This is a genomic window from Paenarthrobacter sp. PH39-S1, from assembly GCF_030063245.1.
Classification (GTDB): domain Bacteria; phylum Actinomycetota; class Actinomycetes; order Actinomycetales; family Micrococcaceae; genus Arthrobacter_M.
Map to the genome: position 1 here is coordinate 1 of NZ_JASISR010000007.1, position 114,615 is coordinate 114,615.

Below are 114,615 nucleotides of genomic sequence, written 5' to 3' on the forward strand. Positions count from 1 at the left end.
CGTTCGCCACTAATCCCCCCAGCAAGCTGGAGATCATCGTTCGACTTGCATGTGTTAAGCACGCCGCCAGCGTTCATCCTGAGCCAGGATCAAACTCTCCGTTGATGTAAAAACAGACACCACCACACCACCCGGAAAAAGGATGACATGACAGCACTAAATTCGAAACCAGCCAAAAAAGCCACCCACCACCACAAACACGGCAGCAGGCAACAGTCTCAACCAATAAATAAATACCGGTATCAACAAAACTTGGCACACTATTGAGTTCTCAAACAACAGACGCACCCGGACCCGCCAGCCAACTCACATCAACCGCGCCGCACCGGAGCAACTTTTCAAACTTACCCGATCCGGACCATCCAGGCAAATCAGCGAACCGACCCGCCCGGCTCAACCGGACCACCCCACACCCCCGCACAACAAACACCAGGCGACACAAAATCACCGGATATTTGATCCGCAGTAAAAGGAAGGGAGTTTGTTCCACCTCGTCGGTGGCAACTAGAGAAACACTACCCGCCTTCCCGCCAAAACACCAATCCGCAGTCGCAGCCATGGCAGGCACGACGGCGCCGCGCTTTTCATTACGCCCCTAGCCTCCACCGAGTGCGGCCGCAAGGATCCACGCCAGGGTTCAGGCACAGGGATTCCGGCGCAGGGGTGTCAGCGTCCGGCAAACGGGTGCCAGGTAGGCTTCCCTTCCGAACCCGCGCCCGCGCCCGCGCTGAAGGGACAGGGTCACCAGGCGACTCAGCCGCCCCCGTTACCCCGAACGTGCCCGGTGCTGCGTCCTCTTCTCGTCCACCAGCCGGCTTCCCCCAATCCCTAACCGCCAGGGTGCAACCCTCGAAGGCGAATCCCCCTTGTCCGGCTGTCCCTTCACTGACCCTGCGCTCACCGCATCTCAGCTATGTCTTGACCTCGCGGTCCGGCCGCCCCGCGGATCTGACCACTCGGCTTCAAAGAATTGTTGACCCTTCGACTCTTCCTCCACAGCCCTATATCCTGTTGCTCAATCACCGCGCATATTTATGGGGCATAAATGAATAAGAATCAACTGCCGTCCGGCCAAAACCCCCGACTCGTTCGGAAAACCGGTCACTTGGCCATGTTCGGCGCCGGGACCTTGGCGCTGCTGCTTTCCGGCTGCGGCGGCTCCACCAGCGCCGCCGAGCCCGCTGCCCTTCTGACACCGGCGGCAAGTGCCAGCCCAACGCCGTCGGCCATTGCGTCCGCGCCGTCGCCCACAACGTCCGCGGCGGCAACGGACATGGATCCCCTCGATCCGGACACCGTCCCGGTTGTCACCCTCAGCGGCGTTGCTTCCCCGAAGGCACAACCCGCCTATGGCACCAAGGCATTGGATCTGTTGGCTGCGCTGCCGGTCAAGGGTCGTGCGCCCAAGACCGGGTATGGCCGCACCGAATTTGGGCAGGCGTGGGCCGACGTGGACCGCAACGGCTGCGACACCCGTAACGACATTCTGAAGCGGGATCTGACGGCCATCGCTTTCAAAGCCGGCACCGGCGATTGTTTGGTCCTGACCGGTAGCCTGCACGATCCGTACACAGCCACCGCGATTGCGTTCACCCGCGGCACGTCCACCAGCAGCGCGGTGCAGATCGACCATGTCGTGGCGCTCAGCGATGCCTGGCAGAAGGGTGCTCAGCAACTTACGCTGGCCCAGCGCACGGCGTTAGCCAACGATCCCTTGAACCTTCTGGCCGTGGACGGGCCCACCAATCAGAAGAAGAGCGACGGCGACGCTGCCACCTGGCTGCCGCCGGTCAAGGCCTACCGCTGCGACTACGTCGCCCGGCAGATTTCAGTGAAAGCCACCTACGGCCTATGGGTCACACAGGCCGAGCACGACGCAATGTCTACGATTCTGGGCGACTGTGCCGGCGCGCTGGCGCCGACGGACCAGCCCGACCCGGTCCAGCCCGCGCCGGTGCAGCCGCCGGCCCCGGTGATCGCTCAGGCCCCGGTGCAGGAAGCGGCGCCAGTCCAGCCCGCCGTTCCTGCTCCCGGCGTCCAGCCCGCTCCGGGCCCCGCCTACTATGCGAACTGCACGGCCGTACGGGCAGCCGGCGCGGCGCCGATACGGGCCGGCCAGCCCGGGTATCGGGACGGTCTGGACCGGGACGGCGACGGTATCGGCTGCGAATAATCCGCAGCTAATCATCGCGGTGAGCATCCCCGCCAGACCGTCCAGCACGGATTACCCCGGCACCGCGGAAACCGTCCCGCCCGGAACGATCCGAGCTGCACGGACCAGCGCTGCGATATTCTCGCCGAGCTGCACGGTTATACGTCCCATGCCGGGGCCGGAGAGTGCAGACTGCTGGGCCAGGGACGTTCACCGTGGCGGCCTCGATCGCGATGGCTGCGTAGCCGGGCCCACACTGAATGACGGCGCCCAGGTCGGCGATCGCCCAGGTCGCCGATCGCCCAGGTCGGCGATGATGTCGCCCGAACAAATTGTCCGTGACCACCCCGTCGAAGTGTTCCGGAGCGACGGGCAGGTGGAAAAACATCGCGTCGACGTGCACATTCGGCACCCCGGGCGACCATTGACTGGTGTGATGTGCGGAACCGACCCCCGTTACCAACCTCGGCTGCCGCGTGGGGTTTGTTTCGGGGGAACTGGCCGCAACGCGGGCATCGAAGATTCTTAGGGGAGGGCCGACCAGTCGGGTATTGCGGACTCCGGACGGATGGATTCATACCAGGCCGCGGCGCGCAGAATGTCGGCGTCGGCGCCTACCCGTCCTGCCATTTGTACACCGATGGGACGCCCGTCCTGGGTGAACCCGCAGTTCACGGTCGCGGCCGGCTGCCCGGACATGTTGTACGGGACCGTAAAGGCAATGTGCGCCATGGTGCTGTCCGGATCATCGACCGGCATCGGCTGTTCTGCGGGGAAGGCCGCCATCGGCGCGACGGGTGAGAGCACGACGTCGAACGCGGCGGTGGCCGCCAGCGTCGCCTTCTGCATTTCACCTATCCGGTTGAAGTTCCGGATAGTTTCCGCCCCGTCGAACCGGGCACCGCGTGAGCACCAGCGTGCAATGTAGGGCAGCACCAGCCCCTGCTGCTCCGGCGGCAGGACGCTGTAGTCTGCCCACGAGCGGGTTCGCCAAAAGTTGTCCAACCCGTCCATCATCCCCTGATGGATGAACGCCCCGAGAAGGGTGACCTCCGCCCCTGCCGCCGCAAACTCCTCCGCCACGGCCCGGACTGCGGCCAGGACTTCCCGGTCCACCTCGGCTCCGGCACCGGCCTCCGTCTGCAGCGCCACCTTCAGTCCGCCGACGTTTAGCCCGGCAATATTGAATCCCGCAGCACTGAATCCCGCAGCATTTAGCCCGGCCCGATCGGAGTGTCCGTCCACCCAATTCATCGGCGGATAGGGACGAGCGGTGTAGTCCCGGATATCGGGCCGGGCCAGCAGCGTCATGAACAGCGCCGCATCGGCCACCGTCCGCGTGAGGGGGCCTGCCACCCTGCCAAGATACGGCGCGTCGAGGGGAATCAGCCCCGCGCTGGGTTTGAGCGTGACCAGTCCCTGCCAGGTGCCTGGCAGTCGGATGGAGCCGCCGATATCGGTGCCGACATGCAACGGCCCATACCCGGCGGCGGCTGCTGCTCCGGCGCCGGCGCTTGAACCGCCCGTGGTCCAGGCGGGGTTCCAGGCGCTGCGCGTGATGCCATGCAGGCTGGAGACTCCGGATGACAGCATGCCCCAGTCCGGCATGGTGGTGGAGCCCATGATGACGGCACCGCCTTCCAGGATGCGGTCAGTGACAGGCGCGTTGGCAGCCGCCACCTTCGGGTTCGGCAGCGCCGTTCCGCCGGGCATCGGCACACCAATCCTGGCGATGTTTTCCTTGACCGTGACGGGGACGCCGTCCATGGCGCTGCGCTGTGTTCCTTCTTTCCAACGTCTCTCGCTGGCCCGGGCAGCCCTAAGTGCGGCATCCGGATCAAACACGTAGAGGGCATTGAGTACGGGCTCGCGCACCTCGATGCGCTCAATTACGGCGGCACACACTTCCACCGGGAAAAGCTCTCCCGCGGCGTAGCCGGCGCTCAGCTCGCATGCGCTGAGCTGGTGGAGTCCGGTGGAGCTGATGGCTGGCATATGGTCTTCCTTCCCGCCGTGCAGTGCTCCCGTTGCCGGTGCTGCCAAATTGTTGTGCTGCCGAATTGTTGGTGCTTGTTAGTGCTGCCAGGTTGTTAGTGCTGCAGTGCCGCTTCCCGGGCGACGGTTTCCGCCCGCAGGGACTTGGAGGCGCCCACCAAAGTACGGCTGTATTCATGATGTGGATGCTCATAGACCTGCTCCGTACCGCCGCTTTCCACGATATCCCCCTGGTTCATCACGACCGCGTTGCCATGCCGGCGATGTTGGGCAGCACGTGTACCGGCACCGAAGACGGCCCCGAACATAACGGCGACCAACAGCGCCGGGAAGGCCAGCAGAATGTCCGCTCCGCGGCGGCCCGTCCGCGTCAAATCCGGCGCTCATGTACAACCCGGTAGCTGCTGTGGGCCATCCCCCGAACCGGAGGTTGACGTGCCCAGATGGATCAGCTCGATGTCGCGGAGCAGGGGGCCGAAGAGGCTAATGCCCTCTCCCAAGAGCACCAGGACACGGGTAACCGTCAGTCATGGTCACATCCCTTTGTCTCAGGCGGCAAAACCGTCGGCGATGTCCAGCACACCGTCCACTATGGCGAGGCCCAGCCGTGCGTCGTGGGCGCTGATATTGCACGGCGGCACCACGTGGATCCGGTTGAAATTGGCAAAGACCAGCAGCCCGCGGGACTTTGCCTCAGCTACCAGCTGATTCATCTCCGGGCTCGAGCCACCGTAGGCGGCCAGCGGTTCCCGCGTTTCCTTGTCCTTGACCAGCTCAATCGCCCAGAACACGCCGGTGCCGCGAACTTCGCCCACCGAGCGGTGCCGCGCGGCGAAGTCGCGCAGTGCCGGTCCGATGATGGTTTCCCCGGTGCTGGCCGCGCTTTCCACCATGCGCTCATCCGTCATCGCGCCGATGGTGGCGACGGCGGCCGCGCAGGCCAGCGGGTGGCCCGAGTAGGTCAGCCCGCCGGGGTAAACGCGCTTGCCGAACGTCGCAGCTATCTCCGGGCTGATGGCGACGCCCCCCAATGGAACGTAGCCCGAGGTCACGCCCTTGGCGAAGGTGAGCAGGTCCGGCACCACATCGAAATGCTCGACGGCGAACCACTTGCCGCTGCGTCCGAACCCCGCCATCACCTCGTCCACGATGAAAACAATGCCGAACCTCGTGGCCAGGTCCCGGACACCCGCCAGATAGCCCGGCGGGGGAAGGTAGATTCCCGCGGTGCCCGGGATGGACTCCACCATGATGGCCGCGATGGTGTCCGGGCCCTCATAGCGGATCACCTGCTCCAGGTGTTCCAGCGCCCGCTCGCTCCCCTCCTCTTCCGTGCTCGAGTGGAATGCCGACCGGTACAGGTACGGCGGGAAGAAGTGGATGGTTCCGGAAGTACCGGTGTCGCTGGGCCAGCGGCGCGGATCCCCGGTGATGTTGACCGCGAGTTCGGTGCCGCCATGATAGGACCGGTAGGCGGACAGCACCTTGTGCCGCCCGGTGTGCAGCCTCGCCATCCGCACGGCGTGTTCATTGGCATCCGCGCCGCCATTGGTGAAGAACATTTTGTCCAGCTCCCCGGGTGTGCGCTCGGCAATGAGTCTGGCCGCCTCGGAGCGGGCGTCGTTGACGTAGCTGGGGGCTATGGTGCATAGGTTCGCGGCCTGCGCGGCGATCGCCGCCGTCACCCGCGGGTGTTGATGCCCGATGTTGGTGTTGACCAACTGGGAGGAGAAATCCAGTAATTTATTGCCCTCACCGTCCCAGACATAGGACCCTTGCGCGGCGCTGATGACCATCGGGGTGATCAGATCCTGCGCGGACCAGGAGTGGAAGACGTGTTTGCGGTCCAGCTCGTAGGCGCGCTGCGCGCCGGCTGTATCTACAGGCGTAACGGCATCTACAGGCGTAACGGCATCTATAGGCGTAACGGCATCTACAGGCGTAACGGCAGTGTCCGATGCAAGAGTGAAAGTCATGATCTGTTCCTTTCTTCGGCGCTCGGACATCGGACTAATCGCTCTGCGGAAAGCCGAGATTGATCCCGCCGTGGCTCGGATCGAGCCAGCGCGAGGTGACCACCTTGCCGCGGGTGAAGAAGTTCACGCCCTCGGCACCGTGCGCGTGCGTGTCGCCGAAGAGCGAGTTCTTCCAGCCGCCAAAGGAGTAATAAGCCATCGGCACAGGCACCGGAACATTGATGCCCACCATGCCCACCTGGACCTCGTTCTCGAAACGGCGGGCCGCGCCGCCGTCGTTGGTGAAAATCGCTGTGCCGTTGCCGTACGGGTTGGCGTTGATCAGTTCCAGCGCCTCGTCGTAGCTCTCCACCCGGAGCACGGACAGCACCGGGCCGAAGATCTCGTCCGTGTAGAGGGACATGTCCGTGCTGACATTGTCGAACAGTGTGGGACCGACAAAGAAACCGTCGCCCTCCGCGTCGGGGGAGATCGTGCGTCCGTCCACCACCAAGGTGGCGCCTTCCGCCTGGCCTGCATCCACGTATCCCGTCACCCTGTCCCGTGCCGCAGCGGTGATAAGAGGCCCCATGTCGCAGCCGCGCAGTCCGTCGCCGGTGCGCAACGCCGTCGCCCGGGCGGAGATCTTCGCCACCAGTTCGTCGGCAATGCCGCCGACGGCGATCAGGGCCGAGATGGCCATGCAGCGTTCCCCTGCGGAGCCGAAACCGGCGTTGATGGCGGCGTCCGCCGCCAGGTCCAGATCCGCGTCCGGCAGCACAATCATGTGGTTCTTGGCGCCGCCCAGCGCCTGCACCCGCTTGCCCTGCGCCGTCGCCGTCTCGTACACGTACTTGGCAATCGGCGTTGAGCCCACGAAGGACACCGCTTTGATGTCCGGGTGAGTCAGGAGAACATCCACGGCCACCTTGTCCCCGTGCAGAACATTGAAGACCCCGTCCGGCAGGCCCGCTTCCTTCCACAGTTCGGCCATCCAGTTCAGGGCTGTCGGGTCCTTCTCGCTCGGCTTGACCACCACGGTGTTCCCGGCGGCGATCGCGACGGGGAAGAACCACATCGGGACCATGGCCGGAAAATTGAAGGGGCTGATCACGGCCACCGGTCCGACCGGCTGGCGGATGGAATGGACATCAACCTTGGTGGAGGCATTTTCCGTGTACCCGCCCTTGAGCAGGTGCGGGATACCGCAGGCGAACTCCACAACCTCCTGGCCGCGCGACACCTCACCCAAGGCGTCGTCGAGGACCTTGCCGTGTTCGGACGTAATGATGGCCGCCAATTCACCCTTGCGGGCATTGAGCAGCTCGCGGAATGCAAACAGCACCTGGGTCCGCTTGGCGATGGACGTGTCCCGCCATGCCGGGAACGCCTCGGCCGCGGCGGCCACGGCGGCGTTGCTCTCCTCGACGCTGGCCAACGCAACCTGTCCCGTCTCTTTGCCGGTTGCCGGGTTGGTCACCGGGGCGGTGCGTCCTTGCGCCCCAACGTAGCTGCCGTTGATCCAGTGCTCAATCGCGTTCAAAGTTTGTCCTTGGGGTAGATGTGAAGCAAGTCGAGACCGGCTCCGGGCGTGATCAGGTGCTGCTGTCCAGTCTGATCCGGTCACGGGCAGGCCGGAATAGGCACTGTGTAACGAATCGCGCCTCATCGCTTACACTGTGTAAATGCTCCCGACCGTTCGTCAGGTTTTGGACCTACCCGTCCTCCGCAGAGCCGTCCCCGAAGTGCTGGGCGGAGCCGCCGGGCTGGACCGGCCCGTCCGCTGGGTGCATGTCAGTGAGGTCAGGGACCTTTCCGGGCTGCTCACCGGCGGCGAGCTGCTGCTCACCACGGGGCTGGAACTCGGACCTTCGGCCGCGCAGACGCTGACGTATCTGAAGGCGCTGGAATCAACCGGTGCGTCAGGTCTTATTGTGGAGCTGACCGGCCCGCGCGCCGGCACAGAAGCCGCCCTGCGCGCGGCGGCCGCCGGCGTTTCAATGCCGGTAATCACCGTGGCCGCGGCGCGTTTTGTTGAAATCACCGAGATTGTGCACCGGCTCATCGTGGCGGAACAGCTGGAACTGGTGGAGCTTTCCCGGAGCGTCCATGAAGCCTTTACGCTGCTGAGCCTGGAGAGTGCGGGTACGGAGGAAATCGTCTCCCGTGCGGCCCGCTTCGTGCAGGCACCGGTGATTCTTGAAGACCTTTCCCACCTGGTGCTCGCTCATGCCGCCGCCGGGCATTCCACGACCGAACTGCTGGCGGATTGGGAGCGGCGCTCCCGGGTCACGCAGGCGGGGCAGCTAACCGTGCGCACGGGTCCGGAGGGCTGGCTGCAGACCCCGGTGGGACTTCGCCGGCAGGTGTGGGGGCGGCTCATCATCCCGGTTCCGCTGGAAAGCGATGCCGTCGCGGCCATGGTGCTGGAGCGCGCCGGGCAGGCCCTGTCCATCAATCGGCTGGCGGAGCGGGACCAGCGCCAATTGAGCCAGCAGGCGCAGGCTGGCCTGCTCAATGAGCTGCGCCAACCGCGCACCCTGACCGAAACGGAGGCCGTCACCAGGGCGGCGGCGCTGGGCCTGCACCCTTCACCCCTCTACCTGCCGGTGGTGGTACGGGTGGGCGGTGCCGGGGGTGCCGGAAGCAGTCCGGACCCGCTGGCTGGCCAGCGTCATGAGCGCCTGCTGCTGGACCGGCTGGCCCGCGTCCTTAAATCCGCGGGCAGCAGCGCCCTCACCGCCAGCCTGCAGGCCGGCTACCTAGGCATGATTTTGGCGCTGCCGGCAAAGCAGCTGGAGCAACAGCTGCTGGAGCGGATCTGCAACGGGCTCGCGGACCGCAACGGAAGGAACGGTCCGGAAACCGACCCGGACGCGGGCGCGGACGGCTGGACCATGGGGGTGAGCCACGCCCGCGCCGGTCTGCTCGAAGCAGCGGCCGGCCTTGATGATGCCAGCCATGTGGCCCGGACGGCCAGCACCCTAAAGGAGCGCAGCCGGCCGTTCTTCCGCTCCGCCGATGTCCGCCTGCGCGGACTGCTGGCGCTGCTGCGCAATGACTTCCGGGTCCAGGCCTTTGCCGAATCGGAGCTGGCCGGCGTACTACGCCATGACGCGCACGACGACGACGATTACCTTACGCTCCTGCAGTCCTATCTGGAGCACGGCGGCAATAAAGCCGCCATGGCGCGCGACGGCTTTCTCAGCCGGCCGACCCTCTACGCGCGGCTCGCCAGGCTCGAGGAGATCCTGGGCCTCAACCTGGACAATCCGGAATCCCGGACCTCGCTGCACGTAGCCCTGCTGCTGCACCAGCTTCGCGGTCTCTGACCTCCCGACCGGCCGGGGCGCCGTTGCAGCGGCAGCGGCTGACAATATTGTTGCTGGCACTATGGGAGGCCGGCTGCTGGTAACGCAGTCCACGCTGTCCACGGCGATCGCGCAGCTCGAGGCAAGCCTGGGTACGCAGCTGTTTGTGCGCCAGCGCGGCCCCAGGCTCACCGCCGGCGGTCGACGGCTTGCCAAAGACCTCAATGGCTTCTTGGAGCATGCGGACAAGGGAGACATTCCCGCCCTGCTGGGGAATTCCCGTGGCGGCGAAGGAAAAGCACGGCATCCGTGGCCGCACACTCTCACAAGGGCTAACGGCGCACAAAGACAATGTCGCCTCCGGCAGGCCGGAGCAGTGGTCGAGGAGACTGAACCACGCACCGCCATTTGGACGGAATCCGGGCGGAATCGCGCATCCAGGCGGAGCTGGCCGCTGCGATGAAGGGCTTCGACGCCCTGCTGTGCCCGGCGTCAGCCATTCCAGCGCTCGAGGCGGATGCCAGCCACCTGACGGCATTGAGCTGGATGGCGCACCGCTGGAGCACTACTGGCAGGCGGGCGGCACCCGGAGCCGGGTGCCTAAGCCGCGGGGCAGGCCTCTGGCTGGCATCGGACCGGAGCTCAGAAGGGGAGGCTTTGCCCGGAAATGACGAGCACTGCCGAGGTGATGCCGGGAAGGATTCCGCAGGTCAGAATCTCATGGTCACGCACCGTCCTGTCGGGCTTGGGGGCCCGCTCGCCGGGTTCTACGACGGCGATGACGTGGCAGCCGCGGTCCTGGCCTGCAGCTCGTGTACAACGTAGGGACTGTGGACGAGGAAGCCGTTCGGGTCTTCGTTGGCCTCCCGCAGGACGGAGGTCATCGCCTCCCGTACCTGTGCTTCGGCATCGGACCGTGCAGGATCTCGCGGACCGCAAGCGCCATCGGATGTTCGCTCTGCGCTGCGACGTAGGCCGCGGGTGAGGTGGCACGGATCGGCAATTCGGCCCTGGTCGTACGCATGAGCATGAGACCTGCACCGGCCGCCAGCGGAGCCAGGGCGGCGGGGTCGGACCACGCAAAGCGCTGCGGCGGCGGGGCGCCGGTGACGCGGCCGATAATGCGGCCCATTGCGGCCAGCATGTCGTCAATGGGGCCCGCTGGAACCCAGGCGCTGAGCAGCACCCGCCCGCTGGTTCGCAGGACGCGGGCGATCTCCCGCAGCGCCCGCCCCGGATCCGGCGCGAAGATGACAGCGAAGACAGACAGGACAATGTCGAAGGCCGCGTTGTCCACAGGCAGGGCGAGCAGATCGCCCTGCCGAACTTCAAGCATGACCCCCTGCGCCCGCGCGCGCTGGCCTGCGACCTCCAGCAGCCGCGGCGCGCCGTCCACGCCGATCACCCGCGCGCCGCCCGCAGCCGCTAGCAGCGCTGCATTGCCCGTCCCGCAGCCGACGTCGAGAACGTCATCGCCGGCCGACGGCGCGGCCTGCTCAACGACCGCTCGGGCGACAGGCTCAAGTTCGGCCGCCGTCGTCTCGTATCTTCCTGCTCCCCAGTCGACTATGGCCCGGATCCTGACTCTTCAAAGCAACCAAGCGAGACAGCACGCGCTGTTCCGACGGCCTGGAGCCCGACCTGCAGACCAAGACGCCGGTGCTGATCACCGCGCCGTCACTGCGTCCCGCACCGCGCGCAGCTGCCATACCGTCATGGCCCGATCCTACGCGGGTCCGGGCGTAGCCGATACCCAGGCGTTGACAAGTAAAGACCTCTGCGCAGGAGGCTTTGGCGCTGAGGGAGCGGCCCATCTCAGGCCGGGAAGGCTTTGCCCGGATTCAGCAGTCCCTGTGGATCCAGCGCATTCTTGACGCTACGGTGCATGTCGATGACCCGCGGCGCGAATTCCGCCAGCATTCCGGGAAGCTTCAGGAGTCCAACGCCGTGTTCGCCCGTCGTCGTTCCGCCCAGTTCCAGTGCGTCCGCCACAATCTGGTCGAACGCGTCCTTCGCGCGCGACTTGGCGTCGTCGTCGTCCACGGGCGCAATGATCAGCGGATGCAGATTGCCGTCACCCGCGTGGGCGATGTTCGCGATCACCGTATTGAATCGTCGCGCGGTGCTCTCGATCCGCTGAAGCATTTCCGGCACCGCAGTGCGCGGCACGCAGACGTCCTCGGTGAGGACCGGGCCCAGTCGCTCCAGTGCCGGGTAGGCCAGTCTGCGGGCCAGGAACAGTTCCTCGGCATGCGCAGCGCTCAGAGAACGTTCCGCCTTGGTGGCTCCGGCTGCGGTAAATATCCCGTGCAGCTCCCTGGACAATTCCTCGCCGCGGGCCCCAGGCTCGTCCACCGAGGCCAGCAGCAGCACGCCGCCCTCCTGGGACAGCCCCAGTTGCTGCCAATCGTCCACGGCCTGCAGACATGTCCGGTCCACCAGTTCCAGGGCGGCGGGAATGATCCCTGCCCTGCTGACCGCTGCGACGGCATTTCCGGCGTCCACCAGATCGTTGAAGTACCCCGTGACAGCGCGGTTTTCCCTCCCGTGCAGCGGCAACAACTTCAAAGTTGCCTCGGTGACGATGCCCAGCGTCCCCTCCGAGCCGACCATGAGGGCCGTCAGGTCGTATCCGGCGACACCCTTGGCTGTTCGCCGGCCGAGGTCCACCACGGAACCGTCCGCTAGCACCACTTTCAGCCCCAGTACGTAATCCCGGGTCACGCCGTACTTAACGCAGCACAAACCGCCCGCATTGGTGGCGATGTTGCCACCGATGGTGGATATCTTGTAACTGGCGGGATCGGGCGGGTACCAGAGGCCCTGCGCCGCGACGGCCTCGCGGAGCGAATCGTTGAGTACGCCCGCCTGGGTTCGGACGAACCGCTCATCGGGGTTGATCTCCAAGATCCCGGTCATCAGTTCCAGTGTGAGCACCAACGAGTTCGCTACGGCATTGGCGCCGCCGGAAAGCCCGGTTCCGGCTCCCCGGGGCACAATCCGCACGCCGGTGGACGCAGCGATTCGGACCACCGCGGAGACTTCCTCAGTGGTCTTGGCGCGTACCACAGCCAGCGGCGGGACAAAATCAGCCCATTCGGCGTCGTCGTGGCTGTAGGCAGCCAGCGGTTGTGGATCGGTCAGAATGCGATCTGCCGGGACCACTTTGCGCAGGCGCGCCAGGAGTTCAGTGCTCATTCTCCGCACGCTACCATGCAACTCCCACCCGGCATCCGCTGTCCGAGGGCGGGGTTAGACTCGGCTGACCAACATCGGACAACGCGAGGAGACCGTCGTGGCACCATCGGTAAAGGCATTGTTTGATCTGACCGGACGCAAGGCCGTGGTGGTCGGTGCGGGCAGCGGTCTCGGGCAGGCCGGGGCGCTGGCGCTGGCCGAATTCGGCGCTGAGGTGGTGGTGGCGGACCTGAATACAGCCGGGGCGGAGGAGACGGTCCGGCAGATTACTGCGGCCGGCGGAACGGGCCGGACTCTGGCCTTGGACGTCACGAGCACCGACGCCGTCAATGCCGCCGCTGCGGAACACGCCGACGCAGAGGTCCTGGTCATCACGCCTGGCTACAACGCCCGCAAGCGGCTGGTGAACACGACCGACGATGACTTCGACAAGGTAATCGACATTAATCTCAAGGGCACCTACCGGCTGATGCGGGCCTTCGGTGACTCCATGGCCGAGCGGGGCGGCGGTTCCATCATCACCTTCGCCAGTTTCCGCGCTCTCGTGGTGGAACCGGGGCAGGGCCTTTACGCGGCCGCGAAGGCCGGCGTCGTCCAGCTCACCAAGACCATGGCCACCGAGCTGGGCACCCGCGGCGTGCGGGTGAACGCGCTGCTGCCCGGCGCCTTTGAAACCCCGCTGACGCAGCAGATCAAGGCCGATCCCGATTGGTGGAGTGCCTACGAGCAAAAGAGCCCGCTTAGGCGCTGGGGTCAGCCGCACGAGATCGGTGGTGCCATCGTCTTCCTTGCCTCCGACGCGAGCTCCTTCGTCACCGGTTCCGCCATGCTGGTCGACGGCGGCTGGATGGCCAATGACGGGCGCTTCGAACCGAAGGTCTAGCCTTGACAGCGCCGAAGCTGGACGCAGCCCGCGCCTCCAGAGTAGACAAGAGGCAACACGAAACCGCAGAACGCCGCCAGTGCACCGGCCGCCAGTGCACCGGCTCAATGAGGAGCCCTTCATGACGATCAGTTCTCATCCGGTGCCGGCCGCCGACGTGGCCATGCGGAAGCGCGTCATGCACAAGGTCGCCTGGCGGCTTTCGCCGTTCCTCGGCTTGCTCTACTTCATCAATTATCTGGATCGGACCAACATCGCGTTTGCCGCCCCGCACGGCATGAACGCCGCGCTCGGCTTCACCGCCAGCACCTTCGGGCTCGCATCCGGGCTGTTCTTCGTCGGCTACCTGCTGCTGGAAGTGCCCAGCAACCTGGCCCTGCACAAATTTGGCGCCCGACGGTGGATCGCAAGGATCATGGTCAGTTGGGGCATCATCGCCACCATCATGACCTGGGTGCCCAACGCGGGCACCATGTACGTGCTGCGCTTCCTGCTCGGCGTGGCGGAGGCCGGCTTCTTCCCCGGCATCATTTTGTACCTGACATTCTGGTTTCCCAAACGCGAGCGCGCCCGCGCCGTCGCACTGTTCATGCTGGCCGTGCCGCTCTCCTCCGCGATCGGATCCCCGTTGTCCGCCTGGCTGATCACCACCGGACATCAGGTGCTCGGCGGCCTGGACGGCTGGCGGTTCATGTTCCTGGTCGAAGGCCTGCCGGCCATCATCGTGGGCGTGATCTGTTGGTTCTACCTGACAGACCGTCCGGCGGACGCTAAGTGGCTCGACGGCGACGAGCGGGCCTGGTTGAGCCGCGAGATGGACGCCGAAGACGCGCAGACCGCCAAGCGCTACCACGTGACACTCAAGCAGGCCCTGACGCAGGGGCGGATCTGGGCGCTGGCATTCGTCTACTTCGGCATTGTCTACGGCCTCTACGCGATCGGATTTTTCCTGCCCACCATCATCGCCGGGTTCAAAAAGGAATTCCACACCGATTTCTCCGTGCTGCAGCAGGGCTTTATCGTGGCGATTCCCTACGTTTTCGGCTGTTTCTCCATGTACTTCTGGGCCAGACACGGCGACAAGACCGGCGAGCGCGTCTGGCACGTGGCCCTTCCCACGATTGTTGGCGGGATCGCGATCCCGATCGCGCTCTACCTGAGCTCCCCCGTCGCGGCGATGATCGCCATCACCGTCTGCACCATGGGCATCTGCGCCGCGCTTCCCACGTTCTGGCCGTTGCCCACGATGTTCCTTTCCGGAGCCGCGGCCGCAGCCGGCGTGGCGCTGATCAACTCGATCGGCAATACGGCCGGTTTCATCGGCCCGTACGTCACCGGGTGGCTGGCTGATATCACCGGCACGCAGCAGGCGGGCATGTGGGCCGTGGGGCTGGCGATGGTGGCCGCCGGCGTGGTGGTGCTGATTCTCAAGGCCGCGCCGAAGGCCGACGACGGCGAAACGGTTAAGGCGGACCGGCTCGGCTAGCGCTTCCCGCCCTTACCGCTAAATTGTCCAATTTAGCGGTAAGCAAGACGACGGCGACGGCAGCCCGGCAGAGTTGGGGTCATAATCAGAAAACGGAAAAAATCGTAGGCTAAGGGCGTGCTAAATTGAGTCAATCGTGATCCATCGGCAAGAGGTGATACCCATGAACGCAGTATCCGCAGTGGGTGCTCCTCTGAATTCCACGATCGCGCGACCGACGTAGTCGCCACCGGGAGCGCCCTACAGGCAATTCGCGAAAGGCGACTCCCATGAACACAACACCTTCTTCAACTCTGCACCTCACCTCGACGAGGACCTCCGACGGCATCACCGAGCACGAGGCGCCAGGACATGGCGACCGGTCGAGGCCCGACCAGCAGGTCGACGCCGCAAGGCGAGTGCCCGCCGCGGGTGAGCGAGCGTTGGTCCTCGCCGGTGCCGGATCGGCAGGCAACGCTTGGGAGATCGGCGTCATCGCCGGCCTCTTCGAAGCCGGGTTGGATGTGACCCAGCCCGACCTGACCATCGGGACGTCAGCCGGATCTACCGCCGCGGCCCAGATAACCAGCGCGACCCAACCCGCCGAACTTCTTGCCGCCATCCTTGCCGCTGAGACCCCACCGCGGACCGCCCCGGCAGGATCCGACGGTGGACGAGCGCGAATTATGGAGGCGGCGAACATGATGGAGAAGACGAGCGCCATCATCGCGGCCGCTGAGAATCCGGCCGACATGCGCCGCCGAATGGGCGCGGCGGCGCTCGAGACGGACCCGGCGGCGCACAGTTCTGCGCAAAAGAAGTGGCGCGCTACCGTTGCCGCTCGGCTGCCCAGTCAGCATTGGCCACAACGGCCGATGCTCATCGTGGCGGTCGACGCCGATACCGGCGAGCCGGTCGTGTTTGACCGCCACAGCGGAGTCGATTTGGTGGACGCCGTGGCCGCCAGTACTTCCAACGGCTCTCCCTACAGCATCGGCGACAGGCGGTACATCAACGGCGGCTACCGAAGAAACGAGAATGCCGATCTGGCAGCCGGATACGCACGGGTGCTGGTGCTCTCACCATTCGGCGGTAGAACACGGCATCCGCTGGACTGGGGCATGCAGCTCGCAACACAGATCGACGAACTACGCGCACGCGGCAGCAGAGTCGAAACAATCTTCCCGGACAGCAACTCCGAGAACATGTTCGGCGCCAATGCGATGGATCTGTCGTTGCGTCCGCACGCTGCTCGAGCCGGTTACAACCAAGGCAGAGCCCTCGCCGAGCAGCTCACCGAATTCTGGTGCTGACGCCTACGAACCCAGTCGACTCGGTAGGCGTGAGGACACCTGCTCGTGCCTCGGAGGGCCGATGGGCGCGACGTGCCTGACGCTACCTTCGCCTGCCTGACCTGACCACATTCACGCGCCTGGACGAGCTCGTACTTGAAGTCATCGTGCAACGACTCGAGCCAGATTGCGCTGTCCTCGCCCGCCGAGTCGTCGATCCCGACGACTCGGCGGGCTAATTTCGTCGGTGCGGACGCGAAGGGGCACCGCACGACAGCGTGACGTTCCAAGCAGGCGTTCAAGCAGTGGCTCGCGGCCGCCCCGAACCCTGGCACCGCGATCTGGCGGTCGTCGCGATGGACGCCCTCGTCGGGTTCAAGACCGCCACCAGCGTAGAGCTGCCCGACGCCGTCGCGGCGATGGGCCCTTCCACGGCGTGTGCCTGGCCGCTGCCGCCCTGAATGAGTGCCGTCGCCATGGGGTGGCTGCGTGGGATCCAACGCGAGGGAGGCATTCCCCCAGGCTGTAGAGATCAACCACATTCAGCGTCCAGGGTCAGAGCGCGATCGCTTTCGGATCTCGGCAAGAACTTCATCGAGGACGTAGCCAGGATGCACTTCGATGAGCTGGCAGCCGTTGGCTTGACACAAGCCACCGCCCGATCGCGGGAGGTGCGTCACGTGAGGTAGTTGCCCAGAGCCTCGAGCAGGCCCCGGCTGCCTTCCTCGCGGTTCGGCCCGTCGGCCCAGAACTGGTCGAAGAAGACGCCGTGCTCGACGTGCGTGAACCGGGTGCCCTCGTCGATCGGCTCGAACTCGAACGACGCCACCGACGTCGACATGTGGACCCCGTCGAGCCACATGTCATAGGTCGTGACGATGCGGACGTGCGCGACGATGTCGGTGTACGTGGCCTCGTACCGCGTGACCGGACCGCCGTGAAACGTCCCCTCGTCGACGTCGCGTCCGCCGACGCGGAAGTCGAACGCCCACTCGCCGGGCTCAATGGTGTCGCCGGCGCCGTACCAGCGCAGCTTCTGGTCCTCTTCGGCGAATGCGGCCCAGACGCGCTCGAGGGGAACGGGGTAATCGCGGGTCAGGGTGAACCCGGCGCGGGCGAGTCGGCGTTCGATCGTCATGTGTTGGTCCTATCGGGTAAAGGTGACGTGGATCGTGCCGCTCTCGGCCACTTCCGTCGTCACCTGGTGGGTGAGTTCGAGGCCGGGCAGGTCGTCCCACAGTCGATTGCCCCGGCCGAGGAGGATCGGGGCGACCATGAGGTGCAACTCGTCGACCAGGCCGGCGCGCAGGAAGTCGCGCGCGGTGCTGGTCCCACCGCCGACCCGCACGTCCAGGCCACCCGCGGCCTGGGTCGCCTCGGCGAGCACGTCCTCGATTGCGGCGCTGCGGAAGTGGAACGTCGTTCCGCCCTGCATCGGGATCGACGGACGCGGTGCGGTGTGGGTGAGGACGTAGACCGGGGTGCCGAACGGCGGCTGGTCACCCCACCAGCCCTTCCAGTCCGGATCGTCGGGAAATGAGTGCAGGCCGAACATTGTCGCGCCCATGATCTCGGCGCCGACGCCTTCGAAGCTCGCTGCTGCGTAGGAGTCGTCGATGCCGGTCGTGCCGGTGCCGCTGGTGTCGCCGAAGACGCGCTCGTGGAACGTGCGGGTCGCGAGATGGGCCGCCGTGAGGCGTCCCCAGTCCTCACCCATCGGATTTTCGGGGGAGTGGTCGGTCGTTGAGGTGTAGCCGTCCAGCGAGGTGAACAGGTCGATGCGCACGCGGGTCATGTCAGATTTCCTTTGGTGTGGTGCGGGTCAGGTGGATGCCGAGCCGGTCGGCTTGGCGTTCTGCGGGGGTTCTTTGCTCGCCGAGCCACAGGTGCAGGACGTCGAGGGCGCCCGGTCGCAGGCTCACGGTGCGGACGCGTCCGTGCTTCTGCGACGTGACCAGTCCCGCGTTCTCGAGGACGGACAGGTGCTGCATGAGCGACGGCAACGCCATCGAGAACGGTGCCGCGAGTTCGGACACGACGGCTGGGGACTTCGCCAACCGTTCCACGACGGCCCGGCGCGTCGGATCCGCGAGAGCGCGGAGCACGGCGTCGAGCTCGTCGTAATACTTAGGCACATCCCTAAGTATTATTGAAGGGCAGGGATTCGTCAACCGGCTCGGGGTGGCTTGTTCACGCTAAGGGGTCGGCGGCCTGCGAACAGGGTGCCGTTGGTGATTTGCCTGTCATCATTTTCAGAAGGTGACTGCACCGTGATTCCCTGTCCGTAAGGGGAACGCTAACCGAAGCACCTCCTCGCCCTGAGAGTCCTAGCTCTTCGGAACGATGTGAGCTATGTGCCAGCGCCATCGCTTTACCTATCATGTTGAGGAAGTAGACGAGCGAGATAGTACCCGGGAGCAGCATGACTCCATTTTTCGGGTCTACTTCGCCAAGGGAATTGACCGCGCAATCACTACAGTTGACGTTTCCGATGCCACTTTCAGCGAAGTTCACAATGGGCAAAGGAAAAAGCTGCCGATGACACACTTATCGCGATCGCACTTGTCGGTCGCGACGCCCGGGGGCTAAAGGAAGCTCCTCTATCGGACTTTTATAGCCTGGGCGGGTTTTGTTCTCGATCTTTCGTGGGCTGACAGGTGACCCGATGTAGAGCGTGCCACAGTCCCGTAAGCCGGTCGGCGGACGGAACCGCTGAACCCAAAATGGTGGTTTTGAGACTTGGCATGGGTAGCGTTCCGCAGCGGAACGCGCTGTGGGACTGGTTGAGCCCGCGGTGAGCTGGCTCGCGGTCCGCTGTGGAACTCTTTGGCGTTTCGGCGCCATCTCCGGAGCGGATGTCACACGCGAGCGTTGGTCGGTGTCTTCATGTTGAAAGACCCGATCCATCGACGACATTGGAGCAAGAGCAGATATGACCAACGAGACACGCATCCCCGCGACTAAGATCACCGGCGTGTACGGAGCGATCGTGAAGTTCGCAGCCCGCAAGATGATGGGCCACGTACCAGATTCGGTGGGCGTGTTGTGGCACAACCAGGCCGTAATGAAGGACGCCATGGGAATTGGACGCAAGGTCGAGGGCTGGCGCGAGCTCAAACCGGACCTCGCATCGTACGCGGCTATGGCATCGGCTGCCACGATCGGCTGCAGCTTCTGCCTGGACTTCAATTACTTCATGGCGCACAATCACGGACTTGACGAGACAAAGGTCCGCGAGGTGCCCCGCTGGCGGGAGCCAACCGTTTTCACGACGCTCGAGCGCCAGGTCATGGAGTACGCGGAGGCGGCGAGCCAAACGCCGCCGGCAGTTACTGACGAGCTGTCGGCGGTGCTCCTCGGTGAACTCGGGCCCGCGGCGCTTGTCGAGCTCGCGGCGCGCGTGTCCTTCATGAACATGACGGCGCGTATGAACGTCGCGCTCGGCATTCACTCCGAGGAGTTCGCCGCGGCGTGTGGCCTGCCTCCGTTGACCGTGCCGTCGGCCGACTCGGCCGCCGCGTAGGCTATGGGCATGAGCCGCGCCGGGCACGCCGATGACGATCAGTTCGTCGTCCACCGGAGCCTCCTGTTCACCGTTGCATACGAACTCCTCGGCTCGGCCGCTGACGCCGAGGATGTGCTGCAAGAGTCCTGGCTCCGGTGGGCGTCGGTCGACCCGGTCTGGATCCGTGAGCCGCGGGCTTACCTCGTGCGCATCGTGACACGCCAGGCACTCAACCACCTCCGCACCGTGTCGCGGCGTCGCGAGGAGTGGCTCCCCGAACCGCTCTTGACCAGTCCTGACGTCGCGGAGGACGTCGAGCTCGCGGAGAGCGTCTCAATCGCGATGCTTACCGTGCTTGAGACGCTCGCGCCGACCGAGCGCGCCGTCTTCGTACTGCGCGAGGTGTTCGACGTGCCCTACGAAGAAATCGCGGATGCCGTCGGGAAGACCCCGGCGGCCGTGCGGCAGATCGAGCACCGCGCGAAGGACCACGTCTCGGCGCGACGCCCAAGAATACGTGTCGTCGACTCCGAACACAAGGACGTCGTCGACCGGTTCGTGGTCGCGCTTAACACGGGCAATCTTCAGGGCCTCATGGACGTGCTCGCGCCCGACGTCGTGTCGGTCGCCGACGGCGGTGGCAAGGTACGGGGGGCCGCTCGTCGCCCAGTCATCGGTGCTGATCGGCTCGCGCGCTACCTCGTCGGTAGCATCTCGAAGGTGGAGGGCGAACCCGTGGCTTCCGCAGTATGGGTAAACGGTCGGCCCGGCATCCGAGTCGAGTTGAACGGGCAGCTTGTGGCCATTACGAGCCTCACCGTCGAGAACGGGCAGATTACACGGGTCTACTCGATCGCCAACCCCGACAAGCTCAGCCGAGTCAACGAAGAGACGGCCCTCAGCCGATGACGGCGTTGCAGACTGGTGTGGCCGAGGAAATTACCCCGTCCCAGCACAACCTGACGAGTCACCCAGCGGCGTTTGAGAAAACGGAACTTGAACTACGCTAAGCCGATATTTGCGGTCCGGTTAGCGTGGTCGGAGCTCCATTTTCCGCTCAGCGGTCGGCGGCGAGGATCCACCCGTAGAGCGTCGGGATGGAGACCCCGACGTTGTGGGCGACGTCGGCGGCAGAGGTGCCCTGGCGAGGAGCTGTTTCGCCGCGGTGATCTTTCCGTCAATCATGAGGCGTTTTGCGGCCGGGAGGGCGCCCGTTCTTACGGGAGGACTAGACTCCAGCGCGGGTGCGTTCAACGGTGAGCTCCCGTTCCATCTGAGGGAGGGAGGCCATGACGTGGAAGAAAAACCGGCCGGCCAGGGTCATGGTGTCAATCTGGTCGGTAAGGGAACGGAACCCGATCCCGGTGGCCTGGAGCTGGTCGGTGAACGCGCTCAGGTTCTTGACGTGATCAGCAACTAGAGCGTGCCTCCTAGATCGCATAGCTGGGTGAGGATGGCGCTGATCGTGATCTTCGGTGAGTCACCCCATCGCTACTTGCAGCGGCGCCGTGTCGAGCGGTCGATGTTTCTGCTGCGCGAGAGTGAGCGCACCGTGACCGACATCTGCTGTGACGTGGGTTTCAGCAGCCTCGGGACATTTAGCCGAACCTTCCGGGAGATCGTCGGGCAGACGCCGAGCGCGTATCGGGAAGGGCACGGCCCGATCGTGGCGCCCCATTGTGTCCAGCTTGCTGCCATGCGACCTCGGAGTAGCGCTGGCCGCCCAGCACAGGGGAGCACGTTTGGATAAGCCACCCCAAGTGACGGCGATATAAGATCGGGGCATATCACCAGAACGGAGCCTGAGAACACGATGATAACCGCACTGAACGTCGCTTCCATCTACGTACTGGACAAGGATGAGGCACTGGACTTCTACGTCAACAAGCTGGGTCTTGAGAAGGGCAATGACGTGCAGCAGGGCGATTATCGCTGGCTAACCGTTCGCGTACCTGGCGGTGGTGCCACCGAAATCTCACTTGAGCAGCCCGGTCCGCCGCTACACGACGAAGAGACGGCAGACCGAATCCGCGAGTTGATCACCAAGGGTGCTCTGGGCGGCGGACTCGTCTCATCACTGACAACGCGCGCGCGATGTACGACACGCTCCGTGAGCGGGGTGTCACCGATTTCACCCAGGAGCCCACCGAGCACTTTTACGGTACTGACATGGGCGTTCGAGACCCCTTCGGCAACGCCATCCGGATTCTGCAGCAAGGAAAGGTCTGAACGCAGGGCGCCAACCAAAAAGTCCGGCCCGGAATCCACGGCCGAAGAGCGCGCGGCCGCCCGCCAGGGGGCCAAGGAGCTCAACGCGCACGAGGCTGCTGCAGAGGCACTGAAGTCGGTGCTCGACAAGATCCGCCGTGCTCGCCTCTGCGGTAACGCTGGTCGGACACCGGCGTCCAGTGCAACAGCCGCCTTAGGTTCGGGGCAGAGGTCCGGCTACAGGTCGAGGACCAGTGCGAGGGCCTCGTCGACCCGCTGCATCTCCTCAAGGGTCAGGAAACCGGCCCTCTCACGGAGGCGGTTGAGGTCTACCGCGGCAAGCTGGTCGCACATGACCAGCGTCTGCCGTCCGGCGATAGACACCAGCGGCCGAAAGCTGGTCGCCCTTGCGCTGGTGCTGGTGAAGGCGACGATCCAGGTGCTGAGCGTGAGCCAGTCCGGCTGCAGCACGACGACGTGGCGCCGGCCCTTCTGTTCGTGGCCCTTGCCGCGCGCCGGCAGACGGTAGACCTCACCCCTCATGCAACGCGGCCATATCCTGCTGGATCGCCCGAATTTCGGCAAGGTCCGCCGCGTCGTCCTTGATGGCACGGGCTTCGGCGGCCGCGACGTGGCGGCGTTCGTCACGCCGCATCGCTGTCAGAGCGGCCAGAATCACTTGGTCGGCGCTCTGGCGTCGGGAAGCTCCGATCTCCAGGAGCAGATCGCGGGTGCTGGTCTGGACCTTGACCGTGGTGGTGTCTCCCATGCTGAAAGTATACTGCTGGTAGACCATTAGGGAACCGTAGAACACCGACGATGCCGCACCCGTTGTAGACGGAAGAAATTGGTCAGTGAGGATTTCTGGCGGTACCGCGTCGGCGACTACCGGATCCTTGCCACCATCGATGACCAACAGATCCTCGTCCTCGTTGTGGACGTAGCCCAACGAAGAGAGGCCTACAGGAGTCTCTGAACGTCCCCAACCTGCCGCGAACTTTCCGGCAGGCGCCAGCGCTACTTCCGTACCAGGGTCACCCAGGTAAATCCGCCGGGGACCACCGCGACCCGTCCGGAGTGATCGCTCCCGTTGCCATTCGGCCCGGCTGGGACAGGGCGGCCGGAGGAGTCAAACGCTTGCTGCTGCAGCTTGAACCCCTTCGGCAGGTCAACGCGCTGGACGACTGTCCGCGCCGTTGCACTGACATACAGGCTCGAGTCCCCACCGGGCCCGCTCACGGAAACAGTGGAGATTTCGGGCTGGAGGAGCAGCGCATCGATGGCTGCGGTCCCGCTGGAATGCCCGACGACGGCGGCCGTGTTTCCGGCCGGCAGCGCGGAACCCAGCGCGAACGGGTAGAGGATCCCCGGCGCCCCGGTCACTCCCTGCGCTCCCGCGCCGCCGTTGGGGGTTGTGCCCAGCACGGTCCGCCCGGACGTCCACGAGGTATCTCCGGCCGGGGCGATGCTGCGGTTGACGATCGGGTAGACGTTGCGGGCCTGGTTGTCGGCGGGAACCGGGATGGTCACGGACCCCCCGGCGGTCAGGGAAACATATGCTCCACCGGATATATTTGCTTCCCCGGTCCAGGTGGAGGCCGGTTTCACCACGGTTCCCCCGGTAATGCTGCCGGATTCGGCCTCCACGACGCTGAGGCCATGGGTGCCGACCGTCTTGTTGATGGCGAGGGCCTTGGCCTTGAGCGACGGGTTCGCGTCAAGGGTGAGCATGCTCAGCAGCGTATGGATGGTGGATTCGGCGCCGGAGTTGGGGTTGATCCGGCCGTCGGTTTCGATCCCGTCGATGGCGGTGCCGGTGGCCCGGTTGTAGGCGGGGGCACCATTGGGGTTGGCCCCGAAGAACCAGGCCGCGGCAACCGCCGCCACGTCCAGCAGCCCGGGCGCATTGGCCGCCTTCGCCGTCGCCACCAGGGACTCAACGCGCGAATCCACGCCGTAGGCAATCTGCGCCTCGCCCGGCGTCGGGCTCCAGGCGTTGTCCGGGCCGCCCGCGGCGAGCAGCTGCGGGGTGAACCCAGCGGAGTCCTTGATCGCGGCGGCCAGCAGGTCCGGCCGGTGGAGGACGGAAGAGGCCGTCGCGACGGCGGCCGGGGCCATGCCGCCCCATGCATGCCAGAGGGACTGGGAGGTGATGGAGGGCAGGATGGCGCCGAACGGCCACTGCCGAAGGGAGCCGGAGGACATCCCCGCGATGCCTTCGGTCAGCTCGCGCAACGCGATGGTGGCGCCATCGTCGCCGGGAGCGGCCGTGACGTACGCGGCGAGACCGAGCACCGCTTCCGCGGAAGCATCCGCGCCCCCGGTGATCAGCCACGCGGGGACCTGCACGCCGTCGGCCACGTCGAAGTGCCCGTACTTGGCCAGCGACTGGCGGTTGAGGGAAGCCAGAGCCAGATGCAGCCGGTCGGCCAGAAAGGCAGCGAACTGCGGGTCCGCGGATTTGAACGCCGCGTATCCCTCACCGAGGGCCCATACCGTCCGGGCCAGCCAGTATGACTCGGCCGAATCCGATGGATCGGGTAGTTCCACCGGCCTGGCGCTCGGGTTCAGCGTGCCGTCGGCCTGCTGCCAGAGCACCACATTGCCGGCGTTGGGGCCGGCTGTGGTCTGCAGGTACGTCAGCGAGCGCAGCGTCTGGAAAGCGTGCTCCCGGCTGGCGGCGTCCCCGGTCTGCTGCCAGTGCCGCAGGTACACGACGGCCGTTCGGGCAATATCGTCGGCATTGAAGGCCCCCTGGCTCCAGTACCCGGTGGCACTGTCAAGGGTGCCGCCTCCCAGCCGCGTGTAGCTGCCGTCTGCGTTCTTGTTGGCATATGTCCACGGCGCCTGCGCGGATGGCTGCTGTTCCAGTTGGTACGTGGTGTGCCCGCTCACGGGTTTCAGCGCGACGGCGTCCAGCAGAAAGTTCAGATGGGCCAGGTTGGTCAACGGGACGGACGACGGCGGCGCAGGTGCCGGAGGCGCGGCCGTCACCTGAGGTGCCGGGGGCGCCGCGGCGGCCGTTTCCGCTCCGAGCAGCAGCATAGACAAAGCGGCGACGATGGCCACTGGTTTGGTGATTATTCGTGGGATAGTGGCGATGCGGACCATGTCTGGCTCCTGAGAAGGTGCGGGTGGTGGGTCTCCATGCGGCCCCGGCCAGCCGTGGCCGTTCGCGGGGCGTGGGTCAGATGCGGTCGAGCCTGGCGACTCCGATCTTGGAGTCCGCCATGCCGTAGAAGACGAAGAGCTGGCCGGCGACTTCTTCGATGGCTGTCGGAAAGACCACATTTGGCACGATCCCCGCCTTTTCATCCGCCGTTTCCGGCGCCAGCAGCGGCGCAGCACTGCGGGCAACCACCTTGGAGGGGTCATTGGCGTCCAGGATCATGGCCGCGGCGGCGTAGTTGACCTTCTGCTGGAGGGCGAAGTCTGACTTTTCCATTTCGCCGGAAACGCCGTGGTGGATCAGCAGCCAGCCCTCGTCAATCCTGATGGGCGCCGGCCCGGCGCCGATCTTCAGTTCCTCGAACGGGAATTCGCTCAACGCCACCAGCCGGTGCTTAGACATGTGCACCAGGTTGCGGAAATCCCGCTCCACCTCGGCCACCGGGACATAGGAGATCCAAATGCCCGGCCGGTTATCGGTCAGACCGGCGGGCAGGTGTTCCCCCTCGCCGTCGCGGACCCAGCCCAGGTCCCACATCGGCCGGTGCAGCATCGCGTAGGAGGGGACGCCGTCGGGGTCGTTCACCGGCTCCGGAAAAAAGACGGCATCCTTGTTCGGAAACAGATTCAGATCCATGGACAGATCCGCCTGGTACTCAAAAAAGCATGGACCCAGCCGGTGCCAGGAGCGCAGGTCCTCGGACCAGGCAAAAGCCAGCCGCGGACCCAGCGGCCCGTACGCCACGTAGGTCATCAGATGCCTGTCCAGTGCGGGGACCCAGGTGGTGCGCGGGTCCTCGGTGCCGGCGTTCTGCAGCCCACGTTCCCAGCCCTCATCCGGTGCCAGCACAATACCCTCGCGCTCCACCGACGCGGGGACGCCGTCGTCGTTCATGACCACTTTGGCCAGCCCGACGCGGGACACGTTGCCGGCGGCCACCAAACGGGGCAGCAAATACAGCTCGCCCTCACGGGTCCGTCCGCTGGCAGGGTTGAGCACGCCCGCTGCCTCGAAGTCGTTGCCCTCCTGCGGCACCATAATGACGCCGGCGCGGGTCAGTGTGAAGGGGACGGCCGGAAACGCCGGTGGTGAAGAACTCATGCTCATTAGCCCTTCACGCTGGATCCGAGATTGGTCGAAATGAATTGACGCTGGAAGAAAATGAAGAGCACGACGGCGGGCGCCGCGAGAACGCAGGCGCCGGCCAAGATGGCGCCAAACGGGTTGGACGCGGTGGCGGCAATGTTGGAAATGTAGTTGGCAAGCGACACCGCCAACGGCTGCAGCGACTGGTCCTTGGTGACCAGGAACGGCCAGAGGAACTCGTTCCAGGGGCCGATGAAGGTCAGCAGGATCGCGGTGACAATGGCCGGGCGGACCAGCGGGATGGCAACCTGCCACAGGATCCGCAGTTCGCTGGCGCCGTCGATCCGTGCCGCCTCGAACAGCGTGGACGGCAGCTGCATGAAATACTGCCGGAACACGAACACCGCGGTGGAATTGATCGCGAACGGCAGGATCATGCCCAGGTAGTTATCGCCCAGGCCGTAGTCGCGGACGATCATCACGTACAGCGGAATGAGCAGCAGCTGGAACGGGATCATCTGCACCAGCAGCATCATGGCGAACACCACCCCGCGGCCGCGGAACTGCATCTGCGCCAGCGCGTAACCCACCAGCAGGCCGAAAACCAAGGTGGCCAGGATGACCCCGCCGGTGAAGATGCCGGAATTCAGCAGCCCCTTGAACAGATTGATGGAGCCGTTGATGTTGACGTAGTTCTCCCCCGTCAGGTTGCCCGGCTCCGGGAACGCTCCTCCCACGGAGGTGTCCGGGGAGGTCTGCAGCGAGCCGATCAGCATGTAATAGAAAGGGAAGAGGAACACGAAGGCGCCGAGGGCCAGCAGGATGAAACTGCCCACGCTCAGATTCCGCCGTTTCTCCACCGACGCCTTTTTCGACGTGACCGACATGTTATTCCTCCCCGCTTTTGCCGCCGACGAGCCGGTTCTGGATCAGCGCAATCAGCAAAACGCCGATGACGAGCACCACGCCCAGCGCCGCCGCCACGTCCGGATTTCCCTGCAGAATGCCCTTCTGGTACATCAGGAACACCGGAGAACTTGAGGCACCATCGGGCCCTCCGCCGCCGGTGAGCAGATATGGCTCGGTAAAGAGATTGGCGCCGGTAATGGTTGCCAGCAGGGTCACCAGGACGCTGGCGGAGCGGACCCCGGGCACCGTGATGTTCCAGAACTGCACCCATTTGTTGCCGCCGTCCACGGACGCCGATTCGTACAGCTCGTCCGGAATGTTCTGCAGTGCGGCCAGGTACAGCAGAATGAAAAACCCCAGCTGCTTCCACGTCACGTACAACGCCACCGTCGGCATCGCCAGCCAGGAATTCACCAGCCAGGACGGGTTCGGCGCCAGCGGGCCCAGGAGCGAGTTGATCAGCCCGTTTTGCTGGAACAGGAAAAGCCAGACGCCGATCACGGCGACGCTGGCCGTGACATAGGGAACGTAGTAGCTGACCCGGAAGAATGTCTTGAGCCGGGTAATGCGGTTCAGCGCATTTGCCAGGATCAGGGACAGGCCCACGGTCAGTGGGACGTTGATCACCATGAACACCAGGATGTTCACAAAGGACCGCTGCACCGCGGGGTCCGAAAGCACCGTGATGTAGTTGCCGATGCCCACGAACGGCCGGGCCACCTGTACGCCGGGGGCGGTGAAATAGAACTGATGGAAAGAGATCCAGACGGCATAACCCAGCGGATACGCCAGCACGCCCAGAATGAAGATCACATACGGTGCGCTGAACAGCAGGCCCAGCGGCTGCTTACCCAGTGGCCGGAACTTCTGTTTGATCTCCGGGTGGCCGGATTTGCGCCGCAATAGCTTCCTGCCTGCCGGCTGCTGACCGGCTGACGGCGGCGCACCCGCCTCCGGGCCGGTTGCCGGCGCGCCGTCCCAGCGGGATGCGCCGCCGGCGGAACGAAGTGACATGGCCGATCACCCGTTACTTCTGCGCCGCAAGTTGGTTGATCTTGTCCGCCGCGCCCTTGAACGCGTCGTCAATGCTTTGGTTGGCGAAAATTACCGACTTGTTCCAGGCATCGCGGAACGCCTGCCAGATCTGCACCGAGTTCGTCACATTGGGAACTTCCACGGTCCGGCTGGCCTGGTCCGCGAAGTCCTTGTACAGGGGGTTCGCGGTGAAATAGTCCGCGTAGGCGGCGGGCAGGTCCTTGCGCATCGGCATCTGGCCGGTCTCGGAGAGCAGCTTGCCGTCCTCGTCCTTGCTGGTGGCGAATTTCAGCACCTCCCAGGCCGTGCCCTGGTTCTTGCAGGCGGAGTACAACCCGATGTTCTTCGCGTCGGAGAAGGTGTAGGACTTGTCCTGCTTTTCGGTCGCCGGAATCGGCACGGACCCCCAGTTCACCTTGTCCTTGTAGGACGCGATGGCCCACGGGCCGGCGAGCGCCATGGCGGCTTTGCCCTCCGCGAAGGAATCGCCCTGGTAGACCTCCTTGGAGGCCAGGTTCTCCTTGTACAGCGTCGCGAACATGGACGCGACCTGCTTGCCCTGGTCGTCGTCGAAGGTGGCCTTGCCGTCCTTGATCAGCTGCGTTCCCTTGCTGTTGGCGGCGTAAAACGGGTAGAAATCGAACCAGGACTGGAAATAATCCCCCGCCGGCGAGGGCCAGATGGCCTTTTGCGCGGCCCCGGACTTCACCAGCGTGCGTGCCGTGTCCAGCAGCTCGGACTCCGTGCCCAGCTTGGGGTTCGCCGGGTCCAGACCGGCCTTGGCGAACAGGTCCTTGTTGTAGAACAGCACCACCGGGTTGGACTTCCACGGCAGCTGGTAGAGCTTCCCGTCCGTCGATTTGTATTGGTCGGCCAGATCCCCGGTGCGGTCCTTGATGTACTGAGCGCCGTCCGGGAAGGAGTCCAGAGCGACAAGCCCGCCCTGCTTCTGGAACTGCGGCACGGCCACCGGTGCGGTATTAAAGACCAGGCACGGCGCGTTGCCCGCTGTGATGGCGGCGCCGATGGTTTCTTCGGAGCTCTTTCCGGCCGGGATCTCCTGCGCATCGACCAACTGATCCGGATGGGCCTGGTTCCAGGCGGCCACCATTTCCTTGCCCCATTTGACCTCAAACTCGTTGTTGGAGTACCAGATCTTGATCGGGCCCTTGGCCGTGATGGCCGAGGAGGCCGAACTGCTGCCTCCTCCCCCGCCGCCGCAGGCTGCCAACCCTGCGCCCAGGACGGCGATCGCCGCCATGGACAGGATCCGGACACTGCTTGTGGTGCGTTTCATTGCGTCTCCTGACGATGGATTGATTCGTGTCTAAGTCGATTCCTGGCTAAGTCCCTGCTGTCGAAATGTGCTGGTAGCGGCCGCCGGCGACGGCAGGTACCGCGTGCGGCGGCACCGCTCCGGTGGAGCCCCGCAACACAAGGCGCGGCGGGCCGAGAACCAGGTCGCCGCCGTCGTGCGTTCCATCCAACTGGGCCAGCAGCATGGCCGCGGCCTGCCGTCCCCAAGCCAGCGGATCTGCAGCAATGGTGGTCAGCGGCGGATTCAAATACCGCGCGAACTGCGCATTGTCATATCCGGTGATGGACAGGTCAGCCGGCACATTCAACCCGTGTGTCTGCGCGTAGGACTGCCCCGCCGTGGCCATCAGATCGTTGGCGTAGACAATCGCCGTGGGCCTGTCCTTGCGCGCCAGCAGCCTTGCCGTCGCCGCAACGCCGCCGGGTGCCGTGAAGTCCGCCTCCGCGAACAGGTCCGTCGCCAGCCCTGCTGCGCTCAGCGCGCTTTCCCAAGCCCGGCGCCGGCTGCGGCCGTGGATGTAAACCTGTGCCCCGCCAACGTGCGCGATGCGCGTGTGGCCGAGCGAAATGAGGTGCTCGACGGCGGCCGTAATGCCGGCGGCGTCGTCCATGCAGACTGCGGGAAACGGCGACGGCACAGCAGGCCGGCTCAGCGTCACCGCCGGCAGCCCGAGCCTGCGGAGCAAGGCAATGCGCGAATCGTCGTGGCGCACGTCGGTGAGGATCACCCCGTCCACCCGGCCGCCGTCGGCAAGCTTGCGGTAACAGCGCTCCTCGGCGCCCGGCTCGGTGGCGACCGTCAGCACCAACGTGTACTCATGCTTTTCCAGCGTCGTCTCAACCCCGGCGATGAACGCCGGGAAGAACGGATCCGAGCCCAACAGCTTGGCCTCACGGGCAATCACCAGACCCAGGGCGTACGCCTTTGCGGACCTCAGGCTCTTCGCGCGCAGGCTCGGCGTCCAGCCCAGCGTCTTCGCGGTGTCGAGAATCCGCTGCCGGGTCTGGTCCCCCACGCCTGCATGGCCGTTGAGCGCGAGGGAAACCGCACCCTTGCTCACCCCCGCCGCACTTGCGACGTCGCTGATCGTGACTGCCACTGGTTTCTCACCTGCCCCGCGTGCCGCCGCCGTGACGTGGTTCACTAAATCGATTTAGTAACAGACAGTCAACCTGCTTCGTTGCGGGTTGTCAAGGGTTGCGGCTGATCCTGAGCAGGGTGAAGAAATGGGGGATGTAGAGACCATAGGATGAGGCCAAAGGCACTCCGAGCACAGGACGCACGAAGACGTTTTATACAACCGAGGCACTAACGCAGTATTTGGATGAGTACGAGGACTACTTTCCCGCCAAGGATGCGTTGGAAGAATTCATCCACTCCAATGACGAAGCGGTGGAGCTAACCGCCATCGACTGGCCTTAATGAGCTACGCCATCCGTTTTACGCCCAAGGCTGCAAAACAGGTCAAGACACTCAATCCCGTCGCGGCCCGACGGATCCGGCTCTTCATGGAAGAAAAGCTCCAGCCGCTGGAGAATCCCCGCCTCCTCGGCAAGAAATTGATCAATGAGGATTTCTGGCGGTACCGCGTCGGCGGCTACCGGATCCTCACAACCATCGATAACAAGCAGATCGCGCCCCCATTGCTCGCCCGCCCGGCGCTTCGCCCGATGCTCCGCAGCGAGGAGTACGAGATGCCGGGCATCTCGGTGGAAGTTGCCGACACCATCAGTGAGCTCGCTACCAAGACCGGAATCTCCCCTGAACAGACACCACGGGTTCATGAACCGTAACTAAGTGCGGCGGCAGCGGTCTCGCTGCCGCCGTCGTCATGAGCCAGACGAATTTGCGCAATCAGATAACGAAGCCGAGGGCCTCTCCGAGCAGCGACGTGCCAACTCGTCAATCGGATCTTCCCTGCTGACACTACGGACGGTAGGCTAAAGTGTAGGTACCGTAAGAGGAGGTGCAACATGTCCCGTCAGAATCCGGACGCACAGGTGGCAAAGAAGCCGCCTGCCGTCAAAAGCAAGGAGTCGGACGCAGATAACCTGCAGCTCGACGAGGGCAATGCGCAGCGAAGCTCAAGGGTGGTTGCAGCGGCGGTCCGGATGGAGTTGAGCATCCAAGCCTTGGGGCCGGCCCTGGCCGCGATCGAAACTCCCGTTTCTCCGCAACTGGCCAGAAGCCTGCAGGCCACCGAAAACGCCTGGCGTGAAATCAGGGAAGAATTCGGCCTTCTCTCCAGCACAGAACTGTCCCGGGCCGTCGGCTCCAGCTCCCCCAACCGCAGCTACGCCTCGGATCAGCGCACAGCCGGTAACCTGCTGGCAGTCAAGCGCCCAGGAGGAATGAAGTATCCGGGTTTCCAGATTGATCCGCACGAACACACCATTCGTCCGGTGATGCGGCCGCTCCTTGCCGCCGCCGCCCAAGCAGGCCGGAGTGAGGGCGGGCTGGCCATGTGGATGGTTTCGCCCAACGGATACCTCGACGGCGATCGGCCGGTGGACCGGCTGGACAGCGATCCCGAGTCCGCGGTTGAGGCCGCCAAAGACTCTTTCGGCGTCAGATGGTGAGACTCCTCCCCCCGCAGCCCTTTGCCGCGCAGGAGTTCCTTGTGCCTGCGGGAAGCGAGCTCTACCGCGTTTTCGACTCCGGCCTGTCCCCCGTCCCGACCGTCACCAACTTCAATCGGGGATGGGGAGGACCAACCCGGTTTGCTTTCTTTGGTCGCCCAAAAGTCCCTGTCCTTTACGCAGCGCAAAGCGAAGAGGCAGCAATCTGCGAAACCATCCTTCACAACGTGCCGCCCGGACCGGGACGGATCACCTTCGACGACGTCAGCAGCCGCGTCTGTGCTGCTTTGGCACCAACCCGGGACCTGAAACTCGCTGCCCTAATGGGGGACGGGCTCAGGGTGCTGGGCACTGAAGCCAGGTACGTCACCGCCACCCAAGCGAGCCAGTACCCCCGGACCGTGCGCTGGGCCGAGGCAGCCCACGACGCCGGCTTCGAAGGCATGGTGTGGATGAGCAACCGGCGCAACACGGAAAGAGCTTATATCCTCTTTAGAGACCGCGTGCTGACGTCCGATCTGGTTGCGTCTACTAGCCACGCCCGGATCTACGGCGAACCGCAGGGCTTCAGCTGGCTCGTTGACTACTGCGCCAGTCTGAACGTGGACATCTTGGTCCCCTGACCTGGTCGGTCAATTCACCCTTGCCCATTACGGGTTCCGTCACTCCCAAAGCTACAGCTGCAAGTGCAGGCGAAGCGCCTCGTCAACATCACGCATGGTCGCCGCTGAGAGTTGGCAGAGGACCGGTCCCAGCCGCTCTACTGCCACCGACCGGACCTGCTCCGCCTGCGCCTTGGAATCGACCCGCAACCCGGTCACTTCAACTGGAAGCAACACCTGGAAGGGAAATACCCTGCTGACGTTGCTGGTCATGGGGACAACCGTCACCACCCCGCGACCCAGCCGCTCCGCCGTCGAATTGGCGCGATCATTGCTGACGATGACCGCCGGACGCCGCTTGTCCGCTTCGCTACCCCGGACAGGGTTGAGGTCGACCAGCCGGACCTCACCTCGCCGCATCCGTCAGCCCGTCTCCTGTGGCTTCGTCCCAGACAGCCTGCTCGCCAGCTGTCTCCCATTCCGCCCAGGCTGCGGCGTACGCAGCATCCAACCCGACGTGCCGCAGGAGACGGACGGCCTGTTGCACTGCCGCAGAGCGGGACGGCAATCCCTGTGCCCGGGCGTATTCGTCAAGTAACGAAACGTCGTCATCCGGCAGGCTGATACTGAGCTTCATCCCCTAATGCTACTTGAGTGGGAAATATTTTGCTACCGCTCGTCGAGACGCTAAGGACTGCCACAGTCGCCTCCGTTTCACGCTGTCTGTGGAGTTCAGGGCTTCGTGGCGGAGTTCTATGATGGCTCGGCGTCGCCCAACAGGGCTTTGAGTTGTCTTGCATGGCATGCGATTCGAGACACAAATGCTTCGAGACACCAACTCGGACTAGGAGATGGAGTCGACTGGAGGCGACCGGTAGGCTTGGCTGTTAATGTGCGCCCCGGACCTCGCGGAACCGCGGGCCATCGAATTGGAGTCCAAGCATGGTCCATATAGAGGAATCCACTGTTCTGAATCTGCCCGTCGGTGACGTGTTCGCGTTTGTAGCAGACCAGAACAACGCCCCTGCATGGCAGAAAGGTCTGCTGAGGGTACAGAAAACGACGGAGGGTCCCATCGGCGTGGGAACAACGCACGTTTTCGAGCGCAAGCTCATGGGGCGCAAGACGACAGCGACCAACGTCTATACGCAGTACAGTCCTGATGACATAGTCGCCTTCAAAAGCACTTCCGGTCCGGTGCAGTTCCACGCTTCCTACACAACCACGGCTGGAGGATCCGGTACGAAGCTCACCTGCCGGATGGAGATTGAGAGTGGTCGCGGCCTTTCCGGGCTCATGCTGCCACTCATTGCCATGAGCATCAACAAGGAGATGAAGGCAAACCTCCTCACTCTGAAGGCACTGCTCGAAGACACGAACCGTCAGCGCTAAGACCGCCGTCCTCAAACGCCCGGCCGGCGGTCTCCAACACGCAGTGGATCTGGTGTCCTGGGTCCAAAAAGTTCCTGCCGGTCCACCGCCCGCACCCCGGCCTCGGCCGCCCGCTCCGCCGTCATATGCGGACTCCAGGCCAGCACGTCCATCCCGAAGGCGTGCGCGTAGCCGGCAATTGCCCGGCCAATCCGGCCCAGCCGTAGAATGCCGAGCGTGCGCCCGTGCAGTTCGATGCCCGGCGCCAGCTGCCAGCCGCCGGCACGGAGCGACGCGTCCTGTGCCGGGATGCCGCGGACCGTGGCCATCAGCACCGCCCTGCTCAGTTCGGCCGCGGCGCCGGCAGAACCGGCGGTCCAGGTGACGGCGATGCCCAGTTTGTGCGCCGCGTCCAGGTCAATGGCGGCATTCCGCATCCCCGTGGTGACCCGCAACTGCAGGCCGGGCAGGCGCTCCAGCACGGTCCGCGGAAAAGGCGTGTGTTCGCGCATCGCGACGACAATCTCGAAACCGCGGAGGCGTTCGACGACGGCATCCTCGCCGCCGAGGTGCTCGGTAAAGAAGGTGGTCTCTATGCCGAGGTCCTCGAGCTCCGGCCAGCGTGCGAACCGGGCGGCAACGGACTGGTAATCGTCCAAAATGACCAACTGGCGAGCCATGAACGGTCCCTTCCTACGTTGGGTTCCGTTACCACCACAGAAGACGGCACTCCGGGTTCTGGCACTCCCACTTGGCTATCCCCATCTCAGGCTCCCCGGTAACCGCATTGGTCCGCGTCACCATATCCAGGCAGCAGCCGGCAAAGACGGTGTTGGGCGGCATTAGCGCCTGCTCGTTCGGCATGATTTCACCGTACGCCAGACGCCAGCTTTCATGGCCGCACACAGGACACTTCCGGGTCGGCGCCGCCCGGACCGTCGGCCGCGCCTGCGGTTGGTTCTCCATGGGGACAACGTACCGCGCGGCGCAGACAATTGCGGATTTACAAAAATTCTCCATGGAGACGGCGTCCGAAGGAGACCATCATGTCCCAGTCATTTGCACCCACCGCCCCGCCGGGCTACAACGCTCCGACGCCGATCGACGACCCTGCTACTGCGTCCGCTGAAACAACGCGTGCAGGGTCCGGTGCCGGCTGGAGCGCACGTGCTGCTCGGCCACCTTGGCGGCCAATTCCGCGTCCCCGGAGGCGATGGCGTCCAGCAACTGCTCGTGCTCGCTGCAGAGCAGTTCCAGATCGTCCGTCTGGCGGAAGAGCCATTGCAGGCGACCGTGGAGCGGTTCCAGGATGTTGCGGAGCAGTTCGTTGTGTGCCAGCCGCGGAATCTCGTCGTGGAATTTGCCGTTGGCTTCGCGGGCGGCGCCGATGTCCTTGCGCGCGGTGGCGTCCTTCGCTTGGTCCAGGATCTGCTTCAGGGCCGACAGGTCCGCGTCCGTGGCCCGTTGGGCTGCAAGGCGGCAGCTCATCCCTTCCAGAGCCTCACGGACGTCAAAAAGCTCCTCCACGTCGGCGCGCGTCAGTTCCCGCACGACAAGCCCGCGGGTGGGCCGTTCGGTTACCAGGCCTTCCTCACGGAGCATGCGCAGTGCTTCCCGGATGGGCAGCCGGGAGACATCGAACTCCGCGGCCAGATCGCGTTCGATCAGCCGGATGCCGGGTGCGTACCGGCCGTTGTAGATCCGCTGCCGGATCTGGTCCCGGACCGTTTCGCGTAGCGGCTGTTCGCGGAGGGTGCCTTCGCTTAGAGATGGCAAAACTGTCCTGTCCTGGCGTACCGATGTAGTGAGGTGTCCTTTGCTCTTTATGTTAGCCATGTCGAGTGCTGCCGCGTGCGGATGCGTGCGCCGGGAGGGTGTGATCACGACAGCAGGCGCCCCCACTGCGGATCCAGGCCGGCTGCCCCGGCCATGGACAGGCACTTCCACAGGGTCACGGCAACGGAATCCAGGACCGGAACACCGTGGTCGCGTTCCATCTGGGCCACAATGGGTGCGCCGTAAAGATTCGTGCACAGGTAGATCAGTGCCTGGGGCTGGGCGCCGGCGTCGCTGAGGAGTTCCTTCGACGGTGCGAGCAGCTCGGCCGGATCAACCCGGGCGAAGGATTCGTTGACGCTCAGGCCCAGGTGCCTCTCGCCGACGATCGAAATGCCTTCCGTCCGGTAACTGGTGATGACGGCATCGTTGACGTCCTGGGTGTAGGGGGTGACCAGCCCTATCCGGGAGATCCCGAAAGCCTGGAAGGCATCAAGGTAGGCCAGCGTGGAGGTCGTCGCCGGTATGCCAGTGGCCGCAGTGATCTGCCGGACCATTTCCCGGTCATGATCCGCTCCCAGCCAGGAACCGGCGGTGCCGTTCCAGGCCAGCACGTCAACCTCGGCGGTTTTGAGCAGCTCGGCCGCGTCCAGCATGGTCCGCAAGTCGAACTGCTGGTCGGAGCCGGAATCCAGGGCGATGCGGGTGACACCGATCCGGGTGGAATGGACGGTTACGTCAGTCCGGTCGCCCAGGATCCGGTAGGTCTGCGGTTCCAGACAGGTATTGGAGGACGGTACGATCATGCCGATCCGTACGGGGCGTGTGGACATTAGAGACCCTTTCCGGCCAAAGCGGCCATTTTGCTTGTCTCGTAGCGATTCAGGAAGCGCCCGGTGGGTCCTGGATCGGTGAATTCTCCGGCGTGCAGCACCACCCGCCCGCCCATCACCACGGTGGCGGGCCAGCCAGCCAGTTCCATGCCGTCAAAGGGGGAAAAATCGGTCCCCATGTGCAGCGCCTTACCGTCCACCGTTCGCACCTCGTCCGGATCGAAGATGACCAGGTCCGCGTCGTAGCCGGGCGCGATGATGCCCTTGCCGGCCAGCTTGTTGATCCGCGCCGGCCCGGCGGCGAAAAGCTCTACGAACTGCTGGACGGCCATGCCCTGCTCCATGACCAGGGTGGTGAAGGCCACCGGCATCCGGGTCTCGATGCCCGGCAGCCCATGCGGCATGAACCGCACGTCCTCGCTCCGGGACTGCTTCTGCGCCAGGTCATAGCAGGAGTGGTCCGAGGAAATGGTGTGCACTTCCCCGGCTTTGACCCGCTCCAGCAGGGCCGCCACCGTTTCGCGGCTGCGGATAGGCGGGCAGCAGGCAAACTTTTCCGGGAATTCGGACGCGTAGACCTCTTCATCCAAGGTGAGGTAGTGCGGGCACGTCTCGGAGTAGGCCTCCAGCCCGCGGGACCGGGCGTCCTGGACCAGAGCAACGGCCTCCGGAATGGTCTGGTGGACAAAGTAGACGGGCGCCCCGGTGTATTCGGCCATCGAGAGGACTTCCGCTACGGAGGCCGCTTCCGCCAGTTCCGGCCGGGTCTGGTGCAGGCGTCCGGCGGGAACAGGCACCGAGGCGCCGTGTTCATCAATGCTGTGCTGGGCCAGGCAGTCGACGATGATCGGATCGTGCTCGGCGTGGATGTAGGTGAGACCGTCCAGCCGCACCATTTCGCGCATCACCTTCACAATGGTGTCGCCGTTGGCCATGGTGGAGCCCCGGTTGGTGGTGTACATCTTGACGGAGCGGATGCCGAGTTCCGCCAGCCGGTCCAGCTGCGCGGGGACGGTCTCGTCCCAGTCGATCACTGCTCCGTGCAGGGCCACGTCGCAGCGGGAAACTTCGGCCAGCCGTATCTTGTTTTCCGCGGCCGCAAGCGGAGTTTCGCTCAAGTCCGCCGGAATACCGAAGTCCATGATCGTCGTCGTGCCTCCCCAGAGCGCGGCGATGCTGGCGGTTTCATAGGTGTCCAGGGATTTATAGGCACCTGTCACCTGTTCCACGTGGGCGTGGGAATCCACTCCGCCGGGGATGACGGTACGGCCGGCGGCGTCCAGTGTCCGGATGGCCGCCGGCAGGAGCTCCGGGGACGTTGCGGAGTCGTACAGGGCAACAATCCGGCCACCGCTGACGGCAATATGGCCCGCTATGGTGCTGTCCGCATTGACGATGGTGGCATTGGTAATGAGGAGATCCACGGTCATGGTGCTACCGAACTTTCTGGCTGGTCTTGGAGCCCCGGTCAAGGGTGCGGGTGATGTCCGCAGAGAGGCCTGCGTTGGTTTTTAGCGGCGGCCGGGCAAAGCTGCCCTTCCGGTGGGTGCCGCCGTTGAGGCTGATGAGCAGCTCGCACTGTTTCACTCCGGCGGAGATGCCGTCCACCACGGGGACAGGGATTTGGCCGCCGATGTCGCGCGCCAGGCCGGCGAGCGGTGCACCGGCCAGTATGACGACGTCGGCCCCGTCCTGTTCGACGACGTCGTGGGCCAGCTGCAGCAGCTTGTCCTTGAAATCCTCCTGGACTGAGCCGATGCTGCCCAGCGAATCCTGCAGCGAACGGATCGAGGCGAGGCTGCTGCCCATCCCGTTGCGCTCCACGCATTCCCGGTACCAGGCCTGGATCCGCTGGGAAATGGCAACGATGGAGAACCGGCTTCCCTGCAGGGCCGCCGTGTGGATGGCCGCCTCCGTGATGCCGACGACGGGACCATCGACGAGTTCCTTCAGTGCGGGCATTCCCGGGTCCCCGAAGGCCGCCACGACCACGCCGTCCACGTTGCCCTCCTCCTCGGCGATGATCTGGGCCACGGCGGTGCCGGCCAGCAGCGCCTCAACCCGCGTTTCGATGTATTCGACGCCGAACGCAGCGGTACGGACGATGATCTCGGTACCCGGGGACGCAGCACGCTCCGCCTCGGCACGGATCAGCGCGGACACGCTCTCGCTGATATTGGGGTTGATGACCAGAATCTTCATGGCACGTACCTGTCTGCACTAGGGAGGGATGATGGGGGCGGTGCCGCTTCAGTGGGCTCAGACCGGGAGGCGGCGGCTGTAGTCCATGGTCAGGACGGAGACGGCCATGATGACGGCGGAACCGACAAAGTAGAGCAACGCCCAGGTGTAGCCGCCGGTGGCTCCGACGATCAGTCCCACCGCGATGGGTGTGATGAATCCGTTGATGTTTCCGCTCAGGTTCATCGCTCCGCCCAGAATGCCGGCGTTGGTCCGGCCGCCCAGGAGTGCGGGGATGCTCCAGAACAGGCCCACCCAGCGCAGGAAGAACAGGACAGCGGAGAGGAGCAGGACGGCGGTCAGGGGGTCGGATACGACGGTCACGCCCACCAGGCCGAGGACGACGATCAGGCTGGAGATGCCCAGCAGTGTCCGCATGACTAGGTTGGCGGAGGCACCCTTGGTCTGCCACCAGTCGGCGATGAAACCGCCCAGAAGTTCCCCGACGAAGCCGGCGCCGAAGATCGCGAAGGTTCCCCAGCCGACCGCCGCGAGGTTGAAGTGCTTTGCCTGGGAGAGGTACAGCGGGCCCCAGGTCAGCAGGCCGTAAAAGACGCCGTTGAAGCCGAACCAGCCAAAGCACATGGACCAGAAAGACCGGTATTTCAGGTACGGCAGCAGTCCGCGCCTGCCGGCGCCCTTGGACGCTTCAGCCTTGGCGTCCTCTTCGGCGTGGCTGGCTTCGATGTAGGCGAGTTCGCCCTCGTTGACGTTCTTGTGCAGCCGGGGATTGTCGCGGATGTACCACCAGGCCAGGAAGCCGAAGGCGGCGGTGGCGATGCCGACGGCGATGAACGCTCCCCGCCAGCCTCCGGTCAGCGCGATGAGACTGGCAATGATCAGGCCGCCGAGACCTGCACCCAGAGGTGCTCCGGCGTCCAGAATGGTTGCGCCGCGGCCGCGTTCCTTCTGCGGCATCCAGGTTGCATTCAGCTTGCCGCCCGAGGGCATGATCCCGGCCTCGGTGATACCGATGGCGGCGCGGGCGGTGAAGAGACTGGCAAAGTTCCAGGCCAGGCCGCAGGCGGCGGTGGCCAGGCCCCAGCCAACACACGAGGCCGTGACCATCTTGCGGGCGCCAAAGCGGTCGATCAGCCAGCCGGCCGGCACCTGCATGAGCGCATAGGCGAAGAAGAAGGCCGAGAGCAGCAGGCCGATCACTTCAGGGGAAAGGTTGAATTCCTTTTGAATCAGCGGCATGGCCACGGAAATGGAGCCGCGGTCCACATAGTTCAGCGTGACCAGAACAAGGAGCAGGACGAAGAGCTTCCAGCGCACCTTCGTGGGCCGGCGTGTAATCACTGGTTCGGTGGTTGGTGGCCTTTCGGCCGCAACCTCAACGGTGGGTTCATTGATAGTCATTGGAGAAATCCTTTGGATGGACTGACAGCTCGGGGTGCGGGCGCCGTCGCCTCGACGGTGAGGGAGATTTGGGATCCCAAAAATGAGAGTACGGCGTGGTGTAGCTCACTGTCAACCAAAAATTGAGAAAAGATTTCTGCATCGCGGACTACTTCCTTCATCCATCCAAGGCCGACCCACGGATTTAGGCCGCGGCGCGACACAATCGTCACAGGGCTTGCAGCACGCCCACCCCGGCGGCATACACTTTGGTATCCCATAAGGCGCGCGGGCGGGATAGCCAAGCCGCTCCAGCCGTTGACCATCTACTGCCGGACAGCAACCAAAGGAAGCCAGATGAAATTCGCCCGAATCGGACCCCGCGGCGCAGAGATCCCCGTACTGGTCCATGAGCAGCGGCTGTTTTCGCTCCAATCCCTAACCGCGGACATCGGCCGTGCGGCTCCAGCCGCCGGTTCATGCCCCATCGTTCCGCCACCGGTGCGAAGCTTTGCCGGAGTTCGTCACCGGCGGGCGCGACGCCCGTCGACACGAAGTGCACCCGCATGAAGAATTGCCTTCGCACCGTTTAAGGCGGGGATGGCCGACGGCGCCAAGCCGGCTTCCGCCGTCACCTTCCGGCTCCCGTGCCATTGTCCAGCAATTCCCGGGCGACGACGCGTTCCGACTTGAGGTCTTTCTGGAACTTGGCGTAGCGGGACAAGTGGCTTGGGCGTCGGCGCAGGAAGAACCACACCACGCCGAGGATGATGAACCAGACCGGCGTGACGAGCAGTGCCTGCAAGGTGTCGGTTTGGGTGGTCAGCGCCCAGATGACAAAGGCGAAGAACGCAAGGACGACGATCACCATGGGGATGCCGCCGGGCATCTTGAACTTGGACGAGTCGTGCAATTCAGGCCGGCGCCGCCGGAAGGCGATGTAGCTGACAAGAATCATCGACCAGACGAACACGAAGCAGACCGCGGACACGGTGGTCACCATTTCAAAGGCCTTGCCGATGTCTTGTCCCGCGTACATGAGCACTACGCCGGAGAGGAGCAGGATGCAGGAGAGGAACAGGGCATTGCTGGGCACCTTGCGGCGGGAAAGCTTGCCGAAGGGACGGGGGGCGTCGCCTTCCTGGGCCAGGCCATAAACCATGCGGGAGGTGGAGTAGATGCCTGAGTTGGCCGAGGACATCGCCGACGTCAGCACCACGAGGTTGACCACTGTGGCGGCGGCCCCCAATCCAGCGAGCGAGAACATGGCGATAAAGGGGCTGTGTCCGGCGGCGAACTGGGTCCACGGGATGACGGACATCAGGATGATCAGGGCGCCGACGTAGAAGAGCAGCACGCGCACGGGGATGGAGTTGATGGCCTTGGGCAGGTTCTTCTCCGGGTTCTTGGCCTCGGCTGCAGTGGTTCCAACCAGCTCAATGCCCACAAAGGCAAACACGGCAATCTGGAAGCCGGCGACGAAGCCCATGAACTCGTGCGGGAAGAACCCGCCATGGCTCCACAAATTGGTAAAGCTTGCTGCTCCGGCCTCCGAGTGCAACCCGCTGAAGATCATGAAAAGGCCCACCACGATCAAGGCGCCAATGGCAATAATCTTGATGAGTGCAAACCAAAATTCGGTTTCACCAAACGCCCGGACGGTGGTCAGGTTCAGCACCAGAAGTATGCCGATCGTGACCAGCCCGGGAATCCACAGCGGAAGTCCCGGCCAGAGTTCCTGCGAGTACCCGGCGATGGCAATGACGTCGGCGATTCCGGTAATCACCCAGCAGAACCAGTACGTCCAACCTGTGAAGAAACCGGCCCAGGGCCCCAACAGGTCAGCCGCGAAATCGCTGAATGACTTGTAGTGGAGGTTGCTCAGCAGGAGTTCGCCCATGGCCCGCATGACGAAAAAAAGCATGAAACCGATGATCATGTAAACAAAGATCACGGAGGGCCCGGCGGCGGAGATCGTCTTGCCGGAGCCCATGAACAGGCCCGTTCCAATGGCCCCCCCGATGGCGATCAGCTGGATGTGCCGGTTGCTCAGTTGCCGCTCAAGCTGGGGCGGCTCGTCCTTAACGGACGTGGGGTGGTAAATCGTCACAAGGAACTCCATCGTTTAGGCGGCAGGGGGCCACGAATATTTGGGTTCCTCCCCACTCTGTCTTGGACCTGAGAGTTTCCGCACCGCCTTGTGTCCAAGGCCGCGCTTGCACCGTCGGTGAGCCCGTTTTGCCGGACTGCTTTCCAGAGTTGCCTTGCCACGGCGGTACATGGGCCTGAGAGATTCCCGGGGAGGGTTTGCTCCTACGGCGCCTGCTGACTGTACCGGCAGGACTCTCCCGCCGCGGATCATGGGCACTTCACTTTTTGGGTGACGCGAGTCACACGCTAGCGTAAGGACTGGCTTCACGCAAACGGGCGACCGGCCGTTCGAAGTCACGGGCCGGGGCATGTCAGAGGGGTGTGGCCATTCATTCCGCCAGTGATGCGGTTTTTGCCTCGCCTGGAATCATCGTGTAGTGTGTGGTGCGAATCACCCACAGTTTTATGTGCCTTTCGAATCGTGGCGGGAGAGTCCTCCCAGCTTTTTTGGCGGCGCCGTAGGAGCAAATCCTCCCCAGGAATCTCTCAGGCCCATGTACCGCCACGGCGAGGCAACTCTGGAAAGCAGTTTGGCGAAAGCCATACTCACCGACGGTGCAAGCGGACGGAAGTCCTGCGGAATCTCTCAGGTCCAAGACAGAGCGGGGAGGAACCCAAACCCATGCCGTGCCCCCGGGCCGGCCGTACCTTGGAGTTCCTCATGACGATTCAATCCAATCCGACCGTGTTCGCCGACCGGCACATTGGCGCCCGCCGCCAGGCCGACATCGACAGCATGCTCAAGGCCATCGGCTACGACAGCGTCGACTCGCTGGTGGACACCGCCGTCCCGGATTCCATCCGTCAGGAGACACCGCTGGCACTCCGGCCGGCCCTCAGCGAGGTTGAGGTGTTGGCCGAACTCCGCGCCCTGGCCGCGAAGAACAAGACGGCCATCCAGATGATCGGCCAAGGCTATTACGACACCGTGACGCCTGCGGTGATCCGCCGCAACGTCCTCGAAGCCCCGGCCTGGTACACCGCCTACACCCCATACCAGCCCGAGATCTCGCAGGGCCGCCTTGAGGCACTGCTGAACTTCCAAACCATGGTCAGCGACCTGACCGGCCTGCCGGTCGCCAACGCCTCCCTGCTCGATGAATCCACCGCCGTGGCCGAGGCCGTGCTGCTCATGCGCCGGGCCAACAAGACCAAGGCCGCGGCCGACGGCAAGACCGTCCTTGATGCGGACCTCCTGCCGCAAACCATCGCCATTGTTCAGGGCCGGGCCGAAGCACTGGGCTTTGAGGTGGAGGTTGCGGACCTGTCCCTCGGCCTGCCGGAGGGAGACATCAACGGCATCGTCCTGCAGCAGCCGGGCGTTTCGGGCCGCGTCTTCAACCACGCCCCGGTCATTGCCGAGGCGAAGGAACGCGGCGCGCTCGTCACGGTGGCCGCGGACCTGCTGGCCCTGACGTTGATCACGCCTCCCGGGGAACAGGGCGCGGACATTGCGGTGGGAACTGCTCAGCGTTTCGGTGTGCCGCTGTTCTTCGGCGGCCCGCACGCTGCCTACATGGCCGTCCGCAACGGCATGGAACGCTCACTGCCCGGGCGCATCGTCGGAGTCTCCGCCGACAACACCGGCCTTCCGGCCTACCGCCTTGCCCTGCAGACCCGCGAGCAGCATATCCGCCGCGAGAAGGCCACCTCCAACATCTGCACGGCCCAGGCGCTGCTGGCCATTGTCTCCTCGATGTACGCGGTCTACCACGGGCCCGAGGGCCTGAAGGCGATTGCCGAGACCGCCCACGGCCACGCCCGCACCCTGGCAGCGGCCCTGCAGGGTTCGGGTATCCAGGTCCTGCACACCTCCTTCTTCGACACGCTCACGGTGCACGTCCCGGGACGGGCCGGCGCCATCCTGGACCTGGCTGAGCGGGACGGCATCAACCTGCGCGCCATCGACGCCGACAACGTGGGCATCTCCGTTGATGAGACGACGACGGCGGACATCGTCGCCCGCGTTGCCGCTGTGTTTGGTGCCGCACCCGCCGGGGACGGCACGGACCACGGAAAGGGTGCGGAAAGAGCAGGCTTCGCCCTCGCGGCTGACACCGGGCGCACCTCGGACTTCCTGACGCACCCCGTGTTCAACACCCACCGGTCCGAAACGCAGATCCTGCGCTACATCCGCCGGCTCAGCGACCGGGACCTGGCCCTTGACCGCACCATGATCCCGCTGGGATCGTGCACCATGAAGCTCAACGCCACGGCCGAGATGGAAGCCATCTCCTGGCCCGCGTTCGCCTCCATCCACCCGTTTGCCCCGGATTCCCAGACAGAGGGCTGGCGCGAACTGATCGCGGGCCTGGAAGCGGACCTCTGTGAGGTCACCGGTTACGACCAGGTGTCCCTCCAGCCCAACGCCGGTTCCCAGGGCGAGCTCGCTGGCCTGCTGGCCATCCGCGGCTACCACATCTCCCGCGGCGACGACCGGCGCACCGTGTGCCTGATACCGCAATCGGCACACGGCACGAATGCCGCCTCCGCCGTGCTGGCCGGCATGAAGGTCGCCGTCGTGGCCACCGCCTCCGACGGCGCCATTGACCATGCGGACCTGCAGGCCAAGATCGAGAGCCACAAGGACCAGCTCTCGGCGATCATGATCACCTACCCGTCCACGCACGGCGTCTACGATGCGGATGTTCGCGAGGTCTGCGACGCCGTCCATGCCGCCGGGGGACAGGTTTACGTTGACGGCGCCAACCTCAACGCCCTCGTGGGACTCGCCCAGCCCGGCAAATTCGGCGGCGACGTCAGCCACCTGAACCTGCACAAGACCTTCTGCATCCCGCACGGTGGCGGCGGCCCCGGCGTCGGCCCGGTTGCCGCCAAGGCGCACCTGGCACCCTTCATGCCCGGAGATGCCAACGCGGCCGGGGCCCCAGGCTCGACCACCGGGGTTCCGATCTCCGCTTCGCGGTTCGGGTCCGCGGGCGTTCTGCCCATCTCCTGGGCCTACGTCAAGCTGATGGGCGGGCAGGGACTCACCGAGGCCACCAAGTCCGCGCTCCTTGCAGCGAACTATATTGCCTCCCAGCTCAACGAGCACTTCCCCGTCCTATACACGGGAGCGGGCGACCTCGTCGCCCACGAGTGCATCCTTGACCTGCGCGAGCTGACCGCCAAGACGGGGGTTACCGCCGAGGACGTGGCCAAGCGCCTGATCGACTACGGCTTCCATGCCCCCACCCTGTCGTTCCCCGTGGCCGGCACCCTCATGGTGGAGCCGACCGAATCGGAGGACCTGACCGAAATCAACCGGTTCATCACCGCCATGGTCGGCATCCGGCAGGAGATCGACCAGGTGGCCGAGGGCGTCTTCACCCTGGCGGACAGCCCGCTGCGCAACGCCCCCCACACGGCTGCCGCCGTCGTCGATTCCAGCTGGGACCGCGGATACTCGCGCGAACAGGCCGTCTTCCCGGTAAACAGCCTGCGGCAGGACAAGTACTTCCCGCCCGTGGGCCGCGTCGACGGGGCAGCGGGGGACCGAAACCTGGTGTGCTCCTGCCCTCCCCTCGAATCCTTCGAGGACAACACAGGATCCTTCGAGGACACCACAGCAGACTCTGAAAACTAAGGATTTTCCCATGACTGAGAACCACACTGCCCTTTACGGCGAACACCAGAAGGCGGGCGCCTCGTTCACGGACTTCGGCGGCTGGCAGATGCCGCTGAAGTACTCCTCGGAGCTGGCCGAGCACCACGCCGTCCGCAACGCCGCTGGGCTGTTCGACCTTTCCCACATGGGCGAGGTCTGGGTGACCGGCCCCGACGCCGGCGCCTTCCTGGACTACGCCCTGGCCGGCAAGCTGTCCGCGGTGGCCGTGGGCAAGGCCAAGTACTCGCTGATCTGCAACGCCGATGGCGGCATCATTGACGACCTGATCTCCTACCGCCGCGGCGACGAGAAGTACCTGGTGGTCCCCAACGCCGGCAACGCCGCCACGGTTGCGGCGCTCCTGGCCGAGCGGGCCGCCGGGTTCGACGCCGTCGTCGAGGACGCCTCCAGCGAGACCTCGCTGATCGCCGTGCAGGGCCCCAACGCAGAGGCGATCCTTTTGACACTCGTGCCACAGGCGCAGCATTCCCTGGTGACCGAGCTGAAGTACTACGCCGCCGTCGAGGTTGGTTTCACCGTCAACGGTACTGTCCAGGACCTGCTGCTGGCGCGCACCGGCTACACCGGCGAGGACGGCTTTGAGATCTACCTGCCCAACGGCGGCGCGGCAGCACTGTGGGAAACTCTGTTGGAAAACGGCCAGGGGCAGGGACTCATCCCGGCCGGGCTTGCCGCCCGCGACTCGCTGCGCCTGGAGGCCGGCATGCCGTTGTACGGCAACGAGCTCTCGACGTCCGGCCACGCCTACGCCGCCGGCCTGGGGCCCGTGGTGTCACTGGCCAAGGAAAGCGACTTCATCGGCAAGGCTGCGCTGGCCGCCATCAAGGCAGCCGGCGACGGCATCGCGTCCGGCCGCAAGCTCGTCGGGCTCAAGGGCGTGGGCCGCCGGGCCGCACGCGGACACTACCCGGTCCTCAAGGACGGCGCCGTCATCGGTGAAGTCACCTCCGGCCAGCCGAGCCCCACCCTGGGATACCCGGTCGCCATGGCCTATGTCGACGTCGCGCATGCCGAGCCGGGCACAATGTTGGACGTCGACCTCCGCGGCAAGGCCGAACCCTTTGAGGTCGTCGCACTGCCCTTCTACAAGCGCCAGAAATAACCCCCCCCCCCCTTTCGAGAAATTCCCTAGGACAAGGATCATCATGAGCAAAGTCGCTTCTGAACTGAAGTATTCCGCCGAGCACGAGTGGATCGCCGCCGACGGCGCCGGCCCGTCCACCATCGGCGTCTCCGCCGTGGCCGCCGACGCACTCGGCGACATCGTATACGTGGACCTGCCCGAAGCCGGTTCCACCGTCACGGCCGGCGAGAGCTGCGGAGAAATTGAGTCAACGAAGTCCGTCTCCGACCTGTACTCCCCGGTCACCGGCGAGGTCACCGAAGTGAACGCCGCCGTCGTCGATGACCCGGCACTCGTCAATTCCGATCCCTACGGAGCCGGATGGCTGTTCAAGGTGGCCGTGGATTCCGAAGGCCCCCTGTTGACCGCGCCAGAGTACGCAGCTGCCAACGGAGGCGAGCTGTGAGCCGCGCCGGCGCCACCGTGGACTACGTCCAGGTGACCTCACCGAGCCTGGATGCCCCACTGGCAACCCTGGACCCGGAAATCGCCGTCCAGATCGACGCCGAGCTGGCCCGCCAGCGCACCGGCCTGGAAATGATCGCCTCGGAAAACCACACCGCGGCGGCCGTCATGGCAGCCCAAGGCTCGGTGCTGACGAACAAGTACGCCGAAGGGTACCCGGGACGGCGCTACTACGGCGGCTGCGAGCACGTCGACGTCGTCGAACAGCTGGCGATCGACCGGGTCAAGGCCCTGTTTGGCGCCGCGTACGCGAACGTCCAGCCGCACTCCGGCGCCCAGGCCAACGCATCCGTGATGCACGCGCTGATCAGGCCCGGCGACACCATCATGGGCCTGAACCTGGCCCACGGCGGCCACCTGACGCACGGCATGAAGATCAACTTCTCCGGCCGGTTGTACAATGTGGTCCCATACCAGGTCCGCGAGGATACGCACCGGGTGGACATGGCCGAGGTGGAGCGGCTGGCGCTCGAGCACAAGCCTGCCCTCATTGTTGCCGGCTGGTCGGCCTATGCCCGGCAGCTGGATTTTGCGCACTTCCGCCGCATCGCGGACCTGGTCGGCGCGTACCTCATGGTGGACATGGCGCACTTCGCCGGCCTGGTGGCCGCGGGCCTGCACCCGTCCCCGGTGCCGCACGCCCACGTCACCACCTCCACCACGCACAAGACCCTGGCCGGTCCGCGTGGCGGGATCATCCTGAGCAACGACGCCGACATTGCCAAGAAGATCAACTCGGCCGTGTTCCCCGGGCAGCAGGGCGGGCCGCTGGAGCATGTCATTGCCGGCAAGGCCGTGGCGTTCAAGATCGCAGCTTCCGAGGAATTCAAGGAACGCCAGGAAAGGGTGCTGGCCGGTGCCCGGATCCTGGCCGATCGCCTCATCCAGCCGGACGTCGCGGTCAAGGGGATCTGCGTGGTTTCCGGTGGCACCGACGTCCACCTGGTCCTGGTCGACCTGCGCAATTGCGAGCTCGACGGACAGCAGGCAGAGGACCGGCTGGCCGCCATCGACATTACGGTCAACCGCAATGCCGTGCCGTTCGACCCCCGCCCTCCCATGGTCACCTCAGGCCTGCGCATCGGCACCCCGGCACTGGCAACCCGCGGATTTGGTGAAGCGGCCTTCGCCGAGGTTGCCGACATCATTGCCGAGGCGTTGATTGCCGACGCCGGCACCGACCTTTCCGGGCTGCGGTCACGGGTCGCCGCGCTGGCGGCAGCGCATCCCCTGTACCCCGGGGTCGCGGCGCTGTCCTGACCGGGAGTCCTCCCGGCCCTTCGGGCCTGCGGGGCCCGGGAGTTTCCACCCCCATTGGGGGTGCCGGAACTCCCGGGTTGGCACCCGAGCCCCGTTATTCCCTGTTTCCCCCGGCTGCCGCATCACTGGCGACCCTTGAAAGGTGTTATTTCCATGTCCGTTGGCGTTTTTGATTTGTTTTCCGTCGGGATTGGCCCGTCGAGTTCGCACACCGTGGGACCCATGCGCGCCGCGGCGACGTTTGCGCGGGAACTGGCCGGCGGCGGGCTGCTGGGACAGGTGGCGTCCGTGCGGGTGGACCTGTACGGGTCCCTGGCGGCGACGGGGCGCGGGCACGGCACCATGACGGCCGTGCTGCTGGGGCTGGAGGGCCGGGAACCGGAACTGGTCCTGCCCGAGGAGGTGGAGTCCCGGCTGGCCGCGTTTGCCGCCGGCGCGCCGCTGCTTTTGGCCGGCCGGATCGAGCTGGCCTACGGTGCCGAGGACATCGTCCTGCACCCGCTGACCATCCTGGCCCGGCACACCAACGGGGTGAAATTTGCCGTCAGCGACGCGGACGGCGCCGTGCTGGCCGAGGCCACGTTCTTTTCCGTGGGCGGGGGCTTCATCATCCGCGACGGCGAGGCCGAGGCGGCGGAGACCGAGCTGGAGACCTCCAAAGCACAGCTGCCCTACCCGTTCCGCACGGCCGCGGAACTGCTCAGGCACTGCGCCGCGGCGGGCGGGAACTTCAGCGACGTCATGCTCGCCAACGAACTCGTCGAACGGACGGAGGAGGAGGTCCGGGGCGGGCTGTTGCACATCCGCGACGTCATGGAGGACTGCAAGAACTCCTCCCTGGCCCGGGAGGGGTTGCTCCCAGGCGGGCTGAAGGTCCGGCGCCGGGCCCCCGCCTGGCATGAACGCCTGCTGGCGGAGGACCCGGACCGGGACCCGAAGTTCTGGCAGGAATGGGTGAACCTGGTGGCTTTGGCCGTGAACGAGGAAAACGCCTCGGGCGGGCGCGTGGTCACCGCCCCCACCAACGGCGCGGCCGGCATCATCCCGGCGGTCATGTTCTACGCCACCCACTACCTCGAGGGCATGCGCGACGCCTCCGCCGAAAAAGTGGACGCCGTCGTGGTGAAGTTCCTGCTCGCCGCCGGCGCCGTGGGCGTGCTGTACAAGGAACAGGCCTCCATCTCCGGCGCGGAGGTCGGCTGCCAGGGCGAGGTCGGCTCGGCGTCGTCCATGGCGGCCGCGGGCCTGGCCGAGGCCATGGGCGGCACCCCGGAACAGGTTGAAAACGCGGCGGAAATCGCCATGGAACACAACCTGGGCCTGACCTGCGACCCCATCGGCGGGCTCGTGCAGGTCCCGTGCATCGAACGCAACGCCATCGCCGCCGCCAAGGCCATCAACGCCGCCAAAATGGCGCTCTGGGGCGACGGCCAGCACCGGGTCTCCCTTGACGAAGTCATCATCACCATGCGCGAAACCGGCAAGGACATGTCCTCCAAATACAAGGAAACCGCCATGGGCGGACTCGCCGTCAACGTCGTCGAATGCTGATGCACCCTGCGGACACATCGCTTGAAAGTAGCAGCAACCGGCAGGACCACCCTGCCGGCACCGCAAAGAGGAGCATTGAAATGACGTTGGCACCCGAGGGACGCAAGATGCTGCGGATCGAACAGCGCAACGCCGCGGTACCCGTGGAGCGCAAGCCCGACTGGATGAAAGCCAAGGTCCAGATGGGCACCGAGTACATCGCGATGAAGAACCTGGTCAAGGGCCAGGGCCTGCACACGGTGTGCGAGGAGGCCGGCTGCCCCAACATCTTCGAATGCTGGGAGGACCGGGAGGCGACGTTCCTCATTGGCGGCTCCGAGTGCACCCGGCGCTGCGACTTCTGCCAGATCGACACCGGCAAGCCCTCGCCGATCGACTTGTTTGAGCCGACGAAGGTCGCCGAGTCGGTGGTGCAGATGAACCTGCGCTACGCCACGGTCACCGGGGTGGCCCGCGACGACCTGGCCGATGAGGGCGTCTGGCTGTACGCCGAGACGGTGCGCAAGATCCACAAGCTGAACCCGAACACCGGCGTCGAGCTGCTCATCCCTGACTTCTCCGGCAAGCCCGAGCACATCGCCGCGATCTGCGACTCCGCCCCGGAAGTGTTCGCCCACAATGTGGAGACGGTGCCGCGGATCTTCAAGCGCATCCGCCCGGCCTTCCGCTATGAGCGGTCCCTGGACGTCATCACCCAGGGCAGGGACCTGGGCATGGTCACCAAGTCCAACCTGATCCTGGGCATGGGCGAAACCCGGGCGGAAATCTCCCAGGCCCTGGCGGACCTGTACGGCGCCGGGACGGACCTGATCACGATCACCCAGTACCTGCGCCCCTCCGAACGGCACCTGCCGGTGGACCGCTGGGTCAAGCCGCAGGAATTCCTGGAACTGTCCCAGGAGGCGGAGGAGATCGGCTTCCTGGGCGTCATGTCCGGGCCGCTGGTGCGGTCCTCCTACCGGGCCGGACGCCTCTGGGCCACCGCCATGCGCAAAAAAGGCCGCGACATCCCCGAACACCTGGCCCACATCGCCGAAGGCATCGAGGACTCCGGGCACACCCGCCAGGAAGCCGCCTCCCTGCTCACAGCCCATGCGACGGCCTGATGCGCATGGACCCCGCGACGCTCCCCACCCGACCGGAAGTCACGCCACCGACGGCATCGCCGCGACACTGGTGGAGAATACGTTCATGACTGATGACGTTCCCCGCCCGGTGTACTTCCTCTCGGACAGTACAGGCATCACCGCAGAAACTCTCGGCAACACCTTGCTGACGCAGTTCCCCGTCAACAATTTTGACCGCACGACGCTCCCCTTCATCATGACCGTCGAACAGGCGCAGGCGGTCGTGGACACCATCGATGAACTCGCCGCCCGCGGCCCGGCACCGATCGTCTTTTCCACCGTCGTCGGCAGCGACATCCGCCGGACCCTGGCCCGATGCAAGGGAACGATGGTGGACCTTATCGGGACGAACGTCGGCCAACTGGAACGGGCCCTTGGCACCCTGGCCAGCGGCGAACCGGGCCGTGCGCATGGTCTGGGAAACGCCGCCCGCTATCAATCCCGGATGACAGCCGTCGAATACGCCATGGAACATGATGACGGTCAGAGCCTGCGGGCGTTGGAAAAAGCCCAGATCATTCTGGTGGCCCCTTCCCGCTGCGGCAAGACACCCACCACCATGTATCTGGCGCTGCAGCACGGCATCTTCGCCGCGAACTTCCCGCTCGTGGACGAGGATTTCGAACGGGAGGGGCTCCCCAAGCCATTGCGGCCGTTCGTTGGGAAGTGCTTCGGCCTTACCTCCAATCCCCTCCGCCTGAGCCAGGTCCGCACCGAACGCCGTCGCGGCTCTCCGTACGCCTCGCTGCGCCAGTGCGGCTTTGAGCTGCGCAGCGCCGAACTTTTGTATGTCTCGCATGGGATTCCATACCTGAATTCGGCCAGCGTGTCTGTGGAGGAAATGGCTGCCACCATCCTGCAGCGGATGCAGCTCAAGCATTAGAGATAAGTTTCACAAACAACGCGTGGCACATGTCACGTGGAAAATTTGGCGAAGACCTGCCACGGTGGACGGGGACGCCTTCAACCTGTGTTCGCCGAACACCGAGGCAGCGCCGCACGTGCCGCCATTTGCAAAGGAGCAACGACCATGACGACAGACATCCTGTGGTTCTCAGAACTCGGACTCAAGGACTTGGATCGGGTGGGCGGCAAGAATGCCTCTCTCGGTGAGATGGTGGCGAACCTGACCTCGGCCGGCGTCCAGGTGCCGGACGGGTTCGCCACCACGGCGGACGCCTATCGCAGCTTCCTGGCCGACTCGGGCCTGGACCGGAAGATTGCCGACAGGCTGGTCGGCCTGGACACCGATGACGTGACCGCCTTGGCCGAGGCGGGCCAGGAAATCCGGAGCCTGATGCGACAGACGCCCTTCCGGCCGGAGTTTGAAGCTCAGATCCGTACCTCCTACCAGAAGTTGGTGGACAAGCACGGGGGCTCAACGGACCTTTCCTGGGCTGTCCGTTCCAGCGCGACGGCGGAAGATCTTCCAGATGCCTCTTTCGCCGGGCAGCAGGAAACCTTCCTGAACGTCCGCGGCATCGACAACATCCTGCTGGCCATCAAGGATGTGTTCGCGTCCCTCTACAACGACCGTGCCATCGCCTACCGGGTGCACCACAAGTTCGAGCACGCAGACGTGGCGCTTTCGGCCGGGGTCCAGCGCATGGTGCGTTCCGACGTCGGGGCATCCGGCGTCATGTTCACCATGGACACCGAATCCGGGTTCCAGGACGCCGTCTTCGTCACCTCCTCCTACGGCCTCGGCGAAGCCGTAGTCCAGGGCGCCGTCAACCCGGACGAGTTCTACGTGTACAAACCCGCCCTCCAGGCCGGCCGCCCCGCCATCCTCAAGCGCGGACTCGGCGAGAAGGCACTCCAGATGACATACACGGCCAACCGTGACATCGGCCGCACCATTGATTTTGTGCCGGTCGAGGCTGCACTGCGGAACCGCTTCAGCATCACGGACCACGACGTCGAACAGCTCGCGCGCCATGCCCTCGCCATCGAACACCATTACGGGCGCCCCATGGACATCGAATGGGGCAAAGACGGGATCGACGGTGGCCTCTACATTCTGCAGGCCCGCCCGGAGACCGTGCAGTCCCGCCGGCCCGCCGGCCGGCTCAGCCGCTTCCGCATGAACGAGACCGGCCAGGTGCTGTCCGAAGGCCGTGCCATCGGCCAGCGCATCGGCGCCGGCCGCGTCCGCATCCTCACCGCCATCGACCAGATGGCCGGCTTCGAAACCGGTGACGTCCTCGTCGCCGACATGACCGACCCGGACTGGGAACCGATCATGAAGCGCGCGTCCGCCATCGTCACCAACCGGGGCGGACGCACCTGCCACGCGGCGATCATCGCCCGTGAACTGGGGATTCCCGCCGTCGTCGGCACCGGAGACGTCACGGACATCCTCGCCGACGGCACCGAGGTGACCGTCTCCTGCGCCGAAGGCGAGACCGGGCTGATCTACCAAGGACTCCTGGACTTCAGCGTCCAGGAAACCGAGATCACCCAGCTGCCCGAGGCCCCGGTCAAGGTCATGATGAATGTCGGCACACCGGAGCAGGCGTTCGCTTTCGCGCAGTTGCCCAACCACGGCGTCGGCCTTGCCCGGCTGGAGTTCATCATCAACCGCCAGATCGGCATCCACCCCAAGGCACTCCTCAACGTGGACGAACAACCGGCGGACGTGGCAGTGCAAATCCGGGAGCGGATTGCCGCTTACGACAGTCCACGCGACTACTACATCAAGCGCCTGGCCGAAGGGGTGGCAACCATCGCCGCCGCGTTCGCGCCGCAACCGGTGATTGTGCGCATGTCCGACTTCAAGTCCAACGAGTACGCCAACCTGCTTGGCGGACCCGCCTACGAGCCGCATGAAGAAAACCCGATGCTCGGCTTCCGCGGCGCTTCCCGCTACCTGGAGCCGTCCTTCCGGGACTGCTTCGACCTGGAGTGCGAGGCCCTGTCCTTTGTGCGCAATGAGATGGGTCTGACCAACGTCAAGCTGATGATCCCCTTTGTGCGCACCCTGGACGAGGGCCGCGGCGTGATCGACCTGCTCGCGGAGAACGGACTGCGCCGCGGCGAAAACGGGCTGGAGGTCATCATGATGTGCGAGCTGCCAGCCAACGCACTGCTGGCCGATGAATTCCTGGACCACTTCGACGGGTTCTCCATCGGTTCCAACGATATGACCCAGCTGACCCTGGGTCTGGACCGGGATTCGGCCATCGTCGCCGGAAGCTTTGATGAACGCAATCCCGCCGTCAAGAAGCTGCTGAGCATGGCCATCACGGCCTGTAAGGCCCGGGGGAAATACGTGGGGATCTGCGGCCAGGGGCCCAGCGACCATGCGGACTTTGCCGAGTGGCTGGTTGGCGAAGGCATCGATTCCGTGTCACTGAACCCGGACACCGTGGTGGACACTTGGCTGCGCCTCGCCAGTGCAGCCGCCGGCCCCCAAGAATCGGGCAGCATGATGTCTCAATGACGTCGTCAAGGTCCTGCAGGTCGCGGAGGTGAGGACGATTTTAGAGTGGCGTGCAGTGGCCGGATGGTCGCCGGCAACGTTTTTCGAGAACCTGTCCAGCCTGTCAGGGCTGAATTCGTTCAGCGCTGACTTCCGCACGAGCAGGTGCGATAACGCGAGTGTAGGTCTCTTCATAGCCGTCGGTGGTACGCCGCCAGGACCTCGGGTGAGGTGTCGTCGTCGACCTTTTCGAATGTGGAGGTAAGATCCGGTTGAGCGGCCAACCGAGCAGCCAGACCGTCGGTGTGAAGCGACTCGCAGAGGCCCTGCGCAAGCGAACGAGCGATTCGGTCCTCATTTGTTCCCCCAGCGAGATTGTTCACTTGGCCGGGCTAATGGAGAGCGACGACGTGGAAGCGTGACGACGCGGAGGCAAGAGCAGTATGCGACTTGTTTCCTTTAGACTCGCCAGATGCCAGTTTCCGTTGATGAAGTATGCGATGCCTGTCTTAGGCCCGCCGGATGTGTCTGTCCGCTGCGGTGAGCGCGTGCCCGAAGATCGCCCGTTTGAAGCGCGTCTTCAACAATTTTGGCTGGCCGACGAGCCAGTTCTGTACATTGGGCTCGCGGGAACGTCTCTGTCAAAGCGCATCCAGCAGTACTACTCGACACCCATCGGCGCGAGGTCGCCGCACAGTGGCGGGTGGTGGCTCAAGGCGCTTCAGGCCCTGCCGTCCCTATTCGTCCACTACGCTCCGGCCGATGGCGATGTCCAGGCCATTGAGACTAAGACGATCAACGCTTTTGCTCGTCGCCTTCCTGGCGAGCTAATCACCGGACTTTATGATTCCGACCGTGTGGCTCCATTCGCAAACGTAAATGTGCCAGGAGTTGGGGACAAGCACCACGGTTTCCGAAACCACAAGCTTATGAAGGGCACGACGTCGCCCGGCAGCTGACGAGGCAGTCGAGCACGAGATTGACCTTCATTTCGATTGGTAAATCCCGCGTCGGTGGCCCACAGCAACGACCAGAACAACAAGCCGATCGTCATGAATTTCATAGACGATCCGGTAGTCTCCGGTCCTGATACGCCAGTCTCCCGTGTTCCCGGCGAGCTTTTTCGTGCCCGGAGGGCGTGGCGTTACGGCCAGCAACTCGATTGCGGCCTGAATTCGTCGGCGAGACTCCGGAGGGAGCTTGCGCAATTGGCGTGCCGCGGCCGGTGCGATCTGGACGGCGTAAATCACGTGAGGCCGAGTTCAGCCTTGACTTCCTCCCAAGGGATGGGACCTTGGCCGCTTTCAGCCATCTCCGTCCGGGCTTCGTTTGCGGCTCTCAGATCGTCCAGATCCTCGGCAGCCTCAATCAGGTTGGCGAGGTCCTCTGCATCTATCAAAGCAGCGACTCGTCGGCCGTGGCGCAACAGGTATACCGGCTCGTGCTTGACCCGGGCTGTATCAACCGCTTCGGACAAGCGACTCCGTACGTCCGTCACGCTCATCTCACTCATAAACTAATACTAGCTCTCACTGTACAGAACGTACATAACCGCGAAACCGCTGCCGCCCGTTGCGCAGCCTTCGGCTAAGAGTATGTCGGGATGAAACTGCTGAAGCTGCATTTTCCGGGGCAACAGTGGAGTGTTTTGCATTTTGGGTTCCAGCGTTAATCGCAACTCGTGCGAGCAGCAAGATGTCCAAGAGCCTGCTAGTTGCCGGATATTGCTTGCCAGGGCGACCCGCACTTCCGGCCTGGCCTGCACGAGCGCGGTGCATGCCAGTTCGCCGACCTGCCAAGCCGACACGTCCGGGGAGAGGTAGTCATCGACCGCTTCGAACATGAACAGCAGCTCCCGTCGCCTGGCAAGCTGCTCCGGTTCCGCTGGCACCGGAACTAGTCTGACGCCGTCGTATCCCATCGCGTGGGCGTGGGCAGCGTAGCCGCTAGTCGGTGCTCAGCGGGCCTCGCAGGAACTCGGCGAACTCAGCGCGTAAAGCCTTCATGGGAATCATGGGCTGCAGGTCATCCAACGGGGAAGGATGTGCGTCCACATGACGGTCGTGAAATGACCTGGCGGCGGCGTCGCGCGCATGGATGAGGACGGCCATTGCCCCGACGCTTTCGCTCACCAACACCGAGCGCTTCAATGCATCCTGAAGAAGTCCCGTCCCGAGTCCGGTGCCCTGATACCGCTTGTCCACTGCTAGCCGGGCCAGAAGAACACAGGGTATATCCGAGCGGCCACCTTTTGTTATGGCCGGCGGAGCTCCCTGTTTTGCAACCGCCCCGACGGCTATCGCGTAGTAGCCGACCACGGAGTTCCCGTCGCAGGATACATAGATGACTGCACTGTTCGCGCGCTGATTCTGGAACGCGTACTTGCGAAGCCACTCGTCCAGTTCCTCAGCCCCCGAAGCGAAGGCGTCACGGTTATCGGTGCGCAGCAGCTTCCGGGGCGCGCCAGGCCGTGCCTTGCTCATTCTCCCTGGAACGGACTCGGTCGGCGCGCCAGCTTGGCCAGTTTGGCGGTGGATGTCAGAGGAAGTTCCAGCAGCCGATTGAACTCGGCCCATTGCGGCTCGTCTGCAACAAACAACAGGCGGTCGGCCAATATTCTCTCCGCCTCCGCGCTGGCGCTCTCCAAGATGAAATCCGTCATGGATCGATCTGTAGCTTCAGCGGCCCGGCGCAGCAGCTGTTCCTGGCGCGGCGTAGCCCTAACGTTGATGCGCTGGCTTCGTGCGGGCTTGGGATGCAGCGAACTGCCTCTCATCACATTCTCCTTTGTATGTGCATTGTGCGCACATTACAGGGTTCGTCAAGGGTATCGGGACGCGGACGTCCTCGCGCTAATAGCCATCGATGGGCCTGAGCTTCAACCAAACAGTCGCGGGACAAGACCGATTCGTCTGCTGGCACCTTTACGGCCGCGTGCCCAACGCATACTGTTGGGTAATGGGCGAACAACAGCAGGGGCTTCCAGCGGATACGGTGGTTATCCGGTACGGCGGAGGCGGCCAAATCCGGGTCAAGGTGCGGGACGGCGTTGTCCTGATGCCCAAGGGGTTCGAAAAAACCGAACCCCGGCGCTCCGGCCAGCCACGAGTGTCCACCGCACTAAAACTACGCGGGATTAAGGAGACGGCTGCTTACGGTCCGGACGCCATCACACAGCGCCTCATAGCCGCCCTGGGCAACAACGCTTTGGCCGCACTCCTGGGGGTTAACCAGGACAGGCCCAATCGATGGGCCTCCGGACGCGACACGCCCACGGAGGAGAACCGGCAGCAATTGGCGGATCTGGACTCTCTGGTCGGTCAGCTCTTCACGGCGTTCACCCCCACCCAGGCGCGGCTCTGGATGGAAGGGCACAATGCACATCTCAATGCCCGTCCCATCGATGTCTACCGTATTGACGGTGCGGGCCCGGTGATTGAGGCGATCCGCGCCCATCAGCAAGGGGCTTTCGCGTAGATGGAATTCTGGCGAGTATGCAACTGGCATCCGGACGCCCACACGGCCTCCACCATCGGGCACCCGCTCTACCGGTGGCCGCGCCAGGGCGCCGGACGGATAGACGACCCGGATCACGAATATCTGGTTCTCTACTTGGCGGATACTCAAGAGGGGGCTGTGGCTGAAGCCTTTGGTGGCTATGCGTCCTGGACGCAGGACATATTTGTTCCTCCGCCGGGCGCTCCTGCTGGAACAGTAAAGGCCCTGGTGCGGTTCACAGGTGAGCCGGACATTCTGGACCTCGATGATCCTTTCACCCTGCAGGAATGGTCGCTGCGCCCAAGTAGTGTGGTGGCAAGGAACAGGCCCTCGACGCAGCAGTGGTCGCGGGCTATGTATGACGCCGGGCTACATGCCGGGATTTCTTGGTGGTCCTTTTATGAGCCGAGATGGGTGAGCAGCGGCCTGTGGAATATCGATGCGCTTACGATTGCCCAGCCGCCGGAACTGCTCTCCCTCGAGCACGATTCCGTGCGCGATGCTGCCAGCTGGATCAAAAGGGTCATCATCAAACCCGCCAGCAAATGATCGGTCGGCTGCGTTCCGCCGGAGGAGCACCCGCTGTTTCCGCCGTAGCCTTCCAGACGAGCGCCGGGGCAATGTACTTCGCGACGTTGGCCAGCAGCTTGACGTTGTATTCCACGCCCAGCTGGTTGGGGACCGTGAGCATGAGTGTGTCGGCGGAGCGGAAAGCCTCGTCGGCGGCCAGTTCTGCGGCAATCTTTGCGGGGTCGCCCATGTAGCTCTTGCCGAAGCGCGAAAGGAGCCCGTCGATCATCCCCACCTGGTGCGACTGTCTTCCTGGGCACGCAGGCCAAAGTACATCTGGTCCACGTCATCGACGACGAGGATGACGCTGCGGCTGACAGAAACTCGCGGAGTGAAGCCGTGGCCGGACTCCGCCCACGTGTCGCGGAAAAGCTGAATCTGCTCGGCCTAGAGCTGGTCAAAGGGCATGCCTGTATATTCGGCCAGCAGCGTGAAGCTCGTGCGTGTGGATGCGGTGTGTTGGTGGCCACCAAGTTATTTCACTGCACCTACACGAATGCTCCAGCCACGAAGGCAAAGGCTTTTTGTTGATGCCGCGGAGTGAACTACGCTGGCATCTTCGCGCCCTTCGTGCGGTTGCAGCGCCAGCAAAGCGTCTGCAGGTTGTCAGGCGTGCTGAGGCCACCCTTGGACACAGGGACGAGGTGGTCGACTTCGAGCAGGAGATGCGGCTCAGCTGCAACCGAAATCTCGCACTGCACGCACCTGTGATTATCGCGATCCTTGATCCAGCTGCGCAAGCGAGCTGTCATCAGCGCGCGCTGGCCGGCTGCCGACTTCGCCCAGTGGATCTTCTGAGCAAGCGTCTCGGACAGTGCATCGAGGGTTGAAGTGTCGAGCCGGATGTCCACTGCCTGACCGCTGTTGCCTCCTGCGGAAATGTATTGAAACTTGTAGCTCGGGTAGGGCACCGTGATCGGTGACAGGTGGACTCCCACCAAGTTCCAGAACTCGTCTGCATATCGCTTAAGGATGAACGTGGGCGGGTTGATCCTCGCGACAATCTCGGTCTCGCGGCCTTGCACGTTGCGGACGGCTTCTTCCAGGCGAGAGACGTCGTCCGCGACGTGCTGAACGTCCGTCAAGGTCTCCTTGTCAGCCTTGATCGAGAAGTACTTCATGAGGTATTTGATCGGATCCATGCTCGCGTTACGTACGACTTGCAGGGATGCGTTGTGCACATGCGGAGCGTACTCGGCGACGTTGCGGTCGCGTCGGTTGTTCCACGACGACGTGTTCTCAAATGTCGCTAGGTGCGCATACTGACCCGTGGAAGAAGCGCCGAGTTCAAAGGAACCCTGCGCTCGGATCTCCGCCACGTAGTTCACTACATCGTTATGCTCAGCGGCCACAGAAGCCACGTCCGTGCGAAGCGCCTGAAACTGCTCCGAGTTAAAGTAGCCGTCTTTACGAACCTTCCAGATGATTGGGTTGGCGATCAGCACCAGCGCGAGCCCGATGAAGACGCCAAACCCGCCGGCGATCCCAAGAAAGACGATGGGAACTGCCATCAACAATGTGATAAAGAGTGGTTACGGCATACTGTGTCCTTCCGTAGCCTCTGTGGGATTAAAAACTTCATCGGTTCATATACAGTTCTACGCTATCGGTGACCACTGACACTGATCGCTGAAGCCCATTGCAGCTCGATTGCTGCTCGTGGATAAACGGTCACCCTCCGAATCCCTTACGCACGGCGAGTGTCTGCTGGCGAGGCCGCGACGGCGCAGTTCGGTCCTCGGCGATGATGCGCTGGCTGTCAGTTCGGATTGGGTTCTTCTTGCCTGTGTCCGCCCCTTGTTGACCTTGTCGATCTCGGCCTCATCCGGCCATCTCTTCACGGTCATGCACTCTCGCATAGTGGTCTGATAGTCAGAGAGCTTCGCTTTGACTACGATCGATATCCCGGCAGTGGCGTGCTTAGACGCGGAGCAGTCGGTTCAACCTGGCCACCATGCCCGTCGCCGATTACCCGGATGCTAACGACCTGATCATCGACGGTGGTAATTCCCGCTTTACTGAAGACCACTTAGACAGTCCTAGACCGTCTCCCCCTGAACTGGACTTTCCCAATTTGCCGTCCAGCCGAGCGCGGGGGCAATGTACTTCGCCACGTTGGCCAGCAGTTTGACGTTGTACGCCACGCCCAGCTGGTTCGGCACGGTCAGCAGCAGCGTATCGGCGGCCTGCACGGCCTCATCGGCGGCCAGCTGCTCGGCCAGTGCGTCCGGCTCGCCGATGTAGCTTTTGCCGAACCTGGACATGGAACCCTCAAGCACCCCGACCTGGTCCCGGCTGTCCGCCAGCCCCTGCTGCCCGAAGTAGTAGCGGTCCTCGTCGTCGACCACGGGCAGCACGCTGCGGCTGACCGACGTCTGGGGCCGGCGCGCATGGCCGGCCCCGCCCCCTGCCCCGTCCCAGGTCTGGTTCCACGTCTCATGGAACAGCCGCAGTTGCTCGGCCTGCAGCTGGTCAAACGGCACACCCGTATCCTCGGTGAGCAGGGTGGAACTCATCAGGTTCATTCCCTGCTGGGCCGCCCACACGGCGGTTGCGCGGGTTCCGGCGCCCCACCAGATCCGCTCCCCCAAACCGGGCGACGACGGCTGGACCGGCAGCAGGGCGGCGCCGCCGCCGCGGTGGTAGCCTGTGTTCGCCCTGGCAACGCCGGCACCGGTGAGGGCATGGCGGAATTCTTCCGTATGCCGGCGCGCCATATCCGCCTGTGTCTCGTCCTGCAGCGGAACGTGGCCGAACGACGCCGGGCCGTCGAGGGCGGGCTCGGGTGAACCGCGGCTGATGCCCAACTGCAGCCGCCCGGAGCTGATCAGATCCGTGGCCGCGGCTTCTTCGGCCATATAGAGCGGATTTTCGTAGCGCATGTCGATCACGGCGGTGCCCATCTCGATCCGGCTGGTCTTCGCGGCGATCGCGGCCAGCAGTGGGAACGGTGAGGCCAATTGCCGGGCAAAGTGATGCACCCGAAAGAATGCGCCGTCTATGCCCAGCTCTTCTGCGGCCACGGCCAGATCGATGCTTTGCAGCAGCGCGTCCGCCGCCGTGCGGGTGCCGGAGCCCTGGAGGGGACCCCAATGGCCAAAGGAGAGGAAACCTATTCGCTTCATATGCTGTCCAACCCCGCGCACGCGGCTGGCATTCCGCCGGAAGTGGCCGGCCGCGGCGAGGCGTCCGCCTAGCTCCGGCCGCCGGGCGGACCAATAACCAGCAGCGTGCCCATGATAACGACAACGGCGAGCACAAAGACGCCGCCCAGGACGGCCGGGCGGCGAAGCATCCAGCGCAGCAGCCGGCTGACCGGGGTGTGATCGCGCGGGTCAGCTGTCGCGGTACGCCGCCAGGCGCCGTCGAGTTTTCCGTTCCGGTCCATCACCAGATCGAACGGAATGGTGGCGTAGGGGATGATGGCGGTTGCGACGGCCAGGGTGGTCAGCCGCTTGGGCCAGTGCTGGTTCACGCCCACCAGCCCGGCGGTCAGCGCACAGCTGATGAAGACGAAGCCATGGATGGATCCGGCGATCTGCACCGGGAGACCGCCGGAGTTAAAGGCGTACTTGAGCACCATGGCGATGATCAGCAGGGTCCAGGTGACGGCCTCGGCAAAGGCGAGCGTCCGGTAAAAAAGGCGTGGTGACATGCGTAATTCCAGTCCTAGGGTTGTCGGGTTGTCGGTTGTCGGGTTGGTCGATCGGTCTGTCAGTGCCCGCGGTCTGAGGGCAGGGCGGTGCGGGTCAGGGGACGTGGACCGTGGGCAGTCCGTTGATGATCAGTTCGCAAGTGACGGCGCTCAGCTGTGCCGCATCGGCACCGTGGCCGACCTGCCGCGTGGCGCCGTCGATCATTCCCTGGATCAGTGCGGCGTATGTTTCCGGGGAGGGAACGTCGAGGTAGACCAGGCTCCGCAGCAGCGGCTCGGTGAGGTCAACGTGCAGGTCCCGGAACCTCTCGCGCTGGGCCGCGGTGAAGTCCACTTTGTCCAGCGCCGCGGCGATGTCATGCCTTCCCTCGGACACCATCATGAGGGTCCGCGAAACATAGGCCTGCAGCTGCGGCCAGCCGGGGTCGGCGTCGTCGACGGCGGCTCTGACGTCGGCGGCCCACTCGCCGAACGCCAGCACGGCCACCTCGGTGAGCAGATCGCCGGCGGAGCCGAAATACTCATAAACACTGCTCCTGGCGAGGCCCGTTGCGCTGCCCACCCTGGCCAGTGTGACGGCCGCGGCGCCCCCATTAAGCAGGTCGTGACGGGCCGCAGCCAACAGGGCAGTGCGGCGGATTTCGCGGTGTCCGGGGCCCATCATCATCCGGCTTCCTTCCCGCCGACACCGTGTCGGTTCCTCGTCAGCCTACCGCGAACCGACACAGTGTCGGTAATCGGGACTGTGTCGGTAATCGGGACAGTGTCGTAATCGGGGCCCAGCAGCAAGGACCCACTTTCGTGCCGCGAGGCCCCTCGCCATCCCGGGCACTCCCACCAGACCGGGGCCAGGCCGCCGAATGGACCCACCATTGCGCCGCAAGGAAAGAGCGCGGCCCCAGCGAGGCAGGGGCTGTCCCACGAAACCGGGGCCGGGCAGCACCGTTCTCGTGGGCCGGCCCCTGCTTCGCGGACGAGACCCCTGGCCATGTGGCCTTCGGGGCAGCGTGCGGCCCGGGAATTCGTCATTGAACCGGGGCCGAGCCGTGCATCACCACCAAACCGGGGCCGGCCGCCAACACCCACCTTTGTTCAGCGAGGCCGGGGCTCCTCGCCATCCGGCCTTCGGGGCAGCGTGCGGTCCGGAATCCGTCACCAAACCGCAACCCGCCGTCGTCGTCATATGGTCCAGATCACAGCGGTGGCCGCTGTAGGGTCGGCACAAGGCGCTCTCCGGCGCACCCCCGATGAGAGAAGCAACCTATGCGATCACGATATGCCGCCGTCTCCGTCCTTGCCGCTGCGGCCCTCATGCTCACGGGGTGCGTTGACAACAGCACTCCTGCTGCGGGTAGTGGCGCCTCCTCCGGTTCCGCCGGCTCTGCGGACGCGGTTGCGGTCAAGAAGAACGACGCGATCGCCGCCATGCTGCCGGAGAAGATCAAAACCGCCGGGGTCCTCAACGTCGGGATGGCGAACAATTACCCGCCCAACGAGTTCAAGGACGGCAATGGCAAACCCGCCGGCTGGTCCGTCGACCTGACCAACGCGCTGGGCCAGGTGCTCGGCCTGAAGGTCAACTTCGACATCGGCACGTTCGACAACATCCTGCCTGCCATCAAGGCCGGCAAGGATGACATGGGTATGTCCTCCTTCACGGATACTGCCGAGCGGGAGAAGCAGGTGGACTTCATCAACTACTACTCGGCCGGCATCCAGTGGGCCGCCCCGGTGGGCAAGACAGTGGATCCGGAGAACGCCTGCGGCCTCAAGGTGGGTGTGCAGGCCACCACCTATGAGGACACGCATGAGGTCCCTGCCAAATCGAAGGCCTGCACCGACGCGGGTAAGGCGGCCATCGAGATCTTCAGGTACGACGCGCAGGATCAGGCCACCAATGCCCTGGCGGTTGGGCAGGTGGATGCGATGAGCGCCGATTCGCCGGTCACGCTGTACGCAATCTCGCAGACAAAGGGCAAGCTGCAGACGGCCGGCGGCGCGTTCGAGGTCGCGCCGTACGGCATACCCGTGGCGCAGAACAGCGAGTTCACCCCGGTGCTGCAGAAGGCCCTGCAGGCGCTGATCGATGACGGCAGCTACACCAGGATCCTGGCCAAGTGGGGCGTGGAAAGCGGCGGGGTCAAGACGGCCGACCTCAACGTCGGCGCGAAGGGGTAGCCGACAATGACGGATCCGGAGCAGGCCCGTAGCGCCACTCCCCCGGACTCCGGCGAGGAGGGCGAGGCCATCAAGGCCGTACCGCTGCGGCACCCGTGGCGGGCCCTGATCGCCGTCGTCCTGGTGCTCGCCCTCGCGGTCTTCATTCTCGACGCCGCCCAGCGCGAGGATTACGGCTGGGCCGATGTGGGCAAATACATCTTCGACAAGCGGATCAGCCAGGCCGCGCTGGTGACCCTGCAGCTGACCGTTTATTCCATGCTGATCGCCATTGTCCTGGGGCTGCTGCTGGCCATCATGCGGCTCTCGCCGAACCCGGTGGTCAAGAGCGTCGCCTGGCTGTATCTGTGGATCTTCCGCGGCACGCCGGTGTATGTGCAGCTGGTGTTCTGGGGCATCGTGGCGCTGATCTACCCGGTGCTCACGCTGGGCGTTCCCTTCATGACGCCATGGGTTACCCTTCCCAATGACGTTTTCCACAATCTCTTTATCACCGCGGTGATCGGGCTGGCGCTCAATGAGGCGGCGTACATGTCCGAGATTGTGCGCGCCGGCCTGCTGTCGGTGGACGAGGGGCAGGAGGAGGCATCCAAGGCCCTCGCGATGTCCTGGGGGCAGACCATGCGCTACATCGTGGTGCCGCAGGCCATGAAGATCATCATTCCGCCCACCGGCAACGAAGTGATCTCGATGCTCAAGACCACGTCCCTGGTGGCGGCGATACCGCTGAGCATCGACCTCTACGGCGTCTCCCGCGGCATTTCGGCGGTGACGTTCACCCCGGTACCGCTGCTGATCGTGGCCTCCATCTGGTATCTGCTGTTCACCTCGGTGCTGATGGTGGGCCAGCATTTCATTGAAAAGCGCTTCTCCCGCGGGACAGGGCGCCGCAAGGAAGATAAGCCGACGACGGGCGGCGATCCGGCCGCCTTCACAGGTTCACATGCCGGCAACGGCCCGACGACGGCGGCACTGACCAACGCGCCCGCCGGCAACGAAGCAGGGGGCAAGGGATGACGGGCATGACCATGGTGCACGCGGACCGCGTGTCCAAGAGCTTCGGGACCAACACGGTGCTGCGAAGCATCAGTCTGAGCGTCGACGCCGGCGAAGTGCTGTGCATTGTGGGTCCCAGCGGCTCCGGAAAGTCCACCTTTCTGCGCTGCATTAATCACCTGGAACGGGTCGATGCCGGCCGGCTCTCCGTGGAAGGCCAGCTGGTCGGCTACCGGGAAAAGGGCGGCAGGCTGTACGAGCTCAAACCGAAGGAAGCAGCCTTCCAGCGCCGTGAGATCGGCATGGTGTTCCAGCGCTTCAACCTGTTCCCGCATCTGACCGCGGTGGAGAACATCATCCAGGCACCGATGCGGGTCAAGCGGATGTCCAAGGCCAAGGCGACCGCGCGGGCGGTGGAGCTGATGGAACGGGTGGGGCTGGGCGACAAGGGCGATTACTACCCGGCGCACCTCTCCGGCGGCCAGCAGCAGCGCGTGGCCATTGCCCGGGCGCTGGCGATGGACCCGAAACTGATGCTCTTCGACGAACCGACCAGCGCCCTGGACCCCGAGCTGGTGGGCGAGGTGCTGGATGTAATGAAGGGTCTGGCCAAGAGCGGCATGACCATGATTGTGGTGACCCACGAGATGGGCTTTGCGCGTGAAGTGGCGGATTCGTTGGTGTTCATGGACGGCGGCGTCGTGGTGGAATCCGGCGATCCGCGCCAGGTGCTGACCGACCCGCAGCACGAGCGGACCAAGGCGTTCCTCTCGAAGGTCCTCTGACCGGGATGCTCTGACGGGGGAAACGCTGATCCGCCGCCTGCCGGCCACTCGAAGACGGGGCGAACTCAGCGGGCCGGTTCCAGCGGCTGAGACCATGGCCGCCCGTGAGGGCTGCAACTCCCTCCCATACACGTTGCAGCACGCTCATGATGCCCATCCGGCGGTCGGGCACGATGGAATCACCGGCAATTCCGCCCGCCTGAGGCACGGGTCCGGTCCGCGGCGTTGGCGCAGGTGCGGCAATGTCCAGCCCCAGCGCCGGGTCCAGTCCTGCGTCCAGCGCCGGGTCCCTACCCGGCCCCGGCTCCCGGCCCAAGTCCATATTTCGGACGGTGGTCAGGGCCCGTCGTCCCATCCACGTGCCCAACGCCGCCACCCACTTCCGGCCCGTCGGTGCATAAACACGGTGCGGGACCGCCAGGTGAACGCCGGTCACGGGTGCAGCGGCCGCGCAGACGCTGGGCAGGAGCAGGCGCGCGGCCCGCGCATAGCCCAGCGGGGAGGAATGGAAATGGTCGGTGGCGAACATCTGCCCCGGGTTTTCCAGAAACTGCGGCCCGAGCATACCGCCAATCGCAACCGCCCGGCCACCCGCGCGCAGAACCACGAAAGTCTGCGCCACGGCCAGGACCCGGCTGTACCATCCAGCGATGAAGCGCAGCGGCGGCACCAGCGCCTGGATGGTCCCCATATCCGGACAGGTACCGACCGCCACCTGACCCCCCTGTGACTGCAGATGCCGGATCGCGCGGGCAAGCAGCGCAGCCGACGCCGGGATGGAACGCAGCTGCATTACGTCGTTGCCGCCGACGAGGATCACTGTCACATCCGGAATCCCGGTCAGCAGTCCGATCTGCGCGGCCAGATCCCTCGATTCGGCACCCGAAACCGCAACGTTGTCCAAGAACACCGGTCGCGCGGCCTTCGCGGAGAGACCGCGGGCCAGCAGTGCGGGTATGGTCTGGCTGCGTCGCGAGGCGCCGACTCCGAGGGCGTTCGAATCCCCCAGCACAGCCAATCGGATGGTGGCACCTGCATACCCGGCACCGTAGCTTCCCGCCGCCCGGGGAGTCTCCTCGGCCGTGGCCCTGCGGAAGTGAACCCCGACCCAATACGCCTCGACGACGGCAAGTACTACGACCGTGGCGAGGCTGCCAATGCCCACCCGTGTTAAACGCAGGACCGCAACAACGAGCTTCCTGGCCCAAAGCGGCCGCCGGCCCGCGCCGCCGTCGTACTGACCGATCGTCATGGTCACGCCCTCATTCCCGAAAGGAAGGCTCGCGCCCTGCTATGGGTCACTCGTGGCCGGCCGGCCGTATCCTCCCACCCTACCCGCAGTGCGGCCGACTTCAGCGGGAAAACTGCAGCCCGGGGTCAGCGGCACTTCAGCCGGGCCAAACGGGAGGGACGATGCCTCCCTCAGCGACCTGAGGACGTACACGCGCTACATGGCCTTCAAGGGCCACTTAGACATCGCCACGTCGCTGGGCCTTGACACCAAGAGCGTGGAAACGCTGCCCCGCGGCAACTCCGATCACATGCCTACCCTCGTGACCGCCGAGTACAGCTAGGGCAGTTCCTGTTCGGGGGCGCCATCGGCAGCGCCCAAGTCTTGACGACGGCAGTCCAAACCGGCCGGCGTCGTCCCTTTCGCCCCGCAGCTACCCAAACTTTGTATAGTGAGGTCATGGCAACCCAACGTCCGCTCGGATTCTGGCTGAAGCTGGTTGACGGGCTCATTAACCAGCAGTTCGATGGTCTCGTGGAAGAACACGGCGTCACCCGCCGGCAATGGCAGATTATGAATGTGCTGACCGGCAGTCCGTCCACCGAGGCGGAGCTCACGAAGGTGCTCAAGCCGTTTTTCGATTCCGAATCCGATGTCTCCGCCGCTGAGCCGGTCGCCGAACTGGTCGACAGCGGATGGGTGGCCGACGACGGCGGTCAATTCATGCTCACCGCGATCGGGCGTGAAAGCCTGGCCCGGCTAAGTGAAGTAGTGGAACGGAACCGGACGCAGATCGCCGAGGGCATCCCCGAAGAAGAATACGACGCCGCCGTGGACGTACTGCAGCGGATGGCCCACAACCTTGGCTGGAGTGAATGACCCATGTTGCCCGATGCTGAACACCCCACCGTCATTTTGAATGAGGCCGAGTGCTGGGACCTGCTGCTGGGAGCCTCGCTGGGCCGGCTGGCCGTAAGCGTGCACGATACGCCGGAGATTTTCCCTGTGAACTTTCTGGCCTACGACAAAAAGATCATGATCCGCACTGCGCCGGGCGAGAAGCTGCTGCAGCTGACCATCAACGGATCGGTTGCCCTTGAAACGGACGGCCGCTCCAGCAGCTCGGTGTGGAGTGTGGTGGTCAAGGGCCAGGCACGGCAGCTGCAGAGCGGGGCGGAGATCGAGATGGCGGAGAAGCTCGCCCTGCGGCCGTGGACCTCGTCGGTGAAGTCCGCATTCGTCGAAATAGTCCCCAGCCAGGTGACCGGCCGCCGGCTGCATACTGGCCCGGAGCTGGAGCGGACCGACCTCAGCGGCTAATACGTGTTTTGTCCGGGGCACTGGATACCCTGAGAGCAGGGCAGGCGTTCCGCTGGGAGCGATCGACTGATGGCGAGGATGAAACATGACGGAAGCACAATTCACCGTGGACACCGCAATGGTGCTGGCGGAGGTCGCGCACTCCCGGCAGAAGGACAAACTTAAGCGCCCGTATGTCGAACACGTGCTGGCCGTCGGTGATGCGCTGGCCGATTTCGACGATGATATCCGGATCGCCGGCTACCTGCACGATATTGCCGAGGATACGCCCATGACGCGGCAGGGACTGCTCGACATGGGTGTACCGCCGCATGCCGTCGAGCTCATTGAGCGTGTTTCCAAGAATCTGCAGGACGATCCGGACGACTATCTGGCCTGTATCCGCGCCGTTGCGGAGGATCACGACGCGACGCTGGTCAAGATCTCCGACAATGCGCATAATTCGCTGCCGGAGCGCGTGCAGGCCTTGGCCAGAAAATGGCCGGAGAAGACGCCGACCACCAAGTACGCCGACGCGCGGGAAATTCTCTACCGTGCGGTACCCGAATCCGAGGTGCTGCTCATCCTGAACCGGGCAAACCCTGACCTCATCCCGACGCTGGAGGCCATCGTCGCCGCGGACAACACGGATTCAGCGGAAGCGCATGATCCCGCGGGACACGCCGACCGGTGACACCCGAAGGGAGATAGCCGGTGCGATAAAAGCCTGGCGGAGCCCGCGATGGCCTTGAGCTCCGGATGGCAGACGGAGCCGACCTCCGGAAAGCGATCGGTGAGGCACGGCCGCGCCGCCGTGGACGGTTCACGTCGTCGGAACCGACGGCGCTCAGCGCTCCCCGGGTCACGACCACCGGCTTCACGCCCTGCCGAGGGCCCCGCGCCCGTCACTACCAGGCGGTCCAGTCCCCGGCGGGAAATGTCAGCACCCGCTGATACGTTGTCATCACCAGTACAGAACAGTCGGAGGCAGCGTGTTTCTTCTTGAGCCGGAGCATGCGGGCGATCCGCAGGACCTTGTCTATTCTGCAAGCGATCTGGTGATCGCGGCGCAGTGCGAGTACCAGCTGCTGCGCAAGCTGGACGAGTGCCTCGGCCGCACGCCGAAGGTGGTTTTCGCCGCGGACGACATGCTGGAGCGCGCCGCGAAACTCGGCGATGTCCACGAGCATAGGGTCCTGGAGCGGTATCTGGCCGACTTCGGACCGTGGAATCCGGCCGCCGGCACGGGCGTCTACAACGTTGTTCCCGCCACGTCGATGGACCGCAGAACGCTGCAGGCCAAGCATGCCGAATCCATCGCCGCCCTGACGAACGGTGCGGACGTGGTATTCCAGGCGGCGTTCTTTGACGGCACCTTCCACGGCCGGGCGGACTTCCTGGTCAGGTCCCCGCGCAGAACGGACGACGGCGCCGGGACATACCCCGGCGACGGCGCCGGCACACCATGCGCCGCAATCGGTGCCGGCCGGGGTGTCGGCCGAGGTGCCACAGACCATCCGGATCCGGGGACTACCGACGCTGCGGCCACGTATGCCGTGTTCGATACCAAACTTGCCCGGCACGCCAAGGTTACGGCGCTGCTGCAACTCGCCGCCTACGGTGACCAGCTCCTGAACGCCGGGATCACGCCGTCGCCCGTTGTGACCCTGCTCCTGGGCGACGGAAGGCACAGCGATCACCCCCTGGCGGACGTCCTGCCCGTCTTCCGGGAACGTCGGCGCCATTTCCTGGGCATTACCGCTGAACACCGGGCGGACCCGGGCCCGGTCGGATGGGGCGACAGCCGCTACACCGCGTGCGGGCGGTGCGATTACTGCGCCGAGCAGGTCCGGTTGCACCGCGACCTGCTGATGGTCGCCGGCATGACGCTAAACCGCCGCCGGAAGCTGATGGACGCCGGCATTGCCGGGATCGACCAGCTGGCAGCCATGACCGACGACGGCGGCGCTGGGCCGGATCCGACCACCGTGCGGCTGCGGGAGCAGGCCCGGCTGCAGACCGGCACCGCCGTCCCGGACGGCACCGTGGCATACCCGGGGCCGGACGGAACACCGCGGGAAATCAGCTACACCGTGCTGCCGGACAACACCCTGGGCCGCTTACCTGAGCCCTGCCCCGGTGACATCTTTTTCGACTTCGAGGGCGATCCGCTCTGGCAGGACCCGGCGACCGGCAAGTGGGGTCTGGAATACCTCTTTGGCGTGCTGGAAAACCCGGAGTCACCGGGCGGGGAGCCGGTCTTTCGTCCGATCTGGGCGCACGGCCGCGGCGAGGAACGTCATGCCTTTCTGGATTTCCTGGCCTATGTGGCCGAACGCCGCGCCGTCTTCCCCCTGCTCCGGATCTATCACTACGCCCCGTATGAGAAGACGGCCCTGCGCCACCTTTCGCTGATCCATGTGGTGGGCGAGGACGCCGTGGACGGGCTGCTTCGGGACGGCATCCTGGTGGATCTGTACGAGACGGTCCGGCACAGCCTGCGGATCTCCGCGGAGTCGTACAGCATTAAAAAACTCGAACCCCTGTACATGGGCAGCCATCTGCGCAGCGGCGATGTCACCGATGCCGGCGCATCGGTGGTGGCCTATGCGGACTACTGCGACGCCCGGGACGCCGGCGACCCGGAGCGGGCCGACCGGATTCTGGCCGGGATTTCCGACTACAACAAATACGATTGCCTCTCGACCCTGGAACTGCGCAACTGGCTGCTGCGGCTCGCAGCCGAGCGCGGAATTCGATCGGCCCCCGCGCGGACCGCCCCGCTGGAGACCGAGCAGCCCGGGCCGTCGCCCGAAGAAGCCCGGCTGCTGGACTACGTCGCCGCCCGCAGCGCCACTCTGGCCGGCGCGGCGCTGACCGCGGAGGATCAGGCCATCGCCATGGTGGCCGCGGCCGTCGGTTATCACCGGCGCGAAGACAAGCAGTTCTGGTGGGGGCATTTTGACCGGCTGAACCAGCCTGTCCCCGATTGGGCGGATACGCGCGATGTCTTCATCGTGGACCGGGCCGAGGTGCTCCAGGACTGGGGCAAACCCACCGCGCGCAGCAACGCGGTGCGGACCCTCCGGCTGACCGGCCGGATGGCCGATGGCTCGGGTTTCGCGCCGGGAAAAACCTTCTTCCGGATGTATGAACCGCCCTTCCCGCAGGCCCTGCAACAGAGCGACGACGGCACCAACGGGCGGGCGGGCTGGTTCAGCACCGAGGTGCTCGAGGTGGAGCACCGCAGCGATGCGGACATCCTGGTGGTGACCGAAAAACTCCGTAAGGGTGCTGACGAGCATGCCGACTTCCCCGTCGCGCTGACCCCGGACAGCCCGATTGCCACCAGGGGACAAAAAGACGCCCTGTCCGAACTGGCCGCCAGGGTCGGTTCCGCCCTGCCCGGGCTGCCCAAACATCCCGCGCTGGATCTGCTCTGCCGCGCAGCACCCCGGCTGTCCACGCTGCCCGTGCTGCCGCCGGTGGCGGCCGGGCCCGACGGCTACGCAGATGCCATCACCGCGGCGGTCGCCGATCTGGACCGTTCTTATCTGGCGGTGCAGGGACCTCCGGGAACCGGCAAGACCCATGTCGGCTCCCACGTCATTGCGAATCTCGTGGCGCGCGGGTGGAAGGTCGGCGTTGTCGGACAGTCGCACGCCGTCGTCGAAAATATGCTCCGCGCCGCCATCGACAAGGCCGGCGTCCCGGCGGACCGGGTGGCCAAGCGGCCCACCGATCCCCGGGCCGCGGTTCCGTGGGCCGGGAAGTCCGACGACGCCGCCGCGGAGCTCCTTACCACTCCGGGCGGCGCCCTGATCGGCGGCACGGCATGGACCATGACCGGCGCAAGAATTCCGGAGAATGCCCTGGATCTGCTGGTGATTGACGAGGCCGGGCAGTTTTCGCTGGCCAACACCATGGCCGTCTCCCGGGCGGCGAAAAGGCTGCTGCTGCTCGGGGACCCGCAGCAGCTCCCGCAGGTGACGCAGGGGACACATCCCGAACCGGTGGACGAATCGGCGCTCGGCTGGCTCTCCCGCGGCGCCCACACCCTCTCCGCCGACCTCGGGTATTTCCTGGCAACATCGTGGCGGATGCATCCACAACTATGCGCGGCCGTGTCGGAACTGTCCTACGACGGCCGGCTCGGGTCGGCTCCCGCGGCGTCCCAGCGGCACCTGACGGGGACGCCTGCGGGGCTGAGCTGCAGCTATGTCGAGCATTCCGGCAATTCGACCTCCTCCCCGGAGGAGGCTGCCGAGGTGGTCCGCCAGGTGCGCGCGCATCTGGGACTGGGCTGGTTGGATCCCAAGCACGGCGGGCAGGAACGTCCCCTCCAGCAGCAGGACCTACTGGTGGTGGCCGCCTACAACGCGCAGGTCCAGCTGATCCAGCACGAGCTCCGGCTCGCCGGGCTAGCGGATGTGAGAGTCGGTACGGTGGATAGGTTCCAGGGCCAGGAGGCGCCGGTCGTGATCGTCTCCATGGCGGCTTCCGCGGCCGGTGACGTTCCCCGCGGGATGGAATTCCTGCTCTCCCGGAACCGCATTAACGTCGCGGTTTCCCGCGGGCAATGGCGCGCCGTCATCGTCCGCTCCCCGGCGCTGACCAATTACCTGCCCGTCCATCCCGAAGGGCTTGAGCAACTGGGCGGATTCATCGGGCTGTGCGACCGCGCACGGCCCGATGCGAACGGAAGCCGCCACGTGAGAGCATTATCCAGTGTCTAATCACGCCGCCCGGCAGCTCGGCCTCCCTCCCCTGGTGGATGTTGCGGACATCGTCCGGTTGGTCGGCGAGCCCACCTTCGACCGTGGCCGCGGCTACGCCAGAGATGGCGCCGTGCGGGAATTCAGCTGGGATCCTGGCGCCGGCCTGCTGACTGGCATCATCCTGGGCGGCGCCGGCGCCCCGTACCACTGCCGGATCAACCTGACTGCACGCGGCGGCGGCCGGCTCATGCCCGTTGGGAGCAGCTGCAGCTGCCCGGTGGGCTACGACTGCAAACATGTCGCTGCCACCCTGCTGAGCAGCAATACAGCCCGCGTGCAGCAGGACATGGATGCCTTGGCATCAGCGCAGTTTGCTGCCATGAAATCCGCGCTGACACCCTCCGGCGCACCATCAGCTGAGCCAGCTGCGCCGTCGGCTGACGGGAAGGCGGTGGCAGCCTGGAAATCCTCGTTGAGCGCGCTCGTGCGGCCCGGAGGGGAGCGCGAACCTGTCGCGGGGACGAGTACGGCACCGGGGATTCCCGGCGCGGCGCGGACACCTGTCACCGCGATGGGACTGCAGTTCGAGCTTCGTGCGCCGGCCCCGCGGCACCGGGACCGCTGGTCGCCTCCCGGATCCACCCCGAAGCAGGCCGGACCCGGCGGCTACCGGCTCGGTGTCCGGCCGGTCATCCTTAACAGCAAGGGCAACTGGGTGAAGGGGAGCCTGACCTGGAACACGGTCAGTTACCAGGTGCACCGGCTGAACCTGGACCCCGAACAGCACCGCTGGTTCTGCCAGTTCGCGCCGCTGCACCGGGCCAACGGCCAGGTATATTTCGGCCAGGACAATGACTGGCTGTTCCTAGATGATTTCAGCAGTCCGTTGCTGTGGAATCTGTTCGAGGATGCCGCCCGGCTCGGGATTGCACTGGTGGGAACCACGAAGGACGCCCTGATTACCGTCGGCACCAACGCAGCCGTGAGCCTCAACGCCACCGCCGACGGGGCCGATGGTGCCATCGAGCTCACCGCTGCCCTGAGCATCGACGGTAGTCCGCACCCCGTGCAGTCCGCTGGCCTCATCGGCAACCACGGTGTATACGGCTACGCGCTGGCCCCCACCGTCATCACGCTCGCCCCCACCGCCGCACCGCTGTCCAAGGAGCAGCGGTCCGTGCTGCACCAGGTCTCTCCCGTGGTCGTACCGGCGCCGGACGTGAACGAGTTCATGGCAGAGTTCTACCCGAGGCTGCGGCAGTCCATCCGAGTGGCCAGCTTGGATAATTCGGTGCCGTTCCCGGAGATCGAGCCGCCCGTACTCGTTCTCACCGCTGCCTACCAGCCCGGCCACACGCTGCTGCTGCACTGGGACTGGGAGTACCGGCAGCCGGACACCGCCGCCCGACTCCCGCTGCACCGGGCACCGGCGGAGCCCGGCTACCGCGATGTGCCCGCGGAGACCGCGCTGCTGCGGCTGGCGGAGGCGGCCCTGCGCCCAGCCGTGCTGAGCGAGGAGTCGACGCTGGTGGGCATTGACGCGGCCGAATTCAGCGAACAGGTCCTGCCGAAGGTGGAAATGCTCGACGGCGTCCGGGTGGATGTGCTGGGCGAACGCCCGGACTACCGGGAACTGACCGATCCCCCGCAGCTGACCATCAGCACCGTGGAGACGGACCAGCGCGATTGGTTCGATCTCGGCGTCCTGGTCACGATTAGCGGACGGAAGATCCCGTTCGACCAGATTTTCCGGGCGCTGGCCAAGGGCAAGACGAAGCTGCTGCTGGTGGACGGGACGTACCTGTCGTTGGATCAGCCGGTCTTCGCACGGCTGCACGAGCTCATTGACGAGGCCCGTGCGCTGCAGGAATGGGACACCGGATTGCGTATCAGCCGTTACCAGGCGGGTCTCTGGTCCGATTTTGAGGACCTGGCCGAGGACACGGAACAGGCGCAGAGCTGGCGCGCGGCCGTCACCGGGCTGCTGGAGCTCGGCAATGTGGAGCCCACCACGCCGCCGGTAACCCTGCAGGCCATCCTGCGCCCGTACCAGCTGGACGGCTTCAACTGGCTCGCGTTCCTCTGGCGGAACCGGTTGGGTGGCATCCTGGCCGACGACATGGGCCTGGGCAAGACGCTGCAGGCGCTGGCCCTGATCCTGCACGCGAAACAGCCCGCAAAACAGGCTGCAGGACAGGCCGCCGGGCAGGCGCCAGGACAGGCGTCAGGGGAGCCTCCGTTTCTTGTCGTTGCCCCGACGTCCGTGGTCCCGAACTGGCTCTCCGAATCCGCCCGCTTCGCTCCCGCACTGAAGGTTGTGGGCGTTACGGATACGCAGGGCAAAAGCGGCGTTCCGCTGGCCCGCACGACTGCAGGAGCCGACGTCGTCGTCACCTCGTATGCCCTGTTCCGGCTGGATTTTGAGGGCTACGAGGCACAGAATTGGGCGGGTCTGATCCTGGATGAGGCGCAGTTCGTGAAGAACCGCGCCGCCAAGGTCCATCAATGCGCCAAGGACCTCAATGTCCCGTTCAAGCTGGCCATTACCGGAACGCCGATGGAAAACAACCTGATGGAGCTGTGGTCGATTTTCTCCATTGTCGCGCCCGGCTTGTTTGCGTCGCCGCGGAAATTCACCGAGGATTACGTGCGCCGCATAGAACGCGGCGAGGACGCAGCGCTGCTGGCGCGGCTGCGGCACCGGATCCGCCCCTTGATGATGCGGCGCACCAAGGACGCGGTTGCCAAGGACCTGCCCGCCAAGCAGGAGCAGGTGCTTGAGGTGGAGCTCGGGCCGCGGCATAAAAAGATTTACGAGACGTTCCTGCAGCGCGAACGGCAGAAGCTGCTGGGCCTGATCCAGGATATGGACAAGAACCGCTTTATCGTCTTCCGCTCCCTGACACTGCTGCGCATGCTCAGTCTGGACGCGTCGCTGGTGGATGCGAAGTACGCTTCCGTGCCGTCGGCCAAACTCGAGGCCCTTTACGAGCAGCTCGAAGACGTCCTGACGGAGGGCCACCGGGCCCTGATTTTCAGCCAGTTCACCTCGTTTTTGAAGAAGGCGGCCGAGCGTCTCGATGAGCAGGGCATCGCCTACTGCTATCTGGACGGCTCCACCCGTCGGCGCGCCGAGGTCATTAACCGCTTCAAGGATGGCGCTGCGCCGGTGTTCCTGATCAGCCTCAAGGCCGGCGGCTTCGGGCTGAACCTGACGGAGGCGGACTACGTCTTCCTGTTGGACCCGTGGTGGAACCCCGCGACCGAGGCCCAGGCCGTTGACCGGACGCACCGGATCGGCCAGACCCGCAACGTCATGGTCTACCGGATGATTGCCAAGGGCACCATCGAGGAGAAGGTGATGGCGCTGAAGGAACGCAAGGCGAAGCTATTTAATTCGGTAATGGACGACGACGCCATGTTCAGTTCCGCGCTGACCGCCGACGATATCCGCGGGCTGCTGGAGTAGACGCCAGCGGAAACCCGGTAGCCCACCAAGCCAGCCCGCGGAACCCGGTGGTCGGCCGAGGCGGCCCACGGCCGCGTAGAGACCCAGCCCACTCCGGCATGAGGTCCAACAGGGGTTCTAACGCAGGGGTTGCGGCGACTGCGCGGGAGGCTCCCCGCCCGGATCCCCCAAGGGTTCCACATCGGGATTCTCGTGCGGATCACCGAACGGACCGGTGTCCGGATCATGCGTGGGATCGCCGAGCGGTTTCGCATCCGGGTTTTCCCGCGGATCACTTCCGGGTAGCGGCTCCGGGGGAATACTCCCGGCTGCGTCCGGACCCGGGCGGGCGCCCGCAGATTCCGTATTCTGATGTCCCATGTCCATGCCGCTTCTCCTCGCTGGTAACGCGGCCGCAGTTTCGTGGCCTTGGACCCCTTGTCCAGGCCACTGGCCGCAATTTCACGGTACCCGCGTTGTCCAGGACGCGGAAGAGGGCGCGGCCAGGTCGGCGACGTGGGCCTGAACATATCGGAGGCGGATTGCAGCCTCCCATGGGAACCAGGCGGAGGGCCGCCCCTTGATACTCACAGTGGCAGGGCACACACTTCTCGGAGTACCCGTTGTGCACTGACGGCGGACACGACCTCCTCATGGGTACTTCGATGAACCCAGTCAGCTAAAACCAGTCAAGGGGAAGAAACGATGGCGTACCCGGCGAAGTTTTCCACTCTCAACGCGCTGCAGCTGACGGACGAGGCCCGCCGCACGCTGACCCGGATAATCCGGGTGGCGTTTCCCCACCCGAAGATCCCGGACGGGCCCTACGAACGGATGGCCGACAAGATCATCACCGAGGCGGCCGACTCCACCTGGTTCCGGGTCGCCCTGACCCAGGGGCTGCTCACCCTTGATTCGCTCACCACGGAGCACTTCCTGGCGCTGACCGAGGACAGGGCTCTGGCCGTGCTCAAACGCATCGCGGACCTGGAGTTCTTCGGCTTCATCCGCAGAACCACGGTGTTGAACTTCTACGATGATCCGGAGGTCTGGGCGGTGCTCGGCTACGAGGGTGAGTCCTTTGACAAGGGCGGCTACCTCCACCGCGGGTTCAATGACCTTGCTTGGCTGCCGGAGCCTCGGATCGAAGAATGCGAAGAGGCGCTGGCCGAGGTGGGTCCGCTGGGTTACGTCATTGCAAAGACCGGGCCCGACGGCGGGGCGGCGCCAGCAGCGGCGCCCGTATCTGCCGCCGAACCAGCGAAGACGGCACTGACCGATGAACAGTTTGACGACGTGTTCAAGGGAACCGGCATGGTCGAAGGCGGCGAAACAGCATGAGCGGGAGTCAATCGGCAAGCTTCGCGCACGATGACAGTTCCGTCGTCGTGATTGTCGGCTCAGGGGCTGGCGGGGGCACGCTGGCCCACGAACTAACGGAAAAGGGCGTCAAGGTGGTCCTGCTGGAAGCCGGCGGCCACCTCGGCAATGAGGACTATGTCAACAACGAGTGGGAGGCGTTCAACCAGATGGCCTGGCTGGACCCGCGGACCACGTCCGGCAGCTGGCGGGTCGCCCGGGACTTCCCCAATCTGCCGGCGTGGGTCGTGAAGGCCGTCGGCGGCACCACCACGCACTGGGCCGGTGCCACACCCCGTTTCAAGGCGCACGAATTCAAAACCCGCAGCACCTACGGGCGGATTGACGGTGCCAATCTGTTGGACTGGCCCATCACCTTGGCGGACCTGGCCCCGTACTACGACAGGGCGGAGCAAAAGATCGGCAGCACCCACCGGCACGGCCGCCCGGCCCTGCCCGCGAACAACAATTACAAGGTCATGGCCGCCGGTGCCCAACGGCTCCGCTACCGGCACTACGCCACGGGCCCCTACGGTACCAATGCCGAGCCCTACGACGGTCGCCCCGCGTGCATCCAGGACGGTTTCAACTTCCAGGGAGACAAAAACAAGTCCAAATGGTCCACCTTGGTCTCGGAAATTCCCAAGGCCCTGCGCACCGGAAAGCTTGACCTGCGCCCCAACAGCCAGGCCGTGCAGATCACCCACACACCCGAAGGTTCGGTGGACAGTGTGCTGTACATCGACGCCGACGGAGAGCTCCAGCAGCAAAGGGCCCGGATAGTGGCCGTGGCCGGCAATTCCATCGAGACACCCCGGCTGCTGCTGCTCTCCGGCTCGCCTCTCTTCCCGGACGGGTTGGCAAACTCCTCCGGCCAGCTGGGACGCAACTATATGCGCCATACCACCGGCTCCGTGTACGCCAGATTCGACAAGCCAGTGCACATGTACCGCGGCGAGACCATGGCCGGACTCGTCGCAGACGAGTCCCGCCATGACGCGGACCGCGGATTTGCCGGCGGCTACTATCTGGAAACCATCTCGCTGGGACCGGCCTTCCTGGCCAGCTTTATCGATCCGGGTGCTTGGGGACCTGGATTCACGGCGCTACTGGACGATTATGAGAACACCGCGGGGCTATGGATTGTGGGTGAGGATATGCCGCAGGCAAGCAACCGCGTCACCTTGAACACGTCCGTCACGGACCGCCTTGGCCTGCCGGTTCCTAACGTGCACTATGACGATCACGCGAACGATGCTGCCATGCGCGGTCACGCCTATCGGCAGAGTTCACTGCTCTATGACGCCGTGGGCGCACTCTCGACCCATCACACGCCGCCCTACCCGTCCACCCACAACATGGGCACCGCGAGGATGAGCGAGCGCCCCGAGGACGGTGTGGTCAATCAGTGGGGTCAGACGCATGATGTCCCGAACCTTTTCGTCTCCGACGGCTCACAGTTCACCACCGGTGCGGCGGCCAACCCGACGCTGACCATAGTCGCCCTGGCGATCCGGCAGGCGGAATATATTGCAGAGCAGATGAAGGCGACCGCGATCTGACCGCCGCGAGGCGGGTCCGCGCGGAAGCTGTCCGCCGCGGAGCCGCTACCCGATCGTGAGCTCGCCCATCCGGCCCCAGCCCTCGGCTCCGATCTTTTCGCTGATGATGTGCGGTGTCTCCACCAAGGCCTGCGGCATGATCTTCATGGCCTGTTGGAAGTGTGCACTGTTGACGTGCTCTCCGGCCGCGTCGTCCTGGAAGGCCTCCACCAGAATAAATTCGTGGGGGTTATCCACGCTGCGGGACCAGTCGAACCAGAGATTGCCGGGCTCTTGGCGGGTAGCCTCGGTGAAGCCACCGGTCAGGTCCAGCCAGCGGTCCGACCAGTCCGGCTTGACGTTGAATTTAACGACGATGAAGATCATTGCGGGGCCGCCTTCGTAGCTGCTTTTGGTCCATCCTGCCACACACTCACGGCGCCGGAGGGGACGGCGGGTTCCTCGACGCCGCGATCCCGGCCGGACTCGTCCGTTACGTTGGTTAGTGCCCCAGCACCGGATAGTCGGTGTATCCGCGTGCCCCCTCGGTGTAAAAAGTCAGCGGGTCCGGCGTATTCAACGGCAGGTCCTCCCGCCACCGGCGGACCAGATCGGGATTGGCTATCGCCGGCCTGCCCACCACGACGGCATCAGCATGGCCGTCCGCCATCAGGGCCAGCGCTTCATCACGCGTTGTCAGGACGCCGAAGCCGCTGTTGATCAGCAGCGGACCTTCGAACCTAGCGCGTAAAAGGCGCACCAGGTCTCCGGCCGGATCCTTATGCAGAATACTCAAATAGGCCAACCCCAGCGGCGCGATCGCGTCCACCAGCGCACCGTAGGTGGCCCGGACGTCGTCGGCATCGGTTTCCATCGTCCCCTGGACATTGTGCTCGGGTGAAACACGGATTCCCACCCGGTCGGCCCCGATCTCCGCCGCCACTGCCCGCACAACTTCGACAACAAAGCGCGCCCGGGCTGCCGGAGAGCCGCCATAACCGTCCACGCGCCGGTTAGTGGAGGGAGCCAGGAATTCGTGCAGCAGATAACCGTTCGCGCCATGCAGTTCAACGCCGTCGAATCCGGCCTCTACCGCGTTACGGGACGCCTGGACAAACTCCGCGCAAACCAGCGGCAGCTCTGCAGCGGTGAGCTCGTGCGGGACAGGATACGGCTGCTTACCGTCGTACGTCCTGGTAACCCCATCGATCGCGACCGGGCTGGGCCCGACCACGGCGTATCCGCCGGTGGTGGCCTCGTGGGTGACACGGCCGGCATGCATGACCTGGGCAAAGATGCGGCCACCGTCGGCGTGGACCGCCTCCGTGACCTTTCCCCAGCCGGCAAGCTGTTCCGCCGTCACCAGGCCAGGCTGGCCCGGGAACCCCTGGCCGGCATGGCTCGGGTAGGTTCCTTCGCTGACGATCAGTCCAAGCGAGGCACGCTGCCGGTAATGTTTCACCATCAGCGGCCCGGGTACACCATCGCGTCCGGCGCGCGACCGGGTGAGGGGGGCCATCACCAACCTATTGGGCAGTTCCAGGGGACCGAGGGTCAAAGGGGAAAACAGATTCACGGGGCTCTTTCCGGTTGGGGCGGGTTCAGCTGGCGCAACGGGCACCGCGCACCGACTATTCCCCGGTGAGAGCCCGGTCACGCGGTACAAAGTTCTGGTACCACGTCAGGGCCGGAAACGCGGTCCTCATGGCCGCTGACGACTACGCCGCATGGCAGGAGAGCGCATATCTTTCCCCTGGTGGTCATCCAGGGCCGCCATCACTATGGCGAGTACCTCTGGCGCTACGTCAAATGATCCTGGCCGCCGTCCGGAGCCGAACCCGCAACCTGTCCCGGACCATAAAAAAGTCCCGCAGGCCGAAACTTGCGGGACTTTCCTGATGTCAAACCGTTTCCAGTCTGAAACTGCTAAGCGTGCGCGAGGGGGGATTTGAACCCCCACGCCCTTTCGGACACTGGCACCTGAAGCCAGCGCGTCTGCCGTTCCGCCACTCGCGCGCTGCTGTCTTGTGGGCTTCCGGTTCAAAAACCGGAACCAAAAGAACAGCGAGATCAAGATTACCGGACACCTGGCCGAAACACCTAAACGGCTCCGGCGCGGGCTCCATCCTCCGACCGCAGGCGGTTCGATGAGCTCGTCACGGCCGGCGCGCGACAGCCACAGGGGGAAACAGATGGAACCAACCCGGCACATACGAAACCGTACCCAAGGATGAATCTACGCCCTGATCCGTTGGCAGATACGGTTTTCGCAGACTGGCCCAGTAGTATCGGGGTGAGCGAACTTTTGCCGGACCTCCCGCTATTGGAGCGTCCGCACTGCGCCGCAGCGCCGGAACAGCTGCCAACCCGTAAGCTGACCGGCGGCGGCGCAGGACTGGCCGGACAACGAGAACACGTGAGGAGAGAGCCGATGGGATTACTGGATAATGTCGAAAAGGGCATCGAAAAAGCCGTCCGCGGCGCCTTCTCACGCGGTTCCAAGGCCCAGATGCAGCCGGTCGAAATCGCAAGCCGGCTGCGCCGAGAGCTGGATGATAAAGCCATGACGCTGGCCGCCGGCCGTACCTTGACCCCCAATGTCTTTGAAATCCAGCTCAGTGAGCAGGACTTCGAACGCGCCCGCAGCTGGGGCACCGCACTTGCCGAAGAGCTGTGCGACGTGGTCATCGATCATTGCCGCAGTCAGGGCTACGTGCTGCAGGGCCCGGTCCGGGTGGCCTTCCACCAGGACGCCGGACTAAAGACGGGCATCTTCGAAATCAGCTCACGGACCGAAAAAGCCGGCCGGCGTCCAGCCGAGCCCGATCCTGAAGAAAACCAGGCCTCCGTTCCGGCGCACCCTGGATACCCGGCCAATGTACCCGCTGCCCCGCCGCGTCAGCCCGCCCGTGCCGCCGTGCAGAATCTTCAGCCCGTGCTGGACATCGACGGGCAACGCTACTCGCTCAACGCGCCGAGCATTATTTTGGGCCGGTCCTCGGAGGCCGACATCCTCATCGATGACACGGGCGTCTCCCGTAAGCATCTTGAAATCCGCACCGAGAACGGACAGTCCGTCGCTGTGGATTTGCGTTCCACCAATGGGAGCTATGTCAACGGACGCAAGGTCTCCGGCACCGCCGAGCTCACCGACGGCTCAACCGTGACGATGGGCCGGACCAAAATCGTTTTCCGGCTGCTTCCGGTCAAGAACGGCGGACGCGGATGAGCGAACTGACCGTCACCGTTTTGCGCTTCGGTTTCCTCCTGCTGCTGTGGGTGATGATCTTCAGCGTGGTGAGCGCCATGCGCCGGGATCTCGTGATCGGCCGCATGACGAAGGTTGGAACACCCACCGCCCGGCAGGCCCGCAAACATCCCGAACTGGTGGATGAGCAGCCTCCGGCCCGTGCTCAGGCGCACCGTCTTGTCGTGACGGAGGGCCCGCTGGCCGGGCAAACATTGGAGCTGACCGGAACGCCGATTCTGCTCGGACGTGCACAGGAAGCCACCCTGGTCCTTGAAGATGACTACGCCTCCGGCCGGCACGCACGCCTGTTCCCGCAGGGCAGCCGCTGGTTCATTGAAGATCTCGGCTCGACAAACGGCACGTATCTGGGCGATCAGCAGCTGACCCGGGCGTTGCCCGTGGAGCTCGGCGTCCCGGTTCGGATCGGTAAGACGGTCATTGAATTGAGGCCGTGATCATGGCTGAACGCCCACTGGTCCTGCGCTATGCCGCGCGCTCAGACGTTGGCAAGGTCCGGGCCAAGAACGACGACTCAGCATATGCCGGCCATTATCTGGCCGTCGTAGCCGACGGTATGGGTGGGCACGCCGGCGGAGATGTTGCCAGCGCCTCGACAGTGCTGGATCTGATTCACCTGGACCGGGATGGATATCAGGGCGACGCGGGTACCTACTTGGCCGACGAGATCCAGACGGCCAACTCGCTGCTCTCTGACCTCGTTGATGTAAACCCCAAATTGGCGGGCATGGGCACTACGGTGACGGCGCTGCTGCTCTCCGGTGCCAGGCTGGAATTCGCCCACATAGGTGATTCCCGCGCGTACCGGCTCAAAGACGGCGTTTTTGAGCAGATCAGTAAGGACCACACCTTCGTTCAGCGCATGATCGATGAGGGCCGGCTGCGTCCGGAGGAAGCCGAAAGCCATCCGCACAAGAACGTGCTCATGCGGGTGCTCGGCGACGTCGATGCGTCCCCCGAGCTGGACCTGACCACCTTCGACGCCGTTCCGGGCGAGCGCTGGCTGTTGTGTTCGGACGGGCTGAATTTCGTACGCCACGAGACAGTGGAGGAGGTGGTCCGCACTACGCGCAGCCTTGCCGACTGCGCGGACACACTGATAGAGCTGACTCTGGCCGCCGGCGCGCCCGACAACATCACCGTGGTCGTTTTTGAAGTCGTGGAGGCCACGGCGGAGGACCTTGACACCGCCAGGCTGCCCGCATTGCCCGTTCCCGGCCGCACCGAAGGGCCGACGGCGGCACCTCCTGCCGTCCGAGCCGCGCCCGCCGCTGTGCTTTCCGAGCGAAAGCGCCCGGTCGAGGTTGCCGGCGTGGAGGTAGGCACCCTGCAGGCTGACAGCGTACACCCTTACAGCGTGCAGGCTGACAGGGCAGATGTCGACGGCGCGGCACACGCCCAGCCGGGAGCCGCTGTGAATTCTGCCGGACCTGCGGCTTCCCCGACGGGCGAGGCGGTGGACGAAGAGTCCGCCGAATTGGGTGCACATCTGAGTGCCGAGGTCATCAGCGCCGAACTTGCCGGCCGTCCACATGAACTGGTGGGCGCAGCCGTCACGGCCGCCGCCGAAGGTAAAATCCCCGCACTTGCCGGCCGCCCGGCAGCGCTAAGGGCCGCGGCGGTCCTCACCCATAAGCCCGAATCCGTGCCCGAGGATGAAACGGACGATGGCTACGAAACCGAAAATTCCATTCCGCCCCGGCGGCGGAATGTTCTCTGGACGGTGATCGCCGCCGTCGTGCTGGTGGTCCTGATCCTGGGCCTGTGGCTCGGTTATGCGTGGACCCAGACCCGCTATTATGTGGGCCAGGCCAATGGACACGTGGCGATCTTTAACGGCGTCTCGCAGTCTCTGGGACCCATTGCGCTGTCCCATGTTTACCGTGAAACGGGCGTCGACGTTTCCACACTGCCGGATTTCTCCCAACAGCGCGTTGCCCAGACCGTTCCGGCCGCCGGCCTTGCCGACGCACAACAGATCATCATTGATCTGCAGCTGGGCACCGGTACCGGAGCTCCCCCCTGCCCCTCGCCTTCGCCGGCGGTCTCGACAAGCCCCACCCCCGCGGGTTCGACGGGCGGGACCGCATCGACCGCCCCGAGCGGAGGGGCCGCATCCACCTCCCCGGCCGGAGCAACCGGAAGAGCATGTGTGGGAGGTTCTCAATGAGTCAACTGCAGACCGTCGCCAAACCGAGGCGGAATATCGAACTGCTGCTCCTGATATTGGCTTTGGGCGTCGGAATTTCCGCCAACGCTCTCGTGGATATCAACTTGGACCGCCCCTTCGATTCCGATTTTTACTCGCAGGCGGCGGTGCTCGCGGTACTCGCCCTGGCCATGCATATGTCGCTGCGCCTTCGGGCTAAATATGCTGATCCGGTAATACTTCCGGTTGTGGTTGCCCTGAACGGCATCGGACTGGCCATGATCCACCGGCTGGACATAGCCACCGGCGACTCCGCCGGACCGCGTCAATGGTTATGGACCACGGTGGCGGTTGTTGCTGCGGTGGCGGTCATCTGGTTCCTCCGTAACCATCGCATCCTGCGGCGGTTCACCTACATTTCCCTCATCGTCAGCGTCGTACTGCTCCTTCTGCCCCTCATTCCCGGCATCAGCGCCGGCGACGTCAACGGGGCCAGCGTCTGGATCAGAATCGGAGACAATTCCTTCCAACCGGGCGAAATCGCCAAGATCACCCTTGCAGTATTCTTCGCGGGGTACCTATCCTCGAACCGTGACCTGATCCTGCTGGCCGGAAAGAAAGTCGGTCCCCTCCAGCTGCCGCGGGCCCGTGATTTGGGACCTATGATCGTCGCGTGGCTGGCGAGCGTCGGCGTTCTCGTCTTTCAACACGACATCGGCACGTCAGTGCTGTTTTTCGGGCTTTTCATGATCATGATCTACGTGGCCACCAGCCGGATCAGCTGGGTCATGATCGGGCTGGTGCTGATAGCCTTCGGCGGTTTCATGGCAATCAGGATCTTCCCGCACGTCGGTTTGCGGGTCAACACATGGGCGCATGCCTTTGACCCAGAGGTCATCGGACGGAGTGTCGGCAGCAGCTACCAGATCGTGCAGGGATTGTTCGGGATGGCCAGCGGTGGCCTGGTCGGTTCCGGACTGGGGCAGGGCCGCCCGGACATCGTCCCGTTGGCCAACAGCGACATGATCATCGCGTCCCTCGGCGAAGAACTGGGCATGATCGGCCTGTTCGCCGTCGTATTGATGTACCTGCTGCTCATCACCCGCGGTTTCCGGGCCGCGCTCGGCACCCGGGACGCCTTCGGCAAACTACTCGCCGTCGGCCTTTCTTTCGCTATTGGGCTGCAGTGTTTCGTCGTTATTGGCGGCGTGACCCGGTTGATTCCGCTGACCGGATTGACGACGCCGTTCCTCGCAGCCGGCGGCTCCTCGCTGCTGGCCAACTGGATAATCGTGGCGCTGCTGCTGCTGATTTCCGATGCCGCGCGGCGGCCTATTTCCACATCCGCGCCCAAGGATGCCGGTACGCCCCACGGGCAGCCCGCAGGTGCGGCATCCGCCGGATCCCGTGTGCCGACTCCGCGTTCCATCAAGGCTCCTACCGAGGCGGTGAACAAACCGTGAACCAGGCCATCCGCAATTCGTGGGTCGTCGCCATCGTGCTCTTTGCCTTGGTCTTCGGCTCGATCACCTATGTGCAGTTCTTTGCCGTCGACGATCTCAAAAACAACGCGTTGAACAGCCGTGGGCTGATCCAGCAGTTCTGCAACGACCGTGGCTCGATTCTGGTCGGCGGTCAGCCGATTGCCGAGTCTGTTCCGTCCACCGACAAGTGCAAATTCCAGCGCGTCTATAACCAGCCGGAGCTGTATGCCGGCTTGACCGGATTCTTCTCCCAGGCATATGGACAGTACGGGATCGAAAAGGCGGAGAATCCGCAGTTGACCGGCGAGACGCCCGGTGCCTTCTACGACCGTGTGGTATCGCTGCTCTCCGGCGCCCAGCCCAAGGGACGGTCGGTGGAGCTGACCATTGATCCGACGATCCAGCAGATGGCGTACGACATGATTCCGGACGGGCAGAAGGGTTCCATCGTGGTGATGAATCCCAAGACCGGTGCCATCATCGCCATGGTCTCCAAGCCGTCCTACGATACGAATCTGCTGGCCAGCCACGATTTTGCCGCGGTGACGGAAAACTACAACAAGCTGCTGGGAATCGACGGCATTAATATGTTCGGTTCCAGTGCGTACACGAAACTGTATTCCCCGGGTTCTGTTTTCAAGCTCGTGGACACCGCCGCTGCCCTGGCCTCGGGCAAGTACACCAAGGACTCCGTCCTGCCGAACCCGCCCGCCCTGAGTTTCGCCGGGACGGACGCGACGCTGCCCAACTACGTCAACGGCGGTTGCGCGGCCAAGAGCGAGGCCGATTTTTCGTTCGTCCTGGAACAATCCTGCAACACGCCATTTGCCCAGATCGCGCTGGATCTTGGCCAGAATGCGATTACCGACCAGGCCAATAAGTTCGGTTTCAGCGACAACTCGCTGTTTATTCCCGACCAGGTCACTGCCAGCAAGTTCCCCGGCAGCAAGGGACAGCTCGGGCCCGCGGAGCTGGCCCGCAGCGCCGTCGGTCAGCAGGATGTTCAGGCGACCCCGCTGCAGATAGCGATGATGACGGCGGCCATCGCAAACGGCGGAACGCAAATGAAACCGAACATGGTCAAGACCATCCGCACGCCGGACCTTAAGCCCGTCCAAGAGCTGACCCCGCAGGTGCTGCGCCAGTCCACCACTCGGGAGATTGCCGCCCAGATGACCCAATGGATGACCAACGTGGTGGACAAGGGAATCGCCCACGCGGCGAGCGTCCCGGGCATCGAGGTGGCGGGAAAGACCGGCACCGCCGAGGGTATTCCCGGCGTTGTGAACAACAACGCCTGGTTCACTGGATTCGCCCCGGCACAAGACCCTCAAGTGGTGGTATCGATCGTCATGGCGAATGTCGATATCGCCACCGGAGCACAGTTGACCAGTCCTAACGCAAGCAAACTTATCGAGGCGGTGTTGAATAAGTGAGGCCTACTTCGGGAATCACCTTAGGCGGCAGGTTCCAGCTCACATCACGCATTGCGATTGGTGGGATGGGCGAGGTCTGGCGGGCAAAGGACCTGGTCCTGGGCCGGACTGTGGCTATCAAAATCCTTAAGGAGGAGTACACGGGGGATCCGGGCTTCCGGGAGCGGTTCCGGGCGGAGGCCCGCCATACTGCCTTACTGAACCACGTCGGCATCGCCAATGTCTTTGATTATGGCGAAGAGGACGGCTCGGCGTACTTGGTGATGGAGCTGGTGCCCGGGGATCCGCTGTCCAGCATCATCGAACACGAACATGTGCTCTCCTCGGACCGGACGCTGTCGATCATTGCACAGACCGCCCGGGCGCTGTCCGTCGCGCATGCGCAGGGGCTGGTGCACCGGGATGTGAAGCCCGGAAACCTGTTGATCACTCCCGAGGGCCGCGTCAAGATCACCGACTTCGGCATCGCCCGGCTCGCGGACCAAGTCCCCCTCACCCAGACCGGCCAGGTCATGGGCACGGCGCAGTACCTGGCCCCGGAGCAGGCCACCGGGCAGATCGCCACCGGTTCCAGCGACATCTATTCCCTCGGCATCATCGGTTACGAGTGCATCACCGGCCATCGGCCTTTCTCCGGCGAATCGCAGATCGCGATTGCCCTGGCCCAGGTCAATGATGCCCCGCCGCCGCTGCCGGAAACCCTTCCGACCCCGGTCCGTGCCTTGCTGATGTCCATGCTGGCCAAGGACCCGGCCAACCGTCCCGCCAATGCCAACAAACTGGCCGACGCGGCGGAGGCCATCCGCAACGGCGACATCAAGGCCGCCCATGCGGCCGCTCCTGGGATGCTGCTCTTCGAATCTACCACCGGGCCCATCACCGCGCCCGTGGACCTGCAGGGAACCGCCGCGACCACGGCTGTCCCGGCGGATCAATCCGCCATGGCAACGTCGGCCCTGCCCACCGTGGCGGCCGCTGCCATCAGTGCCGAAGCCGGTAACGGCAATTCGCTCTCCCGCGTGGAGGCTCTGACGGCGGAGCGTGCCTGGGAGGATGACGACAACGGCGAATCCGACGGAGAGACTCCTGCCAGACGGGACCGCAGCCCGTGGACCTGGCCGCTTGTTGCCCTGATCCTGCTGCTGCTCTTTGTCATCGCGATGGTGCTGCTGCAGCAGTTGGGAGTCTTCACGCCCAAGTCGACGCCGGTAACGTCCAGTCCCGGCACGAGTGCCACCGTGACCCACGCTAGCGCGGCGCCGACCAGCACCAAGGTCAGTCCGACCGCCATCAGCCCCACAACAGCCCCTCCTACGACTGCCTCCGACTTGGTCACGCTCTTCCCTGACCAGTACAACGGCAGGCCGTTCAGCGAAGTCCAGACCGCTCTCACCAATTTGGGGATGCAGGTGAAGGCCAATCCGGTCTTCGATTCGACTAACGCGGTCAACGTTGTCACGGGCATCGACCCGGCGGGAGCCGTCGAAAAGGGCAGCACCATCACGGTGACATACTCCAAGGGACCGGAAATGGTGACTGTTCCCGCGGTCTCACCGGGTGCTACTGTCGCCGAGCTGAACAGTGCCCTTACCCAGGCAGGTCTCGTTCTCGGAACGGCTACCCAGCAGCCTAGTGACACAGTGGCCAAAGGTGACGTGATCTCGGTGTCACCGCAGTCGGGTGTCTCCGTTGTCAAGGGTTCGGTGGTGAACTATGTAATCTCCTCCACCGGCCCACGTGCGACGGTACCAACGCCCTGCAAGCCCGCCGAGACACCCGGAACCACGTGTACCGCCGCGCCCACCGCATCTGCACCTGTTGCCCCACAGGCACCCGCACCTGTTGCCCCACAGGCACCCGCACCTGTCGACCCCCAGGCACCTGCCCCCGCCCCGGCCCCCGCACCCTAGGCAACCCGCCGCCGTCGTGCTTCACCCGCAAGCACATAACCGCATCAGATTTAATGCATCACAATGACCTCGTCACACGGAAGGGACCGCTGATCCATGAATATCCCGCGCGTCCTTAACGGTCGCTATGAACTGGGCCGGCTGCTGGGCCGCGGCGGCATGGCGGACGTCTACATGGGCCGGGACACCAGGCTTGGACGCACCGTGGCGGTCAAACTGCTGCGCGCGGACCTGGCCCGGGACCCGCAGCTGCAGGCCCGGTTCCGGCGTGAGGCACAGGCCGTGGCGGGACTGAACCACCCCTCGATCGTCGCGGTCTACGACACGGGTGACCACAGTGTCGGTGACCCCCTGAGCGACGGCACCCGAATGCCGTTCATCGTGATGGAATACGTTTCCGGCCGGACGCTGAGGGACCTGGTCAGGAGCAAGGAACTGAGCATCGACCATGCGATCGACTACACCCTGGGCGTGCTGTCCGCGCTGGAGTACAGTCACCGTGCGGGCATCGTGCATCGGGACATTAAACCCGCCAATGTGATGGTCACCCAGGACGGAAATGCCGTCAAGGTGATGGACTTCGGCATTGCCCGTGCCATCGCCGATTCATCCGCCACCATGACGCAGACCCAGGCCGTGATCGGCACGGCACAGTACCTGTCGCCCGAGCAGGCGCGTGGAGAAACGGTGGATGAGCGCAGCGATCTTTACTCGGCCGCCTGCCTCTTTTACGAGTTGCTCACCGGACGCCCACCCTTCATGGGGGACAGCCCGGTTTCCGTGGCGTACCAGCATGTGCGCGAGACTCCCGAAGCGCCGAGCTATTTCAACTCGTTGGTCTCGCCTGCGCTGGACAGCGTTGTGCTGCGCGCCCTGGAGAAGAATCGGGCCGATCGGTTCCAGAATGCTGCCGCTTTCCGTCGGGCATTACGGGCCGCCAAGGGCGGCGTGCAGCTGTCCCCCTTCTCCGCCAGCGAGGCGCCGACCGAAATGTACGGTCTCCAGCCCGCGCACACGCCGCCCGCGGTCACCGCCGTGAGCAGTGTCCCACGGCCTGCCGCGGCCGATCACCCGCACGACGGCGGCCCCTCCACCCGCGCGATGGCCAAGGTGCTCGCCGGAGGCCCCCTCACCACCGGGGACGCCCCGGATGAGGATCCTGACGCGCTGCCGCTGGGACTTCCCGCGGAGAAGGAGCGGGACCGGACTTCCAAGCGGCGCCGCCGGGCATGGATTGTTACACTTTTTGTCCTGCTGGCCCTGATGCTGGCCGGGGGCGGCGTGCTCGCTTACGGCCTATTCAATGCAAAACCGGCGGCGACGGTCCAGATCCAAATCCCCACCGTGCGCACCATGGCGGAGACGGATGCGATGGCCAAACTATACAGCGACGACCTGCGGCCTACGCTGCAGCGCCGCTATGATGAGGCGCTTCCCAAGGGGCAGGCAATTGGTACGGATCCCACCGCCGGGCAGCGGGTGGATCCACGGTCCAGCATCAAATTGATTATTTCCGATGGGCCGTCCACCGTGCAGATTCCCAGTTCCCTGGTGAACGTCACCGAGGCGACCGCTCGGGACGCGATCAAGGCGCTGGGGCTGCTTCCGGGCGAGACGAAGCAAGTCAATGACGGAACCATCGGCGCTGGCCTGGTGGTGACCACGAGTCCCTCCCCCGGACAGGTCGCGGCGGCAGGGTCAAAAGTGGATCTGATGGTATCCACCGGCAAGGTCACGATGCCCTCGCTGTTTGGCTTCACGCAGGCGGAAGCCGAACAGGCCGTCAAGAACGCCTCCGGCACTCTACAGATGGCCTTTGTGGAGAAGGAGAATTCGGTGGTGGAGGCGGGCAAGGTGACCAATCAGTCCGCCGACGCCGGCTCCAGCGTCGATCAGTTCTCCACCATCACGGTGGAAATTGCCTCGGCCCCTGCACCACCACCACTCCCGACCTCAACGCCAACACCCACACCCACAGCGTCAGCGACGCCGTCGGACTGCGCTTCCAAGAAGAACAAGGACTGCACGGCATCGGGGGCGCCGAAAGGCTGACCGCCGCCTCCGAGGGACAGGTGCCCCGTTATTTGCTGATCAACGGACTCATTCCGGCAGCCTTGGCCGCCGCTCCGGCCAGACCCAGGGACTCCAGCCAATTGCCCAGCATCAGGTATCCGCCTTCGGTCAGCACCGACTCTGGATGGAACTGCACGCCATACAGTGGGGCGGTGCGGTGGGCCAGACCCATGACCACGCCATTAGGCGTTGCCGCCGTGATCTCCAGCTCGGCCGGAATTGTCTCCCGCACGGCCGCCAGCGAGTGGTAGCGCGTCGCGGTGAAGGGGCTCGGCAGACCGGCGAAGACGTTCCGCCCTACATGTTCCACCGGGGACGTCTTGCCGTGCATCAGTTCCGGGGCGTGCGTCACCCTGCCGCCGTAGGCCTCCGCCAGCGCCTGATGGCCCAGACAGACCCCCAGCATGGGCTTGGCCTCGTGCCCGCACCATTTGATCAGCTCGATGCAGATGCCTGCCTCGGCCGGGGTCCCCGGGCCGGGCGAAATCAGAACGCCGTCCCTTGGGCCGGCGAGTTCCATGGCCTCGGCCAGTGTCACGTCGTCGTTGCGTACCACGGTGGTTTCGGCACCGAGCTGCTGAAGGTATCCCACGAGGGTGTAGACGAAACTGTCGTAGTTGTCGACGACTAAAATGCGTGTGCTCATGGTTTTCTGGCACCTATCGTTGAGTCGGTGAGCGGATTGAACTGTGAACGCCGACGAAATACGCAGACCATCAGCAGCAGTACCGTCTTCCTGGATTCCGCTTCGAGTCCCGGTGACCCGATTTCGCCGCGCTTACAGCTAGAATTGCAGCCAGCAACCGAACAGATCCGGTCCGGTGGACTGCCCCCCCTATGCAGGATATCAAGCGTCCGGACTGCCCCCAATACAGCAAGAGCGCACCACTGGTGCCTGCCCGTCAAGGAGATCCTGTGCCCGAGTCAAAATCGCGCCGCCAGCCAAGCCGTGGCGGCCAGAAGCAGCCGGCAGCCAAGGCAAACATGCCCAACGCCGTCTGGTTCAAGCCCGTTATGTTCGGACTTATGCTGATCGGGCTTTTCTGGATCATTGTCTTTTACATCAGCAACGGCGCATTCCCACTGCCGAACATCGGCAATGGGAATATCCTGATCGGCTTCGCAATCGCCATTGCCGGTTTTTTGATGACCACCCGCTGGCGGTCCTAGCTCCGGGCCGACCCGAACCGACGCAGGCCCGGCCCGGCCGGGGCCGGCTGAGAGCGCCTTTCCACGGGTAACGGGAACGACGACGACGGCGGGGGTCCTTTTGGGGAAGCTGTCACCGTTTCGTGACGGAACTAATCGTTCCTGACCGGGCCGCTACTGGCCGTCCCGCTACTGACCGGGCCGCTACTGACCGGGCCGCTACTGGCCGTCCTTGGCAGACCTGTTCCGCGGCTCCACGGTTCCCCCGGTCCCGTAGTCACCCTCGGCGTACTGCCCAACCTCGAATTCGCCGGTGCGTGGCGGCACCGCACCGGCCTCGCCGTAATCAGCCTCCACAAATCGACCGGTTTCCTCCGCCGCGCCAGGTTCCTCTGCGCCGCCCTCGCTGCCGGCCTTCCCGTAGTCGCCCTCGACGTAATGACCCTCGCCCGATCCGGCACGGTGCCCGGGCTCGCTGCCGGCTTTGCCGTAGGAACCCTTAACGTAGCGGCCGCGGTCCTCGCCCCCATTCGGCACGACGGCGCCGTCGTCAGGTACGACGCTGGGGTCAGGCTCGTCGGCGCCGCCATGCGACCCCGCAGTTTCTTCAAAATCGCTGTTCCTGGTCATCGATCTGCCTTTCCCACGATGCGGACTGCTTCTGTTCTGACGCAATCCCAGTCTACGGACGGCCGGCCTGCCGGAATAGGGCAGGTGCCAAAGCGGGCAGCCGTGATGTGGCGCCCTGGCCTGCCCGGGAAGTAAGTCCTTGCCCTGGAGTTGATGCCGCCATTTGGGTGTAATCCTCGCAGTAGCTGTCATTTCGATCCATGCCCACGCCGATGGGCCAGTGGATGAGTGGTGGAAGAGTGGGTCTTCGCAGCCGGAGCCGACCAGGCCGATTCTCGCCGTGAGCGCGTTGGCGACCTCTGAACGGGTGCAGTCGCCTTCGGACATTCAGCGCGGCCGTTGTCACTGGTGGCTGGCCTCGGTATTCGTGAGGCTAGCGCTCGAGAGCCGATGCTGTCAGATTTGCAGTTTTTCGACGCCCCGCGGAGAATCAATCATCTTCGGTAAGATACTTCTCGCCGCTTTCTGATTCGTGACTGGTGAATTTTCTGTCCATTTCGGTCATGGCAGCCGATTCAGCCTCGCTCGGGGGTTTTACCGGATCGTCGACAGCTGAACGATCCGCGTCCCCGAAAATCGCTCCGAGCCCTTTGGCATCCTTAGTCACTTCACCAGGAGCCAAGTTTTCAGGGGAACCACGACGGTTGTCGGATTCTTTACCCCTTGCCTCCGAAGAACCACGAACAGTGGAACCGGGCTCTTCCTCATGAACTTCTTCATTCGCCATTTTAGATTCCTTCTAATCCGTCGAGCCGGGCGTAAATCTTCATCATATCGACCGAGTTCCAACAGGCCCAGCATGGCTCTGGCCGAGCCGCCCTTCCAGTTCATCGCCGAGGTTGAGGTCGGCGCTTATAGCCTCACAGCGACTGTCCTGGAACACGACGGAGCGGAGGCCGTCGTTTGGCTCCGCTCCGTCGGCCTATGGCCGCCCCATGATCCGCAGCCGCCGCTTCCTAGTGTTGCCCGCTGACGTTTCCGCCCGGCAGGTTTGGCGGAAGAATCCGACTGCCAGTGTCAACGTCGTCTTCACGGTCTGCCACGCTCTTGGTGTCACTCTCTGCGGTTCCATCCGAATCGCCGCCGACATCGATGAGGCCATTGGTCTGGTCGAAGGGGTGCGCATCGGATCTCTCGCCGGCAGGCATTGGCAGGCGCGCACCGCCCGCAACAGCGTCATCGGCTGCGATGACATGACCCGGCGTCGCCGCATAGGCGTCCTCCGGCCGGTTCGGGGCAACAACCTCAGGAGCGACCGTATCCGTCTTTTCCTTCGAGTCTTTGCCGGACGCCGCTGCAGCGACCCCCACGGCCGCTGCTGCAGCAGCCAATCCGATACCGGCCGCCACCTTCCCGGATACGCCGGCCTTGCCGCTGTCCCCTTGTGATTGGTCGGCGTCCCTCACACCAGGTGTTCCGACGGCTGCGCCTTCGCTGATCGTCCCCCGCCAGGCTCCGGAGGCGTACCCCTCCGCCTCGATAAATGTCTTGAACCGGTCCAGATCACCTGCCGCCTGGTTCTCCACCACGTTCAGCTTGTCACCTATCTTCTCCACCAACCCCTCCGGCTCATAGTCGAGGGACAGATGAACCTGCGTCTGCCCGCCTCCCACGTCCTCGAACGTCACCGAACCCGCGTTGGTGGCGCCCTCAGTCGCTGCCCAGGCGATCTTACGGTCCGGCACCTGCTCCAGAATTTTGGCCTCCCATTTCCGGCGCACGCCGGCGATTTCAGCAACCCATTCCAGCCGGTCATCGCTGAGATGGGTCACGCTTTTCACCCCACCCATGAAGTGGGGGAAGTCCTCGAACTGGGTCCATTGGTTGTACGCAGTGCTCACCGGCACGTTCACCATGACATTTTTCTCAACCTTCGTACTCACAACGTCTCCTTCGACCGGAACGACAGGGATGACGATCGTGGATTCAATCGTCAGTACGCTTACCATACTCCCGTCCCGGGTGATGGGTCATGTTCCTGGGTTGGCCAGCTAAACCACGACGACGATGAAGGTGCCACGACGAGAGACCTGCCATGCGTCCCTCGGGCGCCTCCAAGCCTCCACGCCTCCACGCCTCCACGCCTCCACGCCTCCACGCTGACGGAACGGGACGCGACCACGCGAAACCCTGATTCCTACATTCGATAGCGGAGACCCAGATTTATCCCCAGCGTGTTGACATACTTATCCACAGGGGTGGACAAGTTGCTCGGGAAAAACGTCGAATTTGCGCATTGCCAGGGGCTCGCCGCGTGCATAGCTGTGAATGACAGCTATGTAAGTTATACCCATTGTGGATAGCGCTGTGGATAAGTGGATAACCCATCACGGATGAGGAATCGAACTACAGACGTGTAACTTATGCCCAGCTGTGGATAGACCTGTGGATAACCGGCTGGTCCGGGCGTGGCACGATGGAGAGATGGAAAATCCGGAGCCGCTTCAGAGCCGCCTGCTGACATCACCGGAACCGTCGGACGAGGACATTGCGCTCTACCGCGGGCTCAGCGCCGACGCAGCTTCCGGGGTCGCGGTCGTCAGTACCGTGGTGCGTGGGCGCGATTACGCCGCGACGGTGAGCGGGTTCCTTTCGGTCTCCTATGATCCCCCGACTATGCTGGTGTGCCTCTATGCTGAGTCCCGTATTGCAGAGGCTGTCAGGACATCGGGCAGCTGGGCGTTGAGCCTGCTTGGCAGCACGCATCAGGGCGTGGCTAACTGGCTCGCCAGCCCAGGAACTCCCTTGGAGGGGTTGCTGGCACAGGTACCATACCGCCGCGGAAAGGCGACGGGCGCCGCCGTCGTCGACGGTTCCTTGACGTATTTCGAAGTGCGAAGCACTGCTGTCCACACGGCGGCAACCCACCTCATTATCGTGGGCGAGGTAGTGGCCATGGGCAGCATCGCCTCGGGAATCAACGCCATGGATCCACTGATTCATTTCGGCTCTGCCTACCGGCAGCTGGCTCAATAGCGGATCAAGCGTTTCGGCCCTGGAGCTCCGTCCGGCGGGAGGCTAACGGACAGCGTAGGCGGAAGCCAAGGGCCTAAAGCTGGTACTGGACGGCGAGATTGTGGATCATCGCTGTCCTGACAATAGTCAGCGCTATCAGCAGCACAACCAGTACCGCCATACCACCGAACTGAATGCCGGCTTGGCGCGGCCCCTTCGGTGCATGTGCAAATATTAATGCGGCCAGTCCACCGGCGATCAGACCACCCAGATGGGCCTGCCAGGCAATGCCGGACACCATGAAACCAAGGGCCGCGTTGATGACGATCAGGATGACGATCTGCCGTACGTCTCCGCCGCGCCGACGCTGAATCACGAACAGCGCCCCGAAGAGTCCAAAAATGGCGCCGGATGCACCCACCACGGGACCGCCAGCCGGGGCCAGCAGCAGTACGCCGACGGAGCCCGCGAATGCCGATACAAGGTAAAGGGCCACGAATCGCAGCCGTCCGAGAGCGGGTTCGAGGGCGCGGCCCATTATCCAGAGGGCATACATATTGAACAGAATGTGCGGCAGGAAGTCCTGCGAGTGCAGAAAAGCTGACGTCAGCATGCGCCACGGCTGCGTTTCCGTATAAACGGGTGCATACCAGCCGGATTGCTCCAGATTCAGGCCGGGGACCCATTCGAGGAGGTAAACCAGCGCGCACAGGCCGATGATCACGTAGGTGGCCAGCGGCCGTCCGGGGACCGCTTCCCCACCGAACGCGGTGCGGTTTACCGGCGCCGCGCGGGCCGCTGCCTGCACACAGTCAACGCACTGGATTCCGACGGCGGCACCGCGCTGGCATTCCGGGCATGCCGGCCGGCCGCACCGCTGACAGAGCACGTAGGAAACGCGGTCAGGGTGGCGGGGGCAGACAGGGACCGCGGCTGGGGTGCCGGCCGTCGGAATCGGGTACGTCACGGTATGGGTGTTAGAGCTGCTCGACGGTGATGCTGCTAATCACAACGTCCTCGCGCGGCTTGTCGCCCGGGCCGGTGGATACGCCTTCGATAACGTCGACGACGGCCTTGGAGTCAGCATCGACAACTTCACCGAAAATGGTGTGCTTGCCCTGCAGCCAACCGGTGGGAATGGTGGTGATGAAAAACTGCGAGCCATTGGTCCCGGGGCCGGCATTGGCCATGGCCAGTTTGTAGGGCTCGTTGAAGTTCAGTTCCGGATGGATTTCGTCGCCGAACTGGTAACCGGGACCGCCGGTTCCACGCCCCAGGGGGTCGCCCGCCTGAATCATGAAGTCTTTGATGATGCGGTGGAAGATCGTCCCACTGTAAAGTGGTGCGTTGCTCTCTTCACCCGTGGCCGGGTGCTTCCACGCAATCTCTCCGGTTGCCAGACCAACGAAGTTCTTGACCGTCTTCGGGGCGTGGTTGCCGAAGAGGTTAACCAGGATATCTCCGTGATTGGTATGAATGGTTGCTTTTGCGGTTGGGATAGCAGTCATGGCGCCATTCTGCCACGTTAGGCGGTGAAGACACCGTACCGCTGCCGGAGTTCAGCGTTCAGTGAACCTGTGCGCCGGCGTGGAGCGGAATTTCCGCTTAAAACAGCGATTCAACGGAGTATCTGGGCGTCTGCCGCCACCGGCCGACGCTGCGGGAATAGCCGGGAGCAGCCAATCAACGTAGGCTAAACAGGGAATTGTCAAATAATCCGGGAGGTAGTTGTGAAGAAAGCAGACCGCATTACCCACGACCTGGAGGACACGCTGACCAACAGCGTGGAAACTGCGCGCGACTGGGCAGCTCCTCATGTAGAGGCGGCCTTGAACTGGGCCGTCCCGAAATTGGAGAAAGGGCTTGAAAGCGCCTCTCCCATGGTGCAGGACACCCTCCGCAAGGCAGCACACTACACCGCCGAGGGCGTGGCGAATGTGACTCCGAGGATTCAGGAGGGACTGGAAAGGCTGGCCCCGCGAATTTCGGACGCGGTGGATGGGGCAACGCCTCGCATCCAGGAAACCCTGGACAAGGCTGCACCCGCCATTTCAACGGCCAAGAACAAGGTAGTCGGTGACTACCTGCCGCTGCTTTCCGGAAAATTGGGCGACGCAGCGCAGGCCTTCGGCAAGGCACTCGAAAACGCCAAGACACCGGAACAGGTCAATGTTGTGGTTGCAAAACTCACCGGCGACAAGAAGACTATCGCCAAAGCGCAGAAGGCCGCCGCGAAGGCCGGCAAGAAGACCGCCGCGGAGCTGGCCCGACAGGGCAAGAGTGGCCATAAGGGCTGGCTCGTCGTCGGAGTGGTGGCCGCTGCGGTGGCTGCCGGTGCCGCCGCTTGGAGGGCTTCCCGACCGGTCGAAGATCCCTGGCAGACCCCGGCTCCGGTCAGTCCTTCCCCATCGACCTCCCTGACCGACGCAGTCAAGGACAAAGCAGGCGACGTCAAGGATGCCGCAGCGGAAAAGGTTAACGACCTGGCCACTGCCGCCAAGGACAAGGCCGACGACGTTAAAGACGCGGTGGGCGACAAGGCCGACGACGTTAAAGACACGGTGGGCGACAAAGCCGACGACGTTAAAGACACGGTGGGCGACAAAGCCGACGACGTTAAAGACACGGTGGGCGACAAAGCCGACGACGCAGCCGAGTCCGCGGTCAATGCCGCAGATGAAGCACCCGGCGTGAGCAAACACGTAGCCAAGGACGCCAAGACCGCCGTCAATAACATCGCCGCGCATATTGATCATCCAGCGGACAAAGCCAAAGATCAGTAGACAAGTTAATGTACGGGCCGGTTCTTTTTTCTGAGCCGTCCGGGTTAGGCAGCGGAGGGACTCCCGGTGGGGTCCCTCCGCTGCCGTGTTCAGGGTGCTAGATTTGGCCTAATGCCATACGAAACAGCCGATGAGGGTTCCCCGGAACGGTCCTTTGCAGCGGCAGAGGCCCGGCCGAGCGTTTCCATCGTGATCCCGGCATACAACGAGGAAAGCGTTATCCGGCAATGTCTCACGGCGGCCGTCTACCAATCGGTCCCCGCAGACGAGATCATTGTCGTGGACAATAGATCCACGGACCAAACCTGCCGGATAGTCCGTCAGATGCAAACCGAATACCCCGAAAGCCCGATACTCCTGGTGCATCAAAGTGCGGAGCAGGGGTTGATTCCAACACGCAATTTCGGTCTCAACCGGGCGAGCGGAGATGTGCTGGGCCGCATCGACGCCGATTCTGTCCTGGAACCGGATTGGGTGGAACAGGTCCAGAATGCCTTCCTGGATCCCGCCGTCTCCGCGGTAACAGGGCCGGTGGTCTACTACGACATGCCGCTGCGCCGCTTCGGTCTCAAAGCCGACGACAAAATGCGCCAGCTGATGCTGCGGCTGGCCAAGCACCAGTACCATTTCCTCTTCGGCTCTAATATGGCTCTGCGCCGTTCGGCGTGGGAGGAAATCCGGTCTGAGACGTGTCGGGATGAACGCGATGAGATGCACGAGGACATCGACGTTTCGCTGCATTTGGCGGACCATCTGCTCAGGGTTCAGTACGTTCCCACCATGGTCAGCGGTATGTCCGCGCGCCGGCTGGAGGATTCCCTTAAGGATTACCGCTATTACGTTAACCGCTTCGAGCGCACCTACAAGGCCCACAACGTGCGGAAGATTGCGCTCAAGGCTCCTATGGTGGTGTATTTCTCGGTCTATTTTCCCGCCAAGGTCCTCAGGTCCTTGCATACCGCCGGTGTCAATCAAATGGCGCGCCGGCCGCGCTGATCCGGAGCGGCGGCTGGGTTACTGCGGAGGATGTGGCGCTTTCACCCCGGACCGCCCCTGCCTCAGCACCACGACCGCCAGGCCGACCAGAATCAGTCCCAGACCCACATAGGTCCCGCCGGGAAGTTTCTCACCCAGGAAAACCGCCGCGAGCACAGCTGCACCGGGAATCTCCAACAGGATAATCATCGAGACCACCAAGGGGCTGATCGTCGCCAACAGGTGATTGAAAATGCTGTGCCCCATGATCTGCGCCACCAGGGTTACGGCTAAAATTCCGAGCCACGCCTTCCCATCAAATCCCGTAAGGGGCTGTCCGAGGGCCGCGCACATCACGGCCAGCAGGAGGGCACAGGCTCCGTAGCACAGGGTGGTGTAAACGCCTGTCGACATGGTGCGGCGCGCTTGCCCGCCCGCCATAGTGTAGAAGGCTGCCAGGGCGCCACCGGCCACTGCCAGCCCGTCCCCCAGAATCGCCTCTGGCGACACCGTCAGGTCAAAGCCGGAAATCACCAGCACCCCGGCCAGGGCCATTCCTAAACCGCCGAGGACAGCACGAGCGGGCCGGATGCCGCCGAACAGCTGATAGAAGGCGATCCAGGCGGCCTGCAGACAAACCAACGCGGTGGCGGCAGCCACGCTGGTCAGTTTCAAGGCGGAAATGAAACAGGCAAAGTGCAGTGCCAGCGCCACGGCGGCAATGGCCGACCATTGATATTCCGCCGTGCCAAGCTGACGGAAACGCGTGCGCTGGCGGATCCCTGCAGGGACACCCATAATGACGGCCCCCAGCGAGTTCCGCCAAAACGCTATGGCAAGAGCAGGCGCCGCCGTTGCCGCCATAATGGGACCGGACGCAGAAACGCCGATGACACCCAATGCGGCCAATAAATAGTTCACTTTTCCAACCATAAGTCACCGGCCCAGCCGCCGCGTGAAGGCTGCCCAAGGGCCACCGGAGGCGACGACAAAACGTCCCGGTCAGCAAATGCTGACCGGGACGTTTTCTATGGTGGAGGCACGGGGACTCGAACCCCGAACCCCCTGCTTGCAAAGCAGGTGCGCTACCAATTGCGCCATGCCCCCATAGGAATACTTCGTACTACCAGTGTAACCGGACCTATTCCACCTTATCGGTCGCCTGGTTCCAGTTGGTTTTCTGAACTTTGGATTCCTGCCACTTCCTGCGAAGCACCAAAGCCCCTGCAACAGCCGCTCCAATAACCAGCAACTTCTTCACAAGTACCTCCGGAGGGTAGGTTCCGTGGGCGCACCAGGACTTGAACCTGGGACCTCTTCGTTATCAGCGAAGCGCTCTAACCGCCTGAGCTATGCGCCCTCCGGCCCTTGGCGGGCCGAAATAAAACTTTACAGCACCTTCACGTTCTGCCCAAATCGTGGCGACTGAACAGATGGCACCGTCCCGGACCGATGAGGGATCAGTCATCCGTGAGGGTCACGCCGATGCCGCCCACCAGGGTGGCGGAGATGTTGTACAGCACGGCGGAGAGCATCGACAGCGCCGTCAGCAACACCACGTTGACCACCGCGATGATCGTGGCGAAGGACGCAACCTGTCCCAGCGAGGCAAATTTCTTCAGATCAAACCCACCGCCCTCCGAACCCTGGATATCCGTCATGAGCGAGTTGACTTTCTCGAAGACGCCGGTTAAATCCAGCACCGTCCACAGCACAATCGAGGCCACCACGGTAACAATACCCAGCGCCACGGAGAGCAGGAAGGCCATCTTCAGGACGGACCATGGATCGATCTTACTGACCAGCAGACGGGCCCGCCTGGCCTTAGCCTTCGGCGCGGGTTTAACCAGGGCGGGCCTGCTGTTCGTGGGCCGCTGGGCTGCGGAGGGGGCAGCGGGGCGCTGCGGCGGCCGCGCCGGCGCACTCACCCGCGGGCCGGTAGACGGCCTGGGGTTTGAGTTACTCGTGCTCAATCGGTACCTCCACTGCTAGCGTCATCGTCAGTTAACGGTACTTCATGGACGTGCTGATCGCCGCTTTCAGCGGACCCGTGCGCGTCCGCAACCGGTGCGTTGTCCACGGTAGAGTCCTCATCGGGCTCTTCGGACTCCTCGATTTCGATGCCACGCTCACTGTTGCGCGCCACCTCGATGATGCGGTCGTTCTTGTCTGGCTTGGCGAAAACAACTCCCATGGTGTCGCGGCCCTTTGCCGGGACCTCGCTGACGTTGGAGCGCACGATCTTGCCGCCGCCCATGACCACCAGTACTTCGTCGTCCTCCTGAACGATGAGCGCGCCCACCAGATCACCACGGTCCTCGGCCAGTTTTGCCACCTTGATACCCAGCCCGCCCCGGCCCTGCAAGCGGTATTCGCTGACGGCGGTCCGTTTCGCATAACCGCCCTCAGTGACAATAAACACGAAGGAATCCTCGGTCACCACATCCGCGGCCAGAAGCTCATCGGTGCCACGGAATTTCATCCCGGTTACACCGGATGTCGCCCGGCCCATCGGCCGCAGCACCTCGTCGGTGGCCGTAAAACGGATCGATTGACCCTTACGTGAAACGAGCAGCAGATCGTCCGTTTCGGAAACGAGCTGCGCCGACACCAGCTCATCAGCGTCCCGCAGGTTGATGGCAATCACTCCAGCGGATCTGTTGGTGTCATAGTCCTCAAGCCGGGTTTTTTTCACCAGGCCATTTTTCGTGGCCAGCACCAGGTAAGGCGACTGCACGTAGTCGCGCAGGTCCAACACCTGGGCTATCGTTTCGTCCGGCTGGAAGGCCAGCAGATTTGCGACATGCTGGCCCTTGGCATCCCGGCCGGCTTCCACCAGTTCGTAAGCCTTCGCCCGGTACACGCGGCCCAGGTTGGTAAAGAACAACAGCCAGTGGTGTGTCGTGGTGACAAAGAAGTGTTCCACTACATCGTCGCCACGAAGCTGAGCACCCTTGATGCCCTTGCCCCCGCGGTGCTGTGAGCGGTAATTATCGCTGCGGGTGCGCTTTACATAACCGCCGCGGGTAATGGTGACCACCATTTCCTCTTCGGGAATGAGATCTTCCATGCTCATGTTCGGGTCATATCCAAGCATGATCTGCGTACGGCGGTCATCGCCGTACTTGTCGGCAATCTCCTGCAGTTCCGTGCTGACAATGCCGCGCTGAACGTCCTCCGAAGCGAGAATTCTGTTGTATTCAACGATCTCGGCTTCGAGTTTGGCGTGCTGATCCTGGATTTTCTGCCGCTCCAAAGCGGCGAGACGTCGCAGCTGCATATCCAGAATGGCCTGCGCCTGGATCTCATCGATCTCCAGCAGGCCCATCAGTCCATTGCGGGCATCCTCAACGGTCTGCGACCGACGGATCAGCGCAATGACTTCATCCAGGGCATCGAGGGCCTTGAGATAGCCGCGCAGAATATGCGCCGCTTCCTCCGCCTTGCGGAGCCTATACCGGGTACGTCGGGCAATGACATCCATCTGGTGCGTAACCCAGTGTCTGATGAACGCATCAAGGCTGAGGGTACGCGGGACGCCATCCACAATGGCCAGCATATTGGCACCGAAGTTGTCCTGCAGCTGGGTGTGCTTGTAGAGGTTGTTCAGCACTACCTTTGCGACGGCGTCGCGCTTAAGTACGACGACGAGCCGCTGTCCCGTACGACCTGACGTTTCATCGCGGAGGTCGGCAATACCGGAAATCTTGCCGTCCTTGACCAGTTCCGCGATTTTGATCGCCAGATTGTCAGGGTTCGCTTGAAAAGGCAGTTCCGTAACAACCAGACAGGTCCGGCCCTGAATTTCCTCCACATTCACGACGGCGCGCATGGTGATCGACCCGCGGCCGTTTCGGTAGGCGTCCTCAATGCCGCTGTGACCGAGGATCTGGGCACCGGTGGGAAAATCGGGTCCCTTGATGCGCAGGATCAGCGCCTCCAGCAGCTCTTCGCGGCTTGCCCCAGGATTGGCCAGGTACCACTGCACACCCTCCGCCACCTCACGCAGGTTGTGCGGCGGGATGTTCGTCGCCATGCCGACGGCTATGCCAGAGGAGCCGTTGACCAGCAGGTTAGGGAACCGGGCCGGAAGAATCGTCGGTTCCTGATTCTTACCGTCGTAGTTGTCCTGAAAATCGACAGTTTCCTCGTCAATATCGCGGACCATCTCCATCGCCAGCGGAGCCATCTTGGTTTCCGTGTAACGCGGAGCTGCGGCTCCGTCGTTACCGGGCGAGCCGAAGTTCCCCTGCCCCAGCGCAAGGGGGTACCGCATGGTCCAGTCCTGGATCAGGCGCACTAAAGCGTCGTAGATCGACATATCTCCATGTGGGTGATACTGACCCATGACTTCGCCCACCACTCGGGCGCACTTGTTGAACGAGCGCTCCGGCCGGTAGCCACCGTCAAACATGGCGTAGATCACCCGTCGGTGCACCGGCTTCAGGCCATCCCGTACATCGGGCAGCGCCCGGCCCACGATGACAGCCATGGCGTAATCCAGGTAGGACCGCTGCATTTCAGTCTGCAGGTCCACCTGTTCCACACGGTCGGTCAGTACCGCACCTTCAATAACATCTTCAGCGCCCGCGGGCACTGCAGGGGTTTCGTCACTCATTGTCTAAAGATTCCATTCCAGATATATATCGGATCAGTAATATAAAGGGTCCTCGTTAAAGCCCTAGATATCGAGGAACCGGACGTCCTTGGCGTTCTGCTGGATAAAGTTCCTCCGTGACTCGACGTCCTCTCCCATCAGAATGGAAAAGACCTGATCCGCCGCGGCTGCATCTTCCATGGTGACCTGAAGCAGGGTGCGGTGATCCGGGTCCATGGTGGTATCCCAAAGTTCCGTGTAGTCCATCTCACCGAGGCCCTTGTAACGCTGGATCCCGTTATCCTTGGGAATACGGCGTCCGTTGGCAAGCCCGTTAGCCATCACGGCATCGCGCTCACGGTCGCTGTAGACGTAGTCATGCGGAGCATTGGTCCACTTGATCCGGTAGAGCGGGGGCTGTGCCAAGTACACGTAGCCGTTTTCAATCAGCGGGCGCATGTAGCGGAACAACAGCGTCAGCAGGAGCGTGGTGATGTGCTGGCCATCCACGTCGGCGTCGGCCATCAACACGATCTTGTGGTACCGCGCCTTGAGAACGTCAAAGTCCTCACCAATTCCGGCACCAAAGGCTGTGATCATGGCCTGTACCTCAGCATTGCCGAGGGCACGGTCAAGCCGTGCACGCTCGACGTTGAGGATTTTTCCGCGCAGCGGCAGGACGGCCTGGGTCGTTGGATTTCGGCCACGCACTGCCGAACCGCCGGCCGAGTCGCCCTCGACAATATAAATCTCGGAAAGTGATGGATCCTTGGACTGGCAGTCCTTAAGCTTTCCGGGCATTCCGCCGGATTCCAACAGACCCTTGCGGCGCGTGCTTTCCCGGGCCTTGCGCGCAGCTAGCCGTGCCTGGGATGCCTGGATTGATTTACGGATCACATCCCGGGCCGGTCCGGGGTTCCGCTCCAACCAGTCGCCAAGACCGTCCGTCACCACGCGTTGAACAAATCCCTTAACCTCGGAGTTACCCAGCTTTGTCTTGGTCTGGCCCTCAAACTGCGGCTCGGACAGCTTAACTGAAATAACCGCCGTCAAGCCCTCGCGGATATCGTCTCCGGTGAGATTTTCATCCTTATCCTTTATGATGTTCTTCTCACGCGCATAGCGGTTGATCAGCGAGGTCATGGCGGCACGGAACCCTTCTTCATGGGTACCGCCCTCATGGGTGTTGATCGTATTCGCGTAGGTATGGACACTCTCCGAATAGGCGGTGGTCCACTGAAGTGCCAGTTCAACGGCCATCTTCCGGCTCGAATCCTCGGTTTCGAACGCGATGACATCCTCATGGATCACATCGACCTTCTTCGAGGAATTCAAGTACTTCACATAGTCGAGCAGCCCCTCGTTGTACTGGTAGACCACTTGGCGGGGCCCCGCGGTTGCCTGGCTGCCAGTGCCGAGGGAGTCCAAATCAAGATCTTCCACGTCCGAGACCGGCACACTGGCGCGGCGCTCATCCGTGAGCGTGATCTTCAGCCCTTTGTTGAGGAAAGCCATCTGCTGGAAGCGGGCGCGCAAAGTCTCGAAATCGAAGGCGGTGCTTTCAAATATGGTCGGATCGGCATAAAACGTCTGGGTGGTCCCCGTGTCCTGGGTTTCCTCGCCCATGACCAGACTGCCCTGGGGCCTCCCGCCTTCAACGAATGTCATCCGCCAGACATGGCCCTGCCGGCGAACCTCGGTATTGACCCGCTCCGAAAGCGCGTTAACCACCGAAATACCAACACCGTGCAGACCCCCGGAGACCGCGTAGCTACCGCCGCCAAACTTTCCTCCGGCGTGCAGGATCGTCATCACAACTTCGACGGTAGGCTTGCCCTCCGTTGGATGGATATCCACCGGTATCCCGCGGCCATTGTCGACGACCTTGACGCCGCCGTCTGCCTGCAGGGTTATCTCGATGTGATCGCAGTACCCGGCCAATGCCTCATCGACCGAATTGTCCACCACTTCATACACCAAGTGGTGCAGTCCTCGGGGGCCGGTGGAGCCGATGTACATTCCGGGGCGTTTACGGACTGCTTCGAGGCCCTCCAGGACAGTGATATCGCTGGCACCGTATTCCATCGGGTGGGCCGGAGTGCGATGGTTGTTCTGCGAAACCACTTGGTCGGCGCGGGTCACTGCATCTTCTGTCGCCGTCGCCGTATTCTCCGTGTCCGTCACGTGGTCCGTATTCTCCGGATTGCTGGTAGTCACAGGCGCGTTCGACCCCTCTATTCTTCGTTTGTGGCTGAGGATACGGTCTGTCCGGGCGATGAACCCGGTTCGGGCCGCTCCAGCAGCAAACACATTCCTAGGTCCGCCGTTTCATGTGAGCCCATGGCCCGAGCAGTCTCCGGCGTCCCGTGTTTCGTTCAATTCTACCTTGCCGGCATGCCAATGCATGTACGAATAGGGTCTGAGAGGCCGAAAAAGCAGGGCAGGAGACTATTTCGGCGCCTTCGTCGAGGGGATATACGCAATGGGGCCCTTCCGCCGTCCTGTATGGCGTTTTTGCCGCGGACGTTTCAGCCTGGGTTACCTACCCATAGGTGTCACGGGGCCCGCGTCCTTTGACTGTCCTGTAACCCTTGCGCCAATTTGGAGCAGCCGGCGCCAGCACCTGGATCTTCGTTACGACGCCGGTCCCAAGCTCGGCATCGAAGCGCGCCAGCAGTGAGGAACTCAGCAGCCTCAGCTGAGTGGCCCAACTGGTTGAGTCACAACGAACCTGCAAGGCGGTGCCGGTAAAACTCTCCGGCTGGCAATGGGCCGAGATATCCGGGCCCACCAACGTATTCCACTGCGCCATCACCGAACCAACCGCTACGGGGGAGGACCAGCCCCGTTCGCTGATCAAACGATTGACCACGTTTCCCAATCCCAACGGATCGCGGCCGGAATCCTTGATATCCAGGAAGGAGCGCCGCTTGGATTTTGGCTTGTCAGGTGGACGGCGGCCCGGGGCCAGCCGTATTTCGCCGCGGTTGGCGGCAGCGGCACGCATTCGATTCAATGCCGCCTGCGCCGCATCAATCCCGGTGGGCTGCTTGGCCGGATCCGGATCCTCATCCTTCATCGACTACTACTCCTCCAGGAATCACACGGATCTGCGCACCCGAAAGCTCCGCGGGAATGTCCGCGTCCACTGCGGCCGTTACCAGGACCTGTTCTGCCCCTGCCACGATTGATGCCAGTTTTCTGCGCCGCTGGACATCCAGCTCGGCAAAAACGTCATCCAGAATCAAAATCGGTGCGTTGCCTTCCACCTGTGCATCTTCCAGGAGAACATAATACGAGGCCAGCCGCAGCGACAGCGCGACGGACCACGTTTCACCGTGTGATGCATAGCCCCTTGCCGGTGCGCACCCCAATACGAGTTCCAGTTCATCCCTGTGGGGCCCCACCAGGGACAAGCCACGTTCCAGCTCGCGTCGCCGCGATGCGGCGAAACTCTGCACATACTTCAGCGTCAGTTCTTCGATGGACAATCCGGCCAACCCTCCCACTGCCCGTGGCTGCGGCGCTTCCGTCCCGCTGTCCTCTGCGGTGTTCCCGTCGTCGGAGAGGTTGTCCTCCAGCGTTGAGCGGTACTGCGCACTCAGTTCCTTGGATCCGTCGGTCAGCTGGCGATATGCCGCAGCTAAATGTGGTCTTAGTCTTTCGATCAGTTCAAGCCGGGCCGCCAGCAGGGCGGCGCCGGCAGATGCCATTTGCTGATCCCAGACATCCAGCGTTGTTTCGTTGGCCGCACTCACTCCAGACCGTGAAAAGTGCTGGCTTCTCGCGGACTTCAGCAAGGCGTTGCGCTGCTTGAGCACCCGTTCGTAGTCACTACGGGTGGCGGCATGCCGCGGCAGTAGAGTAACCAGCAGTTCATCGAGAAAGCGCCGTCTGTTCCCCGGATCCCCCTTGACCAGGGACAGATCCTCGGGCGCGAAAAGCACCGACCTGCAGATGCCCAGGACATCGCGGGCCCGGACCGGATTGGCCCGATTGATTCGTGCCCTATTCGCCCGCGACGCATTGATCTCAACCTCGATGCTGACCGCCTGCTGACCGCGTACGAGTCTGGCCCGGATAATGGCCCGTTCACTGCCGAAACGCAACAGCGGTCCGTCAGAACTGACCCGGTGGGAATTGAGCGTGGAAAGATAACCCACGGCCTCCACCAGATTGGTCTTGCCAAAACCGTTGGCTCCGATAAGAACGGTAATGCCGGGCTCCAGCAGTAGTTCGACCTGTTCGTAGCTGCGGAAATCGGTCAGGGACAGGTGCTGCAGATACACGCCGTGCTCAGGTTCCCGTCCCTTAGGACGACGCCGGTTTGGCCGCTTTGGTGGCGTGCCCGCCGAACTGATTGCGCAGCGCAGAGACCATTTTCATGGCCGGGGAATCGTCCTGACGGGAGGCATAACGGGCGAAGAGCGCCGCCGTGATGGCGGGGGCAGGAACGGAGTTCGAGATAGCCTCCTCCACTGTCCACCGGCCTTCACCGGAATCATCAACAAAACCGGCAATTTTGGCGAGTCCGGGGTCCTCTTCCAACGCCTTGACCATCAGATCCAACAGCCAGGAGCGCACGACAGTACCTTTCTGCCACGCCGCGAATGTCCCGGGCACATCCTTGATGATGTCCTTGGCCATCAGCAGCTCATAGCCTTCTGCATAAGACTGCATCAATCCGTATTCAATTCCGTTGTGTACCATTTTGGCGTAGTGTCCGGCACCGACATCGCCCACATGGACAAAACTTTCTGAACGGGTTCCTTCGGGCCGCAGGGCATCGAAGATCGGCATGGCTGCGTCGACGTCGGCGGCTTCCCCGCCGGCCATTAGCCCATAGCCGTTTGCCAGGCCCCAGACTCCGCCGGAAACTCCACAGTCGACGAACCTGATCCCCTTTTCGGCCAATGAGGCCCCGTGCTTTTGATCTTCGGTGAAACGGGAATTTCCACCGTCGATGATCATGTCACCGCTCTCCAACAGGCCTGATAGTTCATTGACGACGGCGTCCGTAACGTCGCCTGCTGGAACCATCACCCAGATGATCCTCGGGGTCGGCAAGGCCTTGACCAGTTCCGCCGGTGTGGGAACATCGGTTACTTCGGGGTTCCGGTCGTATCCGGTGACGTCAATGCCGGCATCCCGGAGGCGGGCCCTCATATTGAAACCCATTTTTCCAAGACCGATGAGACCGATATGCACGGTATTTCTCTTTTCTGGAGGTGATAACTGCTGTTGGTTCAGGGCGGGTGACAACCATCCCGGTGCTGTCAGCTGGGCAACCGGACGGGCATCACCAAGTATCGGTAGTCATCGTTATCCGCACCGTCGAGTTCTGCCTGTGCGGTAATCATCGCCGGTTTAGGCGCCGAGGTGAAGGAGAATCTGACAAATTTACTGTCAAAGGCACTGAGTCCTTCACTGAGATAATGCGGGTTGAAGGCAACGGTGATGTCCTCGCCCAGCAGGGAAGCCTCCAGAGCCTCGGAGGCCTGGGCGTCTTCACCGGTGCCAGCGTCGAGACTGAGCTGCCCATCGGTGAAGGCCAGCCTGACCGGAGTATTGCGCTCGGCTACCAGGGACACTCGACGTACGGCCTCGGCCAAAGCGCTCGTCCCCACGGTGGCATGAATCGGCGTGTTATCCGGGAAAAGCGAACGGATCTTTGGATAGTCGCCGTCGATCAGGAGGGACGTCGTCCGCCGGCCACCGCTTTCAAAGCCAATAAGTTCACTGTTGTCAGACAAGGCAATGTTCAAATCGCCGGAACCACCAAGGGTCTTGGCCACTTCATTGAGCGTTTTGGCCTTGACCAGCGCACTGGTCGAAAGGCCGGGAACAGCGGGCCGCCAGCGTACCTCACGCAACGCGAGCCTGTACCGGTCGGTTGCGAGCAAGGTGATCAGGTCATCTTCAATTTCCATCTTGACCCCCGTCAAGATGGGCAGCGTGTCGTCTTTGCTGGAAGCAATGATGACCTGTGAAACAGCCTGGGCAAAAGCCTCCCCAGATACGGTGCCGCTGATGTTCGGCAACGCAGGCAATTCGGGATAGTCAGCCACCGGCATTGTTGTCAGGTTGAATCGACTGCTCCGGCAGCTGAGCGTGACTTTCGCTCCGTCGGTTTCGATTGCGACTGGGGCGGAGGGGAGGCTTCGGCAGATGTCCGCCAGCAGACGGCCAGAGACCAGTATGGTTCCTTCTTCGGCGATGTCGGCGGGAATTTCCAGTCGGGCGGAAATTTCGTAATCAAAACTGGCGAGGCTGACAGTGCCTGCCTCGGCTCTGAGCAATAATCCGGACAGGACCGGGACGGGGGGCCGCGGAGACAAGGACCGGGCTGTCCAACTGACGGCCTCGGCCAGGACATCCCGTTCAACTCGGAACTTCACGGAAGGGTGCCGCCTTTCATCCTAAAATTTATCGTCGCAAAGTGAGCCAGCAGAACGCCGGTCGATGCAGATCCGGCAAGGGCGCAGGGCCCGGGCATAAAAGAATTCGGACCGGAATTCCGACGGCCGGAAGGACCTGGTTGGAACTACACGTCTGAACTTCATGCTTGCAGACAGCTTAGCGCCTTGGCCAGCCGGCGAATGCATCCTTGGGTGGCTCTGCGATCGAGGGTTGGAGCAGTAGGTAAGTGTTGTTTAGAAGAACACAGTTTTTAGGATTCGTAGTGTTAATAACTGTTGTGGATACTGTGGATAACTCTGTCTGGAAGCGGCCCTCCGGGGATGTCCCCTGTGCAAAGGTTGTGTACCAAATGCAGCCGAGGTTCAGGTGCCGGTGGACAACTTTCCTTGTAGTTCCGGGGATTCACAGGGTGCGCAGAGTTGTGCACCGGCAAGGTGCAGTTATCCCCGCAGTTATCCACAGACATATCCACAGTGGCTTTTGTGACCTGACTATCCCTCGCGCTGTTGCTGCTTGATCCGGTTGGTCAGTTCCGTGACCTGATTGTAAATGGCCCGTCGTTCGGCCATCAGTTCCCGGATTTTCCGGTCAGCGTGGATAACCGTTGTGTGGTCACGTCCGCCAAGCTCCTGACCGATTTTGGGCAGTGACATGTCTGTAAGCTCGCGGCATAGGTACATGGCGATCTGGCGCGCAGTGACAAGGGTCCTGGTCCGTGACTTGCTGCAGAGCTCTTCCAGCGAAAGGTTGAAGTAGGCAGACGTCTGTCCAAGGATGGCCGTTGCCGTGATTTCCTGTGCACCTTCATCGGTTATCAGGTCCTTGAGTACAATTTCCGCCAAGGCAACGTCCACCGGCTGGCGGTTAAGGCTCGCGAAGGCGGTAACCCGGATCAGGGCCCCCTCAAGTTCGCGGATGTTCGTGGAGATTTTGGAGGCGATGTATTCCAGTGCATCATCAGGGGCCGAGAGCCCCTCCCCTATGGCCTTTTTACGCAGAATGGCGATGCGTGTTTCCAGCTCGGGCGGCTGGACATCCGTCAGCAGGCCCCATTCGAAGCGGGACCGCATCCGTTCCTCAAAGCCGGAAAGCCGCTTCGGCGGCAGATCCGAGGTAATGACGACCTGCTTATTGTGATTGTGCAGGGCGTTAAAGGTGTGGAAGAACTCTTCCTGGGTGGCATCCTTATTCGCCAGGAACTGGATGTCATCGATGAGGAGGATGTCTACGTTCCGGTAGAGCTGCTTGAAGCTCGCCCCCTCATCATCACGGATCGAATTGATGAAATCGTTGGTGAATTCTTCTGAATTTACGTACCGCACACGGATCCCGGTATAGAGGCGGCGGGCGTAGTGGCCGATCGCATGCAGAAGATGGGTCTTGCCCAGTCCGGAATCACCATAAATGAACAGCGGGTTATATGCCTTGGCCGGCGCCTCGGCGACGGCGACGGCGGCAGCGTGGGCGAAGCGGTTTGACTGGCCGATCACGAAACTATCGAACACGTATTTCGGATTCAGGCGTCCGAACTCCTGCGAGGTGCTGGGCAAAGTGGGTGCGGGTTTGGTCTCCGGTTCGCGGCGGACCACGATCTGTTCCTGGGGCTCTTCTTCTGCTTGAACAGGCATCAGGTCAGCGTTGATACTGAAGGCACACAGGATGTCATCGGAAAAGACCTCGCGGAGGGCATGCTCCAGGGCCCGTTTGAGCTGCGTCTGCAGCACCTCGCGGGTAAGTTCATTGGGGACGGCGACCAACAATGTGGTCCCGATCAATCCCAAGGGCTGTGCCAGGAAGACGAATCCCCGCTGCCGGGGCGTGACATGGTCGTTTTGTTCCAGGATCCGGACGACTCGGCGCCATGAGCTCCCGACATCATTAATCTCGTCAGTGCTCATTCGTACGCCTGCTCATTTTTTCCTCGTGATCTTCGGTTACGCGGTGTGGTTCGTCGCTGCGCGAAGTCTGCACAGTGCTGCTGCGGAACGGTCATCCACAGAGTTATTCACAGCCGGTGGATAACTTGCCACTGGGCTAGCCTAAGGGATGGAAACGGCAGAAGATAGCAGGGAAAGACCTTGTGGATAATTCTCACAGTGCGGCAGCCCAGGTGCTTGAAAGCCGGTGCCCGGGGGTCCGCATTGAGCTTTCTCGGCCTACGGCAACCCAAGGCTTGGACCAAGCGCCATTTGACTGCAGGGTACCGGATGACCTAACGTGGTGAAGTCCTTTGTGTCTACTATGTGCCGTCTGGCATGCGCCGATATTTGGCGCCGGTGGGCACCTGATTCTTCGCGTCGGCCTGTTCTTCCCCTGTATTACGGGCAAGGCGCATCTTTGATTGTCTTGGAGTAACCCAACGTGAGCAAGCGGACTTTTCAGCCGAATAATCGCCGTCGTGCCAAGAAGCACGGCTTCCGCCTTCGTATGCGTACCCGCGCAGGCCGTGCCATCCTTTCGGCACGCCGCGGCAAGGGCCGCATCGAACTGTCGGCCTAATCCACAACACCGGACTTTTGTCTAATACCGTTTTGTTGAATCCGATCCACCCGCAGTTG

Annotated in this window: 105 protein-coding genes, 3 tRNA genes, 1 rRNA gene, 3 pseudogenes and 3 riboswitches; of the genes and pseudogenes, 51 read left to right on the top strand and 61 right to left on the bottom strand. The window is 63.8% G+C overall.

From position 1 onward, the window contains the following. A 16S ribosomal RNA gene (locus QMG52_RS06050) occupies positions 1–105 on the bottom strand; the annotation flags it as partial. Positions 106–1,045: 940 nt separating this feature from the next. On the opposite strand from QMG52_RS06050, the gene QMG52_RS06055 reads away from it, so the two are divergent. Continuing rightward, complete coding sequence (locus tag QMG52_RS06055) at positions 1,046–2,173, top strand: GmrSD restriction endonuclease domain-containing protein (protein ID WP_283559533.1); 1,128 nt, start codon at positions 1,046–1,048, stop codon at positions 2,171–2,173. 504 nt (positions 2,174–2,677) lie between these two features. On the opposite strand, the gene QMG52_RS06060 is transcribed toward QMG52_RS06055, so the two are convergent. The 4 genes from QMG52_RS06060 to QMG52_RS06075 form a co-directional block, all read right to left on the bottom strand. Then, positions 2,678–4,147, bottom strand: coding sequence for an amidase (locus QMG52_RS06060; RefSeq protein ID WP_283559534.1), 1,470 nt, complete (start codon positions 4,145–4,147; stop codon positions 2,678–2,680). Positions 4,148–4,242: 95 nt separating this feature from the next. Beyond that, positions 4,243–4,521, bottom strand: coding sequence for a hypothetical protein (locus QMG52_RS06065; RefSeq protein ID WP_283559535.1), 279 nt, complete (start codon positions 4,519–4,521; stop codon positions 4,243–4,245). Positions 4,522–4,695: 174 nt separating this feature from the next. Continuing rightward, a complete protein-coding gene (locus tag QMG52_RS06070; protein ID WP_283559536.1) occupies positions 4,696–6,123 on the bottom strand; it encodes an aspartate aminotransferase family protein in 1,428 nt (475 codons plus the stop codon). Positions 6,124–6,157: 34 nt separating this feature from the next. Beyond that, positions 6,158–7,645 carry a CoA-acylating methylmalonate-semialdehyde dehydrogenase gene (locus QMG52_RS06075; protein ID WP_283559537.1) on the bottom strand — a complete coding sequence of 496 codons (1,488 nt, stop codon included), beginning with the start codon at positions 7,643–7,645 and terminating at the stop codon, positions 6,158–6,160. A 142-nt stretch (positions 7,646–7,787) separates the two neighbouring features. Between QMG52_RS06075 and QMG52_RS06080 the strand changes: the two genes are divergently transcribed. The 3 genes from QMG52_RS06080 to QMG52_RS06090 all read left to right on the top strand — a co-directional run bounded on the left by QMG52_RS06080 (position 7,788) and on the right by QMG52_RS06090 (position 10,238). Next, a complete protein-coding gene (locus QMG52_RS06080) occupies positions 7,788–9,434 on the top strand; it encodes a helix-turn-helix domain-containing protein (RefSeq protein ID WP_283559538.1) in 1,647 nt (548 codons plus the stop codon). A 61-nt stretch (positions 9,435–9,495) separates the two neighbouring features. Next, the gene (locus QMG52_RS06085; RefSeq protein ID WP_283559539.1) at positions 9,496–9,876 is read left to right on the top strand and encodes a LysR family transcriptional regulator; all 381 of its coding nucleotides are present in this window, start codon (positions 9,496–9,498) and stop codon (positions 9,874–9,876) included. Next, complete coding sequence (locus QMG52_RS06090; RefSeq protein ID WP_283559665.1) at positions 9,822–10,238, top strand: hypothetical protein; 417 nt, start codon at positions 9,822–9,824, stop codon at positions 10,236–10,238. The genes QMG52_RS06085 and QMG52_RS06090 overlap by 55 nt, the downstream gene beginning before the upstream one ends. A gap of 55 nt (positions 10,239–10,293) precedes the next feature. On the opposite strand, the gene QMG52_RS06095 is transcribed toward QMG52_RS06090, so the two are convergent. Both QMG52_RS06095 and QMG52_RS06100 read right to left on the bottom strand, forming a co-directional pair. Further along, the gene (locus QMG52_RS06095) at positions 10,294–10,992 is read right to left on the bottom strand and encodes a class I SAM-dependent methyltransferase (protein WP_349361667.1); all 699 of its coding nucleotides are present in this window, start codon (positions 10,990–10,992) and stop codon (positions 10,294–10,296) included. Positions 10,993–11,228: 236 nt separating this feature from the next. Next, on the bottom strand, positions 11,229–12,611 hold the full coding sequence (locus QMG52_RS06100; RefSeq protein WP_283559540.1) for an FAD-binding oxidoreductase: 1,383 nt from the start codon (positions 12,609–12,611) through the stop codon (positions 11,229–11,231). A 97-nt stretch (positions 12,612–12,708) separates the two neighbouring features. Between QMG52_RS06100 and QMG52_RS06105 the strand changes: the two genes are divergently transcribed. From QMG52_RS06105 to QMG52_RS06125, 4 genes and pseudogenes are all read left to right on the top strand, one after another. Beyond that, a complete protein-coding gene (locus QMG52_RS06105) occupies positions 12,709–13,494 on the top strand; it encodes an SDR family NAD(P)-dependent oxidoreductase (RefSeq protein ID WP_283559541.1) in 786 nt (261 codons plus the stop codon). 121 nt (positions 13,495–13,615) lie between these two features. Then, complete coding sequence (locus QMG52_RS06110; protein WP_283559542.1) at positions 13,616–14,980, top strand: MFS transporter; 1,365 nt, start codon at positions 13,616–13,618, stop codon at positions 14,978–14,980. Positions 14,981–15,249: 269 nt separating this feature from the next. Continuing rightward, entirely contained in the window at positions 15,250–16,272 is a 1,023-nt protein-coding gene (locus tag QMG52_RS06115) for a patatin-like phospholipase family protein (RefSeq protein ID WP_283559543.1), read from the top strand. Positions 16,273–16,533: 261 nt separating this feature from the next. After that, a pseudogene (locus QMG52_RS06125) lies at positions 16,534–16,726 on the top strand (transposase); the annotation flags it as partial. Positions 16,727–16,927: 201 nt separating this feature from the next. Here the strand turns inward: QMG52_RS06125 and QMG52_RS06130 are convergent. From QMG52_RS06130 to QMG52_RS06140, 3 genes are read right to left on the bottom strand one after another with little or no spacing between them, the layout of a single operon-like run. After that, the gene (locus QMG52_RS06130; RefSeq protein WP_283559544.1) at positions 16,928–17,389 is read right to left on the bottom strand and encodes an SRPBCC domain-containing protein; all 462 of its coding nucleotides are present in this window, start codon (positions 17,387–17,389) and stop codon (positions 16,928–16,930) included. A 9-nt stretch (positions 17,390–17,398) separates the two neighbouring features. After that, positions 17,399–18,046: a dihydrofolate reductase family protein gene (locus tag QMG52_RS06135; RefSeq protein ID WP_283559545.1), complete on the bottom strand. Its 648-nt coding sequence runs from the start codon at positions 18,044–18,046 to the stop codon at positions 17,399–17,401. Position 18,047: 1 nt separating this feature from the next. Further along, a complete protein-coding gene (locus QMG52_RS06140) occupies positions 18,048–18,386 on the bottom strand; it encodes an ArsR/SmtB family transcription factor (RefSeq protein WP_283559546.1) in 339 nt (112 codons plus the stop codon). 797 nt (positions 18,387–19,183) lie between these two features. Between QMG52_RS06140 and QMG52_RS06145 the strand changes: the two genes are divergently transcribed. After that, entirely contained in the window at positions 19,184–19,774 is a 591-nt protein-coding gene (locus tag QMG52_RS06145) for a carboxymuconolactone decarboxylase family protein (RefSeq protein ID WP_283559547.1), read from the top strand. A gap of 3 nt (positions 19,775–19,777) precedes the next feature. Further along, the gene (locus QMG52_RS06150) at positions 19,778–20,665 is read left to right on the top strand and encodes an RNA polymerase sigma-70 factor (RefSeq protein ID WP_502920458.1); all 888 of its coding nucleotides are present in this window, start codon (positions 19,778–19,780) and stop codon (positions 20,663–20,665) included. 319 nt (positions 20,666–20,984) lie between these two features. Here QMG52_RS06150 and QMG52_RS21895 read toward each other — a convergent pair whose 3' ends face one another. Then, a complete protein-coding gene (locus QMG52_RS21895; protein WP_349361663.1) occupies positions 20,985–21,197 on the bottom strand; it encodes a recombinase family protein in 213 nt (70 codons plus the stop codon). An 81-nt stretch (positions 21,198–21,278) separates the two neighbouring features. Between QMG52_RS21895 and QMG52_RS06160 the strand changes: the two genes are divergently transcribed. The 3 genes and pseudogenes from QMG52_RS06160 to QMG52_RS06165 all read left to right on the top strand — a co-directional run bounded on the left by QMG52_RS06160 (position 21,279) and on the right by QMG52_RS06165 (position 21,985). Next, the gene (locus tag QMG52_RS06160; RefSeq protein WP_502920459.1) at positions 21,279–21,506 is read left to right on the top strand and encodes a helix-turn-helix domain-containing protein; all 228 of its coding nucleotides are present in this window, start codon (positions 21,279–21,281) and stop codon (positions 21,504–21,506) included. A 63-nt stretch (positions 21,507–21,569) separates the two neighbouring features. After that, positions 21,570–21,710: pseudogene (locus tag QMG52_RS21900) on the top strand (VOC family protein); the annotation flags it as partial. Positions 21,711–21,850: 140 nt separating this feature from the next. Continuing rightward, the gene (locus QMG52_RS06165) at positions 21,851–21,985 is read left to right on the top strand and encodes a VOC family protein (RefSeq protein WP_283559551.1); all 135 of its coding nucleotides are present in this window, start codon (positions 21,851–21,853) and stop codon (positions 21,983–21,985) included. A 216-nt stretch (positions 21,986–22,201) separates the two neighbouring features. On the opposite strand, the gene QMG52_RS06170 is transcribed toward QMG52_RS06165, so the two are convergent. Beyond that, positions 22,202–22,507, bottom strand: coding sequence for a type II toxin-antitoxin system PemK/MazF family toxin (locus QMG52_RS06170; RefSeq protein ID WP_283559552.1), 306 nt, complete (start codon positions 22,505–22,507; stop codon positions 22,202–22,204). Beyond that, a complete protein-coding gene (locus QMG52_RS06175; protein ID WP_283559553.1) occupies positions 22,497–22,760 on the bottom strand; it encodes a hypothetical protein in 264 nt (87 codons plus the stop codon). Before QMG52_RS06175 ends, QMG52_RS06170 begins: the two co-directional genes overlap by 11 nt. A 51-nt stretch (positions 22,761–22,811) precedes the next feature. Here QMG52_RS06175 and QMG52_RS06180 point away from each other — a divergent pair, with 51 nt between their 5' ends. Next, positions 22,812–22,940 carry a type II toxin-antitoxin system RelE family toxin gene (locus QMG52_RS06180; RefSeq protein ID WP_283559554.1) on the top strand — a complete coding sequence of 43 codons (129 nt, stop codon included), beginning with the start codon at positions 22,812–22,814 and terminating at the stop codon, positions 22,938–22,940. Between the two features lie 41 nt (positions 22,941–22,981). Here QMG52_RS06180 and QMG52_RS06185 read toward each other — a convergent pair whose 3' ends face one another. From QMG52_RS06185 to QMG52_RS06210, 6 genes are all read right to left on the bottom strand, one after another. After that, positions 22,982–25,075, bottom strand: coding sequence for a carbohydrate-binding protein (locus QMG52_RS06185; RefSeq protein ID WP_283559555.1), 2,094 nt, complete (start codon positions 25,073–25,075; stop codon positions 22,982–22,984). 76 nt (positions 25,076–25,151) lie between these two features. Continuing rightward, positions 25,152–26,234: a glycoside hydrolase family 130 protein gene (locus tag QMG52_RS06190; protein WP_283559556.1), complete on the bottom strand. Its 1,083-nt coding sequence runs from the start codon at positions 26,232–26,234 to the stop codon at positions 25,152–25,154. Positions 26,235–26,239: 5 nt separating this feature from the next. Further along, positions 26,240–27,106: a carbohydrate ABC transporter permease gene (locus QMG52_RS06195; RefSeq protein WP_283559557.1), complete on the bottom strand. Its 867-nt coding sequence runs from the start codon at positions 27,104–27,106 to the stop codon at positions 26,240–26,242. A 1-nt stretch (position 27,107) separates the two neighbouring features. Continuing rightward, the gene (locus QMG52_RS06200; RefSeq protein ID WP_283559558.1) at positions 27,108–28,142 is read right to left on the bottom strand and encodes a carbohydrate ABC transporter permease; all 1,035 of its coding nucleotides are present in this window, start codon (positions 28,140–28,142) and stop codon (positions 27,108–27,110) included. Positions 28,143–28,155: 13 nt separating this feature from the next. After that, positions 28,156–29,460, bottom strand: a complete 1,305-nt coding sequence (locus QMG52_RS06205) for an ABC transporter substrate-binding protein (protein ID WP_283559559.1) — start codon at positions 29,458–29,460, stop codon at positions 28,156–28,158. Positions 29,461–29,506: 46 nt separating this feature from the next. Then, complete coding sequence (locus tag QMG52_RS06210) at positions 29,507–30,580, bottom strand: LacI family DNA-binding transcriptional regulator (protein WP_283559560.1); 1,074 nt, start codon at positions 30,578–30,580, stop codon at positions 29,507–29,509. Between the two features lie 322 nt (positions 30,581–30,902). Here QMG52_RS06210 and QMG52_RS06215 point away from each other — a divergent pair, with 322 nt between their 5' ends. The 3 genes from QMG52_RS06215 to QMG52_RS06225 all read left to right on the top strand — a co-directional run bounded on the left by QMG52_RS06215 (position 30,903) and on the right by QMG52_RS06225 (position 32,683). Further along, a complete protein-coding gene (locus QMG52_RS06215; RefSeq protein ID WP_283559561.1) occupies positions 30,903–31,274 on the top strand; it encodes a type II toxin-antitoxin system RelE family toxin in 372 nt (123 codons plus the stop codon). Between the two features lie 180 nt (positions 31,275–31,454). Continuing rightward, positions 31,455–32,060, top strand: a complete 606-nt coding sequence (locus QMG52_RS06220) for a hypothetical protein (RefSeq protein ID WP_283559562.1) — start codon at positions 31,455–31,457, stop codon at positions 32,058–32,060. Between the two features lie 41 nt (positions 32,061–32,101). After that, positions 32,102–32,683: an RES family NAD+ phosphorylase gene (locus QMG52_RS06225; RefSeq protein ID WP_283559563.1), complete on the top strand. Its 582-nt coding sequence runs from the start codon at positions 32,102–32,104 to the stop codon at positions 32,681–32,683. Positions 32,684–32,734: 51 nt separating this feature from the next. Here QMG52_RS06225 and QMG52_RS06230 read toward each other — a convergent pair whose 3' ends face one another. Further along, entirely contained in the window at positions 32,735–33,082 is a 348-nt protein-coding gene (locus tag QMG52_RS06230; RefSeq protein WP_283559564.1) for a type II toxin-antitoxin system PemK/MazF family toxin, read from the bottom strand. Further along, positions 33,069–33,299, bottom strand: a complete 231-nt coding sequence (locus QMG52_RS06235) for a ribbon-helix-helix domain-containing protein (RefSeq protein ID WP_283559565.1) — start codon at positions 33,297–33,299, stop codon at positions 33,069–33,071. The genes QMG52_RS06230 and QMG52_RS06235 overlap by 14 nt, the downstream gene beginning before the upstream one ends. A 305-nt stretch (positions 33,300–33,604) precedes the next feature. On the opposite strand from QMG52_RS06235, the gene QMG52_RS06240 reads away from it, so the two are divergent. Beyond that, a complete protein-coding gene (locus QMG52_RS06240) occupies positions 33,605–34,054 on the top strand; it encodes an SRPBCC family protein (protein WP_283559566.1) in 450 nt (149 codons plus the stop codon). Between the two features lie 11 nt (positions 34,055–34,065). On the opposite strand, the gene QMG52_RS06245 is transcribed toward QMG52_RS06240, so the two are convergent. The 7 genes from QMG52_RS06245 to cycA all read right to left on the bottom strand — a co-directional run bounded on the left by QMG52_RS06245 (position 34,066) and on the right by cycA (position 42,346). After that, a complete protein-coding gene (locus QMG52_RS06245; RefSeq protein ID WP_283559567.1) occupies positions 34,066–34,713 on the bottom strand; it encodes an NAD(P)-dependent oxidoreductase in 648 nt (215 codons plus the stop codon). A gap of 433 nt (positions 34,714–35,146) precedes the next feature. Beyond that, a complete protein-coding gene (locus QMG52_RS06250) occupies positions 35,147–35,809 on the bottom strand; it encodes a GntR family transcriptional regulator (protein WP_283559568.1) in 663 nt (220 codons plus the stop codon). A gap of 104 nt (positions 35,810–35,913) precedes the next feature. Then, on the bottom strand, positions 35,914–36,642 hold the full coding sequence (locus tag QMG52_RS06255) for a maleate cis-trans isomerase family protein (protein WP_283559569.1): 729 nt from the start codon (positions 36,640–36,642) through the stop codon (positions 35,914–35,916). After that, complete coding sequence (locus tag QMG52_RS06260) at positions 36,642–38,072, bottom strand: dihydroorotase (protein ID WP_283559570.1); 1,431 nt, start codon at positions 38,070–38,072, stop codon at positions 36,642–36,644. The genes QMG52_RS06255 and QMG52_RS06260 overlap by 1 nt, the downstream gene beginning before the upstream one ends. Positions 38,073–38,076: 4 nt before the next feature. Beyond that, positions 38,077–38,844, bottom strand: coding sequence for an aspartate/glutamate racemase family protein (locus QMG52_RS06265; protein ID WP_283559571.1), 768 nt, complete (start codon positions 38,842–38,844; stop codon positions 38,077–38,079). 57 nt (positions 38,845–38,901) lie between these two features. Then, a complete protein-coding gene (locus QMG52_RS06270) occupies positions 38,902–40,245 on the bottom strand; it encodes an MFS transporter (RefSeq protein ID WP_283559572.1) in 1,344 nt (447 codons plus the stop codon). A 610-nt stretch (positions 40,246–40,855) separates the two neighbouring features. Beyond that, entirely contained in the window at positions 40,856–42,346 is a 1,491-nt protein-coding gene (gene cycA, locus QMG52_RS06275) for a D-serine/D-alanine/glycine transporter (RefSeq protein ID WP_283559573.1), read from the bottom strand. A gap of 35 nt (positions 42,347–42,381) precedes the next feature. Beyond that, positions 42,382–42,486: riboswitch (glycine riboswitch) on the bottom strand. 1 nt (position 42,487) lies between these two features. Beyond that, positions 42,488–42,585, bottom strand: a riboswitch (glycine riboswitch). 205 nt (positions 42,586–42,790) lie between these two features. Further along, positions 42,791–42,887: riboswitch (glycine riboswitch) on the top strand. Positions 42,888–43,036: 149 nt separating this feature from the next. Between cycA and gcvP the strand changes: the two genes are divergently transcribed. From gcvP to ppsA, 8 genes are all read left to right on the top strand, one after another. Beyond that, positions 43,037–45,961: an aminomethyl-transferring glycine dehydrogenase gene (gene gcvP / locus QMG52_RS06280; RefSeq protein ID WP_283559574.1), complete on the top strand. Its 2,925-nt coding sequence runs from the start codon at positions 43,037–43,039 to the stop codon at positions 45,959–45,961. A gap of 10 nt (positions 45,962–45,971) precedes the next feature. Beyond that, the gene (gcvT, locus tag QMG52_RS06285) at positions 45,972–47,105 is read left to right on the top strand and encodes a glycine cleavage system aminomethyltransferase GcvT (RefSeq protein WP_283559575.1); all 1,134 of its coding nucleotides are present in this window, start codon (positions 45,972–45,974) and stop codon (positions 47,103–47,105) included. 43 nt (positions 47,106–47,148) lie between these two features. Continuing rightward, positions 47,149–47,532: a glycine cleavage system protein GcvH gene (gene gcvH, locus QMG52_RS06290; RefSeq protein ID WP_283559576.1), complete on the top strand. Its 384-nt coding sequence runs from the start codon at positions 47,149–47,151 to the stop codon at positions 47,530–47,532. Further along, on the top strand, positions 47,529–48,851 hold the full coding sequence (gene glyA, locus QMG52_RS06295) for a serine hydroxymethyltransferase (protein WP_283559577.1): 1,323 nt from the start codon (positions 47,529–47,531) through the stop codon (positions 48,849–48,851). The genes gcvH and glyA overlap by 4 nt, the downstream gene beginning before the upstream one ends. Positions 48,852–49,004: 153 nt before the next feature. Further along, on the top strand, positions 49,005–50,402 hold the full coding sequence (locus tag QMG52_RS06300) for an L-serine ammonia-lyase (RefSeq protein WP_283559578.1): 1,398 nt from the start codon (positions 49,005–49,007) through the stop codon (positions 50,400–50,402). A gap of 80 nt (positions 50,403–50,482) precedes the next feature. Continuing rightward, the gene (gene lipA, locus QMG52_RS06305; protein WP_283559579.1) at positions 50,483–51,508 is read left to right on the top strand and encodes a lipoyl synthase; all 1,026 of its coding nucleotides are present in this window, start codon (positions 50,483–50,485) and stop codon (positions 51,506–51,508) included. An 85-nt stretch (positions 51,509–51,593) separates the two neighbouring features. Then, a complete protein-coding gene (locus QMG52_RS06310; RefSeq protein WP_283559580.1) occupies positions 51,594–52,412 on the top strand; it encodes a pyruvate, water dikinase regulatory protein in 819 nt (272 codons plus the stop codon). A gap of 147 nt (positions 52,413–52,559) precedes the next feature. Beyond that, positions 52,560–54,971 carry a phosphoenolpyruvate synthase gene (ppsA, locus tag QMG52_RS06315; RefSeq protein ID WP_283559581.1) on the top strand — a complete coding sequence of 804 codons (2,412 nt, stop codon included), beginning with the start codon at positions 52,560–52,562 and terminating at the stop codon, positions 54,969–54,971. Between the two features lie 965 nt (positions 54,972–55,936). Here the strand turns inward: ppsA and QMG52_RS06320 are convergent. From QMG52_RS06320 to QMG52_RS06340, 5 genes are read right to left on the bottom strand one after another with little or no spacing between them, the layout of a single operon-like run. Next, on the bottom strand, positions 55,937–56,200 hold the full coding sequence (locus tag QMG52_RS06320) for a type II toxin-antitoxin system RelE family toxin (RefSeq protein WP_283559582.1): 264 nt from the start codon (positions 56,198–56,200) through the stop codon (positions 55,937–55,939). Further along, positions 56,197–56,463 (bottom strand): type II toxin-antitoxin system Phd/YefM family antitoxin, encoded by a 267-nt coding sequence (locus QMG52_RS06325; protein WP_283559583.1) that lies wholly within the window; start codon positions 56,461–56,463, stop codon positions 56,197–56,199. Before QMG52_RS06325 ends, QMG52_RS06320 begins: the two co-directional genes overlap by 4 nt. 9 nt (positions 56,464–56,472) lie before the next feature. Continuing rightward, a complete protein-coding gene (locus tag QMG52_RS06330; RefSeq protein ID WP_283559584.1) occupies positions 56,473–56,841 on the bottom strand; it encodes a hypothetical protein in 369 nt (122 codons plus the stop codon). A gap of 55 nt (positions 56,842–56,896) precedes the next feature. After that, entirely contained in the window at positions 56,897–57,433 is a 537-nt protein-coding gene (locus tag QMG52_RS06335; RefSeq protein ID WP_283559585.1) for a GNAT family N-acetyltransferase, read from the bottom strand. Beyond that, positions 57,430–57,726, bottom strand: coding sequence for a type II toxin-antitoxin system TacA family antitoxin (locus tag QMG52_RS06340; RefSeq protein ID WP_283559586.1), 297 nt, complete (start codon positions 57,724–57,726; stop codon positions 57,430–57,432). The genes QMG52_RS06335 and QMG52_RS06340 overlap by 4 nt, the downstream gene beginning before the upstream one ends. A gap of 182 nt (positions 57,727–57,908) precedes the next feature. Here QMG52_RS06340 and QMG52_RS06345 point away from each other — a divergent pair, with 182 nt between their 5' ends. Together QMG52_RS06345 and QMG52_RS06350 are read left to right on the top strand one after the other, a co-directional pair. Next, the gene (locus QMG52_RS06345) at positions 57,909–58,427 is read left to right on the top strand and encodes a hypothetical protein (protein WP_283559587.1); all 519 of its coding nucleotides are present in this window, start codon (positions 57,909–57,911) and stop codon (positions 58,425–58,427) included. Next, positions 58,428–58,997 carry an RES family NAD+ phosphorylase gene (locus QMG52_RS06350; protein ID WP_283559588.1) on the top strand — a complete coding sequence of 190 codons (570 nt, stop codon included), beginning with the start codon at positions 58,428–58,430 and terminating at the stop codon, positions 58,995–58,997. On the opposite strand, the gene QMG52_RS21905 is transcribed toward QMG52_RS06350, so the two are convergent. The 5 genes from QMG52_RS21905 to QMG52_RS06375 form a co-directional block, all read right to left on the bottom strand. Beyond that, positions 58,978–59,247 (bottom strand): hypothetical protein, encoded by a 270-nt coding sequence (locus QMG52_RS21905; protein WP_349361664.1) that lies wholly within the window; start codon positions 59,245–59,247, stop codon positions 58,978–58,980. The genes QMG52_RS06350 and QMG52_RS21905 overlap by 20 nt on opposite strands. 316 nt (positions 59,248–59,563) lie before the next feature. After that, positions 59,564–60,529 (bottom strand): HNH endonuclease, encoded by a 966-nt coding sequence (locus tag QMG52_RS06360; RefSeq protein WP_283559589.1) that lies wholly within the window; start codon positions 60,527–60,529, stop codon positions 59,564–59,566. A 528-nt stretch (positions 60,530–61,057) separates the two neighbouring features. After that, positions 61,058–62,143, bottom strand: a complete 1,086-nt coding sequence (locus QMG52_RS06365; protein WP_283559590.1) for an LLM class flavin-dependent oxidoreductase — start codon at positions 62,141–62,143, stop codon at positions 61,058–61,060. 68 nt (positions 62,144–62,211) lie between these two features. Beyond that, positions 62,212–62,673 carry a DUF3817 domain-containing protein gene (locus QMG52_RS06370; RefSeq protein ID WP_283559591.1) on the bottom strand — a complete coding sequence of 154 codons (462 nt, stop codon included), beginning with the start codon at positions 62,671–62,673 and terminating at the stop codon, positions 62,212–62,214. Positions 62,674–62,767: 94 nt separating this feature from the next. Then, positions 62,768–63,340: a TetR/AcrR family transcriptional regulator gene (locus QMG52_RS06375; protein ID WP_283559592.1), complete on the bottom strand. Its 573-nt coding sequence runs from the start codon at positions 63,338–63,340 to the stop codon at positions 62,768–62,770. A 596-nt stretch (positions 63,341–63,936) separates the two neighbouring features. Between QMG52_RS06375 and QMG52_RS06380 the strand changes: the two genes are divergently transcribed. Genes QMG52_RS06380 through QMG52_RS06390 form a run of 3 tightly spaced genes read left to right on the top strand, consistent with a single transcriptional unit; the run spans position 63,937 to position 66,632 of the window. Next, on the top strand, positions 63,937–64,851 hold the full coding sequence (locus QMG52_RS06380; RefSeq protein ID WP_283559593.1) for an ABC transporter substrate-binding protein: 915 nt from the start codon (positions 63,937–63,939) through the stop codon (positions 64,849–64,851). A gap of 6 nt (positions 64,852–64,857) precedes the next feature. Next, positions 64,858–65,868 carry an amino acid ABC transporter permease gene (locus tag QMG52_RS06385; protein ID WP_283559594.1) on the top strand — a complete coding sequence of 337 codons (1,011 nt, stop codon included), beginning with the start codon at positions 64,858–64,860 and terminating at the stop codon, positions 65,866–65,868. Then, on the top strand, positions 65,865–66,632 hold the full coding sequence (locus tag QMG52_RS06390; protein WP_283559595.1) for an amino acid ABC transporter ATP-binding protein: 768 nt from the start codon (positions 65,865–65,867) through the stop codon (positions 66,630–66,632). Before QMG52_RS06385 ends, QMG52_RS06390 begins: the two co-directional genes overlap by 4 nt. Here QMG52_RS06390 and QMG52_RS06395 read toward each other — a convergent pair. After that, entirely contained in the window at positions 66,532–67,884 is a 1,353-nt protein-coding gene (locus QMG52_RS06395; RefSeq protein WP_283559596.1) for an SGNH/GDSL hydrolase family protein, read from the bottom strand. The genes QMG52_RS06390 and QMG52_RS06395 overlap by 101 nt on opposite strands. A 166-nt stretch (positions 67,885–68,050) precedes the next feature. Here QMG52_RS06395 and QMG52_RS06400 point away from each other — a divergent pair. The 6 genes and pseudogenes from QMG52_RS06400 to QMG52_RS06425 all read left to right on the top strand — a co-directional run. Beyond that, positions 68,051–68,206 (top strand): annotated as a pseudogene (locus QMG52_RS06400) (endonuclease/exonuclease/phosphatase family protein); the annotation flags it as partial. A gap of 116 nt (positions 68,207–68,322) precedes the next feature. Next, positions 68,323–68,742, top strand: coding sequence for a MarR family winged helix-turn-helix transcriptional regulator (locus QMG52_RS06405; RefSeq protein ID WP_283559597.1), 420 nt, complete (start codon positions 68,323–68,325; stop codon positions 68,740–68,742). A gap of 3 nt (positions 68,743–68,745) precedes the next feature. Further along, positions 68,746–69,183 (top strand): pyridoxamine 5'-phosphate oxidase family protein, encoded by a 438-nt coding sequence (locus QMG52_RS06410; protein ID WP_283559598.1) that lies wholly within the window; start codon positions 68,746–68,748, stop codon positions 69,181–69,183. 85 nt (positions 69,184–69,268) lie between these two features. After that, entirely contained in the window at positions 69,269–69,856 is a 588-nt protein-coding gene (locus QMG52_RS06415; protein ID WP_283559599.1) for an HD domain-containing protein, read from the top strand. 298 nt (positions 69,857–70,154) lie between these two features. Beyond that, positions 70,155–73,898, top strand: a complete 3,744-nt coding sequence (locus tag QMG52_RS06420) for a TM0106 family RecB-like putative nuclease (RefSeq protein WP_283559600.1) — start codon at positions 70,155–70,157, stop codon at positions 73,896–73,898. Then, on the top strand, positions 73,891–77,349 hold the full coding sequence (locus tag QMG52_RS06425; protein WP_283559601.1) for a DEAD/DEAH box helicase: 3,459 nt from the start codon (positions 73,891–73,893) through the stop codon (positions 77,347–77,349). The genes QMG52_RS06420 and QMG52_RS06425 overlap by 8 nt, the downstream gene beginning before the upstream one ends. Before the next feature lie 117 nt (positions 77,350–77,466). On the opposite strand, the gene QMG52_RS06430 is transcribed toward QMG52_RS06425, so the two are convergent. Continuing rightward, positions 77,467–77,715, bottom strand: a complete 249-nt coding sequence (locus QMG52_RS06430; protein ID WP_283559602.1) for a hypothetical protein — start codon at positions 77,713–77,715, stop codon at positions 77,467–77,469. A 318-nt stretch (positions 77,716–78,033) separates the two neighbouring features. On the opposite strand from QMG52_RS06430, the gene QMG52_RS06435 reads away from it, so the two are divergent. Together QMG52_RS06435 and QMG52_RS06440 are read left to right on the top strand one after the other, a co-directional pair. Continuing rightward, on the top strand, positions 78,034–78,669 hold the full coding sequence (locus tag QMG52_RS06435; RefSeq protein ID WP_283559603.1) for a hypothetical protein: 636 nt from the start codon (positions 78,034–78,036) through the stop codon (positions 78,667–78,669). Continuing rightward, positions 78,666–80,249 carry a GMC family oxidoreductase gene (locus QMG52_RS06440; RefSeq protein WP_283559604.1) on the top strand — a complete coding sequence of 528 codons (1,584 nt, stop codon included), beginning with the start codon at positions 78,666–78,668 and terminating at the stop codon, positions 80,247–80,249. The genes QMG52_RS06435 and QMG52_RS06440 overlap by 4 nt, the downstream gene beginning before the upstream one ends. Before the next feature lie 45 nt (positions 80,250–80,294). On the opposite strand, the gene QMG52_RS06445 is transcribed toward QMG52_RS06440, so the two are convergent. The 3 genes from QMG52_RS06445 to QMG52_RS06455 all read right to left on the bottom strand — a co-directional run bounded on the left by QMG52_RS06445 (position 80,295) and on the right by QMG52_RS06455 (position 82,244). Further along, positions 80,295–80,615, bottom strand: a complete 321-nt coding sequence (locus tag QMG52_RS06445; protein WP_283559605.1) for a putative quinol monooxygenase — start codon at positions 80,613–80,615, stop codon at positions 80,295–80,297. Positions 80,616–80,730: 115 nt separating this feature from the next. Next, a complete protein-coding gene (locus QMG52_RS06450) occupies positions 80,731–81,798 on the bottom strand; it encodes an alkene reductase (RefSeq protein ID WP_283559660.1) in 1,068 nt (355 codons plus the stop codon). A 363-nt stretch (positions 81,799–82,161) separates the two neighbouring features. After that, positions 82,162–82,244 (bottom strand) — tRNA-Leu (locus tag QMG52_RS06455). Between the two features lie 415 nt (positions 82,245–82,659). Between QMG52_RS06455 and QMG52_RS06460 the strand changes: the two genes are divergently transcribed. From QMG52_RS06460 to pknB, 7 genes are all read left to right on the top strand, one after another. Continuing rightward, positions 82,660–83,457 carry an FHA domain-containing protein gene (locus QMG52_RS06460; RefSeq protein ID WP_283559606.1) on the top strand — a complete coding sequence of 266 codons (798 nt, stop codon included), beginning with the start codon at positions 82,660–82,662 and terminating at the stop codon, positions 83,455–83,457. After that, positions 83,454–83,933, top strand: coding sequence for an FHA domain-containing protein FhaB/FipA (locus QMG52_RS06465; RefSeq protein ID WP_283559607.1), 480 nt, complete (start codon positions 83,454–83,456; stop codon positions 83,931–83,933). Before QMG52_RS06460 ends, QMG52_RS06465 begins: the two co-directional genes overlap by 4 nt. Before the next feature lie 2 nt (positions 83,934–83,935). Beyond that, positions 83,936–85,666 carry a PP2C family protein-serine/threonine phosphatase gene (locus QMG52_RS06470; RefSeq protein WP_283559608.1) on the top strand — a complete coding sequence of 577 codons (1,731 nt, stop codon included), beginning with the start codon at positions 83,936–83,938 and terminating at the stop codon, positions 85,664–85,666. Then, entirely contained in the window at positions 85,663–87,108 is a 1,446-nt protein-coding gene (locus QMG52_RS06475; RefSeq protein ID WP_283559609.1) for an FtsW/RodA/SpoVE family cell cycle protein, read from the top strand. The genes QMG52_RS06470 and QMG52_RS06475 overlap by 4 nt, the downstream gene beginning before the upstream one ends. Then, complete coding sequence (locus QMG52_RS06480) at positions 87,105–88,565, top strand: peptidoglycan D,D-transpeptidase FtsI family protein (RefSeq protein WP_283559610.1); 1,461 nt, start codon at positions 87,105–87,107, stop codon at positions 88,563–88,565. Before QMG52_RS06475 ends, QMG52_RS06480 begins: the two co-directional genes overlap by 4 nt. Then, positions 88,562–90,475, top strand: coding sequence for a protein kinase domain-containing protein (locus QMG52_RS06485; RefSeq protein ID WP_283559611.1), 1,914 nt, complete (start codon positions 88,562–88,564; stop codon positions 90,473–90,475). The genes QMG52_RS06480 and QMG52_RS06485 overlap by 4 nt, the downstream gene beginning before the upstream one ends. 96 nt (positions 90,476–90,571) lie before the next feature. Continuing rightward, positions 90,572–92,527 (top strand): Stk1 family PASTA domain-containing Ser/Thr kinase, encoded by a 1,956-nt coding sequence (pknB, locus tag QMG52_RS06490; protein WP_283559612.1) that lies wholly within the window; start codon positions 90,572–90,574, stop codon positions 92,525–92,527. Positions 92,528–92,555: 28 nt separating this feature from the next. Here the strand turns inward: pknB and QMG52_RS06495 are convergent, their stop codons facing one another. Continuing rightward, entirely contained in the window at positions 92,556–93,194 is a 639-nt protein-coding gene (locus QMG52_RS06495) for an aminodeoxychorismate/anthranilate synthase component II (RefSeq protein ID WP_283559613.1), read from the bottom strand. Between the two features lie 269 nt (positions 93,195–93,463). Here QMG52_RS06495 and QMG52_RS06500 point away from each other — a divergent pair, with 269 nt between their 5' ends. Next, positions 93,464–93,718 carry a cell division protein CrgA gene (locus QMG52_RS06500; RefSeq protein WP_283559661.1) on the top strand — a complete coding sequence of 85 codons (255 nt, stop codon included), beginning with the start codon at positions 93,464–93,466 and terminating at the stop codon, positions 93,716–93,718. 198 nt (positions 93,719–93,916) lie between these two features. Here the strand turns inward: QMG52_RS06500 and QMG52_RS06505 are convergent, their stop codons facing one another. The 3 genes from QMG52_RS06505 to QMG52_RS06515 all read right to left on the bottom strand — a co-directional run bounded on the left by QMG52_RS06505 (position 93,917) and on the right by QMG52_RS06515 (position 96,210). After that, complete coding sequence (locus tag QMG52_RS06505; RefSeq protein WP_283559614.1) at positions 93,917–94,327, bottom strand: hypothetical protein; 411 nt, start codon at positions 94,325–94,327, stop codon at positions 93,917–93,919. A gap of 430 nt (positions 94,328–94,757) precedes the next feature. Further along, positions 94,758–95,054: a hypothetical protein gene (locus QMG52_RS06510; protein ID WP_283559615.1), complete on the bottom strand. Its 297-nt coding sequence runs from the start codon at positions 95,052–95,054 to the stop codon at positions 94,758–94,760. 229 nt (positions 95,055–95,283) lie between these two features. Continuing rightward, on the bottom strand, positions 95,284–96,210 hold the full coding sequence (locus QMG52_RS06515) for an SRPBCC family protein (protein WP_283559616.1): 927 nt from the start codon (positions 96,208–96,210) through the stop codon (positions 95,284–95,286). Positions 96,211–96,712: 502 nt separating this feature from the next. Between QMG52_RS06515 and QMG52_RS06520 the strand changes: the two genes are divergently transcribed. Then, a complete protein-coding gene (locus QMG52_RS06520) occupies positions 96,713–97,303 on the top strand; it encodes a flavin reductase family protein (RefSeq protein WP_283559617.1) in 591 nt (196 codons plus the stop codon). A 73-nt stretch (positions 97,304–97,376) separates the two neighbouring features. On the opposite strand, the gene QMG52_RS06525 is transcribed toward QMG52_RS06520, so the two are convergent. Then, complete coding sequence (locus QMG52_RS06525) at positions 97,377–98,249, bottom strand: rhomboid family intramembrane serine protease (RefSeq protein ID WP_283559618.1); 873 nt, start codon at positions 98,247–98,249, stop codon at positions 97,377–97,379. A 10-nt stretch (positions 98,250–98,259) separates the two neighbouring features. Next, positions 98,260–98,790 carry a peptidylprolyl isomerase gene (locus QMG52_RS06530; RefSeq protein ID WP_283559619.1) on the bottom strand — a complete coding sequence of 177 codons (531 nt, stop codon included), beginning with the start codon at positions 98,788–98,790 and terminating at the stop codon, positions 98,260–98,262. Positions 98,791–99,012: 222 nt separating this feature from the next. Between QMG52_RS06530 and QMG52_RS06535 the strand changes: the two genes are divergently transcribed. Both QMG52_RS06535 and QMG52_RS06540 read left to right on the top strand, forming a co-directional pair. Then, positions 99,013–100,065, top strand: a complete 1,053-nt coding sequence (locus tag QMG52_RS06535) for a hypothetical protein (protein ID WP_283559620.1) — start codon at positions 99,013–99,015, stop codon at positions 100,063–100,065. A gap of 111 nt (positions 100,066–100,176) precedes the next feature. Continuing rightward, a complete protein-coding gene (locus QMG52_RS06540) occupies positions 100,177–101,061 on the top strand; it encodes a glycosyltransferase family 2 protein (RefSeq protein WP_283559621.1) in 885 nt (294 codons plus the stop codon). 18 nt (positions 101,062–101,079) lie between these two features. Here the strand turns inward: QMG52_RS06540 and QMG52_RS06545 are convergent, their stop codons facing one another. The 12 genes from QMG52_RS06545 to dnaA form a co-directional block, all read right to left on the bottom strand. Beyond that, a complete protein-coding gene (locus tag QMG52_RS06545) occupies positions 101,080–101,961 on the bottom strand; it encodes a DMT family transporter (RefSeq protein WP_283559622.1) in 882 nt (293 codons plus the stop codon). Between the two features lie 110 nt (positions 101,962–102,071). Continuing rightward, positions 102,072–102,147 (bottom strand) — tRNA-Ala (locus QMG52_RS06550). Between the two features lie 34 nt (positions 102,148–102,181). Continuing rightward, complete coding sequence (locus tag QMG52_RS06555; protein WP_283559623.1) at positions 102,182–102,301, bottom strand: DLW-39 family protein; 120 nt, start codon at positions 102,299–102,301, stop codon at positions 102,182–102,184. A 25-nt stretch (positions 102,302–102,326) separates the two neighbouring features. Continuing rightward, positions 102,327–102,400 (bottom strand) — tRNA-Ile (locus tag QMG52_RS06560). Between the two features lie 100 nt (positions 102,401–102,500). Continuing rightward, the gene (locus QMG52_RS06565) at positions 102,501–103,013 is read right to left on the bottom strand and encodes a DUF3566 domain-containing protein (protein WP_283559624.1); all 513 of its coding nucleotides are present in this window, start codon (positions 103,011–103,013) and stop codon (positions 102,501–102,503) included. After that, a complete protein-coding gene (gene gyrA, locus QMG52_RS06570; protein WP_283559625.1) occupies positions 103,010–105,658 on the bottom strand; it encodes a DNA gyrase subunit A in 2,649 nt (882 codons plus the stop codon). The genes QMG52_RS06565 and gyrA overlap by 4 nt, the downstream gene beginning before the upstream one ends. A 63-nt stretch (positions 105,659–105,721) precedes the next feature. Then, positions 105,722–107,722 carry a DNA topoisomerase (ATP-hydrolyzing) subunit B gene (gene gyrB / locus QMG52_RS06575; RefSeq protein ID WP_283559662.1) on the bottom strand — a complete coding sequence of 667 codons (2,001 nt, stop codon included), beginning with the start codon at positions 107,720–107,722 and terminating at the stop codon, positions 105,722–105,724. Between the two features lie 457 nt (positions 107,723–108,179). Then, positions 108,180–108,716, bottom strand: coding sequence for a DciA family protein (locus tag QMG52_RS06580; protein ID WP_283559626.1), 537 nt, complete (start codon positions 108,714–108,716; stop codon positions 108,180–108,182). Then, positions 108,706–109,926 carry a DNA replication/repair protein RecF gene (recF, locus tag QMG52_RS06585; RefSeq protein WP_283559627.1) on the bottom strand — a complete coding sequence of 407 codons (1,221 nt, stop codon included), beginning with the start codon at positions 109,924–109,926 and terminating at the stop codon, positions 108,706–108,708. Before recF ends, QMG52_RS06580 begins: the two co-directional genes overlap by 11 nt. 22 nt (positions 109,927–109,948) lie before the next feature. Then, positions 109,949–110,845, bottom strand: a complete 897-nt coding sequence (gnd, locus tag QMG52_RS06590; RefSeq protein ID WP_283559628.1) for a phosphogluconate dehydrogenase (NAD(+)-dependent, decarboxylating) — start codon at positions 110,843–110,845, stop codon at positions 109,949–109,951. Positions 110,846–110,913: 68 nt separating this feature from the next. Continuing rightward, on the bottom strand, positions 110,914–112,035 hold the full coding sequence (gene dnaN, locus QMG52_RS06595) for a DNA polymerase III subunit beta (RefSeq protein ID WP_283559629.1): 1,122 nt from the start codon (positions 112,033–112,035) through the stop codon (positions 110,914–110,916). 513 nt (positions 112,036–112,548) lie between these two features. Next, entirely contained in the window at positions 112,549–113,955 is a 1,407-nt protein-coding gene (gene dnaA / locus QMG52_RS06600) for a chromosomal replication initiator protein DnaA (protein ID WP_283559630.1), read from the bottom strand. A 463-nt stretch (positions 113,956–114,418) separates the two neighbouring features. Here dnaA and rpmH point away from each other — a divergent pair, with 463 nt between their 5' ends. Next, positions 114,419–114,556 carry a 50S ribosomal protein L34 gene (gene rpmH / locus QMG52_RS06605; RefSeq protein WP_196395440.1) on the top strand — a complete coding sequence of 46 codons (138 nt, stop codon included), beginning with the start codon at positions 114,419–114,421 and terminating at the stop codon, positions 114,554–114,556. Positions 114,557–114,615 lie beyond the last annotated feature (59 nt).

Bases quoted from the DNA above. Each gene is read 5' to 3' on its own strand.
- QMG52_RS06055 (WP_283559533.1), top strand. From the start codon at position 1,046: ATGAATAAGAATCAACTGCCGTCCGGCCAAAACCCCCGACTCGTTCGG.
- QMG52_RS06060 (WP_283559534.1), bottom strand. From the start codon at position 4,147: ATGCCAGCCATCAGCTCCACCGGACTCCACCAGCTCAGCGCATGCGAG.
- QMG52_RS06070 (WP_283559536.1), bottom strand. From the start codon at position 6,123: ATGACTTTCACTCTTGCATCGGACACTGCCGTTACGCCTGTAGATGCC.
- QMG52_RS06080 (WP_283559538.1), top strand. From the start codon at position 7,788: ATGCTCCCGACCGTTCGTCAGGTTTTGGACCTACCCGTCCTCCGCAGA.
- QMG52_RS06085 (WP_283559539.1), top strand. From the start codon at position 9,496: ATGGGAGGCCGGCTGCTGGTAACGCAGTCCACGCTGTCCACGGCGATC.
- QMG52_RS06100 (WP_283559540.1), bottom strand. From the start codon at position 12,611: ATGAGCACTGAACTCCTGGCGCGCCTGCGCAAAGTGGTCCCGGCAGAT.
- QMG52_RS06110 (WP_283559542.1), top strand. From the start codon at position 13,616: ATGACGATCAGTTCTCATCCGGTGCCGGCCGCCGACGTGGCCATGCGG.
- QMG52_RS06115 (WP_283559543.1), top strand. From the start codon at position 15,250: ATGAACACAACACCTTCTTCAACTCTGCACCTCACCTCGACGAGGACC.
- QMG52_RS06130 (WP_283559544.1), bottom strand. From the start codon at position 17,389: ATGACGATCGAACGCCGACTCGCCCGCGCCGGGTTCACCCTGACCCGC.
- QMG52_RS06135 (WP_283559545.1), bottom strand. From the start codon at position 18,046: ATGACCCGCGTGCGCATCGACCTGTTCACCTCGCTGGACGGCTACACC.
- QMG52_RS06145 (WP_283559547.1), top strand. From the start codon at position 19,184: ATGACCAACGAGACACGCATCCCCGCGACTAAGATCACCGGCGTGTAC.
- QMG52_RS06150 (WP_502920458.1), top strand. From the start codon at position 19,778: ATGGGCATGAGCCGCGCCGGGCACGCCGATGACGATCAGTTCGTCGTC.
- QMG52_RS21895 (WP_349361663.1), bottom strand. From the start codon at position 21,197: ATGCGATCTAGGAGGCACGCTCTAGTTGCTGATCACGTCAAGAACCTG.
- QMG52_RS06160 (WP_502920459.1), top strand. From the start codon at position 21,279: ATGTTTCTGCTGCGCGAGAGTGAGCGCACCGTGACCGACATCTGCTGT.
- QMG52_RS06165 (WP_283559551.1), top strand. From the start codon at position 21,851: ATGTACGACACGCTCCGTGAGCGGGGTGTCACCGATTTCACCCAGGAG.
- QMG52_RS06170 (WP_283559552.1), bottom strand. From the start codon at position 22,507: ATGAGGGGTGAGGTCTACCGTCTGCCGGCGCGCGGCAAGGGCCACGAA.
- QMG52_RS06175 (WP_283559553.1), bottom strand. From the start codon at position 22,760: ATGGTCTACCAGCAGTATACTTTCAGCATGGGAGACACCACCACGGTC.
- QMG52_RS06185 (WP_283559555.1), bottom strand. From the start codon at position 25,075: ATGGTCCGCATCGCCACTATCCCACGAATAATCACCAAACCAGTGGCC.
- QMG52_RS06190 (WP_283559556.1), bottom strand. From the start codon at position 26,234: ATGAGTTCTTCACCACCGGCGTTTCCGGCCGTCCCCTTCACACTGACC.
- QMG52_RS06195 (WP_283559557.1), bottom strand. From the start codon at position 27,106: ATGTCGGTCACGTCGAAAAAGGCGTCGGTGGAGAAACGGCGGAATCTG.
- QMG52_RS06200 (WP_283559558.1), bottom strand. From the start codon at position 28,142: ATGTCACTTCGTTCCGCCGGCGGCGCATCCCGCTGGGACGGCGCGCCG.
- QMG52_RS06205 (WP_283559559.1), bottom strand. From the start codon at position 29,460: ATGAAACGCACCACAAGCAGTGTCCGGATCCTGTCCATGGCGGCGATC.
- QMG52_RS06215 (WP_283559561.1), top strand. From the start codon at position 30,903: ATGAGCTACGCCATCCGTTTTACGCCCAAGGCTGCAAAACAGGTCAAG.
- QMG52_RS06220 (WP_283559562.1), top strand. From the start codon at position 31,455: ATGTCCCGTCAGAATCCGGACGCACAGGTGGCAAAGAAGCCGCCTGCC.
- QMG52_RS06230 (WP_283559564.1), bottom strand. From the start codon at position 33,082: ATGCGGCGAGGTGAGGTCCGGCTGGTCGACCTCAACCCTGTCCGGGGT.
- QMG52_RS06235 (WP_283559565.1), bottom strand. From the start codon at position 33,299: ATGAAGCTCAGTATCAGCCTGCCGGATGACGACGTTTCGTTACTTGAC.
- QMG52_RS06240 (WP_283559566.1), top strand. From the start codon at position 33,605: ATGGTCCATATAGAGGAATCCACTGTTCTGAATCTGCCCGTCGGTGAC.
- QMG52_RS06245 (WP_283559567.1), bottom strand. From the start codon at position 34,713: ATGGCTCGCCAGTTGGTCATTTTGGACGATTACCAGTCCGTTGCCGCC.
- QMG52_RS06255 (WP_283559569.1), bottom strand. From the start codon at position 36,642: ATGTCCACACGCCCCGTACGGATCGGCATGATCGTACCGTCCTCCAAT.
- QMG52_RS06260 (WP_283559570.1), bottom strand. From the start codon at position 38,072: ATGACCGTGGATCTCCTCATTACCAATGCCACCATCGTCAATGCGGAC.
- QMG52_RS06265 (WP_283559571.1), bottom strand. From the start codon at position 38,844: ATGAAGATTCTGGTCATCAACCCCAATATCAGCGAGAGCGTGTCCGCG.
- QMG52_RS06270 (WP_283559572.1), bottom strand. From the start codon at position 40,245: ATGACTATCAATGAACCCACCGTTGAGGTTGCGGCCGAAAGGCCACCA.
- cycA (WP_283559573.1), bottom strand. From the start codon at position 42,346: ATGGAGTTCCTTGTGACGATTTACCACCCCACGTCCGTTAAGGACGAG.
- gcvP (WP_283559574.1), top strand. From the start codon at position 43,037: ATGACGATTCAATCCAATCCGACCGTGTTCGCCGACCGGCACATTGGC.
- gcvT (WP_283559575.1), top strand. From the start codon at position 45,972: ATGACTGAGAACCACACTGCCCTTTACGGCGAACACCAGAAGGCGGGC.
- gcvH (WP_283559576.1), top strand. From the start codon at position 47,149: ATGAGCAAAGTCGCTTCTGAACTGAAGTATTCCGCCGAGCACGAGTGG.
- QMG52_RS06300 (WP_283559578.1), top strand. From the start codon at position 49,005: ATGTCCGTTGGCGTTTTTGATTTGTTTTCCGTCGGGATTGGCCCGTCG.
- lipA (WP_283559579.1), top strand. From the start codon at position 50,483: ATGACGTTGGCACCCGAGGGACGCAAGATGCTGCGGATCGAACAGCGC.
- QMG52_RS06310 (WP_283559580.1), top strand. From the start codon at position 51,594: ATGACTGATGACGTTCCCCGCCCGGTGTACTTCCTCTCGGACAGTACA.
- ppsA (WP_283559581.1), top strand. From the start codon at position 52,560: ATGACGACAGACATCCTGTGGTTCTCAGAACTCGGACTCAAGGACTTG.
- QMG52_RS06325 (WP_283559583.1), bottom strand. From the start codon at position 56,463: ATGAGTGAGATGAGCGTGACGGACGTACGGAGTCGCTTGTCCGAAGCG.
- QMG52_RS06335 (WP_283559585.1), bottom strand. From the start codon at position 57,433: ATGAGCAAGGCACGGCCTGGCGCGCCCCGGAAGCTGCTGCGCACCGAT.
- QMG52_RS06340 (WP_283559586.1), bottom strand. From the start codon at position 57,726: ATGAGAGGCAGTTCGCTGCATCCCAAGCCCGCACGAAGCCAGCGCATC.
- QMG52_RS06345 (WP_283559587.1), top strand. From the start codon at position 57,909: ATGGGCGAACAACAGCAGGGGCTTCCAGCGGATACGGTGGTTATCCGG.
- QMG52_RS06350 (WP_283559588.1), top strand. From the start codon at position 58,428: ATGGAATTCTGGCGAGTATGCAACTGGCATCCGGACGCCCACACGGCC.
- QMG52_RS21905 (WP_349361664.1), bottom strand. From the start codon at position 59,247: ATGATCGACGGGCTCCTTTCGCGCTTCGGCAAGAGCTACATGGGCGAC.
- QMG52_RS06360 (WP_283559589.1), bottom strand. From the start codon at position 60,529: ATGGCAGTTCCCATCGTCTTTCTTGGGATCGCCGGCGGGTTTGGCGTC.
- QMG52_RS06365 (WP_283559590.1), bottom strand. From the start codon at position 62,143: ATGAAGCGAATAGGTTTCCTCTCCTTTGGCCATTGGGGTCCCCTCCAG.
- QMG52_RS06370 (WP_283559591.1), bottom strand. From the start codon at position 62,673: ATGTCACCACGCCTTTTTTACCGGACGCTCGCCTTTGCCGAGGCCGTC.
- QMG52_RS06375 (WP_283559592.1), bottom strand. From the start codon at position 63,340: ATGATGATGGGCCCCGGACACCGCGAAATCCGCCGCACTGCCCTGTTG.
- QMG52_RS06380 (WP_283559593.1), top strand. From the start codon at position 63,937: ATGCGATCACGATATGCCGCCGTCTCCGTCCTTGCCGCTGCGGCCCTC.
- QMG52_RS06385 (WP_283559594.1), top strand. From the start codon at position 64,858: ATGACGGATCCGGAGCAGGCCCGTAGCGCCACTCCCCCGGACTCCGGC.
- QMG52_RS06390 (WP_283559595.1), top strand. From the start codon at position 65,865: ATGACGGGCATGACCATGGTGCACGCGGACCGCGTGTCCAAGAGCTTC.
- QMG52_RS06395 (WP_283559596.1), bottom strand. From the start codon at position 67,884: ATGACGATCGGTCAGTACGACGGCGGCGCGGGCCGGCGGCCGCTTTGG.
- QMG52_RS06405 (WP_283559597.1), top strand. From the start codon at position 68,323: ATGGCAACCCAACGTCCGCTCGGATTCTGGCTGAAGCTGGTTGACGGG.
- QMG52_RS06410 (WP_283559598.1), top strand. From the start codon at position 68,746: ATGTTGCCCGATGCTGAACACCCCACCGTCATTTTGAATGAGGCCGAG.
- QMG52_RS06415 (WP_283559599.1), top strand. From the start codon at position 69,269: ATGACGGAAGCACAATTCACCGTGGACACCGCAATGGTGCTGGCGGAG.
- QMG52_RS06430 (WP_283559602.1), bottom strand. From the start codon at position 77,715: ATGGACATGGGACATCAGAATACGGAATCTGCGGGCGCCCGCCCGGGT.
- QMG52_RS06435 (WP_283559603.1), top strand. From the start codon at position 78,034: ATGGCGTACCCGGCGAAGTTTTCCACTCTCAACGCGCTGCAGCTGACG.
- QMG52_RS06440 (WP_283559604.1), top strand. From the start codon at position 78,666: ATGAGCGGGAGTCAATCGGCAAGCTTCGCGCACGATGACAGTTCCGTC.
- QMG52_RS06445 (WP_283559605.1), bottom strand. From the start codon at position 80,615: ATGATCTTCATCGTCGTTAAATTCAACGTCAAGCCGGACTGGTCGGAC.
- QMG52_RS06460 (WP_283559606.1), top strand. From the start codon at position 82,660: ATGGGATTACTGGATAATGTCGAAAAGGGCATCGAAAAAGCCGTCCGC.
- QMG52_RS06465 (WP_283559607.1), top strand. From the start codon at position 83,454: ATGAGCGAACTGACCGTCACCGTTTTGCGCTTCGGTTTCCTCCTGCTG.
- QMG52_RS06470 (WP_283559608.1), top strand. From the start codon at position 83,936: ATGGCTGAACGCCCACTGGTCCTGCGCTATGCCGCGCGCTCAGACGTT.
- QMG52_RS06475 (WP_283559609.1), top strand. From the start codon at position 85,663: ATGAGTCAACTGCAGACCGTCGCCAAACCGAGGCGGAATATCGAACTG.
- pknB (WP_283559612.1), top strand. From the start codon at position 90,572: ATGAATATCCCGCGCGTCCTTAACGGTCGCTATGAACTGGGCCGGCTG.
- QMG52_RS06495 (WP_283559613.1), bottom strand. From the start codon at position 93,194: ATGAGCACACGCATTTTAGTCGTCGACAACTACGACAGTTTCGTCTAC.
- QMG52_RS06505 (WP_283559614.1), bottom strand. From the start codon at position 94,327: ATGACCAGGAACAGCGATTTTGAAGAAACTGCGGGGTCGCATGGCGGC.
- QMG52_RS06510 (WP_283559615.1), bottom strand. From the start codon at position 95,054: ATGGCGAATGAAGAAGTTCATGAGGAAGAGCCCGGTTCCACTGTTCGT.
- QMG52_RS06530 (WP_283559619.1), bottom strand. From the start codon at position 98,790: ATGACTGCTATCCCAACCGCAAAAGCAACCATTCATACCAATCACGGA.
- QMG52_RS06540 (WP_283559621.1), top strand. From the start codon at position 100,177: ATGCCATACGAAACAGCCGATGAGGGTTCCCCGGAACGGTCCTTTGCA.
- gyrA (WP_283559625.1), bottom strand. From the start codon at position 105,658: ATGAGTGACGAAACCCCTGCAGTGCCCGCGGGCGCTGAAGATGTTATT.
- gyrB (WP_283559662.1), bottom strand. From the start codon at position 107,722: ATGGAATACGGTGCCAGCGATATCACTGTCCTGGAGGGCCTCGAAGCA.
- QMG52_RS06580 (WP_283559626.1), bottom strand. From the start codon at position 108,716: ATGAAGGATGAGGATCCGGATCCGGCCAAGCAGCCCACCGGGATTGAT.
- dnaA (WP_283559630.1), bottom strand. From the start codon at position 113,955: ATGAGCACTGACGAGATTAATGATGTCGGGAGCTCATGGCGCCGAGTC.